The organism is Chitinophaga sp. G7 BAM 1005 (assembly GCF_057126945.1).
In genome coordinates, this window is the sequence record NZ_CP181478.1 from 7,014,902 (window position 1) to 7,130,244 (window position 115,343).

106 protein-coding genes, 1 tRNA gene and 1 riboswitch (2 of these 108 running past the window's edge) are annotated in these 115,343 nt (G+C 46.3%); of the genes, 37 read left to right on the forward strand and 70 right to left on the reverse strand.

What is annotated here, in order from left to right; all coding sequences use genetic code 11:
* The 3 genes from ACMXI2_RS28330 to ACMXI2_RS28340 all read right to left on the reverse strand — a co-directional run.
* Positions 1–309, reverse strand: partial view of a M16 family metallopeptidase gene (locus tag ACMXI2_RS28330; protein ID WP_483779243.1) — the 5' end (the start) only. 930 nt of this gene lie to the left of the window's left edge; 309 of the gene's 1,239 nt are visible here — the first part of the coding sequence; its start codon is at positions 307–309; the stop codon falls past the left edge of the window.
* A gap of 69 nt (positions 310–378) precedes the next feature.
* Positions 379–1,296 carry a retropepsin-like aspartic protease gene (locus tag ACMXI2_RS28335; RefSeq protein WP_483779244.1) on the reverse strand — a complete coding sequence of 306 codons (918 nt, stop codon included), beginning with the start codon at positions 1,294–1,296 and terminating at the stop codon, positions 379–381.
* A 13-nt stretch (positions 1,297–1,309) separates the two neighbouring features.
* On the reverse strand, positions 1,310–2,539 hold the full coding sequence (locus ACMXI2_RS28340; protein WP_483779245.1) for an aspartyl protease family protein: 1,230 nt from the start codon (positions 2,537–2,539) through the stop codon (positions 1,310–1,312).
* A 136-nt stretch (positions 2,540–2,675) separates the two neighbouring features.
* Here ACMXI2_RS28340 and mqnC point away from each other — a divergent pair, with 136 nt between their 5' ends.
* From mqnC to ACMXI2_RS28355, 3 genes are all read left to right on the forward strand, one after another.
* Complete coding sequence (mqnC, locus tag ACMXI2_RS28345; RefSeq protein ID WP_079471524.1) at positions 2,676–3,800, forward strand: cyclic dehypoxanthinyl futalosine synthase; 1,125 nt, start codon at positions 2,676–2,678, stop codon at positions 3,798–3,800.
* 784 nt (positions 3,801–4,584) lie between these two features.
* Complete coding sequence (locus tag ACMXI2_RS28350) at positions 4,585–5,208, forward strand: hypothetical protein (RefSeq protein ID WP_483779246.1); 624 nt, start codon at positions 4,585–4,587, stop codon at positions 5,206–5,208.
* Positions 5,209–5,347: 139 nt separating this feature from the next.
* Entirely contained in the window at positions 5,348–5,890 is a 543-nt protein-coding gene (locus ACMXI2_RS28355) for a GNAT family N-acetyltransferase (RefSeq protein ID WP_483779247.1), read from the forward strand.
* Here ACMXI2_RS28355 and ACMXI2_RS28360 read toward each other — a convergent pair.
* The 3 genes from ACMXI2_RS28360 to ACMXI2_RS28370 are packed head-to-tail and all read right to left on the reverse strand — an operon-like array spanning position 5,887 to position 8,294.
* Positions 5,887–6,687 carry an APC family permease gene (locus ACMXI2_RS28360; protein ID WP_483782420.1) on the reverse strand — a complete coding sequence of 267 codons (801 nt, stop codon included), beginning with the start codon at positions 6,685–6,687 and terminating at the stop codon, positions 5,887–5,889. The two genes, ACMXI2_RS28355 and ACMXI2_RS28360, sit on opposite strands and share 4 nt — an antisense overlap.
* Positions 6,581–7,342: an amino acid permease gene (locus ACMXI2_RS28365; protein ID WP_483779248.1), complete on the reverse strand. Its 762-nt coding sequence runs from the start codon at positions 7,340–7,342 to the stop codon at positions 6,581–6,583. Before ACMXI2_RS28365 ends, ACMXI2_RS28360 begins: the two co-directional genes overlap by 107 nt.
* A gap of 58 nt (positions 7,343–7,400) precedes the next feature.
* Complete coding sequence (locus ACMXI2_RS28370) at positions 7,401–8,294, reverse strand: hydroxypyruvate isomerase family protein (protein WP_483779249.1); 894 nt, start codon at positions 8,292–8,294, stop codon at positions 7,401–7,403.
* Positions 8,295–8,505: 211 nt separating this feature from the next.
* Here ACMXI2_RS28370 and ACMXI2_RS28375 point away from each other — a divergent pair, with 211 nt between their 5' ends.
* Positions 8,506–8,787 carry a hypothetical protein gene (locus tag ACMXI2_RS28375; protein WP_483779250.1) on the forward strand — a complete coding sequence of 94 codons (282 nt, stop codon included), beginning with the start codon at positions 8,506–8,508 and terminating at the stop codon, positions 8,785–8,787.
* A gap of 73 nt (positions 8,788–8,860) precedes the next feature.
* On the opposite strand, the gene ACMXI2_RS28380 is transcribed toward ACMXI2_RS28375, so the two are convergent.
* Positions 8,861–11,725: an outer membrane beta-barrel family protein gene (locus ACMXI2_RS28380; RefSeq protein WP_483779251.1), complete on the reverse strand. Its 2,865-nt coding sequence runs from the start codon at positions 11,723–11,725 to the stop codon at positions 8,861–8,863.
* Positions 11,726–11,767: 42 nt separating this feature from the next.
* Entirely contained in the window at positions 11,768–12,556 is a 789-nt protein-coding gene (locus tag ACMXI2_RS28385; protein ID WP_483779252.1) for a GLPGLI family protein, read from the reverse strand.
* A 191-nt stretch (positions 12,557–12,747) separates the two neighbouring features.
* Here ACMXI2_RS28385 and ACMXI2_RS28390 point away from each other — a divergent pair, with 191 nt between their 5' ends.
* Both ACMXI2_RS28390 and ACMXI2_RS28395 read left to right on the forward strand, forming a co-directional pair.
* Complete coding sequence (locus ACMXI2_RS28390) at positions 12,748–14,187, forward strand: sensor histidine kinase (protein ID WP_483779253.1); 1,440 nt, start codon at positions 12,748–12,750, stop codon at positions 14,185–14,187.
* Between the two features lie 17 nt (positions 14,188–14,204).
* Positions 14,205–14,891 (forward strand): response regulator transcription factor, encoded by a 687-nt coding sequence (locus ACMXI2_RS28395; RefSeq protein WP_079471533.1) that lies wholly within the window; start codon positions 14,205–14,207, stop codon positions 14,889–14,891.
* Here the strand turns inward: ACMXI2_RS28395 and ACMXI2_RS28400 are convergent.
* Positions 14,888–15,724 carry a sensor histidine kinase gene (locus ACMXI2_RS28400; RefSeq protein WP_483779254.1) on the reverse strand — a complete coding sequence of 279 codons (837 nt, stop codon included), beginning with the start codon at positions 15,722–15,724 and terminating at the stop codon, positions 14,888–14,890. The two genes, ACMXI2_RS28395 and ACMXI2_RS28400, sit on opposite strands and share 4 nt — an antisense overlap.
* Before the next feature lie 18 nt (positions 15,725–15,742).
* On the opposite strand from ACMXI2_RS28400, the gene pheS reads away from it, so the two are divergent.
* The 3 genes from pheS to ACMXI2_RS28415 all read left to right on the forward strand — a co-directional run bounded on the left by pheS (position 15,743) and on the right by ACMXI2_RS28415 (position 18,847).
* The gene (gene pheS, locus ACMXI2_RS28405; protein WP_483779255.1) at positions 15,743–16,855 is read left to right on the forward strand and encodes a phenylalanine--tRNA ligase subunit alpha; all 1,113 of its coding nucleotides are present in this window, start codon (positions 15,743–15,745) and stop codon (positions 16,853–16,855) included.
* A 90-nt stretch (positions 16,856–16,945) separates the two neighbouring features.
* The gene (locus tag ACMXI2_RS28410) at positions 16,946–17,797 is read left to right on the forward strand and encodes a 3-hydroxyacyl-CoA dehydrogenase NAD-binding domain-containing protein (RefSeq protein ID WP_483779256.1); all 852 of its coding nucleotides are present in this window, start codon (positions 16,946–16,948) and stop codon (positions 17,795–17,797) included.
* A 51-nt stretch (positions 17,798–17,848) separates the two neighbouring features.
* Complete coding sequence (locus tag ACMXI2_RS28415; RefSeq protein WP_483779257.1) at positions 17,849–18,847, forward strand: NAD-dependent epimerase/dehydratase family protein; 999 nt, start codon at positions 17,849–17,851, stop codon at positions 18,845–18,847.
* On the opposite strand, the gene ACMXI2_RS28420 is transcribed toward ACMXI2_RS28415, so the two are convergent.
* From ACMXI2_RS28420 to ACMXI2_RS28480, 13 genes are all read right to left on the reverse strand, one after another.
* Entirely contained in the window at positions 18,825–19,496 is a 672-nt protein-coding gene (locus ACMXI2_RS28420) for a hypothetical protein (RefSeq protein WP_483779258.1), read from the reverse strand. The genes ACMXI2_RS28415 and ACMXI2_RS28420 overlap by 23 nt on opposite strands.
* 67 nt (positions 19,497–19,563) lie before the next feature.
* Positions 19,564–20,511 (reverse strand): UDP-3-O-(3-hydroxymyristoyl)glucosamine N-acyltransferase, encoded by a 948-nt coding sequence (locus tag ACMXI2_RS28425; protein ID WP_483779259.1) that lies wholly within the window; start codon positions 20,509–20,511, stop codon positions 19,564–19,566.
* A gap of 659 nt (positions 20,512–21,170) precedes the next feature.
* The gene (gene hemN / locus ACMXI2_RS28430; RefSeq protein ID WP_483779260.1) at positions 21,171–22,529 is read right to left on the reverse strand and encodes an oxygen-independent coproporphyrinogen III oxidase; all 1,359 of its coding nucleotides are present in this window, start codon (positions 22,527–22,529) and stop codon (positions 21,171–21,173) included.
* Positions 22,513–23,241 (reverse strand): sulfite exporter TauE/SafE family protein, encoded by a 729-nt coding sequence (locus ACMXI2_RS28435; protein WP_483779261.1) that lies wholly within the window; start codon positions 23,239–23,241, stop codon positions 22,513–22,515. Before ACMXI2_RS28435 ends, hemN begins: the two co-directional genes overlap by 17 nt.
* A gap of 38 nt (positions 23,242–23,279) precedes the next feature.
* Positions 23,280–23,717 carry a FixH family protein gene (locus ACMXI2_RS28440; RefSeq protein WP_483779262.1) on the reverse strand — a complete coding sequence of 146 codons (438 nt, stop codon included), beginning with the start codon at positions 23,715–23,717 and terminating at the stop codon, positions 23,280–23,282.
* 37 nt (positions 23,718–23,754) lie between these two features.
* On the reverse strand, positions 23,755–25,182 hold the full coding sequence (gene ccoG, locus ACMXI2_RS28445) for a cytochrome c oxidase accessory protein CcoG (RefSeq protein WP_483779263.1): 1,428 nt from the start codon (positions 25,180–25,182) through the stop codon (positions 23,755–23,757).
* Positions 25,151–26,218, reverse strand: coding sequence for a cbb3-type cytochrome c oxidase N-terminal domain-containing protein (locus tag ACMXI2_RS28450; protein ID WP_483779264.1), 1,068 nt, complete (start codon positions 26,216–26,218; stop codon positions 25,151–25,153). Before ACMXI2_RS28450 ends, ccoG begins: the two co-directional genes overlap by 32 nt.
* 10 nt (positions 26,219–26,228) lie before the next feature.
* A complete protein-coding gene (locus tag ACMXI2_RS28455; RefSeq protein WP_483779265.1) occupies positions 26,229–26,408 on the reverse strand; it encodes a CcoQ/FixQ family Cbb3-type cytochrome c oxidase assembly chaperone in 180 nt (59 codons plus the stop codon).
* A gap of 11 nt (positions 26,409–26,419) precedes the next feature.
* On the reverse strand, positions 26,420–28,564 hold the full coding sequence (gene ccoN / locus ACMXI2_RS28460) for a cytochrome-c oxidase, cbb3-type subunit I (RefSeq protein WP_483779266.1): 2,145 nt from the start codon (positions 28,562–28,564) through the stop codon (positions 26,420–26,422).
* Between the two features lie 30 nt (positions 28,565–28,594).
* A complete protein-coding gene (gene ccoS, locus ACMXI2_RS28465) occupies positions 28,595–28,753 on the reverse strand; it encodes a cbb3-type cytochrome oxidase assembly protein CcoS (RefSeq protein ID WP_483779267.1) in 159 nt (52 codons plus the stop codon).
* Positions 28,754–28,759: 6 nt separating this feature from the next.
* Complete coding sequence (locus ACMXI2_RS28470) at positions 28,760–29,050, reverse strand: cupin domain-containing protein (protein WP_483779268.1); 291 nt, start codon at positions 29,048–29,050, stop codon at positions 28,760–28,762.
* Positions 29,051–29,245: 195 nt separating this feature from the next.
* The gene (locus ACMXI2_RS28475) at positions 29,246–31,684 is read right to left on the reverse strand and encodes a heavy metal translocating P-type ATPase (protein WP_483779269.1); all 2,439 of its coding nucleotides are present in this window, start codon (positions 31,682–31,684) and stop codon (positions 29,246–29,248) included.
* 97 nt (positions 31,685–31,781) lie between these two features.
* Complete coding sequence (locus ACMXI2_RS28480) at positions 31,782–32,492, reverse strand: Crp/Fnr family transcriptional regulator (RefSeq protein ID WP_483779270.1); 711 nt, start codon at positions 32,490–32,492, stop codon at positions 31,782–31,784.
* A gap of 54 nt (positions 32,493–32,546) precedes the next feature.
* Here ACMXI2_RS28480 and ACMXI2_RS28485 point away from each other — a divergent pair, with 54 nt between their 5' ends.
* The 7 genes from ACMXI2_RS28485 (at position 32,547) to ACMXI2_RS28515 (ending at position 38,341) form a co-directional block, all read left to right on the forward strand.
* Positions 32,547–33,143, forward strand: a complete 597-nt coding sequence (locus tag ACMXI2_RS28485) for a pseudouridine synthase (RefSeq protein ID WP_483779271.1) — start codon at positions 32,547–32,549, stop codon at positions 33,141–33,143.
* Positions 33,144–33,275: 132 nt separating this feature from the next.
* Positions 33,276–34,151 carry a YicC/YloC family endoribonuclease gene (locus tag ACMXI2_RS28490; RefSeq protein WP_483779272.1) on the forward strand — a complete coding sequence of 292 codons (876 nt, stop codon included), beginning with the start codon at positions 33,276–33,278 and terminating at the stop codon, positions 34,149–34,151.
* 15 nt (positions 34,152–34,166) lie between these two features.
* On the forward strand, positions 34,167–34,655 hold the full coding sequence (locus ACMXI2_RS28495; RefSeq protein ID WP_483779273.1) for a gliding motility lipoprotein GldH: 489 nt from the start codon (positions 34,167–34,169) through the stop codon (positions 34,653–34,655).
* Complete coding sequence (locus ACMXI2_RS28500) at positions 34,652–35,671, forward strand: sensor histidine kinase (RefSeq protein WP_483779274.1); 1,020 nt, start codon at positions 34,652–34,654, stop codon at positions 35,669–35,671. The genes ACMXI2_RS28495 and ACMXI2_RS28500 overlap by 4 nt, the downstream gene beginning before the upstream one ends.
* A gap of 62 nt (positions 35,672–35,733) precedes the next feature.
* Positions 35,734–36,444 (forward strand): response regulator transcription factor, encoded by a 711-nt coding sequence (locus ACMXI2_RS28505; protein ID WP_079471554.1) that lies wholly within the window; start codon positions 35,734–35,736, stop codon positions 36,442–36,444.
* A 226-nt stretch (positions 36,445–36,670) separates the two neighbouring features.
* Entirely contained in the window at positions 36,671–37,477 is an 807-nt protein-coding gene (locus tag ACMXI2_RS28510) for a sensor histidine kinase (protein WP_483779275.1), read from the forward strand.
* A 117-nt stretch (positions 37,478–37,594) separates the two neighbouring features.
* On the forward strand, positions 37,595–38,341 hold the full coding sequence (locus ACMXI2_RS28515; RefSeq protein ID WP_483779276.1) for a LytR/AlgR family response regulator transcription factor: 747 nt from the start codon (positions 37,595–37,597) through the stop codon (positions 38,339–38,341).
* Here ACMXI2_RS28515 and ACMXI2_RS28520 read toward each other — a convergent pair.
* The 3 genes from ACMXI2_RS28520 to ACMXI2_RS28530 form a co-directional block, all read right to left on the reverse strand.
* Complete coding sequence (locus ACMXI2_RS28520) at positions 38,336–39,118, reverse strand: tetratricopeptide repeat protein (RefSeq protein WP_483779277.1); 783 nt, start codon at positions 39,116–39,118, stop codon at positions 38,336–38,338. The two genes, ACMXI2_RS28515 and ACMXI2_RS28520, sit on opposite strands and share 6 nt — an antisense overlap.
* Positions 39,119–39,137: 19 nt before the next feature.
* Entirely contained in the window at positions 39,138–41,081 is a 1,944-nt protein-coding gene (locus ACMXI2_RS28525; RefSeq protein WP_483779278.1) for a BatD family protein, read from the reverse strand.
* Positions 41,082–41,228: 147 nt separating this feature from the next.
* Entirely contained in the window at positions 41,229–41,930 is a 702-nt protein-coding gene (locus ACMXI2_RS28530) for an SDR family oxidoreductase (RefSeq protein ID WP_483779280.1), read from the reverse strand.
* 95 nt (positions 41,931–42,025) lie between these two features.
* Between ACMXI2_RS28530 and ACMXI2_RS28535 the strand changes: the two genes are divergently transcribed.
* Positions 42,026–42,721, forward strand: coding sequence for a YjjG family noncanonical pyrimidine nucleotidase (locus ACMXI2_RS28535; RefSeq protein ID WP_079471559.1), 696 nt, complete (start codon positions 42,026–42,028; stop codon positions 42,719–42,721).
* Between the two features lie 39 nt (positions 42,722–42,760).
* On the opposite strand, the gene ACMXI2_RS28540 is transcribed toward ACMXI2_RS28535, so the two are convergent.
* From ACMXI2_RS28540 to ACMXI2_RS28560, 5 genes are all read right to left on the reverse strand, one after another.
* Positions 42,761–42,979 carry a hypothetical protein gene (locus ACMXI2_RS28540; RefSeq protein ID WP_483779281.1) on the reverse strand — a complete coding sequence of 73 codons (219 nt, stop codon included), beginning with the start codon at positions 42,977–42,979 and terminating at the stop codon, positions 42,761–42,763.
* A gap of 27 nt (positions 42,980–43,006) precedes the next feature.
* Positions 43,007–43,660 (reverse strand): phosphatidylserine decarboxylase family protein, encoded by a 654-nt coding sequence (locus ACMXI2_RS28545; RefSeq protein ID WP_483779282.1) that lies wholly within the window; start codon positions 43,658–43,660, stop codon positions 43,007–43,009.
* Between the two features lie 86 nt (positions 43,661–43,746).
* Complete coding sequence (locus tag ACMXI2_RS28550) at positions 43,747–44,631, reverse strand: phosphatidate cytidylyltransferase (RefSeq protein WP_483779283.1); 885 nt, start codon at positions 44,629–44,631, stop codon at positions 43,747–43,749.
* Between the two features lie 112 nt (positions 44,632–44,743).
* Entirely contained in the window at positions 44,744–44,995 is a 252-nt protein-coding gene (locus tag ACMXI2_RS28555; protein WP_483779284.1) for a putative signal transducing protein, read from the reverse strand.
* Positions 44,996–45,024: 29 nt separating this feature from the next.
* A complete protein-coding gene (locus ACMXI2_RS28560; RefSeq protein WP_483779285.1) occupies positions 45,025–45,972 on the reverse strand; it encodes a lysostaphin resistance A-like protein in 948 nt (315 codons plus the stop codon).
* Positions 45,973–46,155: 183 nt separating this feature from the next.
* On the opposite strand from ACMXI2_RS28560, the gene dusB reads away from it, so the two are divergent.
* Complete coding sequence (dusB, locus tag ACMXI2_RS28565; protein WP_483779286.1) at positions 46,156–47,223, forward strand: tRNA dihydrouridine synthase DusB; 1,068 nt, start codon at positions 46,156–46,158, stop codon at positions 47,221–47,223.
* Positions 47,224–47,266: 43 nt separating this feature from the next.
* The gene (locus ACMXI2_RS28570; protein WP_079471790.1) at positions 47,267–47,836 is read left to right on the forward strand and encodes an NUMOD4 domain-containing protein; all 570 of its coding nucleotides are present in this window, start codon (positions 47,267–47,269) and stop codon (positions 47,834–47,836) included.
* A 104-nt stretch (positions 47,837–47,940) separates the two neighbouring features.
* On the opposite strand, the gene ACMXI2_RS28575 is transcribed toward ACMXI2_RS28570, so the two are convergent.
* Positions 47,941–51,231, reverse strand: coding sequence for an AAA domain-containing protein (locus tag ACMXI2_RS28575; protein WP_483779287.1), 3,291 nt, complete (start codon positions 51,229–51,231; stop codon positions 47,941–47,943).
* Positions 51,232–51,319: 88 nt separating this feature from the next.
* Between ACMXI2_RS28575 and proC the strand changes: the two genes are divergently transcribed.
* Complete coding sequence (gene proC / locus ACMXI2_RS28580; protein ID WP_483779288.1) at positions 51,320–52,117, forward strand: pyrroline-5-carboxylate reductase; 798 nt, start codon at positions 51,320–51,322, stop codon at positions 52,115–52,117.
* Here the strand turns inward: proC and ACMXI2_RS28585 are convergent.
* From ACMXI2_RS28585 to ACMXI2_RS28595, 3 genes are all read right to left on the reverse strand, one after another.
* Complete coding sequence (locus ACMXI2_RS28585; RefSeq protein ID WP_483779289.1) at positions 52,114–52,608, reverse strand: SixA phosphatase family protein; 495 nt, start codon at positions 52,606–52,608, stop codon at positions 52,114–52,116. The two genes, proC and ACMXI2_RS28585, sit on opposite strands and share 4 nt — an antisense overlap.
* Before the next feature lie 211 nt (positions 52,609–52,819).
* Positions 52,820–54,547, reverse strand: coding sequence for an amidophosphoribosyltransferase (locus ACMXI2_RS28590; RefSeq protein WP_483779290.1), 1,728 nt, complete (start codon positions 54,545–54,547; stop codon positions 52,820–52,822).
* A gap of 279 nt (positions 54,548–54,826) precedes the next feature.
* Entirely contained in the window at positions 54,827–56,209 is a 1,383-nt protein-coding gene (locus ACMXI2_RS28595) for a peptidylprolyl isomerase (RefSeq protein WP_483779291.1), read from the reverse strand.
* A 252-nt stretch (positions 56,210–56,461) separates the two neighbouring features.
* Between ACMXI2_RS28595 and ACMXI2_RS28600 the strand changes: the two genes are divergently transcribed.
* Entirely contained in the window at positions 56,462–57,691 is a 1,230-nt protein-coding gene (locus ACMXI2_RS28600) for an IS256 family transposase (RefSeq protein WP_483778654.1), read from the forward strand.
* Positions 57,692–57,812: 121 nt separating this feature from the next.
* Here the strand turns inward: ACMXI2_RS28600 and infB are convergent, their stop codons facing one another.
* From infB to ACMXI2_RS28615, 3 genes are all read right to left on the reverse strand, one after another.
* The gene (gene infB / locus ACMXI2_RS28605) at positions 57,813–61,481 is read right to left on the reverse strand and encodes a translation initiation factor IF-2 (RefSeq protein ID WP_483779292.1); all 3,669 of its coding nucleotides are present in this window, start codon (positions 61,479–61,481) and stop codon (positions 57,813–57,815) included.
* Positions 61,482–61,611: 130 nt separating this feature from the next.
* Positions 61,612–62,859, reverse strand: coding sequence for a transcription termination factor NusA (gene nusA, locus ACMXI2_RS28610; RefSeq protein WP_079471571.1), 1,248 nt, complete (start codon positions 62,857–62,859; stop codon positions 61,612–61,614).
* A gap of 16 nt (positions 62,860–62,875) precedes the next feature.
* Positions 62,876–63,340, reverse strand: a complete 465-nt coding sequence (locus tag ACMXI2_RS28615; RefSeq protein ID WP_483779293.1) for a ribosome maturation factor — start codon at positions 63,338–63,340, stop codon at positions 62,876–62,878.
* 166 nt (positions 63,341–63,506) lie between these two features.
* On the opposite strand from ACMXI2_RS28615, the gene ACMXI2_RS28620 reads away from it, so the two are divergent.
* From ACMXI2_RS28620 to ACMXI2_RS28630, 3 genes are read left to right on the forward strand one after another with little or no spacing between them, the layout of a single operon-like run.
* The gene (locus tag ACMXI2_RS28620) at positions 63,507–63,803 is read left to right on the forward strand and encodes a DUF2752 domain-containing protein (protein WP_483779294.1); all 297 of its coding nucleotides are present in this window, start codon (positions 63,507–63,509) and stop codon (positions 63,801–63,803) included.
* Between the two features lie 10 nt (positions 63,804–63,813).
* The gene (locus tag ACMXI2_RS28625) at positions 63,814–64,164 is read left to right on the forward strand and encodes a TM2 domain-containing protein (RefSeq protein ID WP_483779295.1); all 351 of its coding nucleotides are present in this window, start codon (positions 63,814–63,816) and stop codon (positions 64,162–64,164) included.
* Positions 64,165–64,199: 35 nt separating this feature from the next.
* Positions 64,200–64,490 carry a DUF4834 family protein gene (locus ACMXI2_RS28630; protein WP_483779296.1) on the forward strand — a complete coding sequence of 97 codons (291 nt, stop codon included), beginning with the start codon at positions 64,200–64,202 and terminating at the stop codon, positions 64,488–64,490.
* Positions 64,491–64,518: 28 nt separating this feature from the next.
* Here ACMXI2_RS28630 and ACMXI2_RS28635 read toward each other — a convergent pair whose 3' ends face one another.
* Complete coding sequence (locus tag ACMXI2_RS28635) at positions 64,519–65,148, reverse strand: HAD family hydrolase (protein ID WP_483779297.1); 630 nt, start codon at positions 65,146–65,148, stop codon at positions 64,519–64,521.
* A gap of 116 nt (positions 65,149–65,264) precedes the next feature.
* On the opposite strand from ACMXI2_RS28635, the gene ACMXI2_RS28640 reads away from it, so the two are divergent.
* Positions 65,265–65,338: transfer RNA gene (locus tag ACMXI2_RS28640), tRNA-Ile, on the forward strand.
* A 155-nt stretch (positions 65,339–65,493) separates the two neighbouring features.
* Here ACMXI2_RS28640 and ACMXI2_RS28645 read toward each other — a convergent pair.
* Positions 65,494–65,748 (reverse strand): hypothetical protein, encoded by a 255-nt coding sequence (locus ACMXI2_RS28645; RefSeq protein WP_483779298.1) that lies wholly within the window; start codon positions 65,746–65,748, stop codon positions 65,494–65,496.
* A 51-nt stretch (positions 65,749–65,799) separates the two neighbouring features.
* Positions 65,800–66,432 (reverse strand): hypothetical protein, encoded by a 633-nt coding sequence (locus ACMXI2_RS28650; RefSeq protein WP_483779299.1) that lies wholly within the window; start codon positions 66,430–66,432, stop codon positions 65,800–65,802.
* Positions 66,433–66,877: 445 nt separating this feature from the next.
* Here ACMXI2_RS28650 and ACMXI2_RS28655 point away from each other — a divergent pair, with 445 nt between their 5' ends.
* Positions 66,878–68,086, forward strand: coding sequence for an FtsK/SpoIIIE domain-containing protein (locus ACMXI2_RS28655; RefSeq protein ID WP_483779300.1), 1,209 nt, complete (start codon positions 66,878–66,880; stop codon positions 68,084–68,086).
* 129 nt (positions 68,087–68,215) lie between these two features.
* Here ACMXI2_RS28655 and ACMXI2_RS28660 read toward each other — a convergent pair whose 3' ends face one another.
* From ACMXI2_RS28660 to ACMXI2_RS28675, 4 genes are all read right to left on the reverse strand, one after another.
* Entirely contained in the window at positions 68,216–68,701 is a 486-nt protein-coding gene (locus ACMXI2_RS28660) for a hypothetical protein (RefSeq protein ID WP_483782428.1), read from the reverse strand.
* Positions 68,617–69,294 (reverse strand): DNA-3-methyladenine glycosylase family protein, encoded by a 678-nt coding sequence (locus ACMXI2_RS28665; RefSeq protein WP_483779301.1) that lies wholly within the window; start codon positions 69,292–69,294, stop codon positions 68,617–68,619. The genes ACMXI2_RS28660 and ACMXI2_RS28665 overlap by 85 nt, the downstream gene beginning before the upstream one ends.
* Positions 69,295–69,330: 36 nt before the next feature.
* On the reverse strand, positions 69,331–69,828 hold the full coding sequence (locus ACMXI2_RS28670; protein ID WP_483779302.1) for a methylated-DNA--[protein]-cysteine S-methyltransferase: 498 nt from the start codon (positions 69,826–69,828) through the stop codon (positions 69,331–69,333).
* 67 nt (positions 69,829–69,895) lie between these two features.
* The gene (locus ACMXI2_RS28675) at positions 69,896–70,516 is read right to left on the reverse strand and encodes a hypothetical protein (RefSeq protein WP_483779303.1); all 621 of its coding nucleotides are present in this window, start codon (positions 70,514–70,516) and stop codon (positions 69,896–69,898) included.
* A gap of 159 nt (positions 70,517–70,675) precedes the next feature.
* Between ACMXI2_RS28675 and ACMXI2_RS28680 the strand changes: the two genes are divergently transcribed.
* From ACMXI2_RS28680 to ACMXI2_RS28690, 3 genes are read left to right on the forward strand one after another with little or no spacing between them, the layout of a single operon-like run.
* Entirely contained in the window at positions 70,676–71,407 is a 732-nt protein-coding gene (locus ACMXI2_RS28680) for an ImuA family protein (RefSeq protein WP_483779304.1), read from the forward strand.
* A 1-nt stretch (position 71,408) separates the two neighbouring features.
* Positions 71,409–72,911 carry a Y-family DNA polymerase gene (locus tag ACMXI2_RS28685; RefSeq protein ID WP_483779305.1) on the forward strand — a complete coding sequence of 501 codons (1,503 nt, stop codon included), beginning with the start codon at positions 71,409–71,411 and terminating at the stop codon, positions 72,909–72,911.
* A 15-nt stretch (positions 72,912–72,926) separates the two neighbouring features.
* The gene (locus ACMXI2_RS28690; RefSeq protein WP_483779306.1) at positions 72,927–76,103 is read left to right on the forward strand and encodes an error-prone DNA polymerase; all 3,177 of its coding nucleotides are present in this window, start codon (positions 72,927–72,929) and stop codon (positions 76,101–76,103) included.
* 68 nt (positions 76,104–76,171) lie between these two features.
* On the opposite strand, the gene ACMXI2_RS28695 is transcribed toward ACMXI2_RS28690, so the two are convergent.
* The 11 genes from ACMXI2_RS28695 to ACMXI2_RS28745 all read right to left on the reverse strand — a co-directional run bounded on the left by ACMXI2_RS28695 (position 76,172) and on the right by ACMXI2_RS28745 (position 90,539).
* Positions 76,172–77,164, reverse strand: coding sequence for a BBE domain-containing protein (locus tag ACMXI2_RS28695; protein ID WP_483779307.1), 993 nt, complete (start codon positions 77,162–77,164; stop codon positions 76,172–76,174).
* Between the two features lie 29 nt (positions 77,165–77,193).
* Positions 77,194–77,652 (reverse strand): FAD-binding oxidoreductase, encoded by a 459-nt coding sequence (locus ACMXI2_RS28700; RefSeq protein ID WP_483779308.1) that lies wholly within the window; start codon positions 77,650–77,652, stop codon positions 77,194–77,196.
* A gap of 152 nt (positions 77,653–77,804) precedes the next feature.
* Complete coding sequence (locus ACMXI2_RS28705; RefSeq protein WP_483779309.1) at positions 77,805–78,206, reverse strand: hypothetical protein; 402 nt, start codon at positions 78,204–78,206, stop codon at positions 77,805–77,807.
* A gap of 67 nt (positions 78,207–78,273) precedes the next feature.
* Complete coding sequence (locus ACMXI2_RS28710; protein ID WP_483779310.1) at positions 78,274–78,858, reverse strand: hypothetical protein; 585 nt, start codon at positions 78,856–78,858, stop codon at positions 78,274–78,276.
* Between the two features lie 423 nt (positions 78,859–79,281).
* Positions 79,282–81,741 carry a glycoside hydrolase family 31 protein gene (locus ACMXI2_RS28715; RefSeq protein WP_483779311.1) on the reverse strand — a complete coding sequence of 820 codons (2,460 nt, stop codon included), beginning with the start codon at positions 81,739–81,741 and terminating at the stop codon, positions 79,282–79,284.
* 141 nt (positions 81,742–81,882) lie between these two features.
* Positions 81,883–83,421 carry a RagB/SusD family nutrient uptake outer membrane protein gene (locus ACMXI2_RS28720; RefSeq protein WP_483779313.1) on the reverse strand — a complete coding sequence of 513 codons (1,539 nt, stop codon included), beginning with the start codon at positions 83,419–83,421 and terminating at the stop codon, positions 81,883–81,885.
* Between the two features lie 23 nt (positions 83,422–83,444).
* Complete coding sequence (locus tag ACMXI2_RS28725; RefSeq protein WP_483779314.1) at positions 83,445–86,396, reverse strand: SusC/RagA family TonB-linked outer membrane protein; 2,952 nt, start codon at positions 86,394–86,396, stop codon at positions 83,445–83,447.
* 391 nt (positions 86,397–86,787) lie between these two features.
* Positions 86,788–88,389 carry a DUF6377 domain-containing protein gene (locus ACMXI2_RS28730; protein WP_483779315.1) on the reverse strand — a complete coding sequence of 534 codons (1,602 nt, stop codon included), beginning with the start codon at positions 88,387–88,389 and terminating at the stop codon, positions 86,788–86,790.
* Positions 88,390–88,511: 122 nt separating this feature from the next.
* A complete protein-coding gene (locus tag ACMXI2_RS28735; protein WP_483779316.1) occupies positions 88,512–88,955 on the reverse strand; it encodes a copper resistance protein NlpE in 444 nt (147 codons plus the stop codon).
* A gap of 45 nt (positions 88,956–89,000) precedes the next feature.
* A complete protein-coding gene (locus tag ACMXI2_RS28740) occupies positions 89,001–90,146 on the reverse strand; it encodes an esterase-like activity of phytase family protein (RefSeq protein WP_483779317.1) in 1,146 nt (381 codons plus the stop codon).
* Positions 90,147–90,386: 240 nt separating this feature from the next.
* On the reverse strand, positions 90,387–90,539 hold the full coding sequence (locus tag ACMXI2_RS28745; RefSeq protein WP_483779318.1) for a lmo0937 family membrane protein: 153 nt from the start codon (positions 90,537–90,539) through the stop codon (positions 90,387–90,389).
* Between the two features lie 258 nt (positions 90,540–90,797).
* Here ACMXI2_RS28745 and ACMXI2_RS28750 point away from each other — a divergent pair, with 258 nt between their 5' ends.
* On the forward strand, positions 90,798–91,253 hold the full coding sequence (locus tag ACMXI2_RS28750) for a ferritin-like domain-containing protein (RefSeq protein ID WP_483779319.1): 456 nt from the start codon (positions 90,798–90,800) through the stop codon (positions 91,251–91,253).
* A gap of 403 nt (positions 91,254–91,656) precedes the next feature.
* Here the strand turns inward: ACMXI2_RS28750 and thiH are convergent, their stop codons facing one another.
* From thiH to thiS, 7 genes are all read right to left on the reverse strand, one after another.
* Positions 91,657–92,787 carry a 2-iminoacetate synthase ThiH gene (gene thiH / locus ACMXI2_RS28755; protein ID WP_483779320.1) on the reverse strand — a complete coding sequence of 377 codons (1,131 nt, stop codon included), beginning with the start codon at positions 92,785–92,787 and terminating at the stop codon, positions 91,657–91,659.
* A gap of 29 nt (positions 92,788–92,816) precedes the next feature.
* Positions 92,817–93,590, reverse strand: a complete 774-nt coding sequence (locus tag ACMXI2_RS28760; protein WP_483779321.1) for a thiazole synthase — start codon at positions 93,588–93,590, stop codon at positions 92,817–92,819.
* A complete protein-coding gene (locus tag ACMXI2_RS28765) occupies positions 93,578–94,210 on the reverse strand; it encodes a thiamine phosphate synthase (RefSeq protein ID WP_483779322.1) in 633 nt (210 codons plus the stop codon). The genes ACMXI2_RS28760 and ACMXI2_RS28765 overlap by 13 nt, the downstream gene beginning before the upstream one ends.
* The gene (locus ACMXI2_RS28770) at positions 94,207–94,959 is read right to left on the reverse strand and encodes a hydroxymethylpyrimidine/phosphomethylpyrimidine kinase (RefSeq protein WP_483779323.1); all 753 of its coding nucleotides are present in this window, start codon (positions 94,957–94,959) and stop codon (positions 94,207–94,209) included. Before ACMXI2_RS28770 ends, ACMXI2_RS28765 begins: the two co-directional genes overlap by 4 nt.
* Positions 94,935–95,591, reverse strand: coding sequence for a thiamine phosphate synthase (locus tag ACMXI2_RS28775; RefSeq protein WP_483779324.1), 657 nt, complete (start codon positions 95,589–95,591; stop codon positions 94,935–94,937). Before ACMXI2_RS28775 ends, ACMXI2_RS28770 begins: the two co-directional genes overlap by 25 nt.
* A gap of 34 nt (positions 95,592–95,625) precedes the next feature.
* Entirely contained in the window at positions 95,626–97,482 is a 1,857-nt protein-coding gene (gene thiC, locus ACMXI2_RS28780) for a phosphomethylpyrimidine synthase ThiC (RefSeq protein WP_483779325.1), read from the reverse strand.
* Positions 97,483–97,566: 84 nt separating this feature from the next.
* Positions 97,567–97,770 carry a sulfur carrier protein ThiS gene (thiS, locus tag ACMXI2_RS28785; RefSeq protein WP_079471618.1) on the reverse strand — a complete coding sequence of 68 codons (204 nt, stop codon included), beginning with the start codon at positions 97,768–97,770 and terminating at the stop codon, positions 97,567–97,569.
* A 52-nt stretch (positions 97,771–97,822) separates the two neighbouring features.
* Positions 97,823–97,931: riboswitch (TPP riboswitch) on the reverse strand.
* 63 nt (positions 97,932–97,994) lie between these two features.
* Here thiS and ACMXI2_RS28790 point away from each other — a divergent pair.
* Positions 97,995–98,471: a lipocalin-like domain-containing protein gene (locus ACMXI2_RS28790; RefSeq protein ID WP_483779326.1), complete on the forward strand. Its 477-nt coding sequence runs from the start codon at positions 97,995–97,997 to the stop codon at positions 98,469–98,471.
* On the opposite strand, the gene ACMXI2_RS28795 is transcribed toward ACMXI2_RS28790, so the two are convergent.
* The 3 genes from ACMXI2_RS28795 to dnaN form a co-directional block, all read right to left on the reverse strand.
* The gene (locus tag ACMXI2_RS28795) at positions 98,468–98,719 is read right to left on the reverse strand and encodes a hypothetical protein (RefSeq protein WP_483779327.1); all 252 of its coding nucleotides are present in this window, start codon (positions 98,717–98,719) and stop codon (positions 98,468–98,470) included. The genes ACMXI2_RS28790 and ACMXI2_RS28795 overlap by 4 nt on opposite strands.
* A 53-nt stretch (positions 98,720–98,772) precedes the next feature.
* Positions 98,773–99,606, reverse strand: coding sequence for a sterol desaturase family protein (locus ACMXI2_RS28800; protein ID WP_483779328.1), 834 nt, complete (start codon positions 99,604–99,606; stop codon positions 98,773–98,775).
* Between the two features lie 346 nt (positions 99,607–99,952).
* Positions 99,953–101,071 (reverse strand): DNA polymerase III subunit beta, encoded by a 1,119-nt coding sequence (dnaN, locus tag ACMXI2_RS28805; RefSeq protein WP_079471622.1) that lies wholly within the window; start codon positions 101,069–101,071, stop codon positions 99,953–99,955.
* A gap of 386 nt (positions 101,072–101,457) precedes the next feature.
* Between dnaN and ACMXI2_RS28810 the strand changes: the two genes are divergently transcribed.
* The 6 genes from ACMXI2_RS28810 (at position 101,458) to ACMXI2_RS28835 (ending at position 110,050) form a co-directional block, all read left to right on the forward strand.
* Complete coding sequence (locus ACMXI2_RS28810; RefSeq protein WP_483779329.1) at positions 101,458–102,717, forward strand: pyridoxal phosphate-dependent aminotransferase; 1,260 nt, start codon at positions 101,458–101,460, stop codon at positions 102,715–102,717.
* Between the two features lie 380 nt (positions 102,718–103,097).
* A complete protein-coding gene (locus ACMXI2_RS28815) occupies positions 103,098–103,703 on the forward strand; it encodes a TetR/AcrR family transcriptional regulator (RefSeq protein ID WP_483779330.1) in 606 nt (201 codons plus the stop codon).
* Between the two features lie 9 nt (positions 103,704–103,712).
* Positions 103,713–104,330, forward strand: coding sequence for a TetR/AcrR family transcriptional regulator (locus ACMXI2_RS28820; RefSeq protein WP_483779331.1), 618 nt, complete (start codon positions 103,713–103,715; stop codon positions 104,328–104,330).
* A 24-nt stretch (positions 104,331–104,354) separates the two neighbouring features.
* Entirely contained in the window at positions 104,355–105,710 is a 1,356-nt protein-coding gene (locus ACMXI2_RS28825; RefSeq protein WP_483779332.1) for a TolC family protein, read from the forward strand.
* 45 nt (positions 105,711–105,755) lie between these two features.
* Positions 105,756–106,826 (forward strand): efflux RND transporter periplasmic adaptor subunit, encoded by a 1,071-nt coding sequence (locus ACMXI2_RS28830; protein WP_483779333.1) that lies wholly within the window; start codon positions 105,756–105,758, stop codon positions 106,824–106,826.
* Between the two features lie 41 nt (positions 106,827–106,867).
* The gene (locus ACMXI2_RS28835) at positions 106,868–110,050 is read left to right on the forward strand and encodes an efflux RND transporter permease subunit (RefSeq protein WP_483779334.1); all 3,183 of its coding nucleotides are present in this window, start codon (positions 106,868–106,870) and stop codon (positions 110,048–110,050) included.
* A gap of 307 nt (positions 110,051–110,357) precedes the next feature.
* On the opposite strand, the gene ACMXI2_RS28840 is transcribed toward ACMXI2_RS28835, so the two are convergent.
* The 5 genes from ACMXI2_RS28840 to ACMXI2_RS28860 form a co-directional block, all read right to left on the reverse strand.
* Positions 110,358–111,944 carry a class I SAM-dependent methyltransferase gene (locus ACMXI2_RS28840; protein WP_483779335.1) on the reverse strand — a complete coding sequence of 529 codons (1,587 nt, stop codon included), beginning with the start codon at positions 111,942–111,944 and terminating at the stop codon, positions 110,358–110,360.
* A 121-nt stretch (positions 111,945–112,065) separates the two neighbouring features.
* Complete coding sequence (locus ACMXI2_RS28845) at positions 112,066–113,481, reverse strand: nicotinate phosphoribosyltransferase (protein ID WP_483779336.1); 1,416 nt, start codon at positions 113,479–113,481, stop codon at positions 112,066–112,068.
* An 18-nt stretch (positions 113,482–113,499) separates the two neighbouring features.
* Positions 113,500–114,405 (reverse strand): NUDIX domain-containing protein, encoded by a 906-nt coding sequence (locus ACMXI2_RS28850; RefSeq protein WP_483779337.1) that lies wholly within the window; start codon positions 114,403–114,405, stop codon positions 113,500–113,502.
* A gap of 206 nt (positions 114,406–114,611) precedes the next feature.
* Positions 114,612–115,298, reverse strand: a complete 687-nt coding sequence (locus ACMXI2_RS28855) for an NUDIX hydrolase (RefSeq protein WP_483779338.1) — start codon at positions 115,296–115,298, stop codon at positions 114,612–114,614.
* Positions 115,299–115,309: 11 nt separating this feature from the next.
* Positions 115,310–115,343: the final stretch of a hypothetical protein gene (locus tag ACMXI2_RS28860; RefSeq protein WP_483779339.1), read on the reverse strand. 377 nt of this gene lie beyond the right edge of the window; 34 of the gene's 411 nt are visible here — the last part of the coding sequence; its start codon lies off the right edge, out of view; its stop codon occupies positions 115,310–115,312.

The following is a 115,343-nucleotide window of genomic DNA, read 5'->3' on the forward strand; positions in this document are numbered from 1 at the left end:
ACTTTCCAGCCAGAAACCGGTTTCAATATTTTCTGCCGGGAGTTGAATGTAGTAGTTGGTCAGATCGCTGGTTGTGTAGGCGTTATTTTCGCCACCAGCCATTTGTAATGGTTCATCGTAAGAGGGAATATTGATGGATCCGCCAAACATCAGGTGTTCAAACAGGTGGGCAAAGCCGGTTTGTGCCGGATTTTCATCTCTCGCTCCCACATCATACAGTACATTTATTACCGCCATCGGCGTAGTATGGTCTTCGTGAACAATTACCCTCAGTCCGTTTGCCAGCGTAAACTTATTATAATGGATCATATCTTTTTATTGGTCAATATGGTAAAAATAGGGAATTACGGTAAGCTTTCAGCTCAAAGCAACAAAAAGCTACTCGAGGTACAGTTCCTTTTTATCGTAATTAATGGTGAGCGTGTAGTCTTTCCAGATATCGTAACCAATGGAGCCGGCTACTTCTGTGAATACGCCGAGGTCGTCGATATCCTTGCTGTAGCTTACCGGCACATTGGGGATGCTGCGGCCGCCTATTTCCAGTGAGGGCACCGAACTATTGATGTAGTACAATACTTTCAGCATATCCTGTACGCGGTCTGTATTGATGGTGGGGAGCAGGGTATTGAGTTTGTATTTATCCACATAGGGCCAGTTAAAAAGGATGCCATAGTCGCCGCCGGTGGTGATGTGATAATGGCCGGGTAACCGGCGGCCATCGGGCAGCTGGATGGATGCATCGATAACCGGTGTGCTGAAATTCAGCTGAAAATGCAGCAGCCGGCCGGTGTTGCCAACGGGCGTTTTCCCGGATTTATACAGTACGAGCTGTTTTGAGCGGTAGTCTATTTTTGCGATGTATAGCTTTAGCAAAGCGATTCCTATGATCCCATCTACCGGCCCCAGGCTGCTGAGGTTTTCCAGGTATACTTTCACATAAGGTAACCGGAGTTCTTTGAGATAGAGGGCATTTAGTGTAGCCAGTTCTGTTTTGGCCATTGCATTGTTTGTGCCGGTTAAGAAGGCATTCCCGGCATTTCTCAGCTGTAGTTTGGCGGCGGTGGCGATGTTCATCACGGTTACTTCTGCTCCGCTGTCAAAAATAAAATGAAGGGTATCTGAACTCCCGGAAACGGCAACAGGGATGATCACCTGCCGGTTTACCAGTTGGAAGGGAATGACGGCTACTGGTTTGCTATTGTCTGTTGCTGCTGCTGATGAGCCTCTGCGCTGGGCATGGGCAGGCATTAGGGCATAGCTGAATACGATGGTTACTGTCAATAAAAAGCGCCACATGACACAAATAACGTCAAAGAATACTTTTTATTGGCAATTTTTTAATGAGGAGTTCTTTATCCCGGCTTACCAGGCAGGTAGCCCTGGTGCCAATGTTTTTCAGTAATTCGCGGAACAGCGGGAGGTTTGGGCCCAGGTTATTGTTGATGCCCATGATAATATCGCCTGTCCGGAAGCCTGCTTTTTCTGCCGGCGATCCTTTGATGATATCGGTTACTTCCACCCTTCCGTTGATCAGGTAAATGATCAAGCCGGTGTAGGAATAATCGAACATATCACGGAAATGCGTGTTGGGCAGCATGTATATTTCCTTTTTGCCGTAGTTGAGTGTGATGTTGAAACGGCGGAGCAAATCGTTCCCTATCATTCCGCCAAGAAAAGGATAAGCGGTAACGTTACTTTTATCATCGAACACATAAGTGGGCACATTCCGGAAACTGTAGTTGCCGATACGGAATTCATTTACGGTGGTGAGCGACATGGTCATCTTTCCTCCGAGGCCCTGGGCTTCCGTTTGTATGATCTTTTTGGTGCGGCGTCTTTTGCCCTGTAATACGCTGCTGTCGTTTACAAACTGGGACGACAGCAACAGGCACATACCGGCGCCGGTATCGAAATAATAGCGGTTGGTGATGGTGCGTACGGAGTTCTTCAGGGGGGCTGATATCAGCGGAATCTGTGTAAGAGATGGTCGCAATAGTTGACCACCTTTGGGATAAGTATATCTTCCTTTGGAATAAATAATAATTTCTTCGGTATCATAATCTATTGTCACAATATACCGGCTCAGCAAGCTATAGCCAATGATGCCATCTATCTGTATGCCATACACCTGGCTGATCAGCTCATAGTCGTTGATGTGAAAGTCGAGGCTGTCGACCTTTAACCCCGGGAGCTTCAGGGAGTGACGCCGCGCAAAAGATACGGGCTTGGAGCTGCCAAGACCTTTAATGATCCGGTCTGATGGTTCCATGCTTATTCCCAGTCGCACGCAGGTGGAAGTATCCAGTGAAATGCCTGCACTGCCAGTATCGAGGATAAACTGCAGGGTATCAGGATAATTGCTGACCAATGCCTGGATCACTACTACTCCCCCATAGTATTGTTTGAAGTGGAAGCGCGTGAGCAGCATAGCTTCGCTTGTACTATCGTTGTCGAACGTGGCATTTCCGGCTTGGGTGCTCATCGGTGTACCGGCGGCTGCCAGCAGCAGCATAACGTGTAACAGAATTGGTCTAAGCATACTTGGTTGATGCAGGGGATGTGTATTGCTATAAATTTAACATTAAATAGTGTTCGTATAAAATATTTTTATTACAGGCGGTTAATTGCCTAAATACTACCTTTGTCAAAGTTATTCAGGGTTAGAAACATAGCATATGGAACTTCAGGATTTATACAAAAAGGCGCAGAACTTTGAGTTTCTGACAGCAGCAGAGGGCGTTTACCTGTTTGAAAATGCTCCACTGGCAGAATTGATGGAAATAGCCAATGAGTTACGTAAGCAGCAGGTTCCACATGGAAAGGTAACCTGGCAGATAGACAGAAACGTAAATACCACCAATGTATGCACGGCCAACTGCAAGTTTTGTAACTTTTACCGCATTCCCGGCCATAAAGAGGCTTATATTACGCCAATTGAAGAGTACAAAAAGAAGATCGAGGAAACCCTTAAGTATGGCGGCGACCAGCTGCTTTTACAGGGCGGACATCACCCCGAACTGGGCCTCAGCTTTTACGTAGATCTCTTCAGGGAACTGAAACAGTTATATCCTGCATTAAGATTACATACCCTCGGCCCCCCCGAAGTAGCACATATCACCAAACTGGAAAAAAGTACGCATATAGAAGTGCTCCGCGCCCTGCAGGAAGCGGGTATGGACAGCCTTCCGGGCGCGGGCGCTGAGATCCTGAACGATCGCGTACGCCGCCTCATCTCGAAGGGAAAATGCGGTGCGCAGGAGTGGCTGGATGTAATGCGTGCAGCGCACAAACTGAACATTGCCTCTTCAGCTACCATGATGTTTGGTCACGTGGAAACCGTGCTGGAACGTTTTGAACACCTGGTGGATATCCGGCAGGTACAAAGTGAAAAGCCGGAAGGGAATTATGGCTTTACTGCCTTTATCCCCTGGACATTCCAGGATGTGGATACCCTGTTGGCAAGGATCCGTGGCGTACACAACATGACCACCGCAGAAGAATATATCCGTATGATTGCCATGAGCCGCATCATGCTGCCGAATATTAAAAACATCCAGGCATCGTGGTTAACCGTGGGTAAACAGGTGGCGCAGCTTTGCCTGCACGCCGGCGCCAACGATTTTGGTTCTATCATGATCGAGGAAAATGTGGTAAGCGCCGCTGGAGCGCCACATCGTTTCACCTACCTGTCTATGCAGGAGGCGATCCGCGAGGCTGGTTTTGAACCACAGTTGCGCACACAATTATACAAATTCAGAGAACTGCCTGCCGCTATCGAAGAACAGGTGATTAACTATTGATAAATGCAGCGGAGGTTGTCTTACTCAGGATTACGCTGATTTTATTGATTAGCTTTTTGTGATTTGGGGAGATTGGTGAGGATAACAGGGGGTGAATAAAGATTGCTTAAAGATGGACTGTAAATTGCTTCATTTATACTTAGTATGTGCTTAGCATATACTAAATACATGCAGATAACCCGGAGGTGAGGTGGAGGTGACGTGGACTTGATGCCAGGATCGTTTACCATAGGGCTTTACAGACGAAAAAACATTGGGCGTTGCACACAATACTACCGTATAAGTGAAACAGTACGCTAATATACTGGTGAAAGTGAGTGAACGGCATTCAATAAATTCTTGCAATTGAACGCAGCTCATCTTTTTAAATTATTCAAGGAATAGCGATGGAGAAAGCCTCTTAAAGTCACTGAATTTTCCGGAAATCCCGCAAAAGGCTAAAAATATACCAATATTCCACAGAAAATCCCGGATACCGAATTAAAAAATCCGGCCAGTGCCCTCATCTCCCCAAACCCTTCTAAAAATCAAAATAAACTAATCAGCAAAATCAGCGTAATCCAGGGCAAGACAACCTCCGCTAAATTCTCCCCCAATCACAAAAAAGCTAATCAGCAAAATCAGCGTAATCCTGAGTAAGACAACCTCCGCTGTGCATAAACTATTCATTAGCAAATTATTAACAAGTCTCAAAGATTTGTTAAAACTATCGTGTACATGTTACAAATCGTCTTGTTCTGCGTCTAACAGATACAAACTAACTAATCAAACTAAAGGAGGGAGTATGAAAAAGCTGGGTCTTATCATGGCTGGATTTGCAATGATCGTCATGGCTGCCTGTTCAAGCACCAAAGTAACGTCTTCCTGGCGTTCCAATGATGCACAGCAACTGCAAAAGAACAACAAAATAATGGTAATGGCGCTGGTACCTCAGAGAGACCGTACCCTGCGCAGCCAGATGGAAAATTATACCGTATCGGAACTGAGAAGAAAGGGATATAATGCCGTGTCTGCACTTCAAACCTATGGCCCCAACGACATGGCTAAAATGACGGAAAAGCAGGTGTTGAAGCGATTACAGGGTAGTGATGTAAGCCAGATCATGACCATCGTAATGCTGGATAAAGGCAGGGAAAGAAACTTTGTTCCCAGTTATTCTCCTTACGGCTATTATGGTTTCTGGCCTTATTACTCTATGTGGTCATCCAGGATGTATGCCCCCAGATACTATACTTACAATACCAAGTATCAATGGGAAGGTAACCTGTATGATATGAAGAGCGGACAAATGCTGTACTCTGTACAGTCACAGTCTTTCGACCCGCCAACAACGGAAAGAATGGCCGTATTATACGCGCAACAGGTAGTAAAAGATATGGCTAAACAACAGTTGTTAGCAAAACAGTAAACGGTAATAAATAGAGAATAAACAGCCGCGGGCTTTTAGTTTTTGTACAATAAAAACTAAAGGTCAGCGGCTATTTACTGCCCGCAGGTTGGATTTTACGGGAAATCGATGTAAGTTTAACGCCCTTTTAAATCCAGTTATGTTCGAAGTAACCGTTAATGAAAACATATACCTCCGGCAGCTACAGGTGCAGGATGCCCCTTTGGTATATAAACAACTGGATGTATCGCGTAAAAGCCTGCGCAGATTTTTACCCTGGGTAGATTATAATACCAACGAAGAACATTCTCTCCGTTTTATACAGCTGATGTTGCGCAAAGCCGAAGAGCAGGAAGCCATCGCACTGGGCGTATGGTACAAAGAGGAGTTTTGCGGGGTTATTGATCTTCATGGATGGGATCATCAGTTGCAGAAAGCAGAAATAGGTTATTGGATAGGAGAAGCTTTTCAGCGGAAGGGCATTGCTACCGCTGCGTGCAAAGGACTCATTTCCTTTGCCTTCAAAAAACTTCACCTGAATAAAATAGAGATCCGCTTTGTGCTGCAAAACGAACGTAGCGGGCAAATCCCAATCAGACTGGGATTTGCCAGAGAAGGAACCCTGCGTCACAGCGCCAAACTGCATGGGCAGTATGTGGATATGGTGGTAATGGGCGTGTTGCGGCAGGACTGGAAATATTAGCTTTTCAGCTGGTTGCGTACTTTACTGTGTTTCTTACCGTAAAATTCATAGATCGCCATACCTATCGCCATCCATACGATGAGACGCAGCCAGGTATCCCAGGGCAGGAAAGCCATCATCACCGCGCAGGTGATAATGCCCATCAGCGGTACAAAGGGAACCCACGGTGTTTTAAATGCTCTCGGTGCGTCCGGCATAGAATACCGCATGATCCAAACCCCCGCGCATACGATCACAAACGCCAGCAGGGTACCAATGCTGGTCATCTCTCCTACTACCCTTACCGGTACCAGCGCAGCAAACAAACTTACAAACACACAGAAAAGGATATTTGATTTCCAGGGGGTACGGTAACGGGGATGAACATCCGAAAAGATCTTTGGCAGTAGTCCATCTTTAGCCATACTGTAAAATACCCTCGATTGCCCCCAGAGGTCCACCAGGATCACGGATGTATAACCTACTATGATGGCCAGGATAATCATTTGGCCCAGCCATTTGTAAGGCGTGTGTGCAATGGCAATAGCTACCGGCGCCGCACTGTTTTTAAACTCTTTATAGGGCGCCAGTCCGGTGAGCACGTGGGAAAACAGAATGAAAAGGACCGTGCAAACAGCCAGTGATCCGAGGATGCCTATAGGCATATTACGCCGCGGATTTTTGGTTTCCTGCGCCGCGGTGCTCACAATATCAAAACCGAGGTATACAAAGAAGATTACACCTGCCCCCCGCAGAATACCGGATATACCGTATTCTCCAAAGGTGCCTGTGTTTTTTGGGAATATAGGGGGTGAGATTAGCTGGTTGTATATACTTCCAGCCCAGGGCTATGAAAACAAGTACTACGCCCACTTTGAGCGACACCACCACTGCGTTCCAGATGGCCGAACCTTTGGTGCCGCGCATCAGGATAGCCGACATGAGGATAATGACCAATGCTGCAGGAAGATTGAAATAGCCGTGGGTGGTTACACCGTTTGCCAGCGTTACCGTTTCAAACGGGGAGTGCGAAAACTGCGCGGGAACGTAAATTTTGTATCCTGCAAGAAAGGCTACCAGGTAGTTAGACCAGCTGATGGCCACTGTGGCGGCGCCCACGGAAAATTCAAGCACCAGGTCCCACCCGATGATCCAGGCAAGCCGCTCCCCCATTGTCGTATAGGCGTAGGTGTAGGCGCTCCCCGCTACGGGGATCATGGAGGCAAATTCAGCATAGCAAAGGCCGGCAAAAGCACAGCCAATACCGGCCACTATAAAGGAAAGTGTAACTGCCGGCCCGGCGTTATTGCCGGCTGCAGGTCCTGTAAGGGAAAATAATCCCGCGCCGATAATAACACCCAGGCCCAGCATCAGCAGCTGAAAGCCATTCAGCGTGCGTTTGAGGGTATCTTTACTTTCACTGGCCGACTCGTTGAGCAGCCATGATAAAGGCTTTTTGTAAGATTGATTCATGTTGTATACCCTACTGTTTTAGTAGACTGGTCCGCGAAAGTAGGATATATTTATGAATTTAAGCCAGATCACAGATGCCTATGGCCTGACGGAGCGATGCGATCTGGTCTTTATGGGCAGGAATAAACTCCTGGGCCACATGGCCTTTAAAGCCGGTTTCGTAGATCGCTTTCATAATAGCCGGGTAGTACAGCTCCTGGGTTTCATCAATTTCATGACGGCCCGGTACTCCGCCGGTGTGGTAATGCGCAATGTAATCGTGGTGGTCGCGGATATTACGGATTACATCCCCTTCCATGATCTGCATGTGGTAAATGTCGTATAACAGCTTAAAATTGGGAGAACCCAATGATTTACAGAGTTCTACGCCCCAGGCGGTATGATCGCACTGGTAGTCGTGGTGATCTACTTTGCTGTTCAGCAGCTCCATTACCAGTGTTACCTTTTTCTTTTCTGCATAGCCGATAATGCGTTGCAGACCTTTGGTGCAGTTTTCAATGCCCTGTTGATCGCTCATACCATTACGGTTGCCCGAAAAGCAGATCAGGTTGGTGAAACCGGCTTTTGCGGTTTCATCTATATAATGTTTAAAATATTCTTCCAGTTTATCGTGGTGGGCAATGGTGTTAAACCCTTTGCCAATATTCCATTCTGGTCCGTTACTGGCTACCATAGCGGTGATCATGTCATTCTTCTTCAGGATGTCGAAATCTTTCGGATCAACGAGGTCGATAGAATGAATGCCTATTTGTTTGGCGGCCTTACACAGTTCATCCAGTGGAATATTGTAACACCAGGCGCATACCGAATGGTTAATTTTGCCTTTTAGTTTTTCATCTACAGCCTGGTCGTGTGCAGATACCCTGGTAGAGAGGGATGATAGTGCGGTGGATGCGAATGCCATAGTGGCCACTTTCTTAATCATATCGCGGCGTGAGTTTTCCTGGTGCATAAAAAGGTTTGCTTTAAAACTGCCATCAATGTAGGCGAAATTATGTTTACTTACAAGCCCCTGCCGCCTTTTGGGGTGAAAAGAGCGTGGAAATACGGATTTTATTTTTTCCGTAGAACCAACCGCGCTCATCCTGCGTTTATATAGTAACTTGCAGTTAGTTTAGAGTTTGGTAAGTAATTTGTTTAAGTATTGAAAAGCGGAGGTTGATATGGAAAAAAAATATACTCCCAGTTTATGGATCTGCATCCTGATGGACCTTTTAGGATGCGCCAGTTACGCAGTTCCGGTATTAGGAGACGTCAGTGACTTTATCTGGGCCCCGATTTCTGCCATCATTTTCTACCGTATGTTTGGCGGCACTCTTGGTACTTTCGGTAGTGTTTTTAACTTTATGGAAGAGTTATTTCCAGGCACCGATTTTATTCCCACCTTTACCCTCTCCTGGATACTGAAGCGGGTAACGGCTCCCAGAAGAACGATGTCTATTTAAATTATTCATTGAAATAACAAGGGCCTTATTAATCAGCAAGGATTAATAAGGCCTTTTTCTATAAATAGGTAACTCAGAAGCCTCTTGGTCTCATTCCGCCACGGCCGCCTCCCGGAGGGAAGCCCATCATGCGGCCGCCTCTTTCTCCTTTACCGGTATTACCTCCAAACTTATTCAGGAAGTAAGTGAAGCTCACCATAAAGTACTGTTGTAACACATTGCTCTGCACATCCTGGATGTAGTTATCTGCCACGGTACGGGATACGCTGATATATTGCCTTAGCAGATCAAATCCCTGGATCTTGATCATCCCCTGTTTTTTCGGGAATACGTATTTTGAAACGTTCGCGTTCCACATGGTGGAGGTAAGGTTGTATCCCGCCTGACGGCCACGGTTCATGGTACAGGTAATATCGCTGCCTATCATGAAGCCCAGCGGCAGGTTGATGTTGAAGTCGGTATTGATATTGTAATCCAGGTAGCGGGTATCATTTGCGCCTGCGCTGACCTGTGAATAGTTGGTGGCATTGAAATTAACGCTGCCGCCCAGTGAAATATCAAACAGCTCCTTGTACATATAACTTACGTTGGCGGATTGTGACAATTGCAGCGAGTTGGTACTGCTGTTAATGCCATTGCTTACAATTACATCTTTATTATAACTCACCGAAGTTCCTGTGTTCAGGTTTTGTCCTGGTGTTTTAGATAAAGGAATGGAGTTGTGCACCATACCGGAAATATTGTAGTTGCCATTTACGTTTACCGGCCTCACCGTTTGCTTACCTGTTTCAGGATCAAGGGTGGTAGCATTGATAATTTTATTCACGGTATAGCCGCCGTTCAACCGTGCAAACATACCCCGGAAGGTGATGTTGTTAAATGAGTTGTAATTAACGCTCAGATTATTGGTGAAAGATGGTTTCAGGTCGGGATTACCCAGCTGGATATACAAGGGGTTACTGTTGTCCGGCACGGGCGCCAGCTGTTGTACAGATGGCTGCTGTGTATTTCCGTTGTAGTTTATTCGTAACCGTTTGTTTTTGGAAAAGGTATAGTTAAAAGATGCCTGCGGAGAGAAGTTGACCGTGTTTTGTGTGATCAGGCTATCTTTCCCGGTAAGGAAGGAATACGTGTTATTATCCAGGCTATTAAACAACACATTTAACCCTATGGAGTAATCATATTTCAGCTTGTTGGTGCGTATGGCAAAGCCGGCCTGCTGGTTCAATGTACTGTTGGTAAAAGAATTGCTCAGCGAATCGTTCATGATATTGTACTCTCCTTTCGCATCATCATAATCGTAGGTGTATTTGGTACTGGTGCTGTTGTATTTTGTGATGCCATAATTTGCTTCCAGGAAACGGTCCCTTCCCAACGGTTCTGTATAGGTTAGGTTCACCCCTTCATTACGGCTATTGGTATTTATTTGATTGCGCTGATTGAAGTTAACAATACTGTCGGCAGAAACGTAATTGATACTTGACTTCACGTAGTTCTCCTGGTCATTATCACTGTTGTTGTAATTAAAGTTAAGGCTTAGTGTGCGACCTGGTTTTTTGAACCGCTTGCGGAACAGCAGTGAGCCGCCATAATTTTCATTGTGGCCCTGACCATCATTGTAGGTAAGCCCCCGGTTCAGGGTATCCTTGTTGGTGTTTAGCGACAGGTTGTCTGTAACACTGTAGCTGTTGCCGTTTGTAAAGGAATACGTTGGTGAAAAGATCAGTGAATGAAAGGAGTCGATTGTATATTCCACCCTGGCAGAAAAGCGGTTGTTGCTGTTATCTGTTTGGGAGGTGGAATTGGTGTTATCGTAGTTGGTGGTGGCGTTGCCTTGTTTATCTGTACTGAATGTTTGCTTTGCCGTTTTTTGTTCTATATTATTTTTGGTATCATTAAAAAAGTAGCTGCCGTTAACGATCAGGTTTTTACTGAAGTCCTGGTTGAAGTTGAGGCCGGTGTTCCAGTTGCGGGTGATACCGGAGTTGTTACCATCGCCCATGAGCTGTTGCATACCACGTCCGCCGCCGCGGCCGCCGCCTCTCCCACCACCGGCAGAACTGAAGCTCATCGCGTCTTGTTGGGTATAGCCCATATTGTTTACGTTATTACCGCCGCCGAGCAAAGACATCTGCTGGTTTTCCCTGAAGCGGTTTAAGCTGAGGGATACGCCATAGCGGTCGTCGGTACCATAGCCTGCCGTAGCGCGGCCAAACAATCCTTTCTTTTTATCTTTCTTAATGGTGATGTTGATTGTTTTTTCTGTTTGCCCGTCGTCGATTTGTGTGAACTGTGCCTGGTCAGATTTTCTGTCTATCAGCTGTACTTTATCAATAATATTGGCCGGAAGGTTTTTGGTGGCCAGTTTGGGATCGTTGCCGAAAAAAGGTTTGCCATCTACCAATACCCGGGTAACGGTTTCCCCCTGTGCGGTAATAGCGCCGTCTTTATCTACAGTAACCCCCGGAAGCTTCTTTAGAAGGTCTTCTACCACTGCATTTTCGCGGGTTTTAAATGCATCGGCATTAAATTCAAGGGTGTCTTTTTTAACTACAATGGGTGGTTTCTCGTCCAGTATTTCCACGGCATTCAGATTTACTCCTTTAAGCACCATAGGGATGTTGCCGAGAGATAATTCTTTATGGTCCTGGTTAATCTGTATTGATTTGTTGATGGGTTTATAGCCCAGGAAGCTTACGTACAGGCGGTATGCGCCATCGGCGATGTTGGTTAGTTCAAAGTTGCCTTTGTTGTCTGTCATGGTGGTAGTGGCAACGCTGGAGTCTTTTGCGTTTAGTAATACAACCGTGGCAGCGGGCATGGCATCCGTGGAGGTAGAGTCAGTCAGTTGGCCTTTAATCTTTCCTTGTTGAGCCTGAGCCTGGGCATGTATAATGCCCAAACCCAGTATCAGCAAGAGTTGTATAAGTTTCTTCATAAATGAATTTAACAGGAAGGGGAAAGTTAGGATGAAATTTATTTATTGTTGTTGCCGCTTACGTAATTTCTCCATTTCCTGTTTCCTGATTTCTCTCATCTGTTCCTGGGTTACTTTTTCTGCACCGGCAGGAATGCTGAGATCCGTATCTGTTACAGCTTTCAGGCTAACGCTTTTTGCGGTGAATGCGCGTTTGCTGCCTTCGGCAGAAAGGACTACGGCATTGCTGTCGGGTAATAATCCGTTCACCGGGGAGAAGCTGAAAGGTAAATCGGTGGTATACCAAACGGTGTAAGTATCGTCTTTCAGCTGTATGGTGGCCTTTTTACAATTGTATCCTGCAATCTTTTTTGTTTTGTCGGACGACTTGTTATTAGCGGTAAAGATGAAATCTTCTTCCGTATAATAAGTTTTCTTATCATCGCCAAAGGTGCTGAACACCTGCTTATACTTCTTATTGGCCAGGTCTACATATTGTGCGTTACCACCCCGTCCCATGCCCATACCCATGCCACCGGGGCCTTGCCGGCGTGGATTACGGGTGCTGGTATCTCCTCCGGGGCGTTGTCTCCTGCCGCCGAAGCCACCGCCTTCGGGGCGTTCTGTAGTTAGTTTGCCGAGGTTGTTGCTAAAAGTGAATACCTGTTTAAAGGTGATAACATCCGGTATTTCGGGTGCATCGTCGCCACCACGCTGGAATCCGCGCATACGTTCGGGATCTGTTTTGGCGGTTACTTCATATTCTATCACTCCTGATTGTTGTGCAAATACCTGGCTGGTAGCAGATAAGAGCGTAGCTGCTGCGATGAATAAACGGATAGTTTGGTTCATACCTGATTGATTTTATAGCAAATGTGAATCTTCGCCTTCATTTTTTCGGTTAAAAAGCTTTATTTACTGTTATTTACTGTTAAGGGCTGTCTGTAAGCGTTAATCTTCCTTATTTACTGTTAATTACTGTTAAGGGATTGTCTTGTTTTCCCTGTGGAATGGATAGTTTTGTAAGGATCTTAAAATCTTTCATGCGACAAAGAATCAGAAATATTCTCATCCTCATGTCTGTCTGTATCCTGGGCATATTTCTGTTCCAGGGATACTGGCTGTATAATTCATACAAATTAAGAGAGGAACAGTTCAATAAAGAGATCAATGAATCGCTGCGGATGGCCGTGTTCAATAAGCAGTTTTCTGATGTACGCCGCTATATCCGTTATTTCGGAAAGGATAAAGACTCGCTGAAATTACCCATGCGCGGACTGGCAGATCAGCTGGAAGAAATAGGCATGCCTAAAGGCCGGCGCTTCAAGGGGCAGCATTACGACCGCTACCCGGGACAGCCCCGGGCAACAGCCTTCCCGGGCGATTCGCCCAGCAGGATATATGTGGATACACTGGCCAGGCAGATCTCCGAGTTCCTCATTACCAGCAACTTACATGACGATAGTACCAATCTTAAAAAACTGGATTCCGTATTCAAAGTGGAGCTGGCCAACCGCCAGATAGCCACGCCCTATGAACTGGATACCTTCCACCTGAACTACAGCGGCTTTGAAAGGGAAACGTTCAGAGACAGCATCCGCCGGAGAGAACCCAGGCAAACGGCTAAAATTCCTTTTAACCCAGCCAGCAACTTATTCGTACAGGCCAGCTTCGATTCCCCCCTGCAGTTTATTTTACAGAAGATGATCTGGACCCTGCTCAGCTCACTGGTATTACTGGTACTTACTACTCTCAGTTTTATGTATATGCTCAGAACAATTCTCAAGCAAAAAAAGCTGTCGGAAGTAAAGAATGATTTTATCAATAACATGACGCATGAGCTGAAAACGCCCATTGCAACAGTGTCTGCAGCGGTGGAGGCATTGCAGAATTTCAATGCCCTGAACGACCAGCGTAAAACACAAACATATCTCGATATATCAAAAAATGAACTGCAGCGTTTATCAGACCTCGTGGAAAAAGTATTGCACATCGCTGCCGAAGAAAAAGAGGATATTGAATTATTCCGGGAGGAAACAGACCTGAACGAAGTGATTGATAATATCCTTTCCAACCACCAGCTTAAAGCAGGAAAACAGCTACAGGTGCGTTATGATAATAACCTGGCCGGCAAAACCGTGTTTGTTGATAAAACGCACCTGGCCAGCGCTATCAACAACCTGGTGGATAACGCCATTAAGTACTCCGGCGAACATGTGCAATTATATCTGCAAACCAGCCTGGAGAACGGTATCTTAAAGATCCGGGTAAAAGATAATGGCATTGGTATTCCGAAGGTATACCAGGGCAGTATCTTTGATAAGTTTTTCAGGGTGCCTACCGGCAATCTCCATAACGTAAAAGGATTTGGCCTGGGATTAAGTTACGTGCGGAAAATAGTGGAAATGCATGGCGGCTCCATACAGGTGCAAAGTGAACCGGATAAAGGCAGCGAATTTACCATTATCATCCCTTCTGCTTAACCATATAAAAGTGATTTATGCCCAAAGTATTATTGATAGAAGATGAAGTGCAGCTCGGACAAATTGTGAAAGACAGCCTTGAAATGCGGGGATTTGAAATGTTGTATGCAGCCGACGGCAAAGAAGGACTGCGCATATACCAGCAGGAACATCCTGATGTAGTGGTGCTGGACATCATGATGCCCAACATGGACGGCTTTTCGGTGACGGCAGAGATCCGTAAGCAGGATAAATTCACTCCTATCATTTTCCTGACCGCCAAATCCCAGACGGCCGATGTGGTGAAGGGCTTTGAACTGGGCGGCAACGACTACCTGAAAAAGCCTTTCAGTATGGACGAGCTGATTGTGCGCATTACGGCGCTGCTGAAACGTTTCGGCGACAACCCCGGCACCCGTGAAATGGAAGAAGGCGCTGTAACCATTGGCCAGTATATTTTTAACTACACCAAACAAACGCTTGCCCGTAATAATTCCATCGAGTTCCTGTCGCACCGGGAGGCCGCTATTTTACGTCGTTTATACGACAACAAGAATGAAGTAATGGAGCGTAAAGCTGTACTGCTGGACCTTTGGGGAGATGACAACTTTTTCAATGCCCGCAGTATGGACGTATTTATCACGAAACTCCGCCGGTACCTGAAAGATGATTCCCGTGTACAGATCGTAAACATCCGGGGAGTGGGCTACAAACTGATTTTTTAACGGCTCATGGCCGGGTCGGATTCAAAGGTAATATACACGCGGGTACCCTCTACGGTGTTCTCTGCTCCGGGCATATCGGAGATTTCAATATTAAATTGTTTCTGGTACATGGTTCGGTAAAGGGTGGCCCTTTCCATGCATATTTCCATGCCCCGGGAGTGATGGTTGGTGCTTTTCAGCCCGTCGTGATGATATTGCAGGGCCTGTACCCTTCCAATGCCATTGTCTGTTACCTCGCAGGCATACAGGTTTGGTGCCAGCTGCATCCACTGGATCTGCAGTTGCCTGTTTGTACGCTTATGCATCAGGCCATGCCAGATGGCATTTTCCACAAAAGGTTGTACCAGCATACAGGGCACGTATAAGGCCGACGGGGAGATTTGCGGATCGGTATAGAGCGTATACTCAAACCCGTTATTAGTGCGCATTTGCTCCAGTTTCAGGTAGAGCTCCAGCATATCGGCTTCTTCCTGCAGGGGGATAAAATCTTTATCAGCCAGCATTAATACCTTTCGGAGCAGACCGGCAAACCGGGAAATATATTCCTGTGCCAGCCCTGTTTCCCCGGTCATCAGGGCGGTGTAAATGCCGTTGAGGCAATTAAACTGGAAATGTGGGTTTACCTGTGACTTCAGGTTCACCAGTTTTAGTTCAGTCAGCTGTTTGCGGAGAAGGAGCAGGGAAGCCTCCTGTTGGTGGCTATTCCGGATTAAAGCTTCGCTGCTACCTCTGAAAAGAAGGTAACGGGAACGGTAATGCAGACAAAGGAGAAAAAAAATGGCGGTGCCGGCTGCAGCCAGTATCAGTATAACAGTATGTGTAGTGACAGGCATAACCCTTTCGATTTGCTCATGAAAATATACGTCATTTCCGGGAAAAAAGGAGCAGTGGGTAAACCTCTTCAGTTTACACCTAAACGCTTATCTTTGTGGTTTATGGAACAGTTAGTACAGCAAATAGCAGCCTACAAAGAAGAAATAGCGGCTTTTACGCCTGCCGGCGCAGCGGATCTGGAACAGTACCGCATAAAATTCCTGGGTACAAAAGGTATCGTGAAAGCTCTTTTCGGGGAGATGAAACAGGTACCGAATGACCGTAAGAAAGAATTCGGGCAGATATTAAACGAATTTAAACAACTCGCGGAATCCCGCTACGAGCAGTTCAGTGACCTTAAAGATGCTGGTGGCGCAACTGCCGGCGATATAGATTATACGTTGCCAGCCGCCCCTCACCGGTTAGGCACCAGGCACCCTATCAGCCTTGTAAGGAATAAGATCATCCGTATTTTTGAACGACTGGGCTTTACCATTGCGGAAGGGCCGGAAATTGAAGACGACTGGCACAACTTTACGGCATTGAACTTACCGGAAAATCACCCGGCCCGTGATATGCAGGATACTTTCTTTATCAGTAAAAATCCGGATTGGCTGCTGCGTACCCAAACTTCCTCTGCCCAGGTAAGGGTGATGGAAGAAGGCAAACTACCTATCCGCATCATCAGCCCGGGTAGAGTATACCGTAATGAAACTATTTCCGCCCGTGCACACTGCTTCTTCCACCAGGTAGAAGGACTGTACATCGACGAAAATGTTTCTTTCGCAGACCTCAAACAAACGCTGTATCACTTTGTCCAGGAAATGTTTGGCGAAAACATAGGTATCCGTTTCCGTCCTTCCTATTTCCCGTTCACAGAGCCCAGCGCGGAAATGGACATCGTATGCTTCATTTGCGGAGGTACCGGCTGTAGTGTATGCAAACAAACCGGCTGGGTGGAAATACTCGGCTGCGGAATGGTACATCCAAAAGTACTGGCCAACTGTGGCATCGACCCGGAAAAATATTCCGGCTTTGCCTTCGGGATGGGTATAGAACGTATTACCATGCTGAAATACCAGATTAAAGATCTGCGCCTGTTCTCTGAAAACGATACCCGTTTCCTGGAACAATTTGAAGGAGCAGTGTAAATATTTATTACCAGGCTATTTGGCTATTACATAAATGCAGCGGAACTCTCCGCTGCATTTATGTAATAGCCGGATGAAAAACCTCAAAAAGTGATTCAAACTATTGCCGTATGCGGCGCAGGCACAATGGGCGCCGGAATAGCACAAATAGCAGCCTACAGCGGATTTACTACTTTGTTGTTTGATATTCAGCAGGACGGCCTGGACAGGGCGAAAGCACAAATTGAGAAGAGCCTGACGGTAGCCGTGGAAAAAGGGAAACTGACCACTGCAGATAAGGACAGCATCCTGCAGCGGATCCGTTTTACTGCAGCTATCGAAGACTGTGTAGCCGACGTGATCATAGAGGCTATTGTAGAAAGAATAACCGCCAAAACAGCACTCTTTAACCAGCTGGCCGCTATCAATACTGCGGAAACCATTTTTGCTTCCAACACCTCTTCCCTTTCTATTTCTGAAATAGCTTCGGCTGTCAGCGTTCATCCGTCGAGGGTGGTGGGTATGCACTTCTTTAACCCTGCACACCTGATGAAACTGGTGGAAGTGGTAAGCGGAAAGGAAACGGCCCCGGAAGTAGCAGCAGCTGTTTATGAACTGGCGGAGAAGATGGGTAAAGTGCCGGTAAGGGTAAAAGATGCTCCCGGTTTTATTGTGAACAGGGTGGCCAGGCACTATTACCTGGAGGCTATGCATATTGCAGAACAGGGTCAGGCAGACTTCAGTACCATCGACCAGCTGCTGGAAGCAGCCGGGTTTAAAATGGGTCCTTTTGCATTAATGGACCTGATAGGTAACGATATCAACCTGGCAGTAACGCAGTCCCTGTATGATGCTTTTCAGCAGGCGCCCCGTTTTAAACCTAATGTGCTGCAGGAACAACGGGTAAAGGAAGGTAAGCTGGGACGTAAAACAGGATTAGGTTTTTACAGGTACGAACAATAACAGGTTTTAGTTATTTTTGAACCTCTTTCAGAAAAAAGAATTTTAGTCTTCATGATTTTAGTCACCGGTGGTACAGGTTTTTTGGGGAGTCATTTAATCCGGGCATTGGTTGCCGCAGGGAAACCTGTGAGGGCATTGTACCGTAAACAACCTTCACCCCGGTTGCAGGATATTTCTGATAAAATAGAATGGGTACCAGGCGACATCCTGGACGTGTGCGCACTGGAAGATGCCATGACGGATGTAACACAGGTATATCACTGTGCTGCCATTGTTTCTTTCCAGGCGGCGGACAAAGACCGCCTGCTGAAAATTAACGCCGAAGGTACTGCCAATGTAGTGAATATGGCACTGGATGCGGGCGTTAAAAAGCTCCTGTATGTAAGTTCTGTAGCCGCTATCGGGAGGGCAAAGCCTGGTGCTGCCGTAAATGAGGAATGTGAATGGGAAGACAGTAAAAATAATTCCCGTTACAGCATCAGTAAGTTCCAGGGAGAGATGGAAGTATGGAGAGGTATTGCAGAAGGACTGGATGCTGTGATTGTGAACCCTGCCATTATCCTGGGTGCGGGCTTCTGGAACGAAGGCTCCGGCTCCCTGATCAAAAATGCCTGGAAAGAATTTCCCTATTACACACAGGGTGTAAATGGGTTTGTAGATGTGGAGGATGTGGTAGCTGCCATGATCCGGTTAATGGACAGCAACATCAACGAGGAGCGGTTTATCCTGGCGGCAGATAACTGGAGTTATCTGCAGTTATTTACCACTATGGCGCAGGCGCTTGGTAAGAAACCGCCGCATATTGCCGCAAAGCCCTGGATGGCCGAAGCGGTATGGCGTCTTGAAAAGGTAAAGGCGATGCTTACCGGTAAGCATCCGCTTATAACCAAAGAAACGGCCCGTACTGCCCAGCTCAAAGTATACTACGAAAACAACAAGATCTTAAAGGCTTTACCGGGGTTTCAGTTCCGGCCACTGGAAGAAACCATCCGGAATATTTCTGCAGCCTATCTCCGGGAACGCGGGGTTAAAACAGGAACGCCGCTATAGCAGCAGCCAGTGTTTTGGAGATCTCGGGAGACACTTCCCTGCTCATCCATACCCGGGGTTTTTCTCCCGGTACCACTGCCGCCACGGGTTGCCCGCGGTATTGAAATTCGTAGCACACATTTTCATAGGAATTTACTTTACCGAACCGGTTATTGGCGGTAATACGTATATCTGTATCCGTAGATCTTAATACGCCTGCCGGTTTGTTTTCATTCAGCTCCAGGTAATGAGGGCTTTTAATGATCATTTCCCAGCGTTTTAACGGCTCATTCTTCGTGCCGTTGATCAAGGCATAGCGAAGGTCCGCAGCTGCCGGCAAACCACTTAAGTAAGACGGTAAATCGCGGTTGGAAAACACAATTGCCGTAGTGTTCATGGTTTGTATCAACAGGTGTTCCTCATTGCCGTTCAGGTAAAAATTAAAGGCGTTTTTAGGGTCTTTGATGAAGGTAGCTTCCGCTACCCCGTTTTTACGGGAAGTAGTGGAATAAAGGCCAAAAGAAATGGTTTTAGCGGTAAGCCAGCCGTCTTTCACCTTCACCGCCCATTCCTGGTCGTTGGTGTATAGGGATGATTTAACGGCGGCAGGTTTAGTGGTGCTGCAACTCCAAAGCAACAGGGGGAGTAAGGCGGCAAACAAATATTTCATGAAGCGGGTGGTTTTGAATATGCTGAAACGCCGGGAAGTAGTGATGCTGCTTCCCGGCGTTGGATGATTACCTGGTTTCTTTTAGTTTCTCCCACATCTCGGGGATGCGTTTGATCCAGGCTAATTCTTTCTTTTTTACCCTGGCATCTTCTACCGGGGTGCCAAAGTATGTTTTACCTCCTTCGAGGGACGCAGGTACACCACTTTGTGCGAGTACAACAGCGCCTTTTCCGATGGTGAGATCTTTATTCACGCCTACCTGTCCCCAAAGGATCACATTGTCTTCGATTTTGGCTTTGCCGGCGATGCCTACCTGTGCAGCAATGAGGCAATTTCTGCCGATAACGGTACCATGACCTATATGGATCATGTTATCCAGTTTGGTACCCCGGCCTATGATGGTGTCGCCACTTACGCCTTTGTCGATGGTACAGCCGGCGCCCAGTTCCACATCACTTTCAATGATCACTCTTCCGCAACTCTCCAGCTTATCATACATCACTTCGCGCTCTGCTCTTTTCTTAAAGTAAAAAGCATCCGATCCGAGTACTGTTCCTGCATGGATAATTACGTTGTCTCCGATTTCACAGTAGTCATAAATCGTTACGTTGGGATGAATGAGACAGTTACGGCCAATACGCACATGATTGCCAATGAATACGTTGGGTTGAATAACAGTGCCTTCTCCTATCACGGCACTATCGCTGATGGCTTTGGTTGCTGCCTCAAATGGCCTGAATCTTTTAACCAGTTTTACATACGCACTGAAGGGGTCGTCCAGCACCAGAATTGCCTTGCCTTCCGGACAATCTACCTTTTTGTTAATGATAATGATTGTTGCTGCCGATTGCAGACTGGCGTTATAGTATTTCTCAAAGTCAACAAAGGAAATATCTCCCGGTGTAACCTTATGTATTTCATTGATGCCAGTGGCCATCAGTTGGCTGTTGCCAACCAGCTCTGCGCCTATATATGCTGCTATTTCCGTTACTGCAACAGGTGCTTCGAACTTCATATACTCTGAATTATTGAATAATGTTTAAGAGCAACAAAGGTAGTAAATCGGCGATTGCAACAATCAAAATATGAAGGCATGATAACGACGATCAGAAAGTTTCAACCTGCTGTTATCCACAATTATTTTAGTAGTGTGAATAAAATTTTTTGTAAATTTTTTCTTTTGTGATGAAATTCTTTTTAATATTGTGTAGGGAATTTTGTTTCCCTGTACTTACTAACCCATTCACATAACAAGAAAGTCTGATTGTTCCAACGGTCAGACTTTTTTTATTGCCTCTGAAACCCGCATGAATAAAGCGTTACAGCAGATCGCATTTTTATCTCACTAAAATTCATCACTACACCTTCCTTTTTTTCATCTCCATTTCCCGGTCAATGCATAACCCGGTCAACACCCCCGTTTTTTCAATTTCTGGGTTTTTCTGCCTCCAAAAGCAAAAAAAAACGCGGATTTTGTCTTTCTCAGGATTACGCTGATTATACTGATTACTTTGATTTTACTTTTTGGATTTTATAAATGATTTTAAAGGATTTGGAGAGATATAAGCGGGGATATTCGCTTATATCTCTCCAAATCCTTTAAAATCAAAAATGCTCAAATCCCTAATTCAGTATAATCAGCGTAATCCTGAGAAAGACAACATCCGCAAGACTTTATATAGCACTGCTAAACAATTGTGAATGTGGTACTTGTCGCCACAGCCTTGCATCAAAAGCCATACAGATGTTGCGGATAAAAGGTCTCCCTTCAGGTGTAACCACTACCTTCTGAGGCAGTACCTGCACCAGCCCATCCCTCTCCAGCTCCTGTAATCGCTGCAGGCCATCAATGATCGCATCACACTGTGTATCTGCTTTGTGCCAGGTAGTTTCAAATTGACACATCAGCTCATGAATATGCTTCCGCAGTAGTCCGTCTTCTTCGTTCAGTATATGACCGCGCACCACCGGAAACTCACCTTTGTTCACCAGTTCCTGGTAAGCATCTACCTTCTTCTCATTCTGTGCATAAGCATACCAGTTGTCGCCAATGGAAGATGCTCCCAAACCAACCAGCAGCGATGTAGGGGAATCAGTATAACCCATGAAGTTCCGGTGCAACCGCCCTTGCCGGAAAGCTTTGTGCAACGCCTCTTCCGGCAGTGCAAAATGATCCATACCAATCTCTGTATAACCATTACTATCAAACAGTAACTTACCCAATTCATACAGCTGCCGCTTCTCTTCATCTTTTGGCAGATCCGCTTCTGTATAACGACGCTGACCGGTTCCTTTTATCCAGGGTACATGTGCATAACTGTAAAAAGAGATCCTGTCGGGGCGTAACCGGACAACCTTATCAATTGTATGCTGCATACTTGTAAGCGTTTGCAACGGTAACCCATAGATCAGGTCAAAGTTGATAGAGGTGAATCCAATCTTCCTGGCGTTCTCTACTACGGATGCCACCATGCCAAAAGGTTGCAAACGGTTGATGATTTCCTGTACCCGCATATCAAAGTCCTGTATACCTAAACTGATCCTGCGGAAGCCGAGGTTATACAACGACTGAAGATGCTCCGGTGTGGTATTGCCCGGATGGCCTTCGAAACTTAAACTGGCATCAGGCAACAGCTCAGCAGTGCGGTAAATACCATTCAGTAACATCGCCAGGTGCGCTGCACTGAAAAAGGTAGGCGTGCCTCCGCCAAGATGTATTTCCCGGATACGGGGGCGTCCGCCGAAAGTATCCACATACAGCTGCCACTCCTTCAGCAGGGTTTCAATATAAGGGCCCTCTACCCCGTGATTAACCGTGATGTGTTTATTACAACCACAATATGTACACATACTCTCACAGAAAGGCAGGTGAATATATATACTGATCCCGTCTTTGCCATTCGACTCCAGGAATGATTTCTTCAACAGCGTTTTCCACTTTTCCGGATGAAAAGTATGCTCTTCCCAGTAAGGAACAGTGGGGTAACTGGTGTACCGCGGTGCGGCCACATTATATTTACTGATGAGGTTCATGATTTGATGGTTTATGACAACAATTTTCAACAACATGTTCACTATGAGGCGTCATCACCGGGCTGATGTAAGGAATGCCGAGGTTCAGCCCCCGGAGGATCAGCAACACACCCATGATACTGATCGCAACCGGTATCATGCTGCGCATCCGGTTACGTACCGGTATGCTGATCAGGTGACTGAAATAGCTAACACCGGCCATTGCAGGTAACGTACCTGCACCAAAGGCCGCCATGAACAACATTCCTTTCAGCACATCGCCGGAGGCAACTGCACCGGCAATACCGAGGTATACCAGTCCACATGGAAGGAGTCCGTTCAGAAAGCCGATGGCATATAAAGTATGAAAGCGCTGTTGCCGTAACAGGTTACCCAGCCGGGATTTTATTTTTGAAGTGAAAATATCCGGGAGATGCCTGCTTTTTGTTAATTTTATGCCGGTGTATTTCAATGTTACCAACACAAGTAGTAAACTCCCGGTGATGATCGATAACCATTGTTGTAAACCACCCAGGTATAATTGCCTGCCCAGCCAGCCAAACACTAATCCGAGGATGGCATAGGCACTGATGCGACCGGCGTTGTATAACAGGATGCCCGCTAACTTCCGGCTACCGTTGAGATGTTGTACCGGCAACGTTAATGCAATAGGACCACACATCCCTATACAGTGAAAGCTGCCCACAAACCCAAGTATAAATGAAGCGATCATAATGCGTATATCTTTTGTAATTTTTTAAATAACTATCCTCAATTAATATTTATCAGTTGTTCCTGGTAATATGGCTGATCGTTCATGGTCCACGCTATCTTCACTTTATACTGTCCCCTGATGAATAGCTGCCGGCTAACCAACTGCCTGCCTGATTGGTCAGGTTGAAGCGGCATCCATACATCCTTGTCGGAATCGGAAGGCCGGTAAAAGGTTACTTTACCGGTGATTTGTTTGTTCCGCAGCTCAGATGGAAGAGAGATCAGCACAGCAATGCCTTCCTGGGATATAGCAACAGGAGCAGATAATTTCCCGGCATTTTCTTTTCCATCAATTACCTGCTGGTATTTTAATTCTTCGCCGTAATAATCAGGCGTTACCATATCAATCCTGGTACGCATGCTTTTGGTAACCAGCGTTAAAATGCCGGCGGCAAATACTACAAACACTATGATGATCTTATGTCCCCAGTTCATGGTAATAATTTTTTAAGATGTGAATGCCCTGTCCTGTTTATTGCACCGGTCCTAAAAACGTGGTGCGTAAACGGGTAATTCTTTCGTTGTGCTCATACAGCCCGATATATAAAGTTGATTTACGCTGATGTACGGATGTTTTTGGCAATACAATAAAGAAAGTACCTTCTCCCTGTCCTTCGGCTTTTACATGGATCACTGCATTGCCTATCATGGATACCACGCCGCTTTCATCTTCCAGTTTCAACCCGAGTGGAATATCCCGGCCGGTTTTATTGAGGAGTTTAATACGGTACAGGTTTGATAAACTATCAGCACCTCTTTCCTGGTACAACATACCCGCCGTACGCATGATAGTGCCGCTTACCGGTTTCCGGCTGCCGAGCATAAAGCTGATGGCAGTGAGCAATATCACCAGTACTGAAGAGTATACTTTGAGCCGCGGCGTGAAACGCAGCTTTTGTTTGCTGGCGATGCCGTTTTCGGAAGCATACCCGATCAGTCCTTTCGGCCGGCCTGTTTGTTCCATCATAAAATCGCAGGCATCAATACAGGCCGTGCAGTTAACACACTCCAGCTGGGTGCCGTTCCGTATATCTATCCCCGTAGGACACACTTTTACGCACTGCATACAGTCGATACAATCCCCATGTGCCCGGGAATCGTCTTTACGGAACTTTCCGCGGGGTTCTCCCCTTTCGTAGTCATAAGCCACCAGAATGGAGTTCCTGTCCAGCAATACCCCCTGTAAACGGCCATACGGACATACAGTTGTGCAGATCTGCTCCCTCATAAAGGCAAATACGCCATAAAACACCCCTGAAAACACGATGATGGCAATAAAGCCGCCGGTATGTGCCGACAAGGGTTCGGTGATGATCCTGCCCAGTGCTTTGGCTCCGATGATATAGGCCAGGAATATATTGGCAATGAGAAAAGACAGTGCATAGAAGGCAAGGTGCTTGCCTGTTTTGCGGACAATTTTATTGGTGTTCCAGGGCGACTGCTGCAACATTTTCTGTGCTGCCGCATCTCCCTCTATCCAGTATTCCAGCCGGCGGAACAGCATCTCCATAAAAATGGTTTGCGGGCACATCCACCCGCAGAAAAGCCTTCCGAACGCCATTGTAAATACCACTATAAAAAGAATGAACGCCAGCATAGCCAGTCCGAAAATGAAGAAGTCCTGCGGCCAGAAGATGGCGCCAAAAAGTATAAACTTCCCCTCCACCACATTCAGCATAAATAAGGGTCTGCCATTTATTGAAATAAACGGCAGGCTAAAAAAAACACTAAAATACAGGAGACTCACCCAACTGCGGATATTATACCAGCGACCTTTTGGTTGCTTTGCATATATCCAGTTGCGTTTGCCTTGCCCGTCAACGGTGGCTATTGTATCTCTGAATGTGCTGTTGGTCATAATGGCTGTTTTATTCTTTCTGTCCCTGTGGTTCTTTGGCATTCGGCGGATTAGTGCCGTGTAACGTTTTGATATAGCAGGCTATCTGCGCCAGTTGTTTGGGCGAAAAATCTTCCTGCCAGGATTTCATTCCTTTATCGGCTACGCCGTATTTAATTGTTTTAAACACGTCATTGAGTTTACCGCCATGCAGCCAGTAATCGTCGGTAAGGTTGGGTCCTACTACACCTTGTCCCTGCGGGCCATGACAAGGCGCACAGCTGGAAACAAATATCTTTTGCCCGGCAGCTATATCAGCCGGATCGGTGAGCATGGTTACATTGTTTTCATCGATGTTATTGGCGGCTTTTTTCAGGTATTCCTGTTTGGCAATGGCGGCTTTTTCTTCTGCCACCGCCAGTTCCTCCAGCTGGCTGGGCGCCGAGTGGGTAACTTCTGTACGCCAGAAGTATACGATGGCAAAGCAAATGGTAAATACATATCCCCATTTCCACCAGGGAGGTGTAGGATTATTGAGTTCATGGATGCCATCAAAATCATGGCCCATGTCTTCCTCTGCTTCTGCCACTGCATCCAGCGTCCGGGTTTTATTGATTTTTTCCAGCCATGATACCCGGGGTTTACCAGGGGCCACTGCTTTCGCCGGTTTACGTTTTCTTTTGATGCCCACCAGGTAGCGTAGCAGGAATAAAAGACTGATGATCACCGCCAGTTCCAGTATAATAACCGATATCAGCAGGTAGAAAGAAGTTTGCGACAGCCTCGTAAAATAAGCGCTGGCACCCGTGGTGGCCGTTTGTGCAAAAGCGCTGCTGCTCAGGAGTGTCAGCATAATAATACCACCAGTCATTAAGGCTTTACCGGCATCTTTCTTCATCTTTTCCCTGAAAATATCCATAGCGCCCAACACCGCATTGGCCAGGATACCGATAGCCAGTAATAATCCTCCTGCTACCACCAGTAATACCAGGGCTACCGGGTCAGATAATTCTGAAGGCGCCTTTGCTCCGCCATCCGCAAAGGCGGGGATACTGCATAATAAACTGCCGGCAAGTAGTTGTATAAACTGCTTATTCATTGTTTTTCTTTTATTGGGCATGTGTGTCGTCATTATCTAAAGGAATACGGCTGATATGATCCACCATTTTCTTATCGGCTTTAAAAGCCCATAGCGAGGCCACCACAAAAAAAGTGGTAAACAACAGCAGCGATGCCAACGGGTAAACACTGATGCCGGCTATAGATCCCAGGTAATTAATGAACTTCATGAGATTGCGTTTTAAAATTCAGCGTTATCGGCTACCGGTGCAGATTTGGGGGCCGATTTAATATCTTTCCCCATCCTTTGCAGGTAGGCTATTAATGCAATAATTTCACGGTCTGCTTTGATGGGCAGCTTATCCTTTTGCAGGGATGCTGCAATGCCTTGTGCCTGTTTTTCCAGGTCGGCAATGGCCTGTTGTTCGTAACCTGCCGCATAGGGTACACCCAGCTTCCGCATTACATTAATCATGGCTGGTGTTTTACCTTTATCCACCCTTTCTTCAAACAGCCACGGATATGCAGGCATAATGGAACCCGGTGTCATGGAGGTAGGATCCAGCATATGATTAAAGTGCCAGGAGTCCGGATACTTGCCGCCAATGCGTGCCAGATCGGGACCGGTACGTTTGGAACCCCATTGGAACGGATGATCGTATACAAATTCGCCGGCTTTGGAGTATTCGCCATAGCGGGCCACCTCATCCCGGAAAGGACGGATCATTTGTGAGTGACAGTTATAGCAACCTTCTCTCAGGTAAATATCACGTCCGTGTAATTCCAGCGGAGTATATGGCTTTACACTGCTGATAGTAGGAATATTACTGCGGATCAGGAAGGTAGGCATCATTTCCAGCAGGCCGCCAATGGCTACCACCACCAGACTGAATACCACCAGTTGTATAGGACGGCGTTCTATCCAGTTATGCCAGTGTGCTTTACCGTGTGTAACAATCTCTTTCGGCAACGCAGGTGCTTCCGCTGCTTCGTTGGCAATAAACGCTCCCCTGCGGATTGTTTTGGTAAGGTTAACAATCATCAGTATCAGGCCGCTGATGTATAACATCCCACCCACCGCGCGCAGCGCATACATAGGAACGATCGTGGTAACTGTTTCCATGAACTGGTACTTCAGTTGTCCTTCTTCCGTAAACTGTTTCCACATCATGCTCTGCGTAAAGGCGGCCCAGTAAAGAGGGATTACATAAAAGATAATGCCCAGTGTGCCGATCCAGAAGTGGGTATTCGCCCATTTGCGGGAAAAAAGTTGTGTGCCAAAAATGCGCGGGATCATCCAGTAAAGGATTCCAAAAGTAAGGAAGCCGTTCCAGCCCAACGCCCCTACGTGAACATGCGCAATAGTCCAGTCGGTATAGTGACTGATGGCATTCACATTTTTCAGCGACAGCATGGGGCCTTCAAAAGTGGCCATACCATAACAGGTCAGCGCTACCACAAAAAATTTAAGGATCGCATCTTCCCTTACCCGGTCCCAGGCGCCGCGAAGGGTAAGCAGGCCGTTGAGCATACCTCCCCAGGAAGGAGCAATGAGCATAATACTGAATGCTGTTCCCAGCGACTGCGCCCATTCAGGCAAAGCGGTGTACAGCAGGTGATGCGGGCCGGCCCAGATATAAATAAATATCAGCGACCAGAAATGGATAATGGACCAGCGATAGGAATACACCGGTCTGTTGGCGGCTTTAGGTACAAAATAGTACATCAGCCCCAGGTAAGGCGTAGTGAGAAAAAACGCTACTGCATTATGTCCATACCACCACTGTACCAGCGCATCCTGTACGCCCGCATACCAACTGTAGCTTTTGAACAGGGATAAAGGGAATTCAAAAGAGTTAATAATATGCAACATGGCAATGGCTACCCAGGTGCCAATGTAGAACCAGATGGCTACGTATAAATGTGATTCGCGCCTGCGGAGGATAGTGCCCAGCATATTGGCGCCAAATACTACCCAGATGAGGGTAATGGCAATATCAAACGGCCATTCCAGCTCCGCATATTCTTTACCGGTAGAATAGCCGAGCAAGAGGGTGAGGGCGCCTCCGGCGATGATGGCCTGCCAGCCCCAGAAATGTATTTTACTCAGCAGATCGCTAAACATACGGGCTTTGCAAAGCCGTTGCAGGGAATAATATACCCCCATGAAAATACCATTGCCCACAAATGCAAAAATAACGGCGTTAGTATGTACGGGTCTTAACCTGCCAAAGGTAATGGGCGCAAAACCCATGTTAAGGCCGGGGATCACCAGCTCCAGCGCTGCCCATAACCCGGCCAGCATGCCTATCAGCCCCCAGAACACACAAGCGTAGGCAAACCATTTCACCGTGCGGTTGTCGTAATAAAATTTTTCGAGTGACATAGTGGTATTTAAAGGTGTTGATAAATGCGTTTATTCGTTAACGTTATCCCGCTTATCCTCAAAGAGGATGCGGTGTGCCGGTGAAAAATCATCTTCAAACTGTCCGGTTTTTACAGACCAGATAAAGGCGGCGAGGAAGCCTATGGCTACCAGTAAACTAACACCGAGTAAAATGATGATAACGCTCATGGCTATTTATTTAATGAGAATAAAACGGGCTGTTTCCAACGCCTGCAACGCATGTATTTCATTGGCGCCAAAGGAAAAAACATCACCGGATTCCAGGATGGTAACCTCGTCGTTAAGCATAAATGCAATCCTCCCTTCCAGTATCAGGATCATGGCGTGGGCCGGCGATGTATGCGGCGGAATCTGGTGTCCCTGTTGCATAATGAGCAGGGTGGCGTCAAAGCGTTTGGTTTTTAGTATAGCACAACTCTTCACTTTTTCATTTCCCGCTATCTGCATTACGTTCATTCCTTTCATGGATGGTGTATTGTGATGTAATACATACTTCCTTTCCGGCATGCCTCGCCCGTTGCGTGTAAACAGCCTTTTTTTCAGCGGCTGTTTACACGCCCATTTCGTTCGGGCTCATTTGAGGTATTGCTTAGATTTACTGTGTATGTTTCGTGTGATAACAAAGGTAACAGTCGCTTTCCTCTACTACTATGACTTTACTCAACCAGGAATATGACTTTTGTCAGTCATTTGCTGTAGTGCTTTGCTGTAAAGCCTTTTGCCCTGCCATTCACTGCAACTGAAAGTGATGAGGATAATGCTGATGGAACTGGCCGGCATCAGTATGGCGGCTACCAGCGGCGATAAAATTCCCTGTATTGCAAAGTATAAACCGGTAATATTATACAGCAGCGACAATACAAAACTGATGAGGATAATACGTTTGTTAGCTTTGCACAACCGGATAAAGGACAATAGCAACGGCAGCTGATCCGCATGCAGTATGCCATCGCTGGCAGGCGTAAAATTGTTACTGTCTTCTGTTAATGAAATCCCGATATCGCTTTGTTTCAACGCACCGGCATCATTTAATCCATCGCCTATCATCATTACCTTTTTTCCTTTTTTTTGCAGGGAGATGATATAAGCGAGTTTATCTGCCGGTTGTTGCTCAAAAAGCAGCGTGGCATTGTTGCCCATCAGCTGGCCTAATTGTATGAGAGTATGATTATTATCTCCTGATAATACAGATAAGGGATAAACGGGTTGCAATTGTTGCATCAGCTGCCGTAGGCCGCTCCGGTAGCTGTTGCGAATAGTAAATAATCCGCAGAGCTTTTCGTTGATGGATATATATACCACGCTACCCTCCGGCTCATTTTTACGATGTGCGCCGGTGAACGCTGCGTTGCCCAGTCGGATAAAGAATCCATCTACCCTTCCGCATACACCTTTTCCGGTGAAGTGTTGGAAGTCGTGTATATGCCGCGACACCGGATCGCCACAATATTGAACAATTGCCCTGCTTAAAGGATGGGTGGATTGTGCAGCCAGGGAGGCTATCATTATTTCCTGTTGCGGGGTAAGCGCATTGCCGTAATAGATGACGGAGCTGCCTGTTTTGCCGGTGAGGGTACCGGTTTTATCGAATACAATGTGTGTGGCGTTAGCCATGTTTTCAATAGCCTGTGCATTGCGCAGGTAAAACCGGTGCCGGCTGAGGATCCTTAAAATATGTCCGTTGGTAAAGGAAGCCGCCAGCAGCAATGCACAGGGGCAGGCAATGATCAGGATGGCGGTAACGGCAGGCCATATACGCGCCGGTTCATGCACCCACCAGTAGGTTGCGGTAACCGCTGCAATAAACAGCACACCCCACGTAAAATAACGGCTCAGCAGGTGAACAAAAGATACCTGCTTTTCTTCTTTATTTCTTAGTTCATCGCGGTTCCATAAACTGGTCAGGTAACTTTGCGCTACTTCTTTAATGGTAAGTATTTCCAGGTTACCGTCGAGCTGTCTGCCGCCGGCATAAATAATTTCCCCGGTCGATTTGCTGACGGGCGCCGATTCGCCGGTTACGAAGCTGTAATCGATCAGTGCTTTTCCTCTCACAATAATACCATCTGCCGGTACCAGTTCATTGTTATGGATACGAACGGTATCGCCGGTTTTTAGCTCAGGAAGCGTGGTAGGGATTTCCTTATCTTCTTTTATAACGCTCACGGCTATAGGAAAATAAGCAGTATAGTCGCGGTCAAACGAAAGCCCCTGGTAAGTTTTGTCCTGTAATACCCTTCCTATCAGCATAAAGAATACGATGCCTGTCATGGAATCAAAATATCCCGGCTGACCATTGATCACTTCTACAAAGCTGCGTATAAAAGTAACGAAGATGGCGAGCACAATAGGCACGTCTATATTGAGAAATCCATGCTTTAACCCGCTCCAGGCCGACTTATAAAACGCCTGCGCGCTGTAAAGTAATACCGGCAGCGCCAGTACCAGGTTCATATACCGGAACAGGCGGTTAAATGTTTCATCAAGACCGCCGGCACCGGCAAAGTAATCGGGGAAACTCAGCAGCATGATATTGCCGAAACAAAATCCGGCTACGCCAAGTTGGTACACCAGCTGCCTGTTAACAGCGGGTTTTTTGCGCTGCAGATCCTGCAGGCTGATGTATGGTTCATACCCGATGGCGGTTAATATTTCTGCTACCCTTCTTAAAGATGTTTCGGTATGTGAATAGATGATCAGTACTTCTTTCCTGCTAAAATTAACAGTTACCCGCTGTACTCCCTTCTCCAGGCGGTGCAGGTTTTCCAGCAGCCATAAACAGGAGCTGCAGTGGATTTGCGGGATATAAAAGGAAACATGCGTTTGGGTATCATCCCTGAAAAGATAGAGTTGTTGCGCAATTTTTTCGTCATCCAGGAAGGCGAATTTATCGCTTCGCACTGCTACCCGCTGACTGATACCGGGTTTGCTGTTAAGGTCGTAATATTCACAAAGGTCGTACTGGTTCAGTATTTCATATACGGTTTTGCATCCCATACAGCAGAATACTTTATCGGTTAGTGTGATATCGTTGTCGGTACAGTTTTCACCGCAGTGATAGCAGGTAGTGTTGGTATTGGTTTGCGAAGAAACAGCCATGAACATGGTATTTTGAACTATTACAAAAGTACCGGTCGCAGCAGAGGGGCGCAATGATATGCGTCAATGGAGAATATGATATTTATCAGGATTGGCGCTATTCCTGCAGGTTGGCAGTTCTGATAATCTCGGGGAGGTCGAGCAGGCGGATCTTTTTGCCTTCCAGTTCTATCATGCCGTCTTTCTTGAATTCAGAAAGCAATCTGATAGCGGATTCGGTGGCTGTGCCTACGAGATTGGCAATTTCTTCGCGGGAGAGGCGCACGCTGAGGGTGTGACCATCTTCTTCGAGGCCGTAAGTTTCTTTGATAAAGAGCAGCGTTTCTGCGAGGCGTTCCCGTACCGGCTTTTGTGCCAGGTGGGTTATTTTCAGTTCTGCTTTGCGCAGTTCGCTCGATAAGATGCGCATCATTTCAAAAGAAAGGGATGCGTCTTTTTGCAGAATATTGAGAAACAGGTCTTTAGGTATAAAACAGATAGAAGAATCTTCGAGGGCTGTAGCGGTAGCGGTGTACCTTTCGTTACTCAGGAGGGCTTTGTAGCCCATAATATCGCCGGCTTTCACAAGGCGTATAATCTGTTCCCTGCCGTCATCGCCGCTGTGCGACAGCTTTATTTTGCCGTCGTTTACACAGTACACGCCAAAGGGATAAGCTCCTTCATGGAAGATAATCTGTCCTTTTCTGTATACTGAGCATACTTTAGCTTCTGCAATCAGATCGAGATTGCATTGTTCCGCCTTGCAGAATATTGATGAGAAGCGATCCTTGCAATGAAGACATGAAGGACTGTGGAACGATGTAGCCATAATCAATTTGCAAAAGTACTAATTTACGGCTCCTTAACCAAAGCAAAAGCATTCGTGGCTCTTTATTATTATATTATTTATAAACCATATGAGGTATTAACCCGGTTCACACCCGAAGGTAACAAGGCGTGCCTGGCAGATTATTTTAAAGTACCTTCAGATGTATACCCTGTAGGGCGCCTGGATTACGATAGCGAGGGTTTGCTGATCCTTACAAATGATAAGGCGTTGAACCAGCAATTGTTGTTACCACAGCATGCGCATGAACGGGAGTACTGGGTGCAGGTGGATGGCGCCGTAACCGCAGCCGCGGTGCAGCAGCTGGAAGCAGGGGTACCCATCAATGTAGATGGTAAGTTATACCGCACCAAACGGTGCCGGGCAGAAATATTTGAGGAAGAGCCGTTGTTGCCGCCACGCAACCCGCCCATCCGTTTCCGTAAAAGTATTCCCGCGCCCTGGATCAGGATGGTGCTTCAGGAAGGCAAAAACAGGCAGGTGCGCCGGATGACTGCCGCTGTAGGCTTTCCTACGTTGAGGCTTGTCCGTTATCGCATGGAAGGAATCACCATTGCCGGCATGCAACCAGGAGAGATAGTGGAACTGAGCCGGGAAGAGATTTACCGGAGGCTAAAGCTAAAGGCGAAGTAGCCATTGCGGCCCATTGACACAGCGGTAGCCTCCGGGTTGGGCCGCAGGTGCCCGCCTCCCTCCCCCGCTTTTTGCTTTAAGCTTTATGCTTTCAGCTTTTTTAACTAGGTTTGTCACCTACAAATTTCTATTATGCTGAAATCAATGACCGGCTTCGGAAGGGCAGAAAGCGCAAGAGGCGAAACGAGTATCGTAGTGGAGATCAAATCGCTGAATGGAAAGCAGTTTGAGGTGAATCTGAAGTTTTCCCCTTTGTTAAGACCCTATGAATTTGACATCCGTACCCTAATGCAGCAAACGTTGCAGCGCGGCACCCTTGATGCAACAATCAATATCCGCCAGAACGGCGCCACCCGCCCGGTTGTGATCAATACAGACCTTGCAAAATATTATTACCAGTCCATCACCATGCTGGCCAACCAGCTGGAACTCCCGCAGGGAGATATGCTCAACGTGCTGATGAAATTACCGGAAGTGGTAAGTCCGGCATCAGAACAAATGACCGAAGAGGAATGGAAAGATGTGGAAGATACACTGCGTGAAGCCCTGATAGACCTGGATACACACCGCCAGGATGAAGGACTGATGCTGGAAGCCGATCTGCAGCAACGCATTGATAATATTGATACCTATATGCAGAAGGTGCGTGAACTGGATCCGCTCCGGAAAGACCGTATCCGTCAACGCCTCGAAGGACTGCTGGCCGAGCATATAGGAAAAGAAAATGTAGATGGCAACCGCCTGGAACAGGAACTGATCTTCTATCTGGAAAAACTGGATATCTCAGAAGAACTCTCCCGCCTGGAAAATCACCTGCGTTATTTCAGGGAAATCCTGAAAGACAATGATTCTGCCAAAGGGAAGAAGCTGGGTTTTGTGTTGCAGGAAATAGGCCGTGAAATCAATACTACCGGTTCCAAAGCCAACGATGCCGGTATACAGCAATGGGTGGTGCTGATGAAAGATGAACTGGAAAAAGCCAAAGAACAAGTATTAAACGTTTTATAGTAAGGCGAATACCGTATGAACAAACTTTTCCTGGCCACAGCAGGCTTATTACTTTTGGCTGCAGCCTGCCTGCCACCTAAAATGGACACTTACGAAAAGAACCTGGAGATTCCCGGGCATGAGTGGACATATGACTATAAACCATCTTTTGAAGTAAAAATACAACCGGAAGATACTGCGTACCTTTACAATATCTGTGTAAACATCAGGCATACGGATGCTTATCCTTACAGTAATATCTGGTTATTGGTAGGTACACAGTATCCCGGCGACAGCATATCAAAGGAACAGCGGGTAGAACTGCCACTCGCGGATGTAACCGGCAAATGGTCCGGTACCGGCCTGGATGATATTTATGAACACCGTATCTTCATTCAGCAACGTGCTATTTTTAATAAACCAGGAACCTACAGGTTTACCTTTGAACAAAATATGCGGCAAAATCCGCTCCCCCATGTAATGAATGTTGGCTTGCGGATTGAGAAAGCCGGCACAAGGCCATGATGAAAAGAATTTTCAATAAAATGCAGGAAGGGAAATCCGTTTCCTTCGTTTATTTTTTAGTAATGGCGTATACAATTGCCGCACTGGTTTGGTGGGGCGTTTTGCTGTTCAGACAAAGTGAACAGATCCGCCGGTTTGAACAACAAAACCTTTCTTTGCGGGTAGACAGCCTCACACAACCGGTAGAGCATCAACTGCAACTGGAGCGGATCAACAAAGAAGAGCAGATGCGCTCTTTTAAATACCTGGGCGAAGGCCTCATCTTTTTAGGGATCATTTTGCTCGGCGCTCTTTTTGTATACCGGGCCGTATGGAAGTATATGAAGCTCAGCAGGCAGCAACAGAATTTTATGATGGCCGTAACGCATGAATTAAAATCACCTATCGCTGCCGCCAAACTGAACCTCGAAACTATCCGCAAACATAAACTCGACGAAGAAAAACAACTGAAGCTGATCAATAATACCATCCGTGAAACTAACCGCCTCGACCAGCTATGCAACAACATCCTGCTGGCAGCGCAACTGGAAACACACAAATACCAGGTGTTTAAAGAACCCCTGGATTTTTCAGCCCTGATAGAAAACAGTATCAAAGACCTCGATGGCCGCATTGGTACCCATCAGATCATCGCGGATATTTTACCGGAGGTGTGGATGGATGGCGATAAGCTGACCTTACAAATTGTACTGAGCAACCTGGTGGAGAATGCCGCGAAATATGCCCCGAAAAACACCACCATCTCTGTAAAACTGTTTGAAAGCAATCAGCAACTGAAATTACAGGTGATCGATGAAGGCCCGGGAATACCGGAAGAAGAGAAAAGCAGGATCTTCCTGAAATTTTACCGCGTGGGTAACGAAAATACCCGCAAAGCAAAAGGCTCCGGCCTGGGCCTGTTCCTGACCGCCAAAATCGTGGAACAGCACAACGGACGCATTGAAGTGAAAGACAATATACCTGCCGGCAGCTGCTTTGAAATATCCTGGCCTGAATATTCCGTGCAAACGGCGTAAATTAGATGACGGATTGATGAATACCGGAATCCGGATTCGATGTAAAAATCAAACAATAACACATGAAGGAAGCGACAAAGGCATCAATACTGCTGGTGGAGGATGAAGAAAATCTCCAGGAAGCCCTGAAGCTGAACCTGGAGCTGGAAGGTTACGAGGTCACCGCAGTAGACAACGGCACTGCTGCTCTCAAAGCAGTGAAAAACGAATATTTCGATCTTATTATACTGGACATCATGCTGCCTGAAATGGATGGCATCGCAGTATGCGAAAACATCCGTATTCAGAATAATGAAATCCCCATCCTTTTCCTGAGCGCCAAAAACAGCAGCGCCGACCGCGTACTGGGCCTCAAAAAAGGCGGCGATGACTATATGACCAAACCCTTTAACCTGGAAGAACTCCTGTTAAGGGTGGAAAAACTCATCGTAAAAAATAAAAAAATCCAGGATAAAGACAGCGTACCTAACGTATACCGCTTTGGCGATAATGTAATCGACTTCGCTGCACAGGAATGCGTTGGTAAAGATGGTAAACACTATGAACTGAGTAAGAAGGAAGCCATGCTGCTGAAACTGCTCATCGAAAACAAGGGCGAAGTAGTTACCCGCGAAAAGATCCTCCAGGTGGTTTGGGGTTATAACGTATATCCTACCACGAGGACCATCGATAACTTTATCCTCAATTTCCGTAAATATTTTGAAGAAGATAGCCGGAACTCCCGCTACTTCCACTCCGTAAGAGGGGTGGGCTATAAGTTTACGGAAGCCTAGATACCAGGCATTTGGCAAATGCAGCAGTAGATAAGTATAAGCATCTTTGCTGTATTTGCTAAAGGCTAAATGCTAATAGCAAACAGCCACTTTTCACCTTATTCTCCCCAGTTTCCTGTAAAATCCGACCTCGTAGTAAATCCCACTTTATATTGGAGATTAATTAGCCGATATTTATTGTGCTTATAAGAGTAGAGAAGAAGTATACTTCCTATAAACCTAGTTAGTGACACATTATACCGATATCGTCTTTGCTGCGGAGTGGCCCTTCTGGCTGTTTTTTTTGTTAAGTCTCGTTACCCTAATAGTATTTTTTATCCTGCGGGAAAGAAGAATCAGGAGAGCCTCAGCGAAAGAAATCACCAAGAACCATGCGTTGATTAACCTGGAACTCCATGCTTTCCAGGCGCAGATGGACCCGCATTTTATTTTTAATAGCCTCAATGCTATTCACCACTATATCCTTACCACCAGTACGGACATGGCTTCCCTTTATCTTACCCGCTTCTCCCGCCTGATGCGCCTGATGATCGGCAATTTCAATAAAGAATGGATTTCCCTGCAGGATGAACTGGATGCCCTGGAACTATATATACAGCTGGAACAGCTGCGCTTTGATGAACAGTTCGATTACCAGCTCATCGTAATGCCGGAAGTAAACCGGCAGTTTACCCTCATCCCTCCCCTGATTATCCAACCCTATGTGCAATATGCCATCTGGCACCGGATCCTGCTGCGCCCCGAAAAATCAGGCGGGTTACTCCGCATCACCATCTCCAAAGAAAATGACCGGCTCCAGATCCAGTTGGAAGATAATGGCATACTGATCACCGAAATGCTCGACAGCACCGGCGAACGGCAGGCCTCCGGCATCGATATCGCCTCGGAACGGCTTTACATGATGAGCGAGAAATATCACATGCAAGCCAGTATAAAAGCCCTGCAGATGTATGATGAAGAACGCGATCCCTCCGGTAACCGCCTTATTATCAGCATGCAACATGTAGCTGCCCGCCAATCCCTGGCCGGGTAGGCTTAAATTGGAAATGTCCGCTAAATTGCTTAATTTCTACACGGATTAATAGAATCAATGACCATATACTTTCCTACAACAGTAAATCTGAAACTACCTTTCATAATCTGATCTTAAATGCGTACCATTATCGTGGACGACGAGAAGCATAGTCGGGATGCGCTGCACATGATGTTGGAGAGGTATTGCCCGCACGTTTCTGTACAAGCCGTTTGCAGCAGTGGTCCTGAAGCCCTGACTGCCATTCATGAACTACATCCCGAATTGGTATTCCTGGATATCGAAATGCCGGGAATGGATGGTTTCCAGGTTTTGGAAGCCTGTGAATATCATTCTTTTGCCGTTATCTTCATTACTGCTTATGATCAATATGCCCTGCAGGCAATTCATCACAGTGCGTTAGACTATCTCCTGAAGCCTATCGACAGCCAGGAACTGAAAGATGCGGTGGAAAAAGCGGGTACCCAATCTACCAGCGTTACCGCCGGGAAAGTAGATAACCTCCTCCACTTCCTGCAACAGCACCTCAACCAGGACGAACGACTGGCACTGCCTACCTCAGATGGCCTGCGCATGGTGGTTGCGAAGAATATTATTTATTGCAAATGCGCCGGCATGCAAACCCGGTTGCATTTACAGGAACCGGAAAAGCCCGTGATGGTATGCCGTACACTCGTGGAAATGGAGCAATGGCTCGCCGATAAAGGATTTTTCCGCGTACACAGCAGCTTCCTTATCAACCTGTCTTTTATGGAGAAATATGTTAAAGGAGATGGCGGGGAGATCATCATGTCTGATGGCTACAGTGTGCCATTGGCACGGGATAAGAAACAGGATTTTCTGCAACGCATCGAAAGACTATAACCGTTTGATATAATTACAACTGATCCAGCCGTTTTTTCCATCGGCCAGTTCAATTTTACAGAAATCGCGCGTGGCATCGGTGATACGCACTTTCATACCCTCTCCCACTTCAAAAGCATCCTTGCTATTTTCGTCAGGCGACGTTTTGGCCCGGATGTTACCATTCATTACAATGCCCGCTTCATGGTTGTTGGACCACAAATAGGTATCCACAGCCATGATCAGGTATAACGCACACAATACTCCCAGCACATAAGTGCCCCAGCTTAAAAATTTGTTTCTCCATCCGGGGATATACACATTGAGCATAATAGCGGCAATAAACAGCCAGAAAAAGAGGATAGTGCCAACGGCCCAGCCATTGGCTTTATGAAGATGTTGCAGTTGTAACCACCACTGCTGAAAAAATACCATCGGCAACTCTTCCACAAAACCATTCACTTTCTGATTGGCAATAGCGAGGTTATGTTTTACCGCAGCGTCGTTAGGCGACAGCTGCAGTGCCTTCTCATAGTTATAAACAGCCTGCCCGGTTTTACCTGCTTTATACCAGGCATTACCGGCGTCGAAGTAAAGTGCTTTCTGTGTATGACCTTCATCCAGCAACTGCTGATAAACCCTGGCGGCTTCTGTAAACTTACTCTGGTTAAAGAGCTTGTTCGCATCTTCAAACCGTTGTTGCTGATTCTGTGGCGGCGTTTGTGCATGGCTCAGGGCAAAAGAGAGCAGGCATATAACAGCCAATAATACCGGTTTCATTTTTCTGTAGTTCAGCATTTCGCCTTTCGTTAAGTAGTTAGTTCTTCAACGCATCTTCCAGGTTGGTGATGATGCTCACCGCCTGTTCGTATGTACCCTGCATTTTACGGTTATCCTGTCCGGGTGCATACAAGGCCACCTCACAATTATCGATCAGGGCAAAGAGGTCGTGCGTATTGCTGCCGTTGATATGACGGGCGCTCAGCTTATCCTGGATCAGTTGTTTACTCAGATCGGCCATTGGGATTTTCAGTTTGGAACTGAGATACCCCCAAACGGCACGGGAAGTTTCCTCATAAAATGCTTTGTCCTTGCCTTCTTTCAGATAACGCGCGGCCAGCTCCAGTCTTTTCAGCGCTACCTTATTGGCGTAGCGGTGTTTCAGCACTGCCGCATTGGTGGTGTTATAGTCCCTGCGGCGTTTGTAGAAAATAATCCCTGCGGCTATCAGCAGCGGTAATAACAGCAGGATGTAGAACCACGGGCTGAGAATAAACCAGCTGTGATTACGTGTCCAGTCGAGGATACCGGTTTCATTTTTCACCAGTTCATTTTTACCGGCACCATAATCCTGTTTATCCTGCTTAATATGTTTGCCCTGTTCGATATGGATATCGAAGGGTTGGGAACGGAGTGTTTTGTAGCTGTTGGCGGCCGGATCGAAGTAAGAAAATTCTACCGCCGGTATAGTATGATCGCCGGCTTCCTGTGGCATCAGCACATATTCAAAAGTACGGCTGCCGGAAAGCGGGTTGCTGTTCTTTTCTATATCGTCGGTTACTTTCGGATCATATTTTTCAAACCCGGTAGGGGTCTCAATCTTAGGGGAGTTCAGCAGGTTTACGTTACCTTGTCCGCTGATGGTAACCTTCAGGGTGAGGGCATCATCAGTGGTCAGTTTCTTTTTGTCCACTACAGCGGTCATGTTAAATTTACCCACTGCGCCATTATAGCTGAGCGGGCGCCCATCAACCGGAACGGGTTTAACATTGATCTTTATCGGGTTGCTCTGAATTTTGTAGGGAACATCCTGGTACTCTACTTCCGGGCGGTTAAAGAAATCATCAAAGAAAGGATCTTTGAATGCCGGATCATTGAAGAAATCTTCAAAGGGGTCCCTGCCCCTGCTGCCACCTTTTTTGCTCACCATTTTCACAAGACGTACCTGGTTGTCCACTTCTACAGGGTCCAGTTCCAGGGAGCCTGATTGTAGCGGGAAAAGCAATGTTTTGCGGATGGTAAATACTTTATAGGGAACACCGTTGACCCTTTCCTCTGTGGCTTGTGGCGGGTTGGGCAGCTCAATATCTTTGGCGGAAAACCCTTTGAATGCGGGTACTTTGGTAACACTGGAATTGGTAGGGAGACGGGTAAAAAGTTTATACGTGGCCGTTAGTTGCTCTCCTTCGTATAAATTGGTTTTGTCTACTTCAACTTTCAGGAAAATATTCTTCTTCAGTTTTTCATTGATGTCTTCTCCTTTTTTCAGAATACCTTCCTGGATATCTTCATTACCACCGGATGGTCCGCGATGCGGCGGATAGCCGGCAGATGGCGGCGCTGCCTGCTGCTGTTGCTGTGCATTGCCTTTTCTGACTTCAATTAAAACCGGGTTTGATTTAACGATGTTTCCATTTACGCGGGCCTGGGCGCCGGCGATGGTGAAGCTGCCCACATGTTTGGGTTGCAGCAGGTAACTCAGTGCAATGTATTCAGACCGTTTTCCATTGAAAATAGATTGACCCTGCATTTGAGAAGGGCCCTGTAGTACTTCAAAATCCTTGAAACTGGGTGGTGTAAAGCTGGAGACGTTTACGCCGTTTTCCAGCATAAACTGGATCTGGAATGGTTCATCCTGCGTCACGGCATTATTGCTCACAGTGGTAGTAAAGCGGAATTCCTGTGCGTGGGCACAAGCTACCAGTCCTATACAAATCAAAATGGCGTAAATACACTTCCTTATGCAAAATCTGTACATCATAATTATGTCAACAAATTTAACCAAAGCCGCGCCGGAAGCGCTGTAAGGCCCCGTTAAAAGTTAGTTAAAACATTTTAATATGTTCTTATTTAGTTATCTGGAGAAAGAACAATTTCTACCCGCTAAAAAGCCAATATAATAAGATGTTTAAATATCTCCCAACATGGGTCTCAGTACAATTTCCTCCACAACGGTTTGTTTGGCCATTGTCCAGGCTGCCCATATTACGCTGGCAATATCTTCGGGGGGCATCATTCTGTCGGGAGGGGCATCAAAGCCTTCCCAGGAAGCGGTTAAAGTGGGGCCCGGACTTACCGCCGAAACCCCGATGTAGTGCGACTTCAGCTCTTCCCGCAGGTTTTTGGTGAAGCCGAGCAGGGCGTATTTGGTAATACTGTAAGCGCCGCCATTGGGGTATGCCCGGTAGCTGGCAGTGGAACACATGTTAAAAATATATCCTTTACGCCGGGCGATCATAGCGGGTAATAATGCCCTGGTAAGATGATAAGCGCTGTATACATTCACCGCCATCATCTTTTCCAGTAGGCCCTCTTCTTCCTGGTGAAGGGCGCCCGGCACAAAAATACCGGCATTGTTTACCAGTATATCCACCTGCGGAAATGCCGCATTCACTTTATCTGCAAAAGCAAGTACCCGTACTTTATCTCCCATATCTACCACCTCTGCCAGCACAGTTACCGCCGGGTTTTTCCGCTGAATATCCGCTTGGGCCAAAGCCAGCGTGTCTGCATGTCTCGCACAAATGGCCACATTAAATCCTTCCAGCGCCAGTTTTTCCGCTATAGCCTTTCCGATCCCCTTGCTGGCGCCTGTAATTACTGCATTCATAGTTTCTTTCATTAATGCAGTAAAATAAGGAATTTACTTTGAATACACCGGGGCATTCCAACCATCTCTGGGGTATTTTGTACCTTTGCGCAGTCATGAAATACAAACATCTTTTCTTTGACCTGGACCATACCCTCTGGGACTTTGAAACAAATGAACAGGAAACTTTGCTGGAGCTGTACAACAGCCATGCTTTGGAGAGCAGAGGAATACCATCTTTTGAGGCATTTTCCGTTTCTTATGTGGAGCATAATGAGCGCCTGTGGGATCGCTTCCGTAAAGGGTTTATTACCCGTCGTGAACTGCGCGACAAGCGCTTCCGCCTTACGCTGATCGATTTTAAAATAGGAGATGAAAAACTGACGCAGAAAATCAGCGACGAATTCCTGGAAATACTGCCATATAAAAAAGCACTGTTCCCGGAAACAAAGGAAACGCTGGAATACCTGGCAGCAAAGGAATACCCCATGCACATGATCACTAATGGTTTCGAGGAAACACAGTTGCTGAAAATGAAGAATGCGGGGATTGATCACTATTTTACGCACATCGTTACATCAGAAGTGGCAGGGAGCTTAAAGCCTTACCGCGAAATTTTTGATTATGCGATTGGCAAAGCCAATACCAGTGCTACAGAGAGTATAATGATCGGAGATGCAATGGAGCTGGACATCAAGGGCGCCCACGGTGTGGGAATGGACCAGGTATATTTTAACCCGGCTAAACCACCGGTTGATTTTCAACCTACTTACGTGATCGGGCACCTGCGGGAGCTGAGAAATATTCTGTAAAAAAGAAGGAGATGTGAATAACCGCATCTCCTTCTTTCTTTATTGTGCTTTCGCTTTTGTTTTGGTAGCGGCAGCCATTCTCAGGCTGGCGGTTTTAGACGGCTGCTGACAACAGCTTTTACCTTTGGCTGTGGTTTTACACGAGGCAGCAGAACAATCCTTTTTCGTTTTGGCAGTTGCCCTGGTTTTTTCCTGTGCCAGCGCTACGCCTGCTATCAGCAGTAATGTAGCTATGCCGGTAAAAGCTTTCTTTATCATAATAAAGCCGTTTAGCTATTAAAGATACTAGATTTTAGCAATAACAGTAATACCGCCCTGTACCACCTGCTCCAGCTGTACCGCTACTTCCGTACCGATAGGCAGGTAAAGGTCCACACGGGAGCCGAACTTGATAAAGCCCATTTCTTCGTTCTGACCTACTTGCATGCCTGGTTTCAGGTAGTTCACAATTCTACGGGCCAGTGCGCCGGCAATTTGTCTTACCAGGATGTCCGTTTTACCGTTGCCGATTACCACGGAGTGCCTTTCGTTTTCAGTGGAAGACTTTGGATGCCAGGCCACCAGGTATTTACCGGCGTGGTATTGAGACAATTTCACCGTACCCCTGATAGGGTTCCGGTTTACATGTACGTTGGCCGGGCTCATAAAAATAGACACCTGCAAACGCTTATCCTTGAAATACTCCGGCTCATATACTTCTTCAATTACCACTACTTTACCATCGCAGGGAGAAACCACCAGCGAATCACCTGTTGTATATTGGCGGGAGGGAATACGGAAGAATGAAACGATGAACAGGAAGAACGCAAGGGAGATAATGGATACCGTCCAGCACAGTGCCGGCGCGTTACCGAACCAATAAAATACTGCTCCGTTTATTAACGCCAGTACCAGGAATACAAGGGAAATGGTAGCAAATCCTTCACGATGGATCTTCATTGTTTTTTTATTAGATGATTGATGTATGTGTTTAATCCTGATGCGAAGTTACTTCAATTCAGTTTTTTTCGCATACGAATGTTGTGTTAGTGCATCATAAAGAACTGAACGTAGATCCAGGCGAAGGGAGCCGCCAGCAGCAGCGAGTCGAACCGGTCCATGAAACCGCCGTGACCAGGCATAATCCGGCCGGAATCCTTCACGCCGGCCATCCTTTTGAGCTTGGATTCTATCAGGTCGCCGATGGTACCGAATATAGCGGCAATGAGGGCCAGCGCTATCCAGTGTTGCAACGCGAGGTACTGATAGCCCCAGAAATGCCCATAAACGCCGGCAGTGGCTACCGCGAGGATCATTCCCCCTACTGTACCTTCAATGGTTTTTTTAGGGGAAATAGCAGGGGCAAAAGGCGTACGTCCTATCAGCGACCCTACTATATAAGCCATTGTATCGTTAATCCAGATGAATATGATGAGCAGCAAAGGAATGAGCCAGCCGGGAGCGGTACCCACGTTTTCCGGGGTATAGTGAATGTTGATGGCATTCATCCGGATATGGATCAGCAACCCAAACGGGATGATCACATACAGTAACCCGATAGCCGAGTAGCCGATATTCTTTAAAGAGAAATCTTTACTCATTAACACTTCTCCCAAAGGCATCACCATCAGGAAAATAACGGTTGTCCACCAGCCAATAAGCCCGGTGGGGATACCGCCTATTTGAAAATTATCTCCGGTAAAAGTAAGCAGGATAGCGGCTCCTGCAATGGTAGCGCCCCATTTATGCCAGGATGAAACACCGGCATAATCGGCATCTATCCCACGGAGCAGCCTGAAATACTCCTGGAGGGCCAAACAGCCTATCAGGAAGAAAAGCAGGAAAAAGGTATAGTCGGCCCATAGGATCCCTCCCAGCATTACTGCCACAAACACAAGCGCAGAGGCAGTGCGGGTGAAAAATGTTTTCATTATGGTTATATCTGTTGATTAAGTTCTACCCGCAAAAGTGGATAAAAATACCCTACGGAGCAAATCCCGTTCAGGGAACTGCCCGGAGGGCGCCACCCGCGGGTACTGTCACTTATTCTTCCCCTTCTATCTGGTTAGGATCGCCGGTAGGCAGGTTGTTATGATTGTGCACCAGGTCTTTGGCTAATTTTTCCTTTGATTCATGCACATACAGTTCCACCTGTCCCGGCAGGGTGATATTATAAGAAGACGATTGACGGTTGAGCAACACCGCCTCAATATCATTATCCAGTAACATACCTTTTACTATTTCGGCTTCAAAGGGCCTGTCGCTCGAAAAAACTTTAACCCAGTCTTTTTCCATAATGATTGTTTTAGTGTCTTTTATTAAGATTACAAATTTTCGTCTGTTCCAGTTTCGTCTACTTCTTCCTCATCTTTTTTACTCACCGGGTCTGTCATCAGCATGGGCGTTGATTTTTTACTTAACGCCCAAAACAGCCCAATGGTTACGGGAATGCTTAAAGCGATATAATACCATGCCACGGGTGTGTTTTTCATGGGATCATCTTTTATCATGCCATGCTGGAACAGGTACAGCAGTGTTACCTGCAGGCCGTTGTTCAGGATATGCGCTAAGATGCTTAACCACAGGTTGCCACTGATAACATAGATAGCTCCCAGCGCAAAACCCATTAGCACACGGGGCAGAAAACCCAGCATTTCGCCGTGGATGGCGCTGAATAAGATAGCGGTAATAAATACACTCAGCCATACCTTCCCGGTAGCTTTAATAATGAGCCGTTGTAAAATGCCGCGGAAAAACAGTTCTTCCGCAATAGCCGGTACAATAGCCACCAGTACCAGGTTTATGAAAAGATCTTTCAGGGTAGGCATCTTCAGCATAACGCCCAGCAGCCTTTCCGCCATATCCTGGAGGTCGCGGGCCGATTGGGAAACAGGCCAGGTTTCATTCCATTGGCCCAGCAGGCTGGCTAAGGGCAAACTGCCGTACATGGCCAGCAATGCCAATATAACCTGCAACCCGGTGGGCGTTTTAAGCCCCAGGTATTTCACCGGATAAGGTTGCCACAGGTAGGCAAAAAGCGCCGCCGGTACAAAGAAGGCTACTACGGTATAAAGGAATTGTGTTATTTTCAGATAGCCGATCGAGTTAGGGTCTGTAAGCGTACCGGTTTGAAGCGCTTCCAGGGTTTGACCGGTAACACCCGGCGTAATCGCCTGAAGCGCATAAAGGTACAGGGCAAAGAACCCAAAGGAAAAGCCCAGGAAAGAGACAAACTGCAATGAAACGGGCGACTGCTTCAGATAACCGGACATAAGAAGATACTGTATTTTTTTGCGTAAATTTACAGCGCGAAATTAAGTTTTTGCAGATGCTTACCGCTTACCGCAACCGCTGAACGATAGCCGTTACTGCAAAGAAATCCTGCTTGTAAAAGAAATAGTATATAAAATATTAAAATAATAACTCCGGCAAAAGCTGCTGTGGTTATATAAATTATGGTGAAGATAGGAAATATTGAATTGGGAGAATTCCCTTTATTACTGGCGCCCATGGAAGATGTGAGCGATCCGCCTTTTCGTGCGGTGTGCAAGGATAATGGGGCCGATCTCATGTATACAGAGTTTATATCTTCGGAAGGACTGATACGTGACGCCATCAAAAGCCGCAAAAAACTGGACATTTTCGACTACGAACGTCCGGTAGGAATCCAGATTTTCGGCGGAGACGAAGACTCCCTGTCGTTGGCCGCGCAAATTGTGGAAGCTACTAACCCTGATCTGCTGGATATCAACTTTGGTTGCCCGGTTAAAAAAGTGGCCTGTAAAGGCGCCGGCGCCGGTATTCTGAAGGATATCCCTAAAATGGTAAAACTTACCGCCGCTGTAGTAAAGGCAACCAGGTTGCCGGTAACCATTAAAACCCGCCTCGGCTGGGACGACGACACCAAAAATATTGAAGAAGTAGCGGAAAGGCTCCAGGATGTAGGCATCAAAGCCCTTACCATTCATGGCCGTACACGTACCCAGATGTATAAAGGCAGCGCCGACTGGACCCTCATCGGAAAAGTAAAAAACAATCCACGCATACAAATTCCTATCTTTGGTAACGGTGACATATGTACGCCGGAACAGGTAATTGCTGCCAGGCAGAAATATGGCGTGGATGGTGTTATGATCGGAAGAGCCGCAATCGGCTACCCGTGGATTTTCAGGGAGATCAAGCATTTTATGAAGACGGGCGAACATTTACCCCTGCCAACTGTTTTGGAAAGAGTAGAAGTTTGCAAAAAACACCTTCACCAGTCAGTTGCCTGGAAAGGTGAAGTAGTAGGCATACTGGAAATGCGCCGGCATTATACAAATTACCTCAAAGGTTTGCCGCATATAAAGGAATTCAGACAACAATTAGTAACTTACAATACATTAGCTGAGATTGAGGAAGTACTAGACGCGGTGGTGTTACAATACAAGGACCATATATTCGAGAGGGCCGCTCCCCAATTAGCTGCACACGATTTTCTGCCGGCTGATAATGAAATGGCCGGTTGTAACGTTTACGGATAAACGGATTACCCCCAGGATATAAAAAAATAAAAAATACTTTCACATGACCACAATTAAAAATCTGAAAAATGAAGTCTGGAAAGACTTACAGATTAAAAACAAATCTGCCCTGCGTAAAAAATACGCCGTTTCAAACATGGGGAGAGTGATCAGTTATCATGAAAGTACCGAAGATGGTAAGCTGCTCACGGGGTCTACCGTAGAAGGCTATACGGTATTAAACGTAAAGCCCGCAGATAGCTACCAGTCACTCTACCTCCACAGGGAAGTGGCGAAACTTTTCAGCAAAAAAGGAGGACGGGCGCATAAATATGTGATACACCTGGACTACGATAAAAAGAATAATAAAGCCTCCAACCTCCAATGGGCCACCAAAGAGGAAATGGAAGAACATCAGCAAAAAAGTCCCGCCAAGCTTGCCTATAAGGAAAAGCAACGCAACCGCGTGAAAGGACTCAAACTGAATGTTACCAAAGTAAAGAGCATCAAACGCCTGCTGAATAAACCCGGCAAGAAAACAATGAAGCAAATCGCTGAACAGTTCGATATCAGTGAAATGCAGCTCTACCGCATTAAAAGCGGCGAAAACTGGGGGCACGTTACACTGGATTAAAGCCTGGTTTACCAGGACTGATCATATATGATGTTGTCTGACAATGGCCATACGATTAGTATGGCCATTGTTACTTGGCAGCGTATTACGTATAGTACCCACCGTTAGAGCACGCCTCTGCTCATTTCCCCCAGTACTTTCCGGTAATGGGCGCTATCCTGCAACACCGGCTCGTATCCCAGCAATATCACCTGTTTTCGTGCACGCGACAACGTTACCAGCAGCTTCCGGTCTACCTCTATTACCTCTTCCTCCCAGTTAAACTGCCCCAGGCATTGCAACGTTTGTACCTGCGCTGCATGATATACCGCCAGCGACACAATGATAATATCGTTTTCAGAACCCTGGAACCGCTCTACAGTATCAATATTAATGTCCTGCAATGCTTCATCATCTGCAATCAATTCCCGGATAAGACTGATCTGCGTTCGCCACGGCGTAACTACCCCCACGGTATCTTTACTGAAACCCGCGCCGTAACGTTCCTTCAGGTGATGCAGCAGTGACACCACCCACTTCGCCTCCGTTCTGTTCATCTTGGAACTCGGCTCATACGGACTGCCAATAAATACTTTTCTTCCTAAAGATAAAACCCGCTCCCATCCCAAATTTTCATGACCGGCATACAAATCGAAACCGGCTTTTTGCTCTTCCCTTCCGGAAGATAACTGTCCCGCATAGTAATGATTTACCAACGCCGCGATACTGTCGTGCATCCGGAAGTGCGTATTTAGCATGCCCCAGGCATGGCGCCAGTGGCTGGTTTTACAGCGTTGTATCAGCCGCTCAAAAATGGAGGTCCGCAAATCCCGGATACCCAGCTCCAGTAAACAGGGCGCTTTCACCTGGCAGAAATATTCTTCCTGCGCCACCACCGGCGGCAACTGGTTCTGATCCCCTATCAGGATAAATTTACGGAAGGGCATCAGCAGCCCCAGGAGCTGCGGCTCTGTTAACTGCGAAGCTTCATCCACAATTAAGGTATCGGTAGGAATCCCCATCATCGTGAGCTGCTCCAGCCGGGTAGCCATTGTAGCTACCGTGGCTACAAATACGCGGTGACTGGTAATATAATTGCGTGCCTCATCCAGTGAGCCTTCCAGGCAATATTGCCGGAGGGTAAGCGAAGCGTCTGAGTTCCGCCCGCCCATACGCAGGTGCGTGATATTTTTAGCTGTCAGCTTATGGCATATTTCTTCCACTGCCTTGTTGGTAAAGGCAACAATGATCACATAGTGCTCCTGTTTTACCATCTCTCCCACTATAGTTGTAAGCATGGAAGATGTTTTACCGGTGCCCGGCGGCCCCTGTAACAGGTAATAATCCTGCGCCTCCAGGGCATGCTTCACCAGCTGTTCCTGGTTAGGATTAAACATAGCCGGGGTAGTGTACTGCAAAGGGTACCAGCGGGGCGTAGTGAGGCCCAGCAACATATTGGTACGCTCGCGGTAAAGCGGGGAAATCACATGGAAAAGTGAAGCCGCCGCTATCCAGTAGTTGGATTCGTAAATATCATGTTCTATGATCCACTCATCAAATTGGCGGAAAAAGTCGAGCGTCATCTGCCGGTTATTGAGGGAAAAGCTCAGCTGGTTTTTTCCGAGATCTTCTATCCTGCCCTTCAGCAGCTGTTGCTGCAACGGCTGTAGCTCTGTGCTGGTACGGGGATAAATGATAGCGGTATCCCCCCTGCGGAAGTTATGGCTAACGGGAACGACTATATCAAATAACACGGAACTGTTAACGGTATCAAATTCCCGGAAGCGCAGCCCCGGTATAATATTGAAGCGGGAAAGCTTATCTTTTTCCTGCTGCAGCCATAGTGCTGCAAAGCCGTCGGCATCTTCCTCCCGGTTAATTTCTGAAAACATCCCGCATTTCGCCTGGAGATATTCCCGTAGTATAAAGGCCAGGAACTCGTGGTAGTAGGCCTTTGCTACCGGAGGCGCCGTTTGCCAGGCTTGTTCAAAAGTGGTGAAATGCGCAGCGCTGAAGGAAGGCAGGCCAAGCGCTGCTGCGGTGGTGATAGTGGACAGTATTTCAAACTCCCCTCCCGCAAGCCGCAGCAGCATCCCTACCACTTCATTGCGTAACAGCAATAAATCATTTTCGGTGTGGTGGGTACTGCTCACATTCCGCAAAGGGTTGGTGGCAGCGGCAGAATAGAGGATGGCAGAACTGCCCTTGCGTTGCCGGCCAAAAGCGGAGCGCAGCAGGAGGTTATATCCTACTACCTGCATTTCGTGGTTCTTCCAGGTATTGAAATCGGGGCATTTCCCGCTTTTCAGTTCAAAAATTTCCTTCCGGTATTCATCGGTGTCATCTTCCGCCATGAGATCCAGTCGCCCCTGCAAACCGTATTGGGCAGAGAAAAAAGTGGGTTCTATCCTCACTGGTTTATCCTGTAGTTCCTTTACGGTATTATGCAGGTTGCCCCAGTGTTGTTGCCGGATATCGCGGAACATTTCGTTGATCTTCTCCCGGCCGTAAGCGGCTGCCTGCAGCACGTTTTCCGCCACTGCTTCCACAAACGAACTTTTGAAATCTATGTCCCGGTTGCGGAGCATTTCATCCAGCAGGGCATTTACCAGGTTTCCCTTAAATGCCGCCGGGCTGGATTGCTGGGGAGTGAGTTTTTTAACAAGATATAATAACCGGTTGGGTCCTTTATGGGTGAAGCATTCCGCCAGGTCGCTGATATCTATCAGCAGATCCGGCTCCAGCACTACCTGGCTTTCGCTGGTGGTGGTGTATTCATGTCCGCTGGCGCCCTGGCGGCAGTGGAGTACATGAATGGTGTCGTAAGGCCGCAGCAGGCCATGCAGGGATGCTACCGCTACCGGATACATATGTTCCAGCAGCAGCTGAAAATCGCCCTGTTCATCATTTTTCACATCCAGCAGGAGGGTATATTTTCCCAGTGCATTGGTGGTGAGTGTACCTATGGTGGTAACCATGCATTTCAGCAGTGCCAGGCTGCCGGGGCGGTGTTGCCACGCGAGCGATAGTTTATGTGATCCCGTGGGGGCATACAACGCGGTAAGTTCTGCCGGCGGCGCAGCCTGGTAGCAACAGGCAACAGATTCTGCAAGGGCTTTGATGCACAGGAGGTGTTCAGCGTCCTGGAGGGGAAACATACCCCGTGTAGCCTTGTTGGTTAGTATGCGGAGTGCTGTCAGCTGCTGATGGATATCCGGTGGAATGGATTGCCGGTCGAAATAAAACTGCATGCGTGCAAACAGGTTCCCGAAAGAGCGGGTTTCTTTGCGGGTCAGTTCCCGGAAAAGGATCTCCAGTATCTGTTTATAATGACGGGTTTTATCTTCCGTATCCGGAGTATTGTGGGCTTCTTTTATTCTGGCGTAAAACGCAGCTGCTGTCTGTAATGCCTGCATGTCCGCAAGTTAATGAATCGCTGTCGTTTGCATGGATGCAGCATTTGTTATACCTTTCTTGCGATTTATAATGTAATCTTCATTTTTTATGTCAGCCAAAAAAATAGCCATTATAGGTGGAGGAAATCTGGGATCGGCCATCGCCCAGGGATTGCTGAAGAGCGGGTTTTCAAAGGCCGGCGATATCATTATCACCAAGCGTAACACCAGTACCCTTACAGATCTGCGTGATGCAGGCGTGCGGATAGAAACGGATAATGATATTGCCATCCGCGAAGCGGAAATAATTGTGGTGGCTTTAAAACCGTATAATGTGCGGGAGGTATTGCAGGAGTTCAAGGGTTCCTTTAACCCGGCAAAGCATATACTGATCAGCGTGGTTACCGGTGTTAGCATCGACGACCTGGAGCATGTGGTACCCGGAATGCCGGTGGTGCGGGCCATGCCTAATACGGCTATCGCTATCCAGGAATCTATCACCTGTATTGCCCATAAGCATGCCAGTGAAGAGCAGATCCGGTATGTGAAAACGATGTTCGACCAGTTGGGCGCTACGGTAGCTATTGATGAAAAGCTGATGGACGCCGCTACAGTGCTGGGCGCCTGTGGTATTGCCTTTGCGTTGCGCTACATCCGGGCAAATATCCAGGGAGGGATTGAAATCGGATTTGATGTGCGTACGGCCAGTTTAATTGCCGCGCAAACGGTAAAGGGGGCAGCAGAGCTGCTGATCCGCGAAAGCCGCCATCCGGAAGAAGAAATCGATAAGGTAACCACGCCCAAAGGCTGCACTATTGCTGGTCTTAACGAAATGGAACACCAGGGCTTCAGTTCTTCCCTGATCAAGGGAATTACCGCTTCTTACAATAAAATAGTGAAAGACTAATCTTTACGGGGATACTCGAAGAAGAGGAATTTTTTCTTTGCCAGGTCAAAATCTTTCCAGCTATCGGTGTCTGCCTGGATACCAAAGATACCGGTAGTGGGTACGTTATCTATCCTGATTTCTTCGGTGAGGTAGTTAGCAAAATCGGTGATGCCGGGGTTATGGGCAAAGATGGCCACGGCGCCAAAGTCGTCATCAATTTTGGTGATCACCTTCAGAAAAGTAGCGGCATAGCAGAGATACAATTCTTCTTCCAGCAGGATAGCCTGTTTGGGATAGTTCCACTCATTTGCCATTATTTTAGCGGTGGCTCTGGCCCTTTTGGCGGGGCTGGAAATAATTAATTCCGGCACCATGCCACGGGTAATAAGGCGTTGCGCCATTTCGGGCGCGTTCGCTTTTCCCCGTTTGTTAAGGGGCCGGTCGAAATCATCCATGTCCGGATCGGTCCAGCTGGATTTAGCATGACGTATAAGTAGTAATGTTTTCATGGGCTGAAAACCTATAATTAACTATAACGAAAATACAGATTTTACAGGAAGTTAACTTGTTAGACTTATACAGTCAGAAGACAGGGGGTTATTTAAGATAAAATTAACATGAAAACAATTAGTCATTTAAATAATAAGAAATCTGATTATTCAGCTCAAAAGAATGACTCTTCTGAATACTAAATGACCAGATCTCTGATTATTTATACGATTAATATCCTCTTTCGTTTTTGCCTTCCATATAGTTCATGAATGCTTTATTCACTACACGGTTGCCGCCCGGAGTGGGGTAATTACCGGTAAAGTACCAGTCGCCCAGGTTATTCGGACAAGCTTCATGGAGGCTTTCGATAGATTGATAGATCACTTCTATGGCTGCTTTAATACCGCCTGGGTTGAGGATTTCCGCAATCTTGGCAGAGATCTGTTCCGGGGTAAATGGCTTATAGATGTTCTTCACTACATTTTGTGCGTGAAGGGTGTTGGTGCGTTGCAGTTCCTTACAGAGGCCATAGGCTTCATTCAGGATATGTTCCTTACCGTGGTCTTTCAGGAGGGCAATAGCGGCCTGGAAGGCTACGAAATCGCCCATCTTGCTCATATCAATACCGTAGCAGTCCGGGTAGCGGATCTGCGGGGCAGAGGATACGATGATGATCTTTTTGGGTCCTAAGCGGTCCAGCATCTTCACGATACTTTCCTTCAGGGTGGTACCACGCACAATAGAATCATCAATTACCACCAGCGAGTCAATACCGGGTCTTACCTTACCATAGGTGATATCGTACACGTGTTGTACCATTTCATTACGGCTGGAGTCTTCGGTGATGAACGTACGCATTTTCACATCTTTGGTGGCTATTTTATCGATGCGGATCCGGCGGTTCACCATTTCGGAGAGCTTTTCCTCATCAAAGTCGTTGCCCCAGGAGAGGATACGTTCTACTTTTATTTTGTTGAGATAGTTTTCCAGTCCTTTTACAAGGCCGTAGAAAGCTACTTCAGCGGTGTTTGGAATAAAGGAGAAGATGGTATTGCGAAGGTCGTTATCGATGGCCTTTAACACCGTACCGGATAAGTTACGACCAAGTTCTGTACGTTCTCTGTATATTTTTTCGTCGTTACCGCGGGAGAAGTAAATCCTTTCAAAGCTGCAGGCCTTACGTTCTTTAGGTTCGAGAATTTGTTCAATGGAGTAGTCGCCGTTGTTTTTAACGATCAGTGCATTACCCGGCATCAGTTCCAGCACTTCATTTTCGCCTACATTAAAGGTAGTGCGGATAGCGGCCCTTTCAGAGGCAGCCACAATTACATCATCATTAATATAATAGTAAGAAGGACGGATACCGTGTGCATCACGGATCACGAAAGCATCCCCTGAGCCGATCAGGCCGCAGGTGTGGTAGCCCCCATCAAACATGGAAAATGCCTGTTGGAGGATCTTTTTGATATCGAGGTCGTTGCTGCCTTCATTGTCTTCTTTGGCGAGGAAATGATGTACCACTTCCAGCATGGCGGCCAGATCACTGTTTTTGTGCACTTCACCAGGTTGTGCCTGGGAAAACTCAAACAGTTCATCGGTGTTTATCAGGTTGAAGTTGCCTGCCATAGCGAGGTTGCGGGCAGGAATGGTATTGTAGCGTACGAAAGGATGGCAGAGTTCCACGTTATTTTTACCCTGGGTGGCATAACGGATATGTCCCATCATGAGTTCTCCGAGGAAACGCACATGGCCTTTCATCAGGCCGGGGTATTTGGTGATTTCCGGCTGATATTTTTCTATTTCCTGTATCTCATCACGTACTTTCGCAAAAATATCTCCGATGGCCTGTGGAGCAGCACTGCGGATGCGGTGCATAAATGGAACGCCTGGTTCGGTGTTCAGTTTCACGGTAGCCAAACCAGCGCCATCCTGGCCCCTGTTGTGTTGTTTTTCCATGAGCAGGTATAGTTTGTTCAGCCCATAGAAAACACTCCCATATTTTTGTTGGTAGTAGGAAAACGGTTTTCTTAATCTTATAAATGCCAGACCGCATTCATGTTTGATCGCATCACTCATGGCAGAAAATTGAAGTCGCAAAGGTACGCCAAAAAAGGAGAAAACCAGAAAGCGAATGGTAAAGCTATCAGCCTTTGCCTATTCCCTATCAGGGCATAAAAAAAAGCGGAGATAAAAGCTCCCGCTTCTATCTCCGCTTTATATAAATAAATAGTTTGATTATTGCTTGGCAAGGGCAGCCATCCACTGGCTGATGTGATTACATTCTTTGTATTGATCGTCTACATGTACGTAGAAGGTCGGGATTTTTTCGATGAGCCATTTGTTGATGGCTTCCGCGCGTTTGATATCCAGTGTTCTCTGTTGGATGCGGGAATAGTCATCTGTAAGGTTTTCGCGGTGTGGCTGGGTACGTGTTTTCAGGTACACGATCCGTACTGCTGCACGGCCGTTTTCATCTGTAAACTGCACCGGGGCGGAAATCTGACCTGGTTTCAGGGTATCCAGCATCATTACGATATCCCTTTCGGTAGGGTCATCCAGCTGATCGATGGTGATCAGGGTGCTTCCGTCGCCTGTTTTGGACTGCATCATACCGCCATCAAACTTGGCGCTTGGTGCGTCGCTGTATTTGGCTACTGCTTCCGAGAAGGTGATTCTGCCTGCCACAATGCTTTTCCGGATGGAATCCAGTTTGGCAGTATTGCTTGCCAGGTCGGATTTGGTTACTGCGGCTCTTACGAGGATGTGTTGTACGGTAACGTTATCGCCGGAGCGTTTCAGCATCATGATCAGGTGGTATCCGTGTTGGGACTTCACCGGGGAGGAGATCTCTCCTTCTTTCAAGCGGAAAGCGGATGCCAGGAAGTCGGGATCCCAGGTATTTTTATCGTTACGGTTCAGGGTGTACACGCCTTTGTTATCCTTTACGCCCGGATCTTCGGAGTACAGGATAGCGAGGGAGCCGAAATCTGATTCTTTATTCTGAACACGTTTTTTGAAATCGAGGAGGCGGTCAATGGCGTATTGGTCCATTTCGCGGGTAGCTTTTGGCTGTAGCACGAGGGTACCTATTTCCAGTTCTGACTCGTAAAAATGAAGACTATCTTTCGGGATAGCATCAAAGAAGCGTTTTACTTCTGAGGGTGTTACTTTTACCGGTTCAATGATTTTGTTACGCATTGCCTGGGCCAGCAAACCTTCTTTGATAGGCTGACGGAAGCGTTCGCGGAGCTGGTAAATGGAGTAGCCGGTAACTTCTTTCATTTTTTCCTTACTGCCGTACATGGATTCAAAGTAGCGGATACGGTTTTCCATCTGGGCTTCCACATCGCCGTCACTTACCGGTAAACTGTCTCTTTCCGCCTGTAACACCATTACTTTCTGGGAAATCAGCATTTCCAGTGTTTTGCACGCAGCATCGGGCGCCAGATTGCCATCGGGCGAATTGTGTTGCTGATCGCTGAGTGCTCCGTCCATATCGGATTTGAGGATAATTTTATCCCCAACAACGCCGATAATCTTGTCTGCCACCAGTTTCTGGGCCGTAGAAGCCTGCCATAGCAGCAAAGCGCCTGCGGATAATGCTAAAAGTTTCTTCATACAAAAGCGGTAAAAACCAAAAATAACCATTTAAAAGTCAGTAGCATAGGGAAAGTCGATGGATTTAACAAAAGTTTAGATAAGCTGCCGCCTTTTAGCTATAAGCATCTTAGCCAAAAAAACAGCGAAGAAAATAACGATAGGGAGTGTTAAGATAACTGTGTAAAGGCCAAAGATAATATGTAGAGGCTGCTGTGGTAGTTCATAGCAGTCTCTAATTAAAATCTTACCTTTAAACTAATCAGTTATCTTATGGACAAGCTACAGCAGGCCATTCAAGAAGAACTGGCCCACCGTTTAAAAAGCGGTAAAATCAAATCCAGTAAAGATCTCTCCGATCTTTTCCATGAAATGTACCGCATGGGTATCCAGGAGATGCTCAGAGCGGAGATGGATGAACACCTGGGTTACGAAAAACATGCTCCTGAAGGAGTAGAACATACCAATAGCCGCAATGGTTACGGCAAGAAAAAAGTAAAGTCAAATCTGGGTGAAATCCCTTTAGAAATTCCAAGAGACAGAGATGGTAGTTTTGAGCCTCAGTTGATCCCCAAGCGAAGTCGGGTAATGGCTGAAATAGAAGACAACGTTTTGAGTTTATATACTCACGGCATGACTGTTCGTGATATCGAAAGTCACGTTCGGGAGCTATATGGAGTAGAAATGAGTGAGGCAACTATTTCTCACATCACCGACCGGGTAATAGATCATATCGAACAATGGAAGAACAGAAGGCTGGAACGGGTGTATATGATTGTCTGGATGGACGCTATCATATTCAAGGTACGTCAGGATGGTAAAGTCATAGATAAGGCGGTGCAGATAGCGGTAGGCCTTAACAACAGTGGTTATAAGGAGGTATTGGGGATGTGGATTTGTCAGAATGAAAGTGCGGCATTCTGGATGAATGTGTTGACTAATCTTAAGGCCCGCGGGGTTGAAGATATTTTGATCACTAGTACTGATAACCTGAAAGGTTTTGTGGAAGCGATTAAATCTGTCTATCCTCAGACAAAAACTCAAATCTGCATAGTTCACCAATTACGGAACTCACTGAAATTTGTTGTTTGGAAAGACAAGAAGGAGGCCGCTATTGCTTTACGCCAGATATACAGCGCACCTGACGCTGATATAGCATTGACAGAGCTGCAGCATTTTGAAGACCAATGGGGTTCCAAGTACCCCTACATAGTCAAATCCTGGCGTACCAACTGGGACCATCTCTCGACCTTTTTTGAGTTCCCGTTACAGATCCGTAAGATCATTTATACGACTAATCTGATCGAAAACGTGAATCGGGGAATCCGAAAATACACCAAAGCCAGGAGTATTTTACCGAGCGACCAGGCCGTCGAAAAAGTGGTCTACCTCAGCCTGATGCAAGCGCAAAAAAAATGGACCATGCCTCAAAGAGACTGGCCCATTATGTTAATACAGTTTATAAATCTTTTTGGGCAACAGCGATGCAACTTACAGTTATGAACAGAATACAGTTTACACAGTTATCTTAACACTCCCTAACGATAATAGGTTTTACACTACGGATCGTTCTTTTCTTCGCTGTTTGTTATTTTAAAGCGGGTAGTTTTTGACTACAGGCTTCTTATAAAGTTCTCTTCACTTCTACTTCTTCAAACCCTTCGATGTTATCGTTCGGTCTCAGGTCACTGTATCCGCGAACGCTCAAACCACACTCCATGTTGGCGGCTACTTCTTTCACGTCATCTTTATAACGTTTCAGGGAGCCGAGTTCGCCGGTGTGAACCACGATACCGTCGCGCACCACGTTGATACGGGTGTTTCTTGTCAGCTTGCCATCGATAACGAAGCAACCTGCCACGGTAACCTTCTCGAATTTGTAAGTTTCGCGCACCTGAACGTTGCACACCACTTTCTTCTCGATTTTTGGTTCCAGCATCCCTTCCATTGCGCTCTTGATTTCATCGATTGCGTCATAGATGATGGAGTAGTTACGGATTTCGATATTCTCTTTCTCCGCGAGCTTGGCAGCCTGGGAGGAAGGTCGTACCTGGAATCCGAGGATGATGGCGTCAGAAGCGGTTGCCAGCAATACGTCGGATTCGGTGATCTGACCTACTGCTTTATGAACGATACTGATCACGATTTCTTCGGTAGACAGTTTCTGCAGGGAGTCGCTCAATGCTTCTACGGAACCGTCAAAGTCGGCTTTGATGATGAGGTTGAGCTGTTTGAAGTTACCCAGTGCCAAACGACGGCCGATTTCATCCAGGGTGATATGTTTCTTGGTACGGATACCCTGTTCACGAACGATTTGTGCTCTGCGGTTAGCCACTTCTTTGGCTTCAGATTCTTCGGTGTACATCTTGAATTTCTCACCTGCCTGCGGCGCACCATTCAGGCCGAGTACCTGTACTGGCATGGATGGTCCTGCTTCTTCCATTTTCTGGCCGCGTTCGTTGAACATAGCTTTGATTTTTCCGAAGAAGGAGCCGGATACGATGGTATCGCCCTGACGGAGGGTCCCATTTTGTACCAGGAGGGAGGCAACGTAACCGCGACCTTTATCCAGGGTAGCTTCCACGATACTTCCGGAGGCTTCGCGGTCGGGATTGGCTTTCAATTCCAGCAGTTCCGCTTCCAGTAATATTTTTTCGAGGAGTACATCGATATTTAACCCGCTTTTGGCAGATATTTCCTGGCTCTGGTATTTACCGCCCCAGTCTTCTACCAGGAGGTTCATGCCGGCCAGTTGTTCTTTGATTCTCTCAGGGTTGGAGCCTTCTTTATCCACTTTGTTGATAGCGAATACCATTGGCAGTCCCGCCGCCTGTGAGTGGGAGATCGCTTCTTTTGTCTGCGGCATGATAGCATCATCAGCAGCGATCACGATTACAGCGATATCTGCTGCTTTGGCGCCACGGGCACGCATCGCGGTAAACGCTTCGTGACCCGGAGTATCCAGGAACGTGATCTTTTTGCCGCTGGCAGTTGTTACCTGGTACGCACCGATGTGCTGGGTGATACCACCGGCTTCACCGGCTACCACATTTGCACTCCGGATGTAATCGAGCAGGGAGGTTTTACCGTGATCGACGTGACCCATGATGGTTACGATCGGTGCACGTGGTTCCAGATCTGCCGGATCATCTACTTCATCTTCATCATCGGTTTCTTCTGCATCTTCCAGACCAATGAATTCAACTTCGTATCCGAATTCGCCGGCCACCAGTTCTATTACTTCCGCATCGAGACGTTGGTTGATAGATACCATGATACCGAGGCCCATACATTTAGAGATAACTTCAGCGAAGCTTACATCCATCAGGTTAGCCAGTTCGGATACAGAAACGAATTCTGTTACCTGGAGTTTGTTGTCTCCGTCGCCCTGGTTAATTTTCTGGTTGGCTCTTTCTTCACGTTTTTCTCTGCGGTGTTTAGCTTTCACGTTTTTACCGCGACCGCCGCCACCGAGCTTGGCCATTGTTTCTTTGATCTTATTCTGGATCTCGTTCTTATCGATTTCTTTTTCTTCGGTAGTACGTTTATCCTCACCGCGGTGCTGACCTGGTCTGTTGTAGCCGCCACCCTGGCCTGGCCTGTTATAGCCACCGCCTTGTCCGGGTCTGTTGCCACCACCACCTGGTCCGCCGCCTGGACGGTTGTAACCGCCACCCTGTCCGGCTGGTCTGTTACCTCCGCCGCCTGGACCGCCTTGTCCGGCTGGCCTGTTATAGCCACCGCCCTGACCCTGGCCTTGTCCGGCAGGTCTGTTGTAGTTACCGCCGCCGGTGCCTGTGTTGGCGCCGCCTGGACGGTTATGGTTACGGTTATCGCCTTGCGGGCGATTTCCGCCGCCCTGGCCCTGATGTCCACCTCCGCGGTTATCATTGTGGTGCGGGCGATTTCCGCCTTGTCCACCATGCTGATGCGGGCGATGTTCGCCTGGAGCGCCGCCTTCTTTGCGGTCGCCTTCTTTAAAGTCTTTAGGCTGAACGGGTTCAGGTTTCTTTTCCACGATGATACGCTTGCGTTTGCGTTTCTCGTCCCTGCTAAAGTTGCTGTTCTTATTATTATCGCGTCTGTCAGACTGAACTGGCAGCTCAATTTTGCCGATCACTTTAGGGCCGGTCAATTTTTCAGCCTGGATATTTTCGATCACCGCAGAGCCAGACGCCTCGTCCTGTGCCTGTGGGGCTGCCGGAGGAGGTGTTGGTGGGGTGTTTTCGGCAGTAGAGGGTTTGCGATTTTCCGTTTTTACGACATGTTTAACAGGAACGTGTGCCGGTTCTTTGACTGCAGCCGGTTTTGCGGCTTGTAATACTTCTTCCACTTTATTAACTACAGGTTTATCTTCAACCGGTGCGGCTTTTTCCGTTTTTTCTGTCGTATCGGTCTTATCTGTTTTCGCTACTTTCTCTGCTGGTGGAGTGGTTTCAGCTTTAGGGGCCTGTTCCACTTTATCAGCTTTATCAGCTTTCTCAACTGGTTTTTCAGTTGATGCTGTAGTTGCTTCCTGTACGGGAGGGGCAGGAACGGGTTTAGGTTCCGGTTTTTCAGCAACGGGAGGGGCGGGTGTAACGGGCGCCGGTTTTTCTTCTTGTACCGGTGGTTTCACTGCTTCGGGTTGCGGAGCCGGGGTTTCTTCCTGGTCTGCTTTTTTAGCAACTGGTTTTTTATTGCGGTTTAATGCGTCCAGATCGATAGTGGTGATCACTTTAGGGCCGTTGATTTTCGGCGAATCCGTTTTCTTCACTGCGTCTGGTTCTGCCGGAGGAGGCGTTGCCGGCGCTTTGGGAACTTCCGCAACAGGGGGAGCTGTAACAACGGGTGGTTCAGGCTTCGGTTCAGCTTTTTCCTTTGCGGGAGGCGGTGTTGCCGGGGCAACATTCGCCTGTGGTTGCGGTTCCGGTTTAGGTGTTTCCTTAACTGGTTCCGGTTTAGGTTCAGGTTTTGCTTCCTGTTTCGGAGCAGGAGCTGCCTCTTCTTTTTCTTTAGTGGTATTCTTTTTAGCCGCCGCTTCCGCTTCCTCCTTCTCTTTCTTCTTCATCGTTTCTAACACGCTTCCTTTAGGCAGGGCTATCTGGTCGCTTTTGCGCTTGTTAGCCTTGTCCTGCTGGAACTCCGACTGCAGTGCTGTGTACATAACAGCCGTAAGACGGGCATTGGGAGAACCAAAGCCGTCCATATCAAAGCCTTTATTGCCAAGGAAATCGATGAGGGTCTCCTTACCAATATTAAACTCTTTGGCTGCAGCCAGCAATCGTGGTGTGTTGTTTGTTGTTTCAGGCATATCGTATTTCGGGCCTCCCCTGTTTCCCGTTTCTTCAAAACGGGATGTTTTTTTACGTTTAAACAATAACTCGAAAAAATCAATTCCCTTTCTAATAAGGCCTTTACCTGGGAAGGGTTGTGGCTCGGCTTTATTCTTTGTCAAACTCTTCCTGTAATATTCTTCTTACATCCTGCACTGTCTCTTCTTCCAGATCGGAACGGCGAACCAATTCTTCAACGGTCAGCTCCAATACGCTGCGGGCAGTGTCACAACCTATTCGTTTAAGCTCATCTATTATCCATTCTTCGATTTCATCCGAGAATTCTTCCAGATCGATATCAAATTCAGACTGTTCCTGCGCTTCATCACGGAATACATCAATCTCAAAACCAGTCAGTTCACAAGCCAGCTTAATGTTTACTCCTTTTTTACCGATAGCCAGTGATACCTGGTCGGGGTTAAGGTAAACGGAAGCGTATTTGTTTTCGTTATCCACTTCCATGCGGCTGATCCTGGCGGGTGTTAAGGAACGCTGAATCAACAATTGAATGTTGGTGGTAAAGTTAATGATATCTATATTTTCATTTCTCAGTTCGCGCACGATGCCATGTATACGGCTTCCTTTCATACCCACGCAGGCTCCTACCGGATCTATACGGTCATCGTAGGATTCAACAGCCACTTTGGCTCTTTCTCCTGGTTCACGAACAATTTTCTTGATCACTATAAGCCCGTCAAAGATCTCAGGCACCTCAATTTCCAGCAATTTAGCCAGGAAGGATGGATGTGTGCGGGAGAGAATGATGAGTGGTGCGTTGTTTTTCATTTCCACCTTCTTCACCACCGCTCTTACGTTCTCCCCTTTTTTGAAATAATCTGTGGGGATTTGTTCAGATTTAGGCAAAATTAACTCATTCCCTTCATCATCAAGCAATAAAACTTCTTTTTTCCAAACCTGGTATACTTCACCATTTACAATTTCACCTGCTTTGTCGGCATATTTCTTTACCAGGATGTTCTTTTTCAGATCGCCGATACGGGCAGATAATGTTTGTTTCGCTGCCAGGATAGCCCTGCGGCCGAAATCCATGATCTCTACCTCTTCATATAAATCCTCGCCTACCTGGTAATCCGGTTCTACCTTAATAGCTTCAGAATAGGCAATCTGGGCATTATCATCTTCTACTTCCCCATCCGTTACAATGGTTCGACGGCGTAATATTTCAAGGTCACCTTTTTCGGTATTTACAATCACGTCAAAATTCTCATCTGAGCCATACTTTTTCCGCAGAAGCGTTTTGAACACATCCTCCAGGACCTTCATCAATGTAGGACGGTCAATGTTTTCCGCCTCCTTGAACTCGGTAAATGACTCAATCAAGTTAATACTAGCCATGTTTAGTTGTTATATTTTAAAACACGATGCACACCTTTGTGTGCTTTATTTCATTAAGTTTTAAATCAGTTGATTTCTTTTCTTTCTTCTTGCCAATCAGTTCCTCGATGTTAATAGCATCTTCGGTTACCGTTTGGAGGGTGCCCTCTTTTACAGAGCCATCCAGCAGGGTAACTTCCACTTTGCGTCCAATATTTTTAAGGTATTGTCTGTGCAGTTTGAGCGGTTCATCCAGGCCTGCGGACGAAACTTCCAGGGAGAAATCGTTATTTGGGAACAGTTCAGCCGCTTCCAGCAAAGGATATAACTGACGGTTGAATGACACCAGCGTAGCCACCGGCACCCCTTTATCCCCGTCCAGAAAGAGCTTGATATTGTTAGTGGGCTTAATTCTGATGTCTACCAAAAAATTGTCGGGATTATTCGCCAGCAGTCCTTCTGCCATTTCCCGGATAGTTTTTATCACGTGTTCGTTTGCCATACAAAAAGCGCGAAGGGGACAATATCTCGTCCCCTTCGTTTGAATCATTTTTCCTTCTACAAAATTAGGATTTTATTTTGATTGAAAAACTATTTCTTTAACTTGTATCTAAATATTTGTGTAAGATGCTCTGCCATCATTCATATGTATTTTTAAAATATTTGATGTGGCTACCGCTTCCTGGCGAAAAATAAATATAGAACTGCTGGCATGGCCCCTGGGCCTTACCCTCCTATATGTGATGAGGCCCAATGAGAATGCAGGCAGCCTGTGTTTGTTCAAAAATATAGGTATCCCCATTTGCCCCGGCTGCGGATTAGGTCACGGTATTCATTATTTTTTACACGGACAATGGACCGCCTCCATCCAACACCACTGGCTTGCTCCCCTGGTAGTAGCAGTGCTGCTGTATCGCATCCTTCAACTGGCCCGGTATCAATATGCTGATTTCAAACAATCATAAACCCAACACTATGAACGACTTTTCATTTGCGATGCTCCCCGGAATCGAAGCCGAGGAAATGATGTGGCTACAGGAACTTACCAAGAGCTATTCCGCCGAAAACAAGCAAAGATTTCTGGCCGTATACCAGGGCAGACGCAAAGACCCCCAAACAATTCTTATTTGCAGCCTCATAGGTTTCCTGGGCGTAGCCGGCGTGCAACGCTTCCTGGTAGACCAGATCGCTATGGGAATTGTATACTTCATTACCCTCGGCTTCTGCGGCATCGGCACCATTATAGACGCCATCAACGCCCGCAAAATGGCCTGGCAGTTCAATAAAAAAGAAGCCCTGGCATCAGCAGCTTTACTCGGACTTTAATCGCTCCCTGAAAGTTAAAAAAAACTTAAAATGAGGTGATTTTCAGGAAGTCGGAATGTATATTCCGCTACCTTCGTGTCATTATGTTAAGATTTATAATTTCTATATTTCTGGCCTGGCTGCTGTATAAACTGGTATTCGACCTGATCATACCAGGCTATAGAGTTACCAAGCAAGTGCGCAGACAAATGAGCGATATGCAGGATCATATGCGTCAGCAGTATGAACAGCAAAACGGCGGACAAAAAGGTTCACAACCTCCTCCCACCCCACAACCCAAAAATGTGGATAAAGGAGATTACATCGATTTCGAAGAAGTTAAATAGAAAAAGGCCGGTGCATCACCGGCCTTTTTTATAACGCCTTTTTGGACTGAAAAATATCCATAATCGTTCGGGGCGACTGCAAATGAATGGTTTGCAACCCCACGGCCTTCGCTCCGGCTATATTTGGCAACGTATCATCTATAAACAACGTTTCTTCCGGCAATAACCCGTTCTCCTCCATCACCATCAGATACGACTCCTTATCCGGCTTGCGGTAACCCATCAGGTGCGAATAATAAGCCCTGTCGAAAAAGCTGCCCAGCGAAGGAATTCCCCTGCTCTCCTGCAACAACCGGTTGAAAGCCTCCAGGTGTATCGCATTGGTATTACTCAACAAATACAGGTTATAATGCTGCCGCAACTGCTGTAATAACTGCAGCCGCTGTAACGGGAAATCAAGCAACATCGCATTCCATGCCGCCGTTATCTGCCCGTCCGTAACCCCCTCCGGCACATGCCGCTGCATTTCCGCCAAAAAATCCTCCACGGAAACATGCCCCGTTTCCAGGCCATTAAATAAGCTGGAACCATGAAACTGTGAATACAACTCATTAAAGTTCTTCACGCCAAGAGCAACAAATGCGTCGCTGGTAAGCTGGTAGTTGATGTTCAGAATAACGCCACCCAGGTCGAAAATAATGTTCTTTATGCCTTGCATACCGCAAATTTATTAAGTATATGCGTAAGCGATGGTATTAAAAAAAAATTTAGGTTAATTCAATAAAATAATTAATTTTGCCGTCCCCTGAAAAGGGGAATTAGTTCTTCGGAACAGGTCCTATAGCTCAGTTGGTTAGAGCACCTGACTCATAATCAGGGGGTCCCTGGATCATGCCCAGGTGGGACCACTTACTAGGAAAGGCTTTCAGCGGATTGACGCAGGAAGCCTTTTTCATTTGATACATGTTTTGATACATGTTTTTGAAAATGGACTAAGATTTATTTTACCTGAAATTGACAATTCTTCAAAGAAGTTCTAAGCATTAAAGGCATAAGAACGGCATTAAACACCTTGTGAATCATGTAATTCTTGATCTTCTATTAAATCGTTCAGTTCCAAGTCCATCTCTTGAACCCACAGAGGCAATACTTGCGCGGATATTTTCCATTGACCAGTTTCGTCTTTTGTCATCCTAAATTGGTTGATCCCAACTATTTTAACCGAGTAATACAAACCGTCGCCATAAAAGGTGGGACTAAAGAAGGCTTCTTTTTTTCCTTCGGTAGTATCTAATGTACAAGAGAAATCATTATACATGGTTAAGTGATTTAAGCGTTTTAATTATTCTATTAACTCTAATATTACGATCTAGAATAGATGATTGAATGTATTGTAGATAGTATTTGCATCAATTTGATTAACTTCTTCAATGGTCTGCTGGTTACGGTTAGTCTTGTCAATATAACTAATAGTGAAGGATGATAGATCTAATGATGTTTGATCTTTAATATGATTAAAGTTACTTCTTGAGGCTAGGACAATTACTTTACAATCCAGATTGATAAAAACTGTCAATTTTTGAATTATGGTAATCATCCTATCGCCCGAACTAGCGATGCCAATTTTTTTACCATTTTTCTCTAATATTGCTGTAAAGTCACTATCGGTAGATCTGCCCGGGTAATTAGATTTTATTGGTTTAAATTCATTATTCAAGCACATTTGGCAAACTAACCGTAAGGTTGATGTTTTACCAACTCCAGTGTTTCCTTTTAGCAGAATGATCATAATATTTATCCAGTTTATTTGAGGTATTAAAAAACGAATTATAGATTGGGTCTTTCTTGGGGTAAAATACAGCCTAGGTAAGGCGATGATAGCAAGGTATATGATATTTAATTCAATGCAAAACAAATAATACATTTGATTATTTAATAATACAAATCTTTTTTTCCCCCTGCCATAGTTTTTGTAAGAGCGTTTACTACCTTTTAAAGGCATTATTCTATGAAGAATCGTATTAATGTTAGTTCCCCAACAAAAATCTTATCCAATCGCCATTATCTTAATGAGGTGCCTGTTGAGGGTAAATCAACCAATAAGTCTAATTTCATGATTGGATGGTATGACCTATATGCTGCGCAAATAATAAGAACCGGGAACTGCATAACCCTATTGAGCAATCCGTACTCAATCACCGTAGACTCCTTTTGAAATATTAATTATTTTGAGTATATAACCAAGTATGTTGGAAATACCCATTACATCTCTTAACCAGATTTCATTCCAACCCTCTTCTATTATTATTTCCAGTGACCTTCTGGGAAACTTAAATTCCAGTTTTTGTTTGGCTTGTAAAAAGATTTCGTTGTTATTTAATTATATTTTTATAATTAAATATTGTTCATAAAAGTGGATATTTATTGGAAAATAAAATATCCTGATAATGGAGCCTTTGAAATATTCACCTTTATTGGACTTGCCAAATTATTCCTTCCCCTTATTCGAGATCGACTATTATCGGTCCAACGAATCTTTAAAAACCTTATGGGAAGCAAAAAATAATCGCACATTTCCAATAATCTGGTCTAAAACGAATGAATTAATTATAAAGGATCTCGCGGAGTTAAAGAATATATTAGTTGTGGGGCCTCCATCATGTGGGAAATCAACCTTCCTTCATCAATTGGTAATTTCATTGTTACTAACAAAACATCCTGCAGAAATAAAGTTTATACTTCTTGATTTCAAGAAACTTGAATTTTCATTATACAATTTGTTGGAAAAACATTTTCTGGCAAAATTACCTAGTGGCGATGATCATCCAATAGTAAGCAAAGCAGATAAGGCCTTGGCTACATTAAATGCACTTGCTATAGAATTGGGATTGAGGTATGATTTATTGAAGGAAGCCACATGTCGAAACATTACTGAGTACAATGATAAGTTTTGCAGTCGTCTATTAAACCCTCAAAAGGGGCATCGGTATCTACCACATTTGTTTTTGGTTATTGATGAATTAGCAGATATATTAATCATTAACAAAAATGAGGCAAACAAGGCACTGGAGAATATTCTAAGTTCAGGGTACAAAGTTGGAATATTGACAATAATAAGTACAAATCAGATTATGGGTGATACAATATCTCCAGGTATTAAGTCGCTTATTCAACATAGAATAGTTTTCAGACTAAATGACAAGAGAGATAATCGCAAATTTCTTGATACGGAAAGTGTTCCAAAATTAATTGAAGAAGGTGAGTTTCTTTATTTGGATTCAGGAAAGGTTAAAAAGGGAAGGACTTTTAATTTAGAACTACCGCTTATTGAAACTGTAATTACAGATATTGTTAAGCAAAAAGGGTATCCAGGCGCCTACCTCTTGCCTGAATACGTGGATTTAACCGAAGATACCATAATCATTGATGATCGTGACCCCTTATTTGAGGACGCGGCAATTATATTAGTCCAATCTCAACAAGGAAGTACTTCGTTATTGCAACGGAGAATGAAATTGGGTTATAATCGTGCTGGACGCTTAATGTATCAATTAGAAGCGGCAGGTATTGTTGGACCTAATATGGGTAGTAATGCAAGAGAGGTCCTGATTAAGACCGAGAGCGAATTAGAATCGCTACTAAACGACTTGATTTAATCGATTGCTTTGTTTTGTTTATAATGCTAACCTCGCAACCATAATCCACCATACAGCCACTATGACCCCTATACTGGCCTGATAACAATTAGATGGTACCTTCCACAAATTATAGAATTACTATAGGGGTCATAGTGGCTCTGATTTATCCCGTCTGAAGTCTCTAATTCTCCTTGTATAAATTAAATTGCAGACTTGCAGTAGCTTTTCAAGATGGGTATTCACCGATAAGATATTAAATTCATCATCTGCTTCTAATTGGGAAGTAGATAACCCAATACCCAATAGCTCGTGAAGTATATACCTCCATTCATATAATTCATATTGGTTGAATATTTTCTTGAATGCCAGATAAGGATTCAAAAATTCTTTCCTTGAAAGGTGCCGGGGAAAATAATCCCATGTATTGAATCGTGGCGCATTTGGGTAATACAGAAAGGGATTCAATAAATCAATCTGCTCATCTTCTTCCAGAAGTATTATCCCTACTCTTTTTGTCGCAGGTATTTCTGTAAGTAGCCCTGTATGATTCACACCTGAAGCGTCACCGCCTTCTTTATTTTCTCCGTTTCTGCGGAGGTGTCTTTTACCCGCACCGACAGGTAATAATGCCACAATATCATAGTAGCAACGGTCCGGTAAGGCTGCCATGCCGCTGATATTCCCAGCAGTTGCTCAGGAGCAGTGTTTTTGGGCAGTTTCTTCACCTGCTTGAGTGCATTCACGGCGGCAAGGTCTCCGATGGGAAAAATATCCGCGCGTTGCAATACAAACATCAGGTACACATCCGCTGTCCAGTTGCCGATCCCTTTCAGCGCCACCAGTGCTTTCCGGACATCCTCATCCGGTAGCTTTTCCATTGCTTTAGGGTTGAATGCTTTGCTTTGAATCGCCTGGGCCAAAAACCGGGCATACGACGTCTTTTGCCGGCTGAAATAACAGGCTTTTAATTCTTCGTCCGTTAATCCCAGTAGTTTGGCAGGAGTTATTTTTGTGAGCCTTTCCCGTAATTTATTAAGCGCCGCTAAGGCGGATGCCAGTGATACCTGCTGCTCCAGTATAATATGTATCAGGCTTTCAAATGTATTGGGGCGTGTCCACATCGGTGGATAACCATATGTTTTTACGATGAAGGCTAACTCCGGATCCTGGGTACATAGTTGATCACAAATAGAGTGAAAGTTTTCCGTTGAAAAGATATGCAACACTTACTTCGGGTTTTGCGGAAAGATAGCATAAACTCTCTAAAATAGCGTCGGACTAACCTTATTTTCTAATTGAAGTAAGCGGTTCTTGTTGGCTATACCACCTGCAAATCCAACTAATTTTCCGGAAGCGCCTATCACCCGGTGACAGGGAGCAATGATAGAAATAGGGTTTTTATTGGCGGCGCCACCAACAGCACGTACTGCTTTCGGATCACCAATTTGTTTGGCGATCTGACCGTAGGTCCTCGTTTCACCGAAAGGAATCGTCAGCAGTGTTTTCCATATCTTCTTTTGAAATGCTGTTCCCACAAAATCCAGTTCCACAGAAAAAGAAGTTCGCTTTTGGGCGAAGTATTCATTGAGTTGTTCTTCTGCCTGGCAGAGGATAGGATGATGTATATCGATGGTGCCGGCGTTTATATTTACGCGGCCAGGAAGTTCGTTTTCCCACAGCACTGCTGCCAAACCTTTATCACTCGCTATCAGTGTCAGTTGCCCTACGGGAGAATCCATTGTTTTATGATAGTAGGTCATCTTTTTATTTTTTATGAGGATACAAATTTACCATCATCAGACATGTAAAAGAACCCGTTTCCTGCCCTTAACGATATTTAACGGCCATTTGAGGAACATAGCCCGCCCTGAAGGTATTTACAACAGAAGCCGGCGTTAAAACAGGTAGTTTGCCACTCCCCGGCAAAGGAATACCTGTTGAATATCCGCTGGGCGACCATAAATACAACAATCCCTTATTAAGAAGGTAGGGTTCCTCCCCGATACTCACAAAAGCGCCGTCAGGCAAGGCATCCGGACTTTCTTCGAACGTAACTTTTAAATGGTGTTCATCTATCCGTTCTGCATGAAGAATGTTATCGATCTCTTTAATAAGCGTTTTTTCGTTAAAACCTTTATCCGGATTACCTTTCAGCCAGAGCGATTTAAATTGATGCGCTGCTGCTTTACGGCATTCAAAACAGGGTCGGTGGCCGGCAGCAAAGGAGGTGGCTTCATCCATAAAGAAGAGTTCTGTATACCGGTCAGGAGCCATTAAAGGTCTTCTCCTGTTTTTAAATGCCAGCACACAGGTAATCCAGGTCTTGATCTTGTATGGGCGGATAATTTCCTGATCGTCGTTGTGTATCACCCCCCGGTTCCCCATAAAAAGCCCTCTCGCTTCTGTCCGGATAATATTACCAAATGGATTAACCCTGTTCTGTAACATGACGATGCGTTTTATTTGAATGGTATTTAAAATTACAGCTTAACGGAGAAATCAGCTGTTCAAGTTATATATACCCGGAAATAATATTGCTAAATTACTAATTAATTTAGTATTATTGCTAAATAAATTAGTTAGAAATATTTAAACCAGCTGTCAACTATGCCCGCAGAAAAAGCAGCTATCATTGCCGGTTTGCAAAGGGAAATCCTCCTTTTGCAGGGTTTTAAACAAGCCAGTAATACGAGTGTGGATATGGGACTTGGGCGGGTTACAGCTGCTTTTCCGAATGCAACATTTCCAACCGGGGCAATACATGAGTTTGTGAGTGCAGCAGCAGAACATACTGCCGCCACTGCCGGATTTATTGGTGGGTTACTGAACGCGTTGATGCAGGGTGGCGGCGCCTGTATATGGATCAGCACCTGCAGGACGCTTTTTCCCCCTGCATTGAAAACCTTTGGTATCGAGCCTGAACGGCTCATCTTTGTAGACCTGAAACGGGAGAAGGATGTACTCTGGGCAATGGAAGAAGCCTTGAAATGTGAAGGACTCGCTGCTGTAATCGGGGAAGTAAAGGATGTCAGTTTTACTGCCTCCCGGCGCCTGCAGCTGGCGGTAGAACAAAGCAGGGTAACCGGGTTTATTATTCGCCGGGAATCCACCGCGTTTAATACCACCGCCTGCGTTTCCCGCTGGCGCATTACACCATTAGCCAGCGAACCGGAAGATGGGTTGCCCGGTGTTGGTTATCCCCGCTGGAATGTTGAACTACTGAAGATCCGGAATGGTAAGCCCGGCATTTGGCAAATAGAATGGTCCACCGGCAGGTTCAGGTTGATGGATGAGCAATCGTCTTCCGCACCGCCGGAGCTGATTCGCAAAATCGGGTAGTATGGCCAGGCGTTTCGTTTCTATATGGTTTCCTCATCTGATGACCGACTGGTTAATCCGTTGCCGCCCTGCTTTACGACAGGAAGCTTTTGTGCTGGCCATCCCGGATCACGGACGGATGATTGTAACTGCCGCCAGTAAAACGGCGCTGTCGCAGGGCATTACAAAGGGAATGGCCGTGGCAGATGCACGGGCGCTTATCGGCACACTGCAGGTGATTGATGATAAGCCCGGACAATCGAACCGCATACTAAACGCACTCGGGGAATGGGCTATCCGATTTACACCAGTAACGGCAACGGATCCTCCCGATGGCCTGTTGTTGGAAGTTACCGGCTGCGCCCACCTTTGGGGCGGCGAAGAAATATATCTGGAAGAGATAGTGACCAGACTTACTCACATTGGATACCAGGTGCGTGCTGGAATGGCCGATACTATCGGCGCTGCATGGGCCATCCCCAGGTTTGGACAAACACCGGCGGTGATTCCCCCCGGCGAGCAGATGGTTGCTCTAATGGACATGCCTCCGGCTGCATTACGACTGGAACCCGCTATCTGCGAAAGGGTAATAAAATTAGGCCTGCGCGAGGCAGGAAGCTTCATAGGAATGCCCCGTACAGTGCTCCGCCGGCGCTTTGGAAGGGAAATGCTGCTCCGGCTTGATCAGTTCACAGGACTGGAAGATGAGGTAATTCAACCCCTGCTGCCGGTTGAACCTTACCAGGAACGACTGCCATGCCTGGAGCCTATTGTAACTGGTACAGGGATTGAAATTGCACTCAGACGATTGCTGGAAATCCTTTGCCATCGCCTTTCCCAGGAAGAAAAAGGATTGCGGAGCGCTCTTCTTAAATGCTATAAGGTAGATGGTGCAATTGAACAATTGGAGATAGGCACAGGACATCCATCACATAACACCAACCACCTGTTCAAACTGTTTGAATCGAAAATACCAACGATTAAACCAGACCTGGGTATTGAGCTATTTGTACTGGAAGCACCTGAAGTGGAAGATGTGCGTCCGTTGCAGGAAACATTCTGGAATGCTGCAGGCGGACTGGAAGATGTGAGTATCGCCGAACTGATCGACCGGCTGGAAGGTAAGACCGGCAAAGGAACCGTTCACCGTTACCTGCCTGCTGAACATCATTGGCCGGAGTGGTCTGTTAAACCGGTTGCCAGCCTAAATGAAAAAACAGCTACTTCCTGGCGAACAGACAGACGCCGTCCCATTCAACTACTTCCTAGGCCTGAACCGATTGAAGTGGCGGCGCCCATACCCGATTATCCTCCAATGCATTTCCGGTATAAAGGGAAAGTGCATAAAGTAAAGAAAGCCGATGGCCCCGAACGGATTGAAAGTGAATGGTGGCTGCAACAAGGACAACACCGGGATTATTATGTAGTGGAAGATGATACCGGTAGCCGCTACTGGCTGTTCAGGCTGGGACACTACACCGGTGATAAACCTCACGCCTGGTTTATTCATGGCTTTTTTGCATGAGAAAATAGAGGAGATATGAGCTACACAGAATTGCAGATAACCACCAACTTTAGCTTTTTAAGAGGAGCATCACATCCGGATGAACTGGTAGAACAGGCCGCTGCCCTGGGTTACAAAGAAATAGCGATTACAGACCGGAATAGCCTCGCCGGCATTGTTCGCGGCCATGCCGCTGCAAAAAACTACGGCATACGCATTATACCCGCCTGCCGGATCGATCTGCTGGATGGACCATCATTACTTGCTTATCCCACCGATACAAAGGCATATGGGCGCCTTTCTGCGTTGCTCACTAAAGGCAACCTGAGAACCGAAAAGGGGCAATGTCATTTATACAAAAATGATGTATTTGAACATGCTGCAGGAATGAAATTTATTGCATTACCACCAACATCTTTGAATGAAAGATTTGAATTTGATCCCAGCTTCAGCATGGCCATGAATGAGTACCGGGAGGCGCTGGGAACAAACCTGTATCTTTCTGCCACCCGCTCTTATCAGGGAGATGATTTTAAGAAATTACACCGTCTTTCACAGCTATCGTCTGAATATAATATTCCTTTGGTAGCTACCGGCGACGTACATTATCATATCCCCGGGCGCCGGCAGCTACAGGATATTGTAACCTGTATCAGGGAAAAATGTACCATTTACACGGCGGGTTACCGCTTGCACGAAAACGCAGAAAGATACTTAAAGCCCCAACAGGAAATGTTACGCCTCTTCCGGCAATATCCCGACGCCGTCCTCCGTACAAAAGAGATTGCAGAGAGCTGCCGGTTTTCTCTTGACTCACTTAAATACATCTACCCGGAAGAAATTACCAGCAACGGCCGCACACCCCAGGAAGAACTTACACATTTAGCATGGCAGGGCGCCAGGGAGCATTTCGGAGATGATATCCCGGAAAAAATTACTACTGCCATTCACTATGAACTGGCTTTTATAAAAGAAATGAATTATGCATCTTACTTTCTGACCGTATATGACATTGTCCGTTTTGCGAGGCAGCAGGGAATCCTTTGCCAGGGCCGCGGTTCAGCAGCAAATTCCACGGTTTGTTATTGCATGGGAATCACTGCGGTAGATCCTACAAAAATCGACCTGCTGTTTGAACGGTTTATTTCCTCCGCTCGTAACGAGCCTCCTGATATTGATGTGGATTTTGAACATGAACGCAGAGAAGAAGTGATTCAATACATTTATGAAAAGTATGGCCGCAACCGTGCTGCCATTGTAGCTACCGTTACACAACAACGGCAAAAAGGCGCTATCCGTGATGTAGGAAAAGCAATGGGCTTATCTGTTGATACCATCAATCGCCTTTCTGCTTCCGTATGGGAATTTACTTCCGAATGGCTGGAAGAGGAAGGGCTTGCAGAACAGGGATTTGATCCGTGTGATCCGCATCTGCGGAAAATGCTGGAACTCACGCGGCAGTTCATCGGTTTTCCTCGTCAGCTCGGGCAACATACCGGTGGCTTTGTTATCACACAGGGCGCCCTCTCTGATCTGTGCCCTGTTTTGAATGCACGCATGGAAAACAGAACCTGTATTGAATGGAATAAAGATGATATCGATGTTCTTGGATTTCTTAAGATAGATGTGCTGGCTCTCGGTATGCTTACCTGCATCCGCAAAGCCTTCGATCTGGCAAAAGCACATCACAACCGTCCTCTTACCCTGGCGAGTGTTCCGCAGGATGATCCGGATGTGTATGAAATGATAGGCCATGCAGATACTATCGGCGTATTCCAGATTGAAAGCCGCGCACAACAATCCATGCTGCCACGGTTAAAACCCACCTGCTTCTATGACCTGGTGATTGAAGTAGCTATTGTAAGACCCGGACCCATCCAGGGCGATATGGTGCACCCTTATCTGCGCCGCCGTAATGGAGAGGAAAAGCCGGATTATCCCTCTCCGGAACTGAAAGAAATTCTAAAAAAAACGTTAGGCGTTCCATTGTTCCAGGAACAGGCGATGAAAATTGCGATCGTGGCAGCCGGCTTTACGCCATCGGAAGCAGATGAACTCCGCAGGAGCATGGCCACCTTCAAAGCACCCGGACAGGTAGCCCGGTTCAGGGAAAAGCTGGTAAATGGCATGGTCGCAAAAGGATACGAAGCCGAATTTGCCCTGCGGGTTTTCAAGCAGCTGGAAGGCTTTGGAAGCTACGGCTTTCCTGAAAGCCATGCCGCCAGCTTTGCCCTGCTGGTATATGTTTCCAGCTGGCTCAAATGTCATTATCCGGATGTTTTTGCATGCGCGCTGTTAAACAGTTTGCCAATGGGCTTTTACCAGCCGGCACAAATTGTTATTGATGCACGTAAACACGGCGTGGAAGTACGACCGGCAGATGTAAATCTTTCTCTCTGGGATAATATACTGGAAGAAAAAACAGACAGGTTGTGTCCACTACGCCTCGGTTTTCGCCAAATAAAAGGGATCAGCCAGGAAGATGTACAGGCGTTAATTGCCTGCCGGAATACAGGCTACACAACCATTCATGCACTCCGGGATGCCGGCGTTACCCTGATCACCCTGGAAAAACTGGCTGATGCAGATGCCTTCCGGTCAATGGGGCTCGATCGCCGTCAGGCGCTTTGGGAAGTATCCGCATTGCACGACCGCCCCATTGGTATCTTCACGGGACAGCCATCTGAAAGCGCTGTTGAATCGCAGGTGCAGCTACCGGAAATGACGATATCAGAACATGTAGTACATGATTACAGTGCCACCACGTTGTCTTTAAAAGCACATCCTGTAAGCTTTGTCCGGGAAAAATTACAGTTGCTGCATATTCTTTCCGCAAAAGAACTGGATGGCGTCATGAATGGTGCAGCAGTGAAAATAGCAGGTCTTGTACTGGTGCGTCAAAGACCAGGTACCGCCAAAGGCGTTTGCTTTATCACTATCGAAGATGAAACCGGATGCAGTAACCTGGTAGTTTTTCAACAACAGTTCGACAAGTACCGTAAAGAAATCCTGCAGGCCAGGCTGTTGATGGTGGAAGGAACCCTGCAACGCGAAGGTGAAGTGGTACACGTTATTGTAAAACGTTGTTACGACCTGTCTAAATTCTTACGTCAGTTACTTCCTTCAAAAACAGAAAATCAGCTAATGCAACCGCAATCAAAAAAGGAGGAGATATCAGCGACTTTGTTTTCTGAAGCAAGAAATTTTAAATAGCTGTTTACACATCTCAGGTCAGTGGCGTGTTAGCCTTTCCCCGCCAGCATTTCCTGCATTCCAGGCGTTTACACACCCTCCACTCCCAACCTGTGCCGGAATATCCCGCAAGGATCCCACTTTCCTTTTACACGTTGCAGCCGCTCATAGTTATCCTGATAGTAAAATACATGCCACGGCACGCCCGATTTATTAAATTGTTCATCCGCCATATCTGCATCCGGGTGCGCAATCAAACATCCGCCTGCCTGTTCACCAGGAACGGGTACTCCGCCTGTTTGCTCAAACAGCTCCTGGTAAATATTACGTGTCCATGCAACAGACTTCGCTTCGTCTGCCGCATCTAACCACCCGGATGTACAGGCGGTCGCTAAAATTGAGTCCCGCTGGGGGAATGCAGTAGCATCTGCAGCTACCCCATTCATTTTGCCGCCAAAAAATGCTACCCCAACCATACCTCCCGGCACATCATTATGCTCCGTAAGATACCGGTATATTACCCCGATCTGTGCCAGCGAATAGGGCGCACGTAACAGCGCGTCCTTTACTTTGAAGGCCGCCTGTTGCTCCACGAAAATATCCGGAAATGGCTGCAATGCAAATTCCACCCAACGCATCGGTTTTCGTATGGCCCTTCCAGTTATACCGAGACCGGCAGAAATTGCGGCGGCAAATTCTTCTGCTATTTCTTCCGGACAATCTGATAGTACCGCTTTCAACATAATTTTTCCGGTTACTTTATTCGACAAGAAAAGAGTGGCAAACAAGCTTCCGGTCTCTGTGTCCGCACGGCTGTGCATCTTCCCCCATTCTCCGAAATTCTCTGTCAGCTGTTTAAATACATGTTCGTCTACCTGTTTCCAATCCCACTCCATCTCCATTGTTTCCAATACTTCCGGCGACTTGGGTAATAACAGGGAAGGATCGCGCTCATTCACGCCGGCTGCACGAAACCAATAACGGGTAACGACTCCAAAATTTCCGGTACCGCCTCCTGTATGCGCCCACCAGAGTTCCCGGTTACTATCTGTTTCTTCCCTTGTGGCAATCACTTTTTCCACCTGCCGCTCATTATTTACCCAGAGTACTTCTACGGCATATAAATAATCGACCCCAGTCCATGATGGCGATGCAGAAAGCCAAAAGCGCCCCCGGATATATGTCCTCCTATCCCGATGGCCGGATGTTGTCCTGCCGGGAGTAAAACGCCCCACCGGTGGTCCAGCGTTTCAATTACTTCTCCCAAAGTTGCGCCTGCCGCTACTTCAATCGCGTTCATTTCCTCGTTATAGCGGATACCTTTCATCTGTGAAATATCAATCACTAATTCTACTGCCGGATCACTCACAAAGTTTTCAAGACAGTGGCCGCCACCACGTACCACTACACGTTTGTTGTTGTCTACTGCATATTGCAACGCATCTTTCAATTCATCGGCAGTAGTTACCGGAATAATCCCGGAAGGATGTCCCTTCCATCTCTGGTTAACGCCCCGGCTGTTCCACTGATCGTAAGTCGTATCCCTCGGTGTGATAATGTTCAGCGTCATAATGATTACGTTTTAAGATGATAACTGATCAGCCTCGTTCTCAATATATAACCTGTTAGCAGCACCGGGTTCAGCTAAAATCCCGGTGTAATTGATGTAGCGGGTGTAACGAATGTAATAAATGTAATGGGAACTATAAAACGATACAAAAGTTAGCGGGAAATTATATTTTCCAATTCTTTAAGCCGTTTTTCCTGCGCCACTAACGCCTGTTGTTGCCTCGTAATCACGTTCTGCTGCTGGTTCAGCTGCTTTTGCTGATTGATCAGATATAAGGTCAGCTCTTCAATTTTCTGCATCTGTTTTTGTTGCATGCTGCCGAGATCAAGCCCTTCTCTCATAATTTCTTCTTCAGAAGGTATTTCAGGCAAATGTTTTTTAGTACTGATGTAGTTTTCGACTTCTGCTAATGCCGGCAGTTGATAGCCGGCCTCAAAAACATAGTCTGCCCAGCCTGTCAACGTTACTTTTACCCGTTGAGCAGTTATCAGGCCGGCCACAGCCAGCAGCGACTGTGGTGCGCTGGTTCCAATACCCACATTACCGTTATCCATTATTGTAAATCGTGGTCTGCATAATCCCCCTGAACATCCTGCAACATCGTATGCCCAAAACTGCAGACTATTGCCAAAACTGCAGACTATTGCCATAACTTCCGGACATATTATATATTTTCCATAAGCTTGCGGTGCCTGCAACCGTTTTAGCCGGATTAGCCAATGTAATATTTCCGCCTATATTGGGATCCGAAATACCACTCATGAGCCCTCCGTTAGCGATAATACTACCGGCAACCTCCAGTTTAGCAGTAGGTACAGATTTTCCAATGCCAACATTGTTTTCGGCTGTAAGAAAAATGCCGGCCTCCGTATTGTTGGCGGCATTATTTTGCAGGGCAAACGTATTACTATTACGTAAAAAACCCATCCCTGCTATTTTTTGGCCACTCCTTATAAATGCGAGATGAAAAGTGTTATCCCCCTGGTCTGCCAGTCTTGATATCTGGATACCTTTACTGTATATAATGGGGTCGTAAGCCTCGCCGAAATTAACAACCCCCTGGTATCGTGATGGGCCTGCTACTTGCAGCGAAAATGGAGTGCCGGCGCCAATAGTTACCGCGCCACTTGCAGGAAAGTTGTTCTGCGCCCGAAGAACGAATGAAATGCAACAAAGAAGACAATAGGTTAAACATACCTTTTTCATGTAAATGGATTTTATATAAATATGAGAGATACCGGGTAACATATAGGGGTATAAATTCCTGTAGATTTGGTCCGACTTACAGGGCATAGGGCTTTGTCGGATTTTCATAAAAAAAAAGATTTAATTAACATAAACAGGTTAATTATTTACTACCTGTGTTTCTTCGTCATCGTTTTATACACTCTTCGGGAGTTCCGTAAGCACCGGGTAAAATTTCCAGGGTGTCCTGTTCAAATGTTTTGTAAAGATTGATCAGCGAAATTATATCAGGGGAGATAGTATGCCGTACGGCAGTAACCGTTATATTTTGTTGGCGGGCAATGCCTATACAGGCGAAAGGAAAAGCAACAGCAGAAAAGGTAAATATTTCATACCCAAATATAAAGAAGACCCCCTGGAAAATCCAGGAGGCCGTTCTTATTATTACAAATCCACGTTAATTAGCTGATTACCATTATCAAAGGTTGCCTGCTGTACAGTGCAACGCTCTGCGGGAATCGAGGATCCTTGCGGATCAAAGCGTGATATAGGTGAAAGGAAAGAATAACCAGTTGACGCTAACGATAGCGGACTACCATTAACGGTTACACTTTTTTGGTCCCCAAATCCGTGGAGTAATAATTTAATGTGATGAAATTTAGAGGCATAACTACCACTTGTTTTTTCCAGTGTGATTTTTTTATCAGCAGGATGATAAATGATAGTTCGTTGATAATACACTCCTTTCTCGTTATCAAAAGTTTCTCCGTCATCTTCATAATAAACAAATGTATTTTGTTTATCACCTTTGTAAATGTGCAGGAAAAGCGTATCTGATGGCTTTTCAGAAGTATTTTGTATCAACGATTGCATAGGGATGATGCTGCTTTCTTTTACATATACCGGCAGTGTTTTTATATTCAGTGGTGTAATTACTTCCTGCTTACCGGCAGTGATTGTGTCGTTGTAAAGATTATACCATTTTCCTTCGGGGAAGTAGATGGAACCGAATTCCTTAGTGCTCTCGAAAGGTGCTATCATAAATCCATTTCCATAACCATACTGGTTCTGGAAGCGCGTATCGTAAATATTGGCGTCAAAGGTATTGGTGAGCGCCAGGGTACGCATAACTGGCATGCCTGTACGTGTAGCCTCATACATGGAGCTGTAGAGGTAAGGAAGCAAACGGTAACGGAGATTTACATAGTTGCGGGAAATTTCCAGCACCTCTTCTCCATATGCCCACGGTTCAGACGACTTGGTATTTACGCCTGTATGGTTACGATAATAAGGAATGAATGCGCCGATCTGCATCCAGCGGGCATACAAACTCACGGTAGGATTCCCGGTAAAACCGCCTATGTCCATACCGGAAAAAGGCATGCCGCTAATACCCAAACTGTTCATCAGGCGAACGCCCAGCAGCATATGATCTTCTTCTGCCCGGTTGTCGCCGGTCCAGATGGCACTGTAGCGCTGTGAGCCGGCATAAGCAGCCCTGGTTAACAGGAAGGGGCGTTTCTTTAATTCCTCCCTGGAACCTTCATAGCTGGCGCGCACCATTTCAAGGCCATATACATTGTGCGCCTGCTGGTGGGTTACCGGGCTACCTTCGTAATCGAAGATCACGTTGTTGGGCATTTTCTGTCCCCAGGTGGCAATTTCATTCATATCGTTCCATATGCCGCGCACACCGTCACGCATATACGATTTTATCTGTCCTTTCCACCAGTCGCGGCCTTTAACACTGGTAAAGTCCGGGAAGTGGCACCAGCCGGGCCATACCTGCCCGGTATAGTTTTGTCCGTCGCTGTATTTGATAAAGATGTTTTCTTTTTTTCCACTTTCGTAAGCGGCATAGCCCTCTTCTACTTTTATGCCAGGGTCTACGATCACTGTAATTTTGAATCCCATATCATTCAGTTGTTTACTGAGTTGCCGGGGATTGGGGAAACGGTCTTTGTTCCAGGTAAACAGTTTATAGGCGTCCATGTAATGGATGTCGAGAGTAATACCATCCGCGGGAATCTTTTTCTCCCGAAGGGTTTGCGCAATGCGTAATACTTCTGTGTCGGGGTAATAGCTGTAGCGGTTCTGCTGGTATCCGAGGCTCCACAGCGGAGGCATGGGCATGCGGCCGGTGAGGTTGGTGTAAGAGGTAATGATATCCGCCATTTGAGGGTGATAGATGAAGTAATAATTCATCTCTCCTCCTTTTGCGCCAAAAGAAGAAAAACGGTTATTGCTGGCGCCGAAGTTAAAATCGCTCTGGAAGGTATTGTCGAAGAAAATACCGTAGTTAATATGATGATGTATGCCTACGTAAAACGGTATGGTGGCGTATATAGGGTCCTGGTTGGCAGCATAGCCAAACTTGTCGGAGTTCCAGTTCGTATAGCCTTCACCTTTACGGTCGAGGTTACCCGTTTTTTCACCAAGACCAATAAATCGCTCGCCTTCCTGCATTTTCTTGTAAGTTGTTACTTCATCGCCAATCCAGGAAGTGGTTAATCCATCCTCATCCTCATTGATCACTTCTCCCGAAGGGGTAAGAAAACGGATGGCAAACGGATTTTTGGAAATGCGCAGTTGCAGGGAATCTGTGGTTACGTTTATTTCACTGTTATTTTGGGTAGTTTGTAACCGGGTGGTGGCGGGTTTGGCAATCACGGCATAAGAAAAATCTGCGGCAAGCGGATGCTGATCCATTCTTACCCGGATCACGGATGGGCTGTACACGGTGATTTCCGCGAATGCATTTTCTGCACTGATTTTTATCTGTTGCCCTGAGATGCTGACCGTATTTATTTTACCGATCTTTTTTACCTGGTTTTGTGCCTGGGCTGACAGGCAGGAAAGTAGTAAAATCCATCCTGAGCGCCTTAGCAGAGCTTTTGTATACATAAGAATGATTGAATGGCTACGCAAAAAACTCCCCTGTCGCATTAGCTGTGTAATGCGTAACAGATATAAAATACAGTTAGGGAGAAGGTTTTGCTGCGGGGCAGAGCTTATCCGGCCCTGCCCGCAACAAAAGAATAATTATTAGTAACCCGGGTTTTGTACAAGATTTGGATTTACAGCGAGATCACTGGTTGGAATCGGGAACAGCAGGTATTTTGGATCGCTTACGGTTTTCAGCTGCCATGCGTCCAGGTATTTACCAAAGCGGATCAGATCCATTCTTCTCCAGCCTTCCCAATATAATTCACGGCCTCTTTCAGCAAGCATTTTGGTGAGATCAATGCTGGTGAATAGAGTAGCGCCGCGTTTCACACGGAGGTCGTTTACAATCGGGAGTGCCGCTGCTGCATTGCCTGTTCTGATCAGCGCCTCTGCTTTCATCAGCACTGCATCCGCATAACGGAAAAATACGAAGTCGTTGGTGGCATTGCTACCACTGGAACCCATATCAGGAGGATATTTCACAACCCTGATACCAGACATTTCCACTTGCGTACCGGTGGCTCTCAGTTCTACTTCGCGGGTAAAGATAAGGGGGCGGTTGCTTCTGTCCAGGATCTTATTGCCGTTCTGATCGTATTGCTGGCCTAAAAGGAAGCCTACTTTCAAACCGGAAACATTGGTAACACCTGCGTAGTCGCCGCCTCTGCGGGTATCTGTTGCTTCAAATGAATCATAGAAATCAGACAAGGTGGTGAAGCCATTCCATCCGCTGGGATTCTGGCTATAGTGCAGGGTACACATCCAACGGCAGTATACATTGTTGCCGTTACGGTTGTTACTGACACCGGGGCCATTCAGCTGGGTAAAGATATTTTCGGTCGATTTCGCATCGTTATCTCTTGCGAAAGTGTCGAAATATTTCGGCTGAAGGCTATAACCACTGGCTGTTATCTGATCCGCCAGGGCAATCACTTTTTGCATGTCAGCGGCATCGAAAGTGGGGGCTTGCCTGTTCAGGAAAGCGCCTTTATTCAGATATACTTTCATCAACAGGAAGCGGGCCGCATCCTGGTTGGCTACATAAGCATCCTTGGCGGTTACCCTATCCGGCAGGTTAGGCAGGATGGCATTCAGTTCAGAAATAATGAAATCCAAACCTTCCGCTGCCTTATACACTTTTGGTGCTTCCAGCAGGTTTTCGCCCGGGCTACGGAACGGTACCTGACCATAGAGGTCAATCACCGCAAACATAGAGAAGGCACGCAGAAAACGCGCTTCCGCCTCTTGTCTTGGCGTAGGACGGAAATTTAATACGTTGGTAGCGCTGAATTGTTCCAGCAATAGTGCGCTGAAGGTATTCTGAATATGTGCATGATCTGGTGTCCACTGGTGTTGGTGGAGGGCGCGCCACACACCGTTATCATCCCAGTCGCCGCCACGTGTGGGTCCGAGCGCTTCGTCGGTACTGATTTCACACATGCCCCAGGTCTGCGAGAAATCCTGGTAGGCATTCTGCAGATTATCATAAGCGGATCCCAGTAACTGGGAGGCTTTGATTAGTGAATCGGCCTGTTGCTGATTCAGGTTACTTCCCAGGTCCTCTTTCAGACTGCAGGCAGTAAAACCAACGCTGCAGGCGATTACCAATGCTGTTTTAATGATATGTTGAGTCGTCATTGTGGTCTTTTTTTAGAAGTAGATTATAAGGTAAACTGTACACCAAGCATAAAGGTTCTTGCAGTTGGGTATGGAGAGTACTCTATACCAAAGGAGCTTACACCATTTATGTTTTTATCAGTATTTACTTCCGGATCAAATCCAGTATACTTTGTAATTACGAACAGGTTCTGACCAGTTACGGATACGGCAGCAGCTCTGAATACTTTACCCACCGGGCCCAAGTTGTAGGAGATGGTGAGGTTATCCAGTTTCAGGAAGTTGCCGTTTTCCAGGTAGCGGGAAGAGGCGGCGGGAGAGTTAGTTTGTGCTTCTCCGTTACCTACCAGTGCTTTCGCAATGTTCCTGGAGCCCAGGTTACCGATTGGTAACACGGTGTTGGCGGTGTTGTTATACACCTGGAAACCAAAGGCGCCGTGAGAGCTGGCAGACATAGTCCATTTTTTATAGGCTACTTCTGTATTGATACCCAGTAATACTTTTGGATTCGGGTTAGTCATGTAATAAAGGGTGTTGCCGTTATCGGAGTAAATGCTCACGCCTTTATCATCGAAGCCTTCAAATCTGCGGAGGTAGAAAGTATTTAACGGATAACCGTTAGCCAGGCGCTGCGAGGTTACGCCGGATACGCCCTGTCCGTCGATGGAACCGGTATTAACAGTAGGACCGGAATAACCCGACATTTCGTTTTTCAGCCAGGTAGCGTTTACACCCAGGTTCCATAACCAGTTTTTAGACTGAATGATATTTCCTTTAAGAGACAGTTCCACACCGGTATTCATTACTTTACCCGGTAAATTGATCCAGTAGCTGGAGGCCGGAGCCGGTTGAATAGCCGGGAAGCTGAACAACAGGTTGGTAGTGTTTTTCAGGAAGTAATCCACGGTACCGCTGATCCTGCCTTTGAGGAAGCCGAAATCCACGCCAACGTTCAGTTGTTTGGATTCTTCCCATTTCAGGTCCGGATTTGGTACGTTGATGAGACTGGCTTTACCGCCGGTAGTTAAACCGTACTGGGCTTGTGCTGCACCGGCAGGAAATTCCTGGTTACCGGTAATACCATAACCGGCCCTTAATCCGAGGTTGCTAAAGAAGGTGTTATCCTTCATGAATCCTTCGTTGGAAATATTCCATTTGGCGGCAAAGGAAGGGAAGTAACCATAACGGTTGTTGGCGCCGAATTTACTGGAACCATCGGCCCTCATCGTAGCGGTGAGGATATATTTTTCTTTTGCATTTACAGTTACCCTGCCAAAGAAAGATTGCAGCTCAGAGCTTGGATTACGGAAAGAGTTCATATTGGTATTCACCTGGTCGGGTGTCTGGAGGATGTCTGTGTAATCTACCGCATTGGTAGGAAACCCTCTGGCGCCAAGGCCTACACCGGAGTAAGCAAATTTCTGATATTCATAACCTACCATTGCGCCCAGGTTCCAGCCAGTGGAGAACTCTTTGGTATAGCTCAGGGTATTATTGAATAATTGAGTAGTCAGTTCTGCAGTATTATATGCTGCAATACCTTCACCCAATATCTGGTCGATGTTAATGGAAGAATCAAGTGAGGCCCTTCTTTGTCCTACCTGGTGATTTACGCTGTACATCATGCGGTATTCCCAGTTGTCATTGAATTTGAAATACGGGGAAATGCTTGCCAGGATATAGCTGATGTTGGCTTTATCGTTATAACCCTGCGACATATTCATTGGGTTGATCGCCTGGTTTTTCGCGAGGATGTTCAGTGACCCGTCCGGTTTGGTCAGCGGTAAGGTTGGGTTCCACTGTAGTGCCTGGCCGATCAAACTTCCGGTGAAACCGGCATTGTTGGAAATAGGCGCTAATTGTTCGCTGGTTTGTGCCGCCATGATGCCGTAATCGATTCCCAGTTGTTTGCTTTCCAGGAATTTGTTCTGGCCACTGAGGGTGGCGGTATATTTCTTCATGCCTGTTTTCTTCACAATACCCTGCTGGTCCTGTAAACCAAAGGATGCTCTGTAGCGGCCGGTTTCACTTCCACCACTCATCGCCACCTGTACATTCTGGGTAACACCGGTTCTGAGGATAGAGCCAAGTCCGTCAGCGCTGCCGCCCCCGTCACCGGAGAGATCGTATTCTTTTAAGGCAGCACGGTATTCATCTGCATTGAGTACATCGAGCTTTCTCATGATGTTGCTCATCCCTACCGAATAGTTTACATCTACCACGGTAGGACCTACTACTCCTTTTTTAGTATTGATGATGATGACACCGTTTGAACCACGGGAACCATAGATGGCGGTGGCAGAAGCATCTTTCAATACTTCCATCGTAGCAATATCATTGCTGTTGATAAAGTTGAGTGGGTTGGCGTCCGGTGTTTGTCCCAATCCCGTGAGACTCAGGGAAGGACGTGCTACGCGGCCATCCAGGGGAACTCCATCCACCACATAAAGAGGCTGGTTACCGGTACGGACAGAAGACACGCCCCTGATCCTTACCGTGGCGGAGGCGCCGGGAGCGCCGTTGTTATTCAGTATCATCAATCCGGATACTTTACCCTGGATCAGCTGATCAGGGGCGGAAGTGATACCCTTATTAAAATCGGCGGCTTTCACCTGGGCAATAGCACCGGTAATGTCCTTTTTACGGGTGGTACCATAACCTACTACCACCACATCTGTGAGGGTCGTATTTTCCTGTGTCAGCTGTACGTTTACGCTTGTTTTGCCTGCAATACTCACTTCCTGGGAGGTATATCCTATAAAAGTGATGATTAGTGCAGAAGCTTCAGGAGGTACTGTTACTTTAAAAACCCCATCGGCATCAGCAGAAGTTCCGCTTTTAGTACCTTTTACCTGAACAGTGGCGCCTGGGATAGCAACGCCGTTCCTGTCAGTGATCTTGCCGGTAATGGTCTTGTTTTGTGCGGCTACAATACCTTGTATTGCCAAAAGCAATGTGCACAAAAAAAGATTCTTGATGGATCTTGTTTTAAACATAAAGTGGATTTTTTAAGCAGTCACGTAATACTGCTTCCGTGGATTAAATGTTTTTCATTAAAATTTAGTGAACGGAAATAAGGCGTTGTTTGCCGGGATGCCCCGCAAATTGTCAACGTGGATAATGTCTGTCTTTTTGAATCGACCCTGGTCGTTCTGTCTTCTTTAGTGGTTTTTAGTTCTCCGGTTAGAATTTAGAATTTTGGTATTTATCATTCTACTGATTCAAAGTAAAAAATCAATCAGCAGGGTAACAAGTTTTACAGTCAAAATATAGAAAATAAAGCCGAATAATCCAAAATTATCTCTTGGATAGTAATGATAATCAATAAGTTATTATTATATATAAATAATTAATATATTAATGGTATGAGACAGTTTTTGCCGCTTTTTACAGGGCTTTAATGCTCATAATATGGGCTTCGAACTCTTCGCTTGGGATCAGCGCGCGCTTTTTGATCCTGGTTTTATAGGCGTAGATAGTATTCACGGAGTACTCCAGGATGCGGGCGATTTTTTCGTTGTCGTTGATACCAATACGGATCAGGGCGAAAATCCGGATGTCGGTATTCAGCAGTTCATTTTCTTTCAGGATCACCTGGTTCTCTTTATCAAAAAGGGCATTGAACTCAGCCACAAAGTGTGGAAATATTTTAAGGAATACCCGGTCGAAGCTGGTAAAAAGTTCTTCTCTCTCCTGCCTGATATTGATATTATTTACAAGAAACTTTAGTTCTGCAGGCTTGTTGGCAGTTAATTTCTGCTCCAGGTTCTGTTTTAGTTTTTCTATTTTACCGATATAAGAAGCGTTGATATTAAAGCAATACCCCACATACTCCTCTTTAATTTTATTGGCTTCCAGTAACTGGTTGTTGATTTCCTGCTGTTTAAGATTGGCCGCGGTAATAATGCGCTGCGCGGCTTTTAATTTTTGTACCTGCCGGAATACGGTGATGGCCAGTATCACCAGCGCCACCAGCAACAGGGTTACAATAGCGGCATAGATCAGCAAGGATCTGGTTCTTTCTTCCGCGGTATTGATCCGTTCGTGCTCAATAATTGGTAAAATACTACTTACCATTACCTTTCTTTGCCGGGCGCCATAAAATACCGCCTCCGAAATAGCCCGCTCAATACAATGGGAGGCATTCTTTACATCGCCCTTTTCAAAAAGCAGGGTGGCCAGGCTGTAGGCGGCCATCGTTTCTTTCGTGGAAGTCTGCAGATCCGCAATGGCCGACCTGATCATTAAACAAATGGCGGTATCCTTATTGCCGGCAGCGTCATAAATAGACCCAAGTGTGCAGGCTAATATAGCCAGTTCTCGCCCTGAAATGCCTGGCTGGTCCAGATCCGGGAAAATGGCCAGCGCTGCCGGAATGTTTCCCAGCTTGAACAGCTGCAACCCCTTGTTGTATTTATATGCAACCGAGTTGGGCGTCATCAGGTGAAGGGCAGAATCAACATACGTACTGGCTATTTTAATATAGGTGGGGGTGTAATATTTATCCTGGTTATAATCTGCCAGGTCGAAATACAACCGGCTCTTCATCAGGAAAAACTCCACCCGGATACTATCCGGGGCGCCTGTGGGATCAATCGTATTAATAAAAGCAGCGGTTTCGGTAAACATGCCCGACGACAATAAAACATATCCCAGCTTCACCCGGGCATCAGTTAGCAATACCGGATCATGCAACTGGCCGGCCAATACCTGCAGCTGCTGGGCATACGTAAATGCAGAATCGAAGTTGAATACCTTGTAAGCGTTATATAACTGCCTGCAAATAAGGTACTGGCGTGCAGGATCATTGCCGGCGGCCTGCCGGGTGTGTTTTATGCTGTCAATCCCACGGATTTTAAGGGAATCATAAACAGCTGATTTCGCCATTACCTTGTTCAGCTCCTTCAGAAGACTGTCTGCCGGTGTTTTACCATAGGCATGTATAGAGAAGAATAAGCATAAAATCAGATAGCCCGGAATGCGATTCATAATAAGTTAGAATGATAAAAGGTCACAGGTCACCGCTAAATTTAAGCGACTTTTTTGATATAAAGTGAGGGGCCGGTTTATTTTAAACCGGCCCCTCACTTTCCTTTTATATTCCTTAGATATTAAAGCACCTTTTTCAGGGTGTAATTACGTCCGCTTTGTATCATTTTCTGATCGGAGTCTAATAACAACAGTTCATCTTCATTTACCTGCTGATAATAACGCTGGAGGTTTTTGTCTTTATTGGGATTCAGGTGGATCACGATAGCCGCCGGATCAGCCGTGGTACCATGTACAATGGTATAAACGCCGTTACTGTTAAAGGTCTGGTTCTTTCCCTGGTAGGTTTCTTTCAGCGTGAAACGATCATCCGGTTGCCTTTGCAGGGTTAGCTCTGTAACAATACCCTCACAATCAGCACAAGGCAACGTTCCTGAATAAGTAACCCCGGAAGCAGTGTCTGAAGGAGAATTTATTGCTGCACTATCCGACTGGCCGGTTTTTGTACCGGAACCCTGGCACGCAGCAAAGACTACAAACAGCAACAATAATGGCAAGTGTTTCATGTTGCAGGTTTTTCTGATCATAACAACAGATAGTCATTATTGTTTTTATGGGATGATTTCGAACAGGAAAAACTGGTTTTCTTCTTTGTCAGAAAAATTATTATCTGCTACAAACACCAGGCTCCGATGCCCATTAGGCAAAACAGGACCAAATGTAACGCCTTCAATGTTATCTATATATTTTCCCAGGCTTGCAAAGTCCAGCAGCAGTGTTTTGGCCGCCGGCCTGAAACGGGTATCCTTCTGCAGTGAGCTAATACCACTGATGCCAGTAGCATGACTAAGGTCGGTGATAAACACCTTGATGGTACAATCCTTTACGCCACTGGAAAATGACCTTTCAATAGTTAAAATTTTATCATTGCCCAGTACCATGATATCGGAAATGCCATTTACCTTAAACGCATTTGCAGGAACGGCGGGATGCGCCACCGGCTCCAGTTTATACGCATATTGGGCCACCGGCTGCCGGGTGTTGTTGTCAAATTTCAGGATACGGGTATAAGCGCCCTGCCCCACTTCGGCCCGTGGTCCATCTTCATAACGGGGTTCTTCCAGGCTCACATACAGGTATTTATAATCTGGAGTAAATCCCAGGCCTTCAAATACGCCGTTGCGGCGAGGCCCGTTCTCTGTGGCATGCATCCTGAATTGCGGCGGCAGCGCAAATGAATCCAGGTATTGCCCGTTCATACTGATTTCATAAATACCCGGATTTGTAAGAATAGTATCTTTTTTGTTTACAATACGTTCTCCTTCGCTGCTCCATACCAGCCGTTGCTTTTTGGCGTTGTACCGCATAGCCTCCGGGTCGGGCGTAAGGGAAGGGTTGGTTTTGGTATCGGGATAGGGTTGTCCGTTGGGCTGCAATAAAGTGGTAACTCCTGTAAATTTTACACTATCGAATGATTTGTCGGAGAAGTAAAGCTGCGCGGTATAAAAGCGCGCTGGATTCAATGTGGAGCGGTCGTCACAAACGAGATAATATTGCCTGGCAGACGCGTCATAATCTATACCGGATAAACCACCGGTTACCGTACCGTTGAAAGGAAAGTTATACGGAACAATATATTCACCGATAAAATTTAGCTGGCCTATGCCCCCGGCAGCGGTACCGGTCTTACGGGTAGAACTGCAACTGAAGAGGCCCGTCAGTATAGGGAGGATCAGAAAAAGCAGGTATTTTTTCATGGCAGCAAGTTAGGAAATCTCCTGCATTCAGATCGTTGCACTGCATAAAGGATTTGTTATGCGCATGGGAGGCGCCCGCACAGGCGCCTGACGACCATATACGGGTACGACAAAAAGCGGGTTTAAAAAACGTGAAATATATTTTGATGTGGTAAGAAGGTATTGGAAAACATAAAAATTCCCTGTTTAATTGGTGGTTTATCACTAATTAAACAGGGAAGGATAAAGTGCAGCGTAATCCTATAAGGCCCTGCCCCTGATTATATTTACAAGGATGGCAATAATAGCCAGCACAAGTAAGGCGTGTATTAAACTACCAGCAGAATAAACAAAGAATCCAAGTATCCATCCTATAATGAGAATTACGGCAATTAAATAAAGAAGGCTGTTCATGTCTTAAGGATTTGATTCACTTATTATACTAGAAAATTTGTGCCAATAAGATAATTGCTTTGTATACAGCTATTTTGCATTGCTGACGCCGCTCTATTGTAGAACCTTCTCCACCATCCGAGAAAAAAAAGGACGGAAAATAGCAACCTCTCCATCCGGAAATGCTTCATGATAAAGGGTTTTATAGTATGGACGCATTTTTGAAAATGAAATGGTTATATATCATAAGACTATTTTTTTAACCATAAATTTTTGATCATGTTACAAGAGGAAAAGTTGGTCACACTTTTAAGCGATCTCGTAAAAATCAATAATGACCGGATAGAAGGATACAAGCAAGCGCAGGATGCCAGTGATGACGCAGATGTGAAAGCGCTGTTTCAACATATGATCAACGACAGTTTAAAATATGTAGGAGAACTGAACCTGTTATTGAGAGCGCAGGGCGCAGATGCAGAAACAGATACCACCGTCAGTGGAAAACTATACCGGACCTGGATGGCCATAAAAACCACCTTTACGGGTACCGACCGGTATGCTCTTTTCTCCTCCTGTGAGTATGGGGAAGATGCTGTGCAGCGTGCCTACGCCGATGCCCTGAGCATGGATGTAGCCATGCCTTACAGCATGAGGGAAATCATTGGTAATCAGCAGGCAAATCTTAAGGAAGCACACGATACGATCAAGAGCTACCGCGATGTAGTGAGCCAATAGCATTCTGTGCAGACGGATACTGTCTGTTCTTTTTGTTCAAATCAACCCATTAGGCGGTTGTTCAGGATTGCCATATTACTTTTGAATTCATGAAATTCCAATCATACTTATATTGATAAGTAATATGGCAACTACGGGATTTTCGGTACAGGGCTGCTTCCTCATCGTTTGAAGCAGCCCTTTTTTATACGATGGATATGGGGGATTTTTCAGAAATCAGACCCTGAAAAACAACGAATAAACAATGGTTCTGTTCAACAGGGCAGCTCTTGTTCATTTTGTTCAGTTTGACAGGATGCTTTTGGAATTGAAGGACCTGCATTATCTTTGGAAAGATTGAGAGAAGTATCTCTTGTATTACTTTTAACCTCCCCATGAAAAACAACAATAACTATCAGGTGGCCTAACCAACCACCTTTTTTATTTCCCCGGAGAAAGCAGGATCCCAATCTTTCCAAACCGGTTCAAATCCTTGTTTTTTCAGCATGTCTGCAATAGCAGCAGCGCTCCTGTCGTCAGATATTTCAAACTGTTCCAGCGACTGCTGATCTACCACATAGCCACCCGGATTGGTTTTCGAGGCGGCACTCATGGCCGTAATACCCAGATGCACAATGTTATTTCTGAATTTCTCCTCTTCCCGGGTAGAAATGCTAAGTTCCACCTCCTGGTTAAATAGCCGGTAGGCGCAGATCAATTGTACCAGCTCCCGGTCGTTCATCACTACTTTAGGGGTTAGCCCGCCTGAGAATGGCCGGAGCCGGGGGAAAGAAATACTGTATTTTGTTTGCCAGTATTTTTTCTCCAGGTAGGCGAGATGGAGCGCCGTAAAGAAACTGTCGGTACGCCAGTCTTCCAGCCCTATCAACACGCCCAGCCCCATTTTATGAATGCCGGCACGTCCCAGCCGGTCGGGGGTTTCCAGCCGGTAGTCGAAGTTGGATTTCCGCCCTTTAGGGTGGTGTTTTTTATAGTCGTCCTGGTGGTAGGTTTCCTGGTATACCAATACAGCATGCAGCCCCAGTTCCGCCAGTTCCCGGTAATCGGGTTCATCCATCGGTTGTACTTCCATCGAAATATTGGCGAAGTGCGGCCGGAGCAGTTGTAGTGTCTTCTTAAAATAGTCAGTGCTTACCAGCTGGTTTGCTTCTCCCGTTACCAGCAAAACATGCTCAAACCCCATTTCCTTGATGGCAGCTGTTTCCAGCAGCATTTCCGCCGGGCCCAGGGTTTTCCGCCTGATCTTATTGTCGAGGCTGAAGCCGCAATAGGTGCAGATATTCTGGCATTCGTTCGATAAATACATCGGGATATACAACTGCATGGTGTTACCAAACCGCTGCCGGGTAAGCGCCTGGCTTATAGCTGCCATCTCGGCAAGGTAAGGCGCTGCCGCCGGAGAAATAAGCGCGGCAAAATCTTCCAGTGAACGCCGCTGGTTATGCAGGGCCTGTTCCACATCCCTGGCTGTTTTAGCATAGATACCGGCTTTTACCTCATTCCATTCATACTGATCAAATATGCTTTTAAACATACGGAAGGATTAATAAGATGATAAAATAATTATGCTTCATCGAGAAATGCGATTAACGGGCTGGAGGCCACCGCGTGCTGACTGCTGGCAGGTAAGCCAGCTTCATAGGCCATGCGCCCGGCTTCTACTCCTGCTTTGAAAGCGGCGGCCATCTGCACCGGGTTGCGGGCCACGGCAATCGCGGTGTTCACCAGTACAGCACTGGCGCCCATTTCCATCGCCTGCGCAGCATGGGAAGGACTGCCAATGCCTGCATCCACAATCACGGGTATGTTGCTTTGCGCAATGATGATCTCCAGGAAATCGAAGGTTTTCAAGCCCTTATTGCTGCCAATAGGAGCGCCAAGAGGCATTACTGCTGCAGTGCCCACGTCTTCCAGTCGCTTGCATAATACCGGGTCCGCATGCACATAAGGGAGTACCACGAATCCCAGTTTCACCAGCTCTTCTGCCGCCAGCAATGTTTCCACGGGGTCGGGCATCAGGTAGCGGGGATCAGGGTGGATTTCTAATTTTATCCAGTTTGTTTCCAGCGCTTCGCGGGCTAACTGTGCCGCATATACGGCTTCTTTGGCGGTACGTACGCCGGAGGTATTGGGAAGCAGGTGCATTCTTGAATGCGACAGGTGCCGCAGCATATCATCTGCTTTATTATCCATCTCCACCCGTTTCAGCGCTACGGTAACCAGCTCGCTGCCAGAGGCCAGCAGCGCACTTTCCATCATTTCGGGAGAAGAAAATTTCCCGGTACCGGTAAACAGGCGGGAGTAAAACTCCCTGCCGGCAATAATTAATGGCTCCATGTGGATAATTGTTTTAACTGGTGATGAATCTGGCTCACAATGGCCTGTTTATCTGTTGCATGGGTAATCAACCCGCTCACTGCAATACCGTGAATGCCGGTTTCCATCAATGCCGGGATATCTTCCGGCAGGATACCGCCAATGGCAATAACGGGAATGCGTATATTTTTTTCTTTTAGAGATTGCAGGATAGATTGATAACCACTCAACCCCAGTATGGGGCTGAGATTTTGCTTGGTGGTAGTAAACCGGAACGGACCTACACCCACATAGCTGGCGCCATCCTGTACGTGTTGCAGGATATCTGCCAGTGTATTCGCTGTGCCGCCAACAATTATCTTCTCGCCGGTAATAGCGCGGGCGGCGGCAACCGTCATATCCAGTTTGCCTACGTGTACGCCCGCTGCTGCTACCGCTACCGCAATCTGCGGATAATCGTTGATGATAAGAGACGCCTGGTAGCGATCACAGATCTTTTTCACCGCTTCCGCTACCGGCAACACCGTGGCAGGGGATTCATTTTTGATACGAAGCTGGATCCATTTGCAGCCGGCATCGCAGGCAGCGAGTATATTATCGGTATGTGATGATTGCGATATGTAATGTAAGTTGCTGATCATATGTAATGGTATCCTGTTAGTGATGAATGACTGGCTAATAATTTCTCCGTATATACTTTTCCGTTAGCACATGCTTCAGGTAGTGAAAACCCCTGTGCCAAACCCGCAGTGATAGCGGCAGACAGAACACAGCCCGAACCGTGTTTGGGAAATACTTCTTTCAGCACGGGGGAGAAAGTATGGATTACATCGCCGGTATACAGTATATCGTATCCCGGCTTATCTTTATGATGACCTCCTTTCAACAGCACTGCACAGCCCGCAGATAATTGCCGGGCTGCAGCTTCCCCGTCGGTAAGTCCTGTTAACAATAATGCCTCATCGTAATTGGGCGTTAACAGGTAAACCTCCGACAGCAGCTCTTTCCACGCTTGCTGATGAATGCTGCCGTGAAAAGAAAAGCCTGCCGATGCTTTCAATACCGGGTCCAGGATGATGCGTATCCCGGGCGATAATTGTTTTACCTGTCGTACCAGTTCAAGCAAAGACTGTATGTCCGGCATGATACCGATCTTACAATATTGCAGGCGCGTATTGCATAGCAATGGCTTCGCCTGTGCCAGTATATGCGTTACCGGTATCCACTCCACTGATACAAACTGCTCCGGTGTTTGCACGGTAATCGCCGTGCAAACGCCCATTCCGTTTACCATGTGTTGTTCAAATGTTTTGATATCTGCCAGTAAACCTGCACCCCCGCTGGGATCCAGACCGGCAAAGCTCATCACGTAAGGTCGCTCTTGTTCCATAGCTGCTGTATACGGTAGTAATTTTCTACGGCCTGCGCCGGTGTTTTCCAGATGGCTCCCAGCAAAGCTGCGCCATCAAAATGCCAGTTTCTTAATAAATGTATATTGGTATGATCCACACCACCCAAAGCGAGCACCTGCCGGTTGTTTTTATCAGGAAGCACCCCTTCTATCCGGCCATGATAGCCAGGTTTGGAGATGCTGTTAAATACCGGGCTCAGTAACAATGTTCGAAAACGTTTGTCCGTTAACGTTATATCATCTGTTGAATGAATACCTGTGCTGTTTTCTTTGAAATTTTCCGGAGATAGATAACGGGTTGGCTGTTCCATTTTGCCGGTAACCAGGGCCGTTTTTTCGTTACCGGCAATGGCACCCGATAATAACCGGTGCATCCCTTCACCGCTCCAGTGTACGCCTGCAAGGTCATAGCCTGCCGCCAGCGCACCATGATCGCGGATAAGAATATGGCTGTAATATTCCGGCGGTAGCTTATCCAGCAAAGCGGCGTACTGCACTGTTGACCAGTCAGGCTTTCTTAGCAGCACACGCTCCGCCCCTGCCGCTAATAAGGCAGCAATGATATCCACTTCTTCGTGTATCCGTTCAGGTGATGTGATAACCCAGATCAACTATTTTAGCATTTAGTTTTTTGTGCGGCGATATTTACAGGTAGATCTCTCCTCCCTGTTCTGCAAAGGCGGCAGCTTTTTCCTTCATGCCGGCGGTCATGGCATCATCTTCTTCCAAACCCTTTTGCGCAGCGAAGTCACGTACTTCCTGTGTAATTTTCATGGAGCAGAAATTGGGTCCGCACATAGAGCAGAAGTGTGCTACTTTGGCGCCGTCTGCAGGCAGGGTTTCGTCGTGATAAGAACGTGCGGTTTCCGGATCGAGCGCAAGATTGAACTGGTCTTCCCAGCGGAACTCAAAGCGTGCCTTGCTAAGTGCATTGTCCCTATGCTGCGCGCCCGGATGGCCTTTCGCCAGGTCGGCGGCATGAGCGGCGATCTTGTAGGTGATCACACCCTGCCGTACATCTTCTTTATTTGGTAATCCAAGATGTTCTTTAGGCGTTACATAACACAACATGGCACAGCCAAACCAGCCTATCATAGCGGCGCCTATCCCGGAAGTGATATGATCATAGCCTGGTGCAATGTCGGTAGTTAAAGGACCCAGTGTATAGAAGGGCGCTTCATGGCAATGTTCCAGTTGCTTATCCATATTAGTTTTGATAAGGTGCATTGGTACGTGGCCGGGGCCTTCAATCATCACCTGTACGGAATGTTTCCATGCTATTTTGGTGAGTTCGCCCAGTGTTTCGAGTTCCGCAAACTGTGCGGCATCGTTGGCATCGGCAATACTGCCCGGGCGTAATCCATCTCCCAGGGAAAAGGAAACATCATAGGCTTTCATGATTTCACAGATATCTTCGAAATGCGTATACAGGAAATTTTCCTTGTGATGTGCCAGGCACCATTTAGCCATGATGGAGCCTCCGCGGGAAACGATACCGGTTACGCGTTTCGCCGTTAACGGTATATATCTCAGCAACACGCCGGCGTGGATAGTGAAGTAGTCAACACCTTGCTCTGCCTGTTCTATAAGCGTATCGCGGAAAATTTCCCACGTAAGGGCTTCCGCTTTTCCATTTACTTTTTCCAGTGCCTGGTAAATGGGTACGGTACCGATGGGCACCGGTGAATTGCGGATAATCCATTCCCTGGTTTCGTGGATATTTTTTCCGGTGCTCAGGTCCATAATGGTATCTGCGCCCCAACGGCATGACCACACTGCTTTTTCCACTTCTTCTTCTATGCTGGAGGTAACTGCGGAGTTGCCGATATTGGCATTTATTTTCACGAGGAAGTTGCGGCCAATGATCATGGGTTCGCTTTCCGGGTGATTAATGTTTGCGGGGATGATGGCTCTGCCGGCGGCGATTTCCTGGCGTACAAATTCAGGGGTAATGAATTTCACGGGTGTATTGGCGCCAAAGCTCTGGCCTTTATGCTGATGCCAGAGGGTGTTGTTTTGTTCAAACAACTTGTCGGCGCATTGATTTTCCCGGATGGCGATGTATTCCATTTCGGGTGTAATGATGCCCTGTTGTGCGTAATACAACTGGGTTACATTTTTCCCGGCTTTTGCGCGCAGGGGTTTATGTGTATGGCTCATGAGCGGCATCTTCCCGCCTTCTTTCATCAGCTCTCTTACAAGCGGGCTGGTGTATTCCGGGAGTTGTTCCACGTCTTTCCGGTTGTTGATCCATGTTTCACGGATGCGCGGAATGCCGGTAGCTACATCAATATGGATGTCCGGATCGGAAAAGGCGCCACTGGTATCGTATACTACTACCGGTGCATTGGGAACGGCGTCGCCATTTTTTCCATGAATACGTGTATCCGTGAGCGTTATTTTGCGCATGGCTACTTTCACGGGGTGGATGGTTCCGTCCACATATATTTTCTCTGAGGCAGGAAAGGGGGTGCGGCTGAGTGCCACGGGCTGATTATGCATGATATCTGGTTTTTTTAGAGATAGAAATGCCGGTTCCGTAATGATGATCACGGAAAAGACTATACGAAAAATGAAATACAGGGTTTAGCCGCCCTGGGTAGCCCGGATAATAGTAATATTATCGGCTGCAGATAGTGGTTGGTTTTCCCAGGAGGTTTTTGGTATCACCTGGTTGTTGACGGCCACTGCAATGCCTTTTTGAGCAGAGATCTGAATAAACTGTAAGAGTGCAGCGATGGTAGTTCCCGGCTGCACCGCATAAAGTTTATTGTTTACATGCACTTCCATGTTAATTGGAATTTAAGTGAAACAATAAACTTTAAGGATGTGGAAAGATGAGAAAGGTTCAGTTACTTTTCCCTACGGCAGTATGAACTGCTTCAGGTACTGAGGGTATCATCTCAGTTTATCCTTTTAAATTAATTGGATAAACACCCCTAAAGTGTAGATGTAAAAGTAATGGAAATATTTAAAAATTACATTACAAATGATGAATTGTGTATTTTTAAATTATGGTACGATTCAGTTTAATGTGTTTATTGATACTGGCGGTTGCCTGTAAAGGAGGTAAGAAGGAGGTGGAGAAGGAAGAATTACAGGATGATAGCAGCCTGGTTAGTATTATCGCAGACAGCAGTAATGCCGGCATTACTGACAGCATTGCTGCTGTTGCGGATACGCTGCATATTGATGCAGCTAAGCTCATAGGAAAGTGGATACAGCCCGTAGCGGGCCTGGACAGGGAAACACAGGGTTTCCAACTAAGAAAGAACGGAACTGCCAGATCCATTAACATGTACACACTGGTATACGAAAAATGGTTGCTGACACATGACACCTTGTTGTTGTGGAATCACTCCGAAGGCGTAAAAGATACCTCCACTATTGTGGATACAACAATTATAAAAGAGCTGTCAGATACTTCGCTTGTATTGTTTCCGGTAAAAGCCGCCGAAGGCTACGTGGAAAAATACCATAGAAGCAATTAATTATATAGCTGCCAGAGTCCTACCAGGCAGGCTACCACCGCCATAAATACGCCGGCAGCAGCGAGCTGCATATCGTCAATATTTTTTCTTCCTATATACAGGGAAACAAGACCTGTTACTATGGCTACTGAGCCGGCGGTAACTGCATAGGAAGGCGTGTGGGTACTGAAAGCAAATGCTGCCGACAGTACGCCAATGATGAGCGCTGATATACAGGCTGTTTTTGTTAATGCTGTTGAGTGTTGCATATATATTCGAATTTAAGAAACAGGTGAAGGAATAATTATTTACAAATAGGTATTTATTTATGTTGACTACTGATCTTTTCCTTCATCACAGTGTCGTGTTCCCAGGGCACTTTTAACAGGGATCCTATTTCCTGGTAGCGGGCGTCCTGGTATTCATCCAGTCCGTATCTGATCGCCAGCGTATCCGGTACTTTTACAAAAGTGCCGAAGAGGCGATCCCATATAGAAAATATATTGGCATAATTAGCGTCTGTTTCAGGCTGGTAATGACTATGATGTACCTTATGCATATCCGGCGATACAATGACCCAGCTAAGCGCATTATCCAGCCATTTGGGCAGATGGATGTTGGCGTGATTGAACTGCGACATAAAAGCCGATAAACTCTGGTATAACATGATCATCCAGAAGGGCACTCCGAGCATTATAATAGCAGCAAAGAGGGCTATTACTCTCAACAGGCTTTCCACCGGGTGGTGTCTCAGGGCAGTAGTGGCGTCTATCTGTGTATCTATGTGATGAATTTTATGGAACTGCCACATCCAGGCGGTTTTGTGCTGCACCCAATGTATGAGCCAGGCCCCTATAAAATCCAGCAGTAATAGTGCCAGTATAGTATGGAGCCACAGCGGCAATTGCTTCAGGTACAGGATGCCGAATTGTTGGGCGCTTGTCCACCGGGAAGCCTTTACAATGAGAAATGCCAGCCCTGTATTTACAATCACCGTGGTTAATGTAAAAAAGAGATTGGTACCGGCATGCCTGTAGCGATTGCTGCCAAAACGGAACCGGGGCGCCATGCCCTCAATGATCCATAACAGCAATAGCCCGCTCACCAGGATAGCAGTACGGTATACTGACGGAATATTTTCAAAAAAACTTACCATATGATGGTAAAATATATATAACGGTCTTTTATGCTGTGCTGTGTGGTTCTCCTTAACCAGGCCAACAAAATCTCTGCAGTGGATATGATATGGGGATGTGATCTTAACTGTAATACACAGTAAACATATATGCGTTACTGTTATTACCCTTGCGTTACTGTCCTGAATCTTCGGGTCTGTTCCAACCACTGATTCCGGATAAAAATTACAACTATTTAGGGAATATAAAAAGGTGTCTTTTGGGCCACAGGCAAAGAAAAAAGCAACCTCTTTGTCAGAGATTGCTTTATGTATAAGTTTTTAGCTATAAGTATTTACCTTTTTAGCATTTAGCTAACAACTGTGGTTAGTTGTTCAGCATGAGCGGCATTACCAGCATGAGGAGGTCTTCATTTTCTTCTTTTTCGGAAGGTCTGAGGATACCTGCTTTGGTGGCAGTAGCGAGGTCGATGGAAATTTCATCTCCTTCAGCCGCATTCAGCATTTCAATGAGAAATTTCGCATTAAAAGCAATCTGCATATCATCGCCGGTATACTGGCAGTTCATGCGTTCATTACCTTCAAAGGAGAAATCCACATCCTGCGCAGATAGCTGGAGTTCGCTGCCGGTGATGCTTAAAGCTACCTGGTTGGTGCTTTTATTGGCGAATACACCTACGCGTTTTAAGGCGTTCTGGAAATCGCTTTTTACCACGGTGAGGCGGTAAGGATTATCTTTTGGTATTACTACCTTATAGTCAGGGAAACGGGCATCAATAAGGCGGCAGATCATTTGTGCGCCTTCGTGCTGTACGAAGAAGTGGTTCTGGCTATAAGCTACTTTAATTTCAGTTTCATTATCAGGCAGGGCTGATTTCAGCAGGTTCAGCGGTTTTTTAGGTACGATGAAGCTGTCTGCCTGCGGGCACTTTACGTCTGTTCTTACATATTTCACCAGTCGATGTGCATCGGTGGCAACAAAAGTAAGGCTGTCCGGAGCCAGTTCGAAGAACACGCCTGTCATGGCAGGGCGCAGGTCATCGTTGCTCACCGCAAACAGGGTTTTATTGATGGCGGTAACCAGGCCGGTAGCAGCCATTGTGAAGGAGGTGGTATCATCTGCAGCCGGTTCTTTCGGGAAGTTTTCCGGGTTTTCCCCCATCACTTTATATTTACCATTGTCTGAAGTGATTTCCACTGCATAGGAGTTCAGGTCAATGTGGAAAGTCAGCGGCTGGTCGGGCAGATTTTTGAGGGAATCCATCAGGATCTTCGCCGGGATACAGATCCGACCGCTTTCCTTGGCTTCCACCTCCAGCTTCACCCGCATAACAGTTTCCAGGTCAGTTGCAACTACAGTCAGTTCGTTTTTGTCAATCAGGAACATAAAATCCTCCAGTATCGGCAATACTGTGTTTGAATTGATAACCCCGCTGATCTGTTGTAATTGTTTTAATAAAGTAGAGGAAGAAACAATAAATTTCATGGTTTATATAAGTTTGCTTATCATTTTTTGTTGAAGGGTAACCTTTAGGGCATCCTGCCCTGATTTTCGCCCGGCACCTCACATAAAAGGTCAAATGTACTGTAAACAAAGATAGAAAGTTTTGTCGTTCTCCCTAATTTCATCACATCTTATACACTAAGATAACGTGGTTTTACACAACGATTTGCAGTCATTCATATATTTCTGTTTAGTATAATACTAAACAGAAAGAATAAAAATGACCCTCCTGGTTAGATGAGATGCAATAACAAGTGTCATTTATTAACGGAAGTGAAAAGAATTTCCCTATTCTTTTAAATTATCTTCAAATCGGTTACTTTTGCCGCGCTGAAAAATTATTACAAACCAACAAAAAAAAGCAGGTTATGAAACTGTCTCATTTAGCCGAAACGTTGATTGGATCCGAAATCATTAAGTTAGCAGCTGAAATAAAGGAGAAACAGGCCAGGGGTGAGAAGATATACAACTTCACGATTGGCGATTTTGACCCGAAGGTATTTCCTATCCCGGTTGAATTTGAACAGGAAATCATAACAGCCTATAAGGAGCACCTGACCAATTATCCTCCTGCCGATGGTATCGCGGAGTTAAGACAGGCAGTAGGTGGTTTTATAGCTGAGCGTGAGGGTCTCTCCTACGATCCTGCAAAGGAAATCGTTATTTCCTGCGGCGGCCGTCCTATCATTTATGCTACTTTCAGAACCATTGTTGACCGTGGCGAAAAAATAGTTTACGCCACTCCATCATGGAATAACAACCACTATACCCACTTCCTGGAAGCGGAACACGTAGTGCTGGAAACCAAACCAGAGAACTTTTTCATGCCTACGGCCGCAGAACTGAAGCCACTCCTGAAAGGCGCTACCCTCCTGGCCCTCTGCTCCCCGCAAAACCCAACCGGTACCGCTTTCGGTAAACAACAGCTGGAAGATATCTGCGACCTGGTTCTGGCCGAAAACAAAAGCAGAGGCGCCGGTGAAAAGCCCCTCTATGTAATGTTCGACCAGATGTACTGGGTGCTCACCTTTGGTGAAACACACCATCACAACCCGGTTACCCTCCGCCCGGAAATGAAGGATTATACCATCTTCATCGACGGTATGAGTAAAGCCTTTGCCGCTACCGGCGTTAGAGTTGGCTGGGCGTTAGGACCCGCACATGTAATCGGTAAAATGAAATCCATCCTTTCCCATGTTGGCGCCTGGAGCCCGATGGCAGAACAAAAAGCTGCTGCCCGCTACCTGGTACAGAAAGAAAATGTGGATAAATACCTGCAGCACTTTAAAGGCGAAATCGAAGAAAGACTGGTGAAAATCTATGAAGGCTTCGATAAACTGAAAACTGCCGGTCATAAAGTAGAAGCCATTGCTCCGCAGGCTGCAATCTATCTTACCGTTAAATTTGACCTGGTAGGCAAACAAACGGCAGATGGCACTGCGCTCGCAGATCAGGCCGCTGTAACCTCCTACATCCTCAATGAAGCTAAAATAGCCCTGGTGCCGTTCTATGCTTTCGGATCTGCTAAAAACTCTCCGTGGTACCGCCTCAGCGTAGGTACCTGCGTGAAAGAAGAGATCCCTGCGATGTTTGAGAAGCTGCAGGCTGCACTCGAAAAACTGAAATAGCGATGTGGCGCCTTTGGCGCTGAAATTGTCTTGGAGCAGGATTAAACTGATTAGGCTGATTTCACTGATTTGATTACGTTTTGATTTTAATATTTAGGGGAGATGAAAGCGGAAATATCCGTTTTTATCTCCCCTAATCTTTTATAAAATAATCTTTTATAAAATCAAGACGTAATCAAATCAGTGAAATCAGCCTAATCAGTTTAATCCTGTTCCAAGACAATCGCCGAAGGCGATCCCCTACCTGCTCAAATCTCTCTATCCTGACTTTCTGACTTTTATCTTCGAAAAGTTAAATGGATGTTAAAAGGACAACTTTAGTTACTAATTCAAAAAAACTCCCTAATTTTGACCTTGAAACTAAAAAAGTCAAAAAGTTAATGCATACAGAAGCTAAAGATGAAATGAGGGATAAGATCCTGGAGGCGGCTCTGAAGCGTTTTACTCACTATGGCGCTTCCAAAACAACGATGAATGAAATAGCAGATGATCTTCACTGCTCCAAAGCATCGCTGTATTACTATTACCCCGACAAAAAGGCGATGCACGTTGCCGTACTGGAACGAATTGCGGAAGCATATTTCCAGCAGATGGAAAAGGAAGCAGTACAGGTGAAATCGGCAGCCAAAGCATTATATAATATCATTGATCTCCGGAAAGATTTTATCAGCAAATTCTGCCGGCTGGAAATATTTAAAATACTACAGGATAACTCTGCGCTCTTTCTTGAAGAAAAGAAGAAGGCAAAACAGCGGGAATTCAATATCCATACAGCCATCATTAAAGCAGGTATTGCCTCTGGGGAATTTAAAGTAAAAGATCCTGCACAAACCGCAGAACTGCTGGTACTGGCTACTGTGGGATTGCGTTTCTCCGTACCGGATCATATCCGGGAAGACATGGACCTGAATGAAGAAATGATGGACGAGGTGATAGAGAAACAAAAACAACTACTCGAAATTTTCATAAACGGAATAAAAGCTTAAACGGAAATCATGGTGGTGAGAGAAAGGATACTGGAAACAGCGCTGAAGATGTTCAGAACGTACGGTGTGAAAGGGGTAACTATGTTTGATATTGCCCGCGACTGCGGGATCTCCAAAAAAACAGTATACGAGCATTTCGTAGACAAACAGGCGCTGATAGACGAAGGGATGCAGCAACTGCTGACGAACCATATTAACTACTTCCATGAATGTCTGCAAACCACAGACAACGCCATCGAAGAACTGGTGCGCAACATGAAGTACATCACCAATATGGCTAAAACCTTGAACCCGGTAATGCTGCATGAAATCCAGAAATACCATCCGGATACCTGGCGCAGCATCGAGAGTTTTAAGTCGGACAACATGCTCTGTAACATCAAGAAGAATTTAAAAAGAGGAATGGCGGAGGGCCTATACCGCCAGAACCTTCATATAGATATTGTAGCACGCATGCGCCAGCTGCAGCTGGAGGCAGCTTTTGACCCGGAACAGTACCCCGCAGATCAGTTTGAAATGCATGAGGTAATGGAACAGGTAACCGCCCACTTTATATTGGGAATCGCCACCATCCGGGGACATAAACTGGTAAACCAGTACCTGCAAATAAAAGAAGAAGAAGAATAAAACTACTACGCTAAGATTTATTTTATGAAGCGATTAAAGTTAACGCTTGTCCTCCTCATGGGGATAGGGGGATATAACGGCTATGCCCAAACGCAGCTGACCTTACAGGAAGCGCTGAAGTTTGCATTGAACAATAATAAACAATTGGCCAAAACCAAAATGGACGAAGAAATGGGTAAATATAAAACCCAGGAAGTCCGCTCCCAGGCTTTACCACAACTGAATGGTAATGCCTCTTATACAGACAACCTGATGTTGCAGAAATCGCTCATCCCAGGTGCCGTATTTGGTAAACCGGATAGTTCCATACTGGTGGCTTTTGGTGTAAAATACAATGCTACCGTAGGCGCAGAACTGAGCCAGCAGATCTTTAATCAGGCAGTGTTTACCGGTTTAAAAGCCTCCAAAGCAGGCGAAGAATATTATAAGATTCAAACAGAACAATCTGTTGAAAATGTGATCTATAGCGTATCACAACTCTATTACCAGTTGCTGGTAACACAGGAAAAGATCATCACCATCAACAGTAATATTGAAAAGCTCACACAATTGGTAAGCGCTACCAAATCACAGTTCGATAACGGCCTGGCCAAAAAAATTGACCTGGACCGTATCAAAGTGAACCTCATCAATAATATGACGCAACGTACGCAGCTATTGAATCAATATGCAACCCAAACCAATAACCTGAAAAAGGTAATGGGTATGCCGCTGCAATCTACCTTCCTGTTGCCGGCAGCTTCACTGAAAGATATTGAAAACAAGGCCGCCGGGGTGTTACAATATGATGATATGAATCTGGCCAACAGAACGGAATATAGATTATTGAAGAAACAGGAAGAGCTGCAGTTATTCCAGAAGAAGGCATACCAGGCAGAAAATTACCCCTCGTTATCGTTGTTCGGCAGGTATTCCTATAATGGGATGAGTCAGCAATGGGCCTTTTCAAAAGACCCTACCAACTCTACCAGCTGGTTTGGCGCAGCAGCCATCGGCGTAACATTAAAGGTTCCCATCTTTGATGGTTTTGGCCGCCGCTCCAAAGTTAGTCAGGCTAACGTAACCCTGCGTCAGCTGGGCAAACAACTGGAAGATACTGAGCTGACCCTTAACACAGATTACGAAAATGCCAAGCTGATGGTGCGTAGTAACTTATCTACCATCACCACGCAAAAGGAAAACATGGACCTCGCCAACGAAGTGTATTATTCCACACAGAATAACTACAAACTCGGCCTGGCTGGTTTAACAGATCTGCTGAACGCAGAAACCTCCCTGGCAGACGCACAAAACAGTTATAACGAAGCCCTGCTGCAGTACAAACTGGCAGAGCTGGAGATCATAAAAAGCAAAGGAAGTTTAAAAGACCTCCTAAACTAAACGTATAAACGAAAATAACGATAGAACACACAAACTATTTTGCAGATGAAAAAGTTTATAATCTGGGGCTTGGTGACAATAGGTGCAGTAGTACTGATCATGTGGAAACTTGGCGCTAACAAAAAAGCGAACGAGGCTAAAACAGAATTTGTAAAACAAAGCAATATCGGCGACATCCCGGTGCTGGTACAAAAAGTATCCCGCAATGATTTCTCCCAGGGCTTCCTGGCCAATGGTAACTTTGAGCCGGTACGCGAACTGTCGTATCTCGCTGAAACCGCCGGCCGTATTACCAAACTGCTGGTAGATGAAGGCAGCGTGGTAAGACAGGGACAACCCATTGCTTACATTGATGGTCAGCTTTTAAACACCGACCTCGAATCTGCAAAAGCTAACCTCAACCAGCTGAAAGTAGATAAAGAAAGATATGAAAGCGCATTCCAGACAGGTGGCGTTACCCAGAAACAAATGGATGATGCCCGCCTGCAGTACGACATCGCAAAAACGCGCTATGAAGCTGCCAGCCGCCGCGTAAGCGATACTTATGTAAAAGCGCCTATTTCCGGAATTATCAATAAAAAATATATAGAACAGGGCGCTTACCTCTCTGTAGGCAATAAGATGTTCGACATCGTGGATGTATCCAGGCTGAAACTGGCTGTATCTGTGCCGGAAGGACAAGTGGTAACCCTCAAAACCGGCCAGAAAGTACAGGTTACTTCCAACGTGTTTCCTGAAACCCAATATGAAGGTACTATCACCTTTATAGCCGCAAAAGGCGATAACTCCCTCAACTACCCGATAGAAATAGAAGTTCGCAATATCGATGGAAAGGACCTGAAAGCAGGTATGTATGGTACTGCGCATTTCGTAGACCCTGGTGCTGCCAAAACAATTTTCATTGCGCGTACCGCATTTGTAGGCGGCGTAAACAGTAACACCATTTATATAATGGATGGTAATGTGGCAAAGAAACGCAAAGTGGTAGCCGGCCGCATCGTTGGCGACCAGGTGGAAATACGGGAAGGGCTAAACGAAGGTGATACCGTGATTACCAGCGGTCAGATCAACCTGACCGAAGGCGCTGTTGTAGTGGCTCAGAACGGCAAAAAGTAAGCGAGGAAAATGTATCTGGTGTTTGACCAAATTTTTGCAACATGAAGATTACTGAAGTATCAATTAAGCGACCTACGATAGTGGTGGTGGTGTTCACCATCCTCACCCTCCTGGGCGTGATGAGTTATAAATCGCTGAACTACGAGCTGTTGCCAAAGTTCAGCTCCCCGATCGTAACTATTTCTACGGTGTATCCCGGCGCCTCTCCTAACGAGGTGGAAAGTACCATCACCAAGAAGATCGAAGATGCGGTAGCGTCTATGGAAAAGATCAAGAAGATCATTTCCAAATCTTCTGAAAGTCTTTCTGTTATTACCGTTGAGTTGAACAACGATGCCGATGTGGATATTGCCCTGCAGGATGCACAACGCAAAGTAAACGCTATCCTGGCGGATCTGCCGGGAGATGCCAAGCCGCCATCTCTCAACAAATTTTCCCTGGAAGATCTTCCGATCATGACATTGTCTGCCACCGCTAAAATGGACGACAAACAGTTTTATGACCTGGTAGATAAAAAACTGCAGCCTTTATTATCCCGGTTACCGGGCGTGGCCCAAGTATCACTGATTGGTGGCCAGGAGCGCGAAATACAGGTAAACGTAGATCCAAAGAAATTACAGGCTTTCAACTTATCTATTCTGCAGCTGCGCCAGCTGATCACCAATGCTAACCTGGACTTCCCAACCGGTAAGGTAAAAACGGCCAATGAACAGATCCTCATCCGTTTGGCAGGTAAATATAAAAACGTTGACCAGCTGCGTAACCTGGTGCTGAAAACAACAGAAGATGGTACACAAGTGCGGTTGATAGATGTTGCTGATGTGCAGGATGCCCAGAAAGATGTGGATCGTATTGCCCGTGTAGACGGCGTTAGTGCGATTGCCCTGCAGGTACAGAAACAAACGGATGCCAACGCGGTAACCGTGAGTGAAGAGATGAAGAAGGCAATCAGCAAAATTGAAAAAGACTATGCTGCGAACGATCTGAAGATGCTGGTAGCAAATGATTCGTCCGATTTTACGCTGGAATCTGCCGACTCGGTAATACATGACCTGATCCTGGCCGTAGTGCTGGTGGCGGTTGTAATGCTGTTGTTCCTGCACAGCATCCGCAGTGCATTGTTTGTAATGATCTCCATCCCCGCTTCCCTCATCGCTACGTTCATCGGTATGAAATTGATGGGCTTCTCGCTCAACCTCATGTCGTTGCTGGGCTTGTCGCTGGTGGTAGGTATCCTTGTGGATGATGCGATTGTGGTACTGGAAAATATTTACCGGCACATGGAAATGGGGAAGAACCGTGTCCGTGCTGCATTCGACGGTGTAAAAGAGATAGGCTTCACCGTTACCTCCATTACACTGGTAATTGTGGTGGTGTTCCTGCCCATCTCTTTAACGAATGAGTTGGTATCAAAGATCCTGCGTGAGTTTTGCGTGGTGGTAATGATTTCCACGATGCTTAGTTTGTTATCGTCCTTTATGATTGTGCCGTTGTTATCCTCGCGTTTTGGTAAGCTGGAACACATTACGGGTAAGAATATTTTTGAGAAATTTATTCTCTGGTTTGAAGCACAGCTGCAGAAATTCACCAACTGGATGACCAGCATCCTGAAATGGGCACTGGGTCATAAAAGAGTCACAATCGCCGTGGCCGTTGGTTTATTGATTGCCTCTTTCATGCTGGTAGGTAAAGGTTACATCGGTGGGGAGTTTATTCCTAAAGGCGACCGCGGACAATTCATCGTAATGCTGGAAATGCCAAAGGATGCGTCTGTAGAACAAACCAACCTGGCTACCCGTACCGCAGAAAAATATCTCAATAAAAAACAGGAAGTAACCCGTTTGATCACTACGGTAGGTCAAACCAGTGAAGATGGTTTCGGTAACGCCCAGTCAACCGCTTACAAAGCAGAGATTACTGTAATGCTGGTAGGTCCCGAACACCGTTTGGATGCTTCCGATATCTACGCCGCCAAGATCAAAAAAGAACTGAAAAGCATCTTACCTGGCGTGAAAGTAAAAACCACGGACGTAAGTATCCTGGGTACCGCAGAGCGGGCGCCGGTAGAGCTGGTGGTGATGGGTACAGAGCTTGACAGCGTAATGAATTACGCCAAAAGAGCGATGGATACACTCAAAACTATCAGTGGTGCTACGGAAGTAAAGCTGTCGGTAGAAGATGGTAACCCGGAAATTAATGTGCAGGTAGACAGGGATAAAATGGCTGCACTGGGCCTCACGCTCGATGCCGTGGGTGGTACCATGCAAACCGCTTTCAGTGGTACAGCCGATGATTCTAAAGTAAAGTTCCGTCAGGGTGATTACGAATATGATATCAACATCCGTTTTGATGATTTCAATCGTAAGAACCTGGAAGACGTATCCAATATACAGTTCATTAACGACAAAGGCCAGCTGATTAAGCTGTCGCAGTTTGCAGTGATAACAGAAGGCTCCGGACCCAGCCACCTGGAAAGAAGGGATAAAAATACCTCTGTATCAGTGCAGGCACAGGTAATGGGTCGTCCTTCCGGTACGGTTACAGAGGAGTTTTCGGACAAGCTGGCAAAAATGGACAAGCCAACCGGCATCAGTTACATTTTTGGCGGGGATGCAGAAAACCAGGGCGACTCCTTTGGAACGATGGGCGCGGCATTGCTGATCTCTATCGTACTGGTATACCTCATCATGGTGGCGTTGTACGACAACTACATCTATCCCTTCGTGGTATTGTTCTCTATTCCGCTGGCGATCATCGGTGCATTACTGGCACTGGCACTCACCAATAATACGCTGAACATCTTTACCATTATGGGTATCATTATGCTGATCGGCTTGGTGGCGAAGAATGCGATCATCCTGGTGGATTTTACCAACCAGATGAAAGAGCAGGGCCAAAGCACTTACCAGGCGCTGATCCATGCCAACCACGCGCGTTTGCGTCCTATTCTGATGACCACCATTGCGATGGTAATCGGTATGCTGCCTATTGCGTTGGCAACAGGTGGTGTGGGCTCTATTAAAAATGGTTTGGCATGGGCCATTATCGGAGGTTTGATGAGTTCCATGTTCCTCACCCTGATTGTGGTGCCGGTGGTGTACATGATTGTAGACATGGGTATGGCGAAACTGGGAATGGGCAGGTTATCTTCCAAACGTTACATCAGACAGCGTATGGTAGCTTCTTATGAAGAAGTGCCGTTAAATGAAATTCATTCGAATTAAAGATATGTTACTAACAGTGTAACAGTTGTAGGTTTAGGTAATAGCCGGAGTAATCATACTCCGGCTTTCTTTGACTTTCACAATAAATTCTTTCCTTTTCACAATCCCTTCTATCCTTCCACAGATTATATTTGCAGCAAATAGGCTTTATGAAGGCATCTCCCCATCTTAACATTATTATTGACACCTCTTTTTATTCATACCCGGTAGGCGTTTAACGGATCACCAGCTGAAAATAATTCCACTGAAAGACTATGGATTATGAGATGTACCGGAAAGTGATTTACAGCCACTTCCCGGTGACAGATTATTTTCTTGCTAAAAGCAGCATATGCGAAACAGGAAAAGGGATAGGTAAGGGTACACCATTTTTGCACGGGCGCATCAATTGTACCTTACCTTCCAGCCTGTTATTCACAATCCATTCGTTGCGCCAGGTGGTAGACAAATTGTCCAGCCGCAGTCCCGCTTCTTCAAGGGCTGCTTTCCAGTCTTCGTAATTCCAGAAGCAAAATGTTTCATGCATTTCACTGAGCCAGTTGTCGTGGTAATCTTTTTTGAACAGGAATTCACAGGCATTTTGCATAGATAGCTGTGCATAGGTTTGCCCTTCTATGGTTACCCATTGGTACGGTAATTGAAACCCTTCATGATGCCGGAAGTCTTTGGCGAACTGCCTGAACAGCGCTTTGGTAGACAGCTTTCCCAGCCAGGCTGCCAGTTCCTGCGTACCTGCATTTTCAGGTAATGCAATATCATTTTCCCCGTCGGCGTCATTGAGCCAGAGCAAAATGATTTCTTCTTTATTTTCAGGACCTACTACATCCCGGTTGATCCATACGCCGCCGGGAACCAGTTCATTATAACGGTTACGTATAAACGCGATCAGATCTTCCCGGCTGCCGTAGGATTCTATTTCGTGGGTAAGCGAGGAAGTATGAATGGTATTCATGCTACCGGCTTCAAATACGAGGCTGGTTACTGCATTTTTTTGTGAGAAGAACACGGAAGGATTGGCGAATTCCCCGTTATGTTTTCTTTGAAGACAGATATCATACAGGTGACGGGATACCTCGATGCCGTAGAAGTCGCACTCATGCAGGCGATCGTCTTCGCAGGCCATTTTTATCCACGAACCAACAGCGCAGCCGATATCGCCGATGTTGCCGGGCTGGATGTAGGGCGCCGTTTCGCGGTATTTCTGGGCGGCGATGTCGTCCATTTGTTTCACGTATACGTTGTAGTCGCGGGTGGCAGTAAGATCGCCGTCTGCGCCAATGATAGGATCTTTCAGGATATGCTGCACCTTGTCTCCTACGTTGTAGAGCGACCAGATTTTGAAAGATGCCGGGTGCATCTGGTCGAGAACGGTTTTGTTTTTTCGCCAGTCGCCGGTTTGCGCTACCAGTTTTACAATATCCCAGGGCATGGGTTGTGTGAACTGGTTGCTTACCGGGTCCCACTCTGCCGGCAGTATGGTAAAACCATGTTTGATGTACATATCCTTAACCGCCGTAGAGCAAATAACGAGCGTATTGGCGGGGGTGAGGGAATGGATCCCTTCACTGGAATGACGTATCGTTTTTACCGTATATTCTGTGAAATCATTGATTACGCCTACATCGTCGATACCGTATACATATACCGGCACATCCAGGGAGTTGGAAAATTCCTGGATGATCATGGCGCGGAGATAGAAGGGTACCGGGTTTCGTTTGGTGCCCAAATGATTGGCAGAGGTAACTGCGAAGATCACGCCTTCTATTTCCTGTGTGGCTAACGGTTGGCCATACACGTCTTTTTCGCCTTCCAGTTTACATTTGATCAGGCGGTTCAGATATTTGAACTGAAAATCTGTTAGCAGGTGATGCCGGCCGGGTATGAGTAGATACATGCCATGAAGTTAAGGAATGCGATGATTTTTTGTATGCAGATGATGCAAAAATAACAGAGGGTGTATCGTAGATCTGATACACCCTCCTGAGGAAAACATGGTTGGAAGAAATAAGAATAATTTATAGTGCTGCGGTTTTTCTAACGGCATCAAAGGTGTAGCTAAGCGTTACTTCCCCATTTTCAAACACCGTATGCAGCAGGTCGGCAGATGCTGGCGCCTCGTCTTCAGATACAGTTTTGAAGGTATTGTTATCTTTAATGAGCCTGAGTTTTCCGGCTTTTGATTTTTTGAAAGAAGTGCGTAACTGGCCGGTGGCATCCAGTTCCACGGGCATTTTTTGAACGTTGATGGCTTCCCCGTTAACAACCGCGTAAGCGCATTTGAGGGCAAATTCCTGCGTGTCGCGGTTTACACGTTGCAGTAAGGCGCCGCCCATACCCAGTACGAGGTTTTCTGCGCTGATACCGGCCTGCTTTAATGCTTCCAGTATGCCGGGAATGGAAGAATAGCTGATGCCATCACCCTGGATCACCCGTACCTGCGGAGGCAGCACTTTAAATCCTTTTTCGTTGGTGGTGTAGCCGAATTTATCCATGAGGATGGTAAAGATGCGGAGCAGGGTTTGTACCGGATCTCCGCTATCAGGGCGGATTACCAGTGTGCCTTCTCTTTTCAGGATCTGTTCTTTTAATGCAGTGCCCCAGTATTCTTCACAGGCCCTGAAAATGTTGTAGGAGTCGGATACACAGGCAATGGTGCCGGTGGGATAGCTATCCAGTATGTGTTTGAATATTTCCAGTTCTCCTTCTTCTCCAAGAAGCGTTACCACAGAGTGTTCGGTAGCCGGGATGGATAAGCCGGGTGCAACAGGCGCATCGTAGTATTTCTTTGCAAATACGGAACCGGGGATGGTATCGCTGCCTGCGAAGCTTACCAGGTGGGCGCTTCCGCCGATGCCGGCACTTTCAACAGAACTGGCTCCACGGAAACCAAAGTCGTTCAGTACAAAGTCGATACCTCCAAAGGCCGCTGCACTGGCAGTGTCTTCATAATATTTCTTCACTACTTTTTTTATTTCCCTGGATACGGAAGCCACGGTGCAGGGGTACCATACCTGCATCAGTAATGTTTCGAGGAAGTTGGTGAGCCAGAAACATTCAGGGTCGGTGTTTTCTATGGTCATCAGCACATTTCGTACAGGCACTACCGTACCTTCTGCTACGGCTTTGATACGGACGGGCAGTTTACCGCCGTATTTATCTATGATATATTCAAAGCGGCTGCGGTCAAATACATCGTTCCGGCCAAATACTTCTGTGAGGATGGTTTCGGCCTCGTCCAATTTTTCTTTGGTGAATACCACACCGCTTAAATATTCTTTCAGAAAATATTGTAAGCCATAGAAAACGGTTTCGTCAAATTTGCCACCCCGGCTTTCCAGGTAGGAGTAGATGAATTGTGTACCGGGAATGTACAGTTTATGGTGGGAGTATTTGTAAGCATCGGCCAGGAGGATGAGATTTTCCTTTGTCATGTCTCAATAATTTTAGTCTTAGTCAATATATTTTTCGGTCAGTTTCGCCAGTAAGGGAATATGTGTATCATTGATTTCTCCTTTGGCAATTAAATTGGGTATATCCGTTACCGTTATCCAGCGTACTTCCTGTAAATCGTCGCCTGCGGTGGGTTCGCCATATAGCAGGTCGGTGCTGAACAGCGTGGTGATGATCTTGTTTACTTCGCTGCGATAGCGCCAGTCGTTTACTCTGAGGGAAGCCACGTATTGCATGGGACTGGTTTCCACGGCGCCGCATTCTTCCTGTAATTCCCTGGCGGCGGCCATTTCAAAGTTATCATCTGTTGGGTCGGAAAAGCCGCCGGGCAGGCGCCATACATTTTCGTTTGGCTTACGGCCCAGCAGCAGTTCTTTCTTATCATTCCTGAACAGGGCAATATCTACCGTGGCATATACAGAAGGGAAGAGATTGTAAGTATTGTAGATGATGCCGGCGCGGAATTCTTCCGTATCAAACACTTTATCAGATATCGCTTCCCGCATGGCGGTGGCGTTATAATCCTGTACCGGTGGCAGGGCTTCTGTTTTATATTTACCGGAATAGGTGTCCATAAAGCTGTTGCGGCTGCCGTACAATAAAATGCTTTCGTGGGGGAAGTTGTTGCTGAGCAGTTCATCCAGTTTCTGTGACCATACTTCATCGCTTTTCTGATCGCTTAGGGGCAGTACAATGATTTCCGGAAAAGATTGTTTGATCATCCGTTCGCGGGTATAGTAATCCAGTGGATTTTTGCGGCTGCCTCTCACCGGGCTAACGCCAAGTATGATGAGTACGCGATTGTGCTTCTGTTTTACCTGGCGGATGAGTTCCAGGTGCCCTTCGTGAAGGGATGGCGTTTGGAACCGGGCGATAATAACTCCTGTGGGCTTTGTGTTTTGCATATCCGAGCTATTTTGTGTAATTGTTACACAAATGTAGAAACTGTTTTTGTATTTCCAAAATATTTCTTGTAAAAAATACACAAAACAGGAAAGGTGGTTGCTACAGGATATTAATATAGGAATTATTAAAGGGAAAACGGCATGCGGGAGAATCGCCGGTAGTGGGAGTTTTGGCCGGCAGGAACGCACCCGGCCGGCCGTAACATTTATATTTCAAACGTCATTCCTTCTTTCTTCAGCTTAAAATACCGGGCCTCATCAAAGCTGAACAGCTTCGCGGGTCTCCCCTGCGATACCTGTTTCTGTTTTTCGTTATGGGCAATCAGTATGCCGAGATGATTGATCTTTTTCTGGAAGTTGCGGCGGTCGATAGGCCGGTCCAGCAGGGTTTCGTAAAGTTTTTCCAGGTCGGCGATCGGGAATTTATTATCCAGCAGTTCAAAGCCGATAGGCTCGTAGCGGATCTTGCTGCGGAGGCGTTGTACTGCAATATTAATAATGGTGGCATGGTCAAAGGCCAGTGTGGGCAGGTTTTTGATATTGAACCATTTGGCGTCTTCAGCATCGGAACTGGCGGCCAGTTTGAAATTGGTGGGGTTTACCAGTCCGAAGTAAGCGATGGACACTACCCTTCCGCGCGGATCGCGGCCGGGCAAACCAAAAGTATACAGTTGTTCGAGGTAGTTGATATTTACGCCGGCTTCCGTAAGCAGTTCACGCGTAACGGCTGTTTCCAGCGCTTCATCGTCCAGCACAAAGCCGCCGGGCAGGGCCCAGCTGTGCAGGTAGGGCTCTATGGTACGCTTGATCAGCAGCACCACGATGCCTTCTTTGGGAATATATCCAAATACTACTGCATCTACAGTTAGTCTGATGTTTTGTATGATCGGCAAACTTTATCTGATTATTTTGCTTGAATATAATGTTCCAGTTGGGCA

Excerpts from the sequence above, each read along its gene's own strand:
- ACMXI2_RS28615 (WP_483779293.1), bottom strand. The coding sequence starts at position 63,340 with ATGGCAAACGAACACGTGATAAAAACTATCCGGGAAATGGCAGAAGGA.
- ACMXI2_RS28380 (WP_483779251.1), bottom strand. The coding sequence starts at position 11,725 with ATGAAGAAACTTATACAACTCTTGCTGATACTGGGTTTGGGCATTATA.
- ACMXI2_RS28840 (WP_483779335.1), bottom strand. The coding sequence starts at position 111,944 with ATGTATCTACTCATACCCGGCCGGCATCACCTGCTAACAGATTTTCAG.
- proC (WP_483779288.1), top strand. The coding sequence starts at position 51,320 with ATGTCAGCCAAAAAAATAGCCATTATAGGTGGAGGAAATCTGGGATCG.
- ACMXI2_RS28725 (WP_483779314.1), bottom strand. The coding sequence starts at position 86,396 with ATGTTTAAAACAAGATCCATCAAGAATCTTTTTTTGTGCACATTGCTT.
- ACMXI2_RS28505 (WP_079471554.1), top strand. The coding sequence starts at position 35,734 with ATGAAGGAAGCGACAAAGGCATCAATACTGCTGGTGGAGGATGAAGAA.
- ACMXI2_RS28740 (WP_483779317.1), bottom strand. The coding sequence starts at position 90,146 with ATGAAAAAATACCTGCTTTTTCTGATCCTCCCTATACTGACGGGCCTC.
- ACMXI2_RS28835 (WP_483779334.1), top strand. The coding sequence starts at position 106,868 with ATGAAGATTACTGAAGTATCAATTAAGCGACCTACGATAGTGGTGGTG.
- ACMXI2_RS28600 (WP_483778654.1), top strand. The coding sequence starts at position 56,462 with ATGGACAAGCTACAGCAGGCCATTCAAGAAGAACTGGCCCACCGTTTA.
- ACMXI2_RS28470 (WP_483779268.1), bottom strand. The coding sequence starts at position 29,050 with ATGAAAGGAATGAACGTAATGCAGATAGCGGGAAATGAAAAAGTGAAG.
- ACMXI2_RS28850 (WP_483779337.1), bottom strand. The coding sequence starts at position 114,405 with ATGCAAAACACAAAGCCCACAGGAGTTATTATCGCCCGGTTCCAAACG.
- ACMXI2_RS28830 (WP_483779333.1), top strand. The coding sequence starts at position 105,756 with ATGAAAAAGTTTATAATCTGGGGCTTGGTGACAATAGGTGCAGTAGTA.
- ACMXI2_RS28810 (WP_483779329.1), top strand. The coding sequence starts at position 101,458 with ATGAAACTGTCTCATTTAGCCGAAACGTTGATTGGATCCGAAATCATT.
- ACMXI2_RS28685 (WP_483779305.1), top strand. The coding sequence starts at position 71,409 with ATGGCCAGGCGTTTCGTTTCTATATGGTTTCCTCATCTGATGACCGAC.
- ACMXI2_RS28815 (WP_483779330.1), top strand. The coding sequence starts at position 103,098 with ATGCATACAGAAGCTAAAGATGAAATGAGGGATAAGATCCTGGAGGCG.
- ACMXI2_RS28395 (WP_079471533.1), top strand. The coding sequence starts at position 14,205 with ATGCCCAAAGTATTATTGATAGAAGATGAAGTGCAGCTCGGACAAATT.
- ACMXI2_RS28500 (WP_483779274.1), top strand. The coding sequence starts at position 34,652 with ATGATGAAAAGAATTTTCAATAAAATGCAGGAAGGGAAATCCGTTTCC.
- ACMXI2_RS28825 (WP_483779332.1), top strand. The coding sequence starts at position 104,355 with ATGAAGCGATTAAAGTTAACGCTTGTCCTCCTCATGGGGATAGGGGGA.
- ACMXI2_RS28710 (WP_483779310.1), bottom strand. The coding sequence starts at position 78,858 with ATGAAAAAGGTATGTTTAACCTATTGTCTTCTTTGTTGCATTTCATTC.
- ACMXI2_RS28715 (WP_483779311.1), bottom strand. The coding sequence starts at position 81,741 with ATGTATACAAAAGCTCTGCTAAGGCGCTCAGGATGGATTTTACTACTT.
- ACMXI2_RS28820 (WP_483779331.1), top strand. The coding sequence starts at position 103,713 with ATGGTGGTGAGAGAAAGGATACTGGAAACAGCGCTGAAGATGTTCAGA.
- ACMXI2_RS28490 (WP_483779272.1), top strand. The coding sequence starts at position 33,276 with ATGCTGAAATCAATGACCGGCTTCGGAAGGGCAGAAAGCGCAAGAGGC.
- dnaN (WP_079471622.1), bottom strand. The coding sequence starts at position 101,071 with ATGAAATTTATTGTTTCTTCCTCTACTTTATTAAAACAATTACAACAG.
- ACMXI2_RS28535 (WP_079471559.1), top strand. The coding sequence starts at position 42,026 with ATGAAATACAAACATCTTTTCTTTGACCTGGACCATACCCTCTGGGAC.
- ACMXI2_RS28420 (WP_483779258.1), bottom strand. The coding sequence starts at position 19,496 with ATGAAATATTTGTTTGCCGCCTTACTCCCCCTGTTGCTTTGGAGTTGC.
- ACMXI2_RS28370 (WP_483779249.1), bottom strand. The coding sequence starts at position 8,294 with ATGCACCAGGAAAACTCACGCCGCGATATGATTAAGAAAGTGGCCACT.
- ACMXI2_RS28450 (WP_483779264.1), bottom strand. The coding sequence starts at position 26,218 with ATGAATAAGCAGTTTATACAACTACTTGCCGGCAGTTTATTATGCAGT.
- ACMXI2_RS28845 (WP_483779336.1), bottom strand. The coding sequence starts at position 113,481 with ATGACAAAGGAAAATCTCATCCTCCTGGCCGATGCTTACAAATACTCC.
- ACMXI2_RS28440 (WP_483779262.1), bottom strand. The coding sequence starts at position 23,717 with ATGAACTGGGGACATAAGATCATCATAGTGTTTGTAGTATTTGCCGCC.
- ACMXI2_RS28355 (WP_483779247.1), top strand. The coding sequence starts at position 5,348 with ATGTTCGAAGTAACCGTTAATGAAAACATATACCTCCGGCAGCTACAG.
- ACMXI2_RS28690 (WP_483779306.1), top strand. The coding sequence starts at position 72,927 with ATGAGCTACACAGAATTGCAGATAACCACCAACTTTAGCTTTTTAAGA.
- ACMXI2_RS28700 (WP_483779308.1), bottom strand. The coding sequence starts at position 77,652 with ATGACGCTGAACATTATCACACCGAGGGATACGACTTACGATCAGTGG.
- hemN (WP_483779260.1), bottom strand. The coding sequence starts at position 22,529 with ATGAACCTCATCAGTAAATATAATGTGGCCGCACCGCGGTACACCAGT.
- ACMXI2_RS28400 (WP_483779254.1), bottom strand. The coding sequence starts at position 15,724 with ATGCCTGTCACTACACATACTGTTATACTGATACTGGCTGCAGCCGGC.
- ACMXI2_RS28365 (WP_483779248.1), bottom strand. The coding sequence starts at position 7,342 with ATGAATCAATCTTACAAAAAGCCTTTATCATGGCTGCTCAACGAGTCG.
- ACMXI2_RS28520 (WP_483779277.1), bottom strand. The coding sequence starts at position 39,118 with ATGCTGAACTACAGAAAAATGAAACCGGTATTATTGGCTGTTATATGC.
- ACMXI2_RS28680 (WP_483779304.1), top strand. The coding sequence starts at position 70,676 with ATGCCCGCAGAAAAAGCAGCTATCATTGCCGGTTTGCAAAGGGAAATC.
- ACMXI2_RS28390 (WP_483779253.1), top strand. The coding sequence starts at position 12,748 with ATGCGACAAAGAATCAGAAATATTCTCATCCTCATGTCTGTCTGTATC.
- ACMXI2_RS28475 (WP_483779269.1), bottom strand. The coding sequence starts at position 31,684 with ATGGCTGTTTCTTCGCAAACCAATACCAACACTACCTGCTATCACTGC.
- ACMXI2_RS28730 (WP_483779315.1), bottom strand. The coding sequence starts at position 88,389 with ATGAATCGCATTCCGGGCTATCTGATTTTATGCTTATTCTTCTCTATA.
- ACMXI2_RS28545 (WP_483779282.1), bottom strand. The coding sequence starts at position 43,660 with ATGAAGATCCATCGTGAAGGATTTGCTACCATTTCCCTTGTATTCCTG.
- ACMXI2_RS28625 (WP_483779295.1), top strand. The coding sequence starts at position 63,814 with ATGAACGACTTTTCATTTGCGATGCTCCCCGGAATCGAAGCCGAGGAA.
- ACMXI2_RS28595 (WP_483779291.1), bottom strand. The coding sequence starts at position 56,209 with ATGAAGAAACTTTTAGCATTATCCGCAGGCGCTTTGCTGCTATGGCAG.
- ACMXI2_RS28670 (WP_483779302.1), bottom strand. The coding sequence starts at position 69,828 with ATGACCTACTATCATAAAACAATGGATTCTCCCGTAGGGCAACTGACA.
- dusB (WP_483779286.1), top strand. The coding sequence starts at position 46,156 with ATGGTGAAGATAGGAAATATTGAATTGGGAGAATTCCCTTTATTACTG.
- ACMXI2_RS28525 (WP_483779278.1), bottom strand. The coding sequence starts at position 41,081 with ATGATGTACAGATTTTGCATAAGGAAGTGTATTTACGCCATTTTGATT.
- ACMXI2_RS28530 (WP_483779280.1), bottom strand. The coding sequence starts at position 41,930 with ATGAATGCAGTAATTACAGGCGCCAGCAAGGGGATCGGAAAGGCTATA.
- ACMXI2_RS28495 (WP_483779273.1), top strand. The coding sequence starts at position 34,167 with ATGAACAAACTTTTCCTGGCCACAGCAGGCTTATTACTTTTGGCTGCA.
- ACMXI2_RS28335 (WP_483779244.1), bottom strand. The coding sequence starts at position 1,296 with ATGTGGCGCTTTTTATTGACAGTAACCATCGTATTCAGCTATGCCCTA.
- ccoG (WP_483779263.1), bottom strand. The coding sequence starts at position 25,182 with ATGCCAAAGAACCACAGGGACAGAAAGAATAAAACAGCCATTATGACC.
- ACMXI2_RS28590 (WP_483779290.1), bottom strand. The coding sequence starts at position 54,547 with ATGGAAAAACAACACAACAGGGGCCAGGATGGCGCTGGTTTGGCTACC.
- ACMXI2_RS28480 (WP_483779270.1), bottom strand. The coding sequence starts at position 32,492 with ATGGCTACATCGTTCCACAGTCCTTCATGTCTTCATTGCAAGGATCGC.
- ACMXI2_RS28655 (WP_483779300.1), top strand. The coding sequence starts at position 66,878 with ATGGAGCCTTTGAAATATTCACCTTTATTGGACTTGCCAAATTATTCC.
- ACMXI2_RS28340 (WP_483779245.1), bottom strand. The coding sequence starts at position 2,539 with ATGCTTAGACCAATTCTGTTACACGTTATGCTGCTGCTGGCAGCCGCC.
- ACMXI2_RS28745 (WP_483779318.1), bottom strand. The coding sequence starts at position 90,539 with ATGAACAGCCTTCTTTATTTAATTGCCGTAATTCTCATTATAGGATGG.
- mqnC (WP_079471524.1), top strand. The coding sequence starts at position 2,676 with ATGGAACTTCAGGATTTATACAAAAAGGCGCAGAACTTTGAGTTTCTG.
- ACMXI2_RS28705 (WP_483779309.1), bottom strand. The coding sequence starts at position 78,206 with ATGGATAACGGTAATGTGGGTATTGGAACCAGCGCACCACAGTCGCTG.
- ccoN (WP_483779266.1), bottom strand. The coding sequence starts at position 28,564 with ATGTCACTCGAAAAATTTTATTACGACAACCGCACGGTGAAATGGTTT.
- ACMXI2_RS28650 (WP_483779299.1), bottom strand. The coding sequence starts at position 66,432 with ATGCCTTTAAAAGGTAGTAAACGCTCTTACAAAAACTATGGCAGGGGG.
- nusA (WP_079471571.1), bottom strand. The coding sequence starts at position 62,859 with ATGGCTAGTATTAACTTGATTGAGTCATTTACCGAGTTCAAGGAGGCG.
- ACMXI2_RS28790 (WP_483779326.1), top strand. The coding sequence starts at position 97,995 with ATGGTACGATTCAGTTTAATGTGTTTATTGATACTGGCGGTTGCCTGT.
- ACMXI2_RS28350 (WP_483779246.1), top strand. The coding sequence starts at position 4,585 with ATGAAAAAGCTGGGTCTTATCATGGCTGGATTTGCAATGATCGTCATG.
- thiH (WP_483779320.1), bottom strand. The coding sequence starts at position 92,787 with ATGTTTAAAAGCATATTTGATCAGTATGAATGGAATGAGGTAAAAGCC.
- ACMXI2_RS28435 (WP_483779261.1), bottom strand. The coding sequence starts at position 23,241 with ATGATCGCTTCATTTATACTTGGGTTTGTGGGCAGCTTTCACTGTATA.
- ACMXI2_RS28570 (WP_079471790.1), top strand. The coding sequence starts at position 47,267 with ATGACCACAATTAAAAATCTGAAAAATGAAGTCTGGAAAGACTTACAG.
- ACMXI2_RS28735 (WP_483779316.1), bottom strand. The coding sequence starts at position 88,955 with ATGAAACACTTGCCATTATTGTTGCTGTTTGTAGTCTTTGCTGCGTGC.
- ACMXI2_RS28770 (WP_483779323.1), bottom strand. The coding sequence starts at position 94,959 with ATGGAACAAGAGCGACCTTACGTGATGAGCTTTGCCGGTCTGGATCCC.
- ACMXI2_RS28575 (WP_483779287.1), bottom strand. The coding sequence starts at position 51,231 with ATGCAGGCATTACAGACAGCAGCTGCGTTTTACGCCAGAATAAAAGAA.
- thiS (WP_079471618.1), bottom strand. The coding sequence starts at position 97,770 with ATGGAAGTGCATGTAAACAATAAACTTTATGCGGTGCAGCCGGGAACT.
- ACMXI2_RS28385 (WP_483779252.1), bottom strand. The coding sequence starts at position 12,556 with ATGAACCAAACTATCCGTTTATTCATCGCAGCAGCTACGCTCTTATCT.
- ACMXI2_RS28415 (WP_483779257.1), top strand. The coding sequence starts at position 17,849 with ATGATTTTAGTCACCGGTGGTACAGGTTTTTTGGGGAGTCATTTAATC.
- ccoS (WP_483779267.1), bottom strand. The coding sequence starts at position 28,753 with ATGAGCGTTATCATCATTTTACTCGGTGTTAGTTTACTGGTAGCCATA.
- ACMXI2_RS28515 (WP_483779276.1), top strand. The coding sequence starts at position 37,595 with ATGCGTACCATTATCGTGGACGACGAGAAGCATAGTCGGGATGCGCTG.
- infB (WP_483779292.1), bottom strand. The coding sequence starts at position 61,481 with ATGCCTGAAACAACAAACAACACACCACGATTGCTGGCTGCAGCCAAA.
- ACMXI2_RS28555 (WP_483779284.1), bottom strand. The coding sequence starts at position 44,995 with ATGGAAAAAGACTGGGTTAAAGTTTTTTCGAGCGACAGGCCCTTTGAA.
- ACMXI2_RS28540 (WP_483779281.1), bottom strand. The coding sequence starts at position 42,979 with ATGATAAAGAAAGCTTTTACCGGCATAGCTACATTACTGCTGATAGCA.
- ACMXI2_RS28375 (WP_483779250.1), top strand. The coding sequence starts at position 8,506 with ATGGAAAAAAAATATACTCCCAGTTTATGGATCTGCATCCTGATGGAC.
- ACMXI2_RS28455 (WP_483779265.1), bottom strand. The coding sequence starts at position 26,408 with ATGAAGTTCATTAATTACCTGGGATCTATAGCCGGCATCAGTGTTTAC.
- ACMXI2_RS28760 (WP_483779321.1), bottom strand. The coding sequence starts at position 93,590 with ATGGAGCCATTAATTATTGCCGGCAGGGAGTTTTACTCCCGCCTGTTT.
- ACMXI2_RS28585 (WP_483779289.1), bottom strand. The coding sequence starts at position 52,608 with ATGAAAACATTACTACTTATACGTCATGCTAAATCCAGCTGGACCGAT.
- pheS (WP_483779255.1), top strand. The coding sequence starts at position 15,743 with ATGAAAATATACGTCATTTCCGGGAAAAAAGGAGCAGTGGGTAAACCT.
- ACMXI2_RS28645 (WP_483779298.1), bottom strand. The coding sequence starts at position 65,748 with ATGTATAATGATTTCTCTTGTACATTAGATACTACCGAAGGAAAAAAA.
- ACMXI2_RS28795 (WP_483779327.1), bottom strand. The coding sequence starts at position 98,719 with ATGCAACACTCAACAGCATTAACAAAAACAGCCTGTATATCAGCGCTC.
- ACMXI2_RS28765 (WP_483779322.1), bottom strand. The coding sequence starts at position 94,210 with ATGATCAGCAACTTACATTACATATCGCAATCATCACATACCGATAAT.
- ACMXI2_RS28800 (WP_483779328.1), bottom strand. The coding sequence starts at position 99,606 with ATGGTAAGTTTTTTTGAAAATATTCCGTCAGTATACCGTACTGCTATC.
- ACMXI2_RS28750 (WP_483779319.1), top strand. The coding sequence starts at position 90,798 with ATGTTACAAGAGGAAAAGTTGGTCACACTTTTAAGCGATCTCGTAAAA.
- ACMXI2_RS28635 (WP_483779297.1), bottom strand. The coding sequence starts at position 65,148 with ATGCAAGGCATAAAGAACATTATTTTCGACCTGGGTGGCGTTATTCTG.
- ACMXI2_RS28560 (WP_483779285.1), bottom strand. The coding sequence starts at position 45,972 with ATGTCCGGTTATCTGAAGCAGTCGCCCGTTTCATTGCAGTTTGTCTCT.
- ACMXI2_RS28675 (WP_483779303.1), bottom strand. The coding sequence starts at position 70,516 with ATGTTACAGAACAGGGTTAATCCATTTGGTAATATTATCCGGACAGAA.
- thiC (WP_483779325.1), bottom strand. The coding sequence starts at position 97,482 with ATGCATAATCAGCCCGTGGCACTCAGCCGCACCCCCTTTCCTGCCTCA.
- ACMXI2_RS28720 (WP_483779313.1), bottom strand. The coding sequence starts at position 83,421 with ATGACGACTCAACATATCATTAAAACAGCATTGGTAATCGCCTGCAGC.
- ACMXI2_RS28550 (WP_483779283.1), bottom strand. The coding sequence starts at position 44,631 with ATGAAAACATTTTTCACCCGCACTGCCTCTGCGCTTGTGTTTGTGGCA.
- ACMXI2_RS28425 (WP_483779259.1), bottom strand. The coding sequence starts at position 20,511 with ATGAAGTTCGAAGCACCTGTTGCAGTAACGGAAATAGCAGCATATATA.